Annotated in this window: 121 protein-coding genes and 1 pseudogene (2 of these 122 running past the window's edge); 49 read left to right on the forward strand and 73 right to left on the reverse strand. The window is 62.7% G+C overall.

What is annotated here, in order from left to right:
• From AT302_RS05395 to AT302_RS05430, 8 genes are all read right to left on the reverse strand, one after another.
• A protein-coding gene (locus AT302_RS05395) for an ABC transporter ATP-binding protein (protein ID WP_058380112.1) crosses the window boundary here: on the reverse strand, positions 1–903 show its 5' portion. The gene continues 96 nt to the left of window position 1, outside the view; the window shows 903 of its 999 coding nt (coding positions 1–903); it begins with the start codon at positions 901–903; the stop codon falls past the left edge of the window.
• A 77-nt stretch (positions 904–980) separates the two neighbouring features.
• Positions 981–2,003 (reverse strand): ABC transporter ATP-binding protein, encoded by a 1,023-nt coding sequence (locus tag AT302_RS05400; protein ID WP_058377553.1) that lies wholly within the window; start codon positions 2,001–2,003, stop codon positions 981–983.
• Positions 2,000–2,944, reverse strand: a complete 945-nt coding sequence (locus tag AT302_RS05405) for an ABC transporter permease (protein ID WP_084656033.1) — start codon at positions 2,942–2,944, stop codon at positions 2,000–2,002. Before AT302_RS05405 ends, AT302_RS05400 begins: the two co-directional genes overlap by 4 nt.
• Positions 2,944–3,918 (reverse strand): ABC transporter permease, encoded by a 975-nt coding sequence (locus tag AT302_RS05410; RefSeq protein WP_058377554.1) that lies wholly within the window; start codon positions 3,916–3,918, stop codon positions 2,944–2,946. The genes AT302_RS05405 and AT302_RS05410 overlap by 1 nt, the downstream gene beginning before the upstream one ends.
• On the reverse strand, positions 3,915–5,423 hold the full coding sequence (locus AT302_RS05415; protein WP_058377555.1) for a flavin-containing monooxygenase: 1,509 nt from the start codon (positions 5,421–5,423) through the stop codon (positions 3,915–3,917). The genes AT302_RS05410 and AT302_RS05415 overlap by 4 nt, the downstream gene beginning before the upstream one ends.
• Positions 5,420–6,400, reverse strand: coding sequence for a LysR family transcriptional regulator (locus AT302_RS05420; RefSeq protein ID WP_058377556.1), 981 nt, complete (start codon positions 6,398–6,400; stop codon positions 5,420–5,422). The genes AT302_RS05415 and AT302_RS05420 overlap by 4 nt, the downstream gene beginning before the upstream one ends.
• 342 nt (positions 6,401–6,742) lie before the next feature.
• Entirely contained in the window at positions 6,743–8,557 is a 1,815-nt protein-coding gene (locus AT302_RS05425; RefSeq protein WP_237172069.1) for an exonuclease domain-containing protein, read from the reverse strand.
• Positions 8,545–9,078, reverse strand: a complete 534-nt coding sequence (locus AT302_RS05430) for a DUF2471 family protein (RefSeq protein WP_058377557.1) — start codon at positions 9,076–9,078, stop codon at positions 8,545–8,547. Before AT302_RS05430 ends, AT302_RS05425 begins: the two co-directional genes overlap by 13 nt.
• A 149-nt stretch (positions 9,079–9,227) precedes the next feature.
• On the opposite strand from AT302_RS05430, the gene AT302_RS05435 reads away from it, so the two are divergent.
• Positions 9,228–9,935, forward strand: a complete 708-nt coding sequence (locus AT302_RS05435) for a glutathione S-transferase C-terminal domain-containing protein (protein WP_058377558.1) — start codon at positions 9,228–9,230, stop codon at positions 9,933–9,935.
• Positions 9,936–10,009: 74 nt separating this feature from the next.
• Here the strand turns inward: AT302_RS05435 and AT302_RS05440 are convergent, their stop codons facing one another.
• Positions 10,010–11,188 (reverse strand): GGDEF domain-containing protein, encoded by a 1,179-nt coding sequence (locus AT302_RS05440; protein WP_058377559.1) that lies wholly within the window; start codon positions 11,186–11,188, stop codon positions 10,010–10,012.
• A gap of 122 nt (positions 11,189–11,310) precedes the next feature.
• Between AT302_RS05440 and AT302_RS05445 the strand changes: the two genes are divergently transcribed.
• The gene (locus tag AT302_RS05445) at positions 11,311–11,826 is read left to right on the forward strand and encodes a DUF4019 domain-containing protein (RefSeq protein WP_084656034.1); all 516 of its coding nucleotides are present in this window, start codon (positions 11,311–11,313) and stop codon (positions 11,824–11,826) included.
• Positions 11,827–11,953: 127 nt separating this feature from the next.
• Here the strand turns inward: AT302_RS05445 and AT302_RS05450 are convergent, their stop codons facing one another.
• Positions 11,954–12,538, reverse strand: coding sequence for a GntR family transcriptional regulator (locus AT302_RS05450; protein ID WP_167365783.1), 585 nt, complete (start codon positions 12,536–12,538; stop codon positions 11,954–11,956).
• 659 nt (positions 12,539–13,197) lie between these two features.
• Between AT302_RS05450 and AT302_RS05455 the strand changes: the two genes are divergently transcribed.
• Positions 13,198–13,506 carry a DUF4148 domain-containing protein gene (locus tag AT302_RS05455; protein WP_058377561.1) on the forward strand — a complete coding sequence of 103 codons (309 nt, stop codon included), beginning with the start codon at positions 13,198–13,200 and terminating at the stop codon, positions 13,504–13,506.
• 199 nt (positions 13,507–13,705) lie between these two features.
• On the forward strand, positions 13,706–14,818 hold the full coding sequence (locus tag AT302_RS05460) for an alpha/beta fold hydrolase (RefSeq protein ID WP_058377562.1): 1,113 nt from the start codon (positions 13,706–13,708) through the stop codon (positions 14,816–14,818).
• A gap of 15 nt (positions 14,819–14,833) precedes the next feature.
• On the opposite strand, the gene AT302_RS05465 is transcribed toward AT302_RS05460, so the two are convergent.
• Both AT302_RS05465 and AT302_RS05470 read right to left on the reverse strand, forming a co-directional pair.
• Complete coding sequence (locus AT302_RS05465; RefSeq protein WP_058377563.1) at positions 14,834–15,379, reverse strand: GNAT family N-acetyltransferase; 546 nt, start codon at positions 15,377–15,379, stop codon at positions 14,834–14,836.
• The gene (locus AT302_RS05470) at positions 15,376–15,966 is read right to left on the reverse strand and encodes a helix-turn-helix domain-containing protein (RefSeq protein WP_058377564.1); all 591 of its coding nucleotides are present in this window, start codon (positions 15,964–15,966) and stop codon (positions 15,376–15,378) included. Before AT302_RS05470 ends, AT302_RS05465 begins: the two co-directional genes overlap by 4 nt.
• Positions 15,967–16,058: 92 nt before the next feature.
• On the opposite strand from AT302_RS05470, the gene AT302_RS05475 reads away from it, so the two are divergent.
• The 6 genes from AT302_RS05475 (at position 16,059) to AT302_RS05500 (ending at position 23,637) form a co-directional block, all read left to right on the forward strand.
• The gene (locus tag AT302_RS05475; RefSeq protein WP_058377565.1) at positions 16,059–16,562 is read left to right on the forward strand and encodes a GNAT family N-acetyltransferase; all 504 of its coding nucleotides are present in this window, start codon (positions 16,059–16,061) and stop codon (positions 16,560–16,562) included.
• Positions 16,563–17,105: 543 nt separating this feature from the next.
• Positions 17,106–20,129, forward strand: coding sequence for a xanthine dehydrogenase family protein molybdopterin-binding subunit (locus AT302_RS05480; protein ID WP_237172070.1), 3,024 nt, complete (start codon positions 17,106–17,108; stop codon positions 20,127–20,129).
• Complete coding sequence (locus AT302_RS05485) at positions 20,126–20,845, forward strand: (2Fe-2S)-binding protein (RefSeq protein ID WP_084656035.1); 720 nt, start codon at positions 20,126–20,128, stop codon at positions 20,843–20,845. The genes AT302_RS05480 and AT302_RS05485 overlap by 4 nt, the downstream gene beginning before the upstream one ends.
• Positions 20,846–21,027: 182 nt before the next feature.
• The gene (locus tag AT302_RS05490) at positions 21,028–22,284 is read left to right on the forward strand and encodes a cytochrome c (RefSeq protein WP_058380118.1); all 1,257 of its coding nucleotides are present in this window, start codon (positions 21,028–21,030) and stop codon (positions 22,282–22,284) included.
• 122 nt (positions 22,285–22,406) lie between these two features.
• Positions 22,407–23,096, forward strand: coding sequence for a helix-turn-helix transcriptional regulator (locus AT302_RS05495; protein WP_058380119.1), 690 nt, complete (start codon positions 22,407–22,409; stop codon positions 23,094–23,096).
• A gap of 163 nt (positions 23,097–23,259) precedes the next feature.
• A complete protein-coding gene (locus AT302_RS05500; RefSeq protein ID WP_058377566.1) occupies positions 23,260–23,637 on the forward strand; it encodes a VOC family protein in 378 nt (125 codons plus the stop codon).
• 6 nt (positions 23,638–23,643) lie between these two features.
• On the opposite strand, the gene msrA is transcribed toward AT302_RS05500, so the two are convergent.
• The 3 genes from msrA to msrB all read right to left on the reverse strand — a co-directional run bounded on the left by msrA (position 23,644) and on the right by msrB (position 27,110).
• Entirely contained in the window at positions 23,644–24,480 is an 837-nt protein-coding gene (gene msrA / locus AT302_RS05505; protein ID WP_084656036.1) for a peptide-methionine (S)-S-oxide reductase MsrA, read from the reverse strand.
• A 19-nt stretch (positions 24,481–24,499) separates the two neighbouring features.
• Positions 24,500–26,368 carry a cytochrome c biogenesis protein DipZ gene (locus AT302_RS05510; protein ID WP_058377567.1) on the reverse strand — a complete coding sequence of 623 codons (1,869 nt, stop codon included), beginning with the start codon at positions 26,366–26,368 and terminating at the stop codon, positions 24,500–24,502.
• A 127-nt stretch (positions 26,369–26,495) separates the two neighbouring features.
• Positions 26,496–27,110 (reverse strand): peptide-methionine (R)-S-oxide reductase MsrB, encoded by a 615-nt coding sequence (gene msrB, locus AT302_RS05515; RefSeq protein WP_174554602.1) that lies wholly within the window; start codon positions 27,108–27,110, stop codon positions 26,496–26,498.
• Positions 27,111–27,389: 279 nt separating this feature from the next.
• On the opposite strand from msrB, the gene AT302_RS05520 reads away from it, so the two are divergent.
• Both AT302_RS05520 and AT302_RS05525 read left to right on the forward strand, forming a co-directional pair.
• Complete coding sequence (locus tag AT302_RS05520; protein ID WP_058377568.1) at positions 27,390–28,133, forward strand: response regulator transcription factor; 744 nt, start codon at positions 27,390–27,392, stop codon at positions 28,131–28,133.
• The gene (locus tag AT302_RS05525) at positions 28,133–29,632 is read left to right on the forward strand and encodes a sensor histidine kinase (RefSeq protein WP_058380122.1); all 1,500 of its coding nucleotides are present in this window, start codon (positions 28,133–28,135) and stop codon (positions 29,630–29,632) included. The genes AT302_RS05520 and AT302_RS05525 overlap by 1 nt, the downstream gene beginning before the upstream one ends.
• Here the strand turns inward: AT302_RS05525 and AT302_RS05530 are convergent.
• The 13 genes from AT302_RS05530 to AT302_RS05590 all read right to left on the reverse strand — a co-directional run bounded on the left by AT302_RS05530 (position 29,616) and on the right by AT302_RS05590 (position 42,320).
• The gene (locus AT302_RS05530) at positions 29,616–30,791 is read right to left on the reverse strand and encodes a hypothetical protein (protein WP_157125692.1); all 1,176 of its coding nucleotides are present in this window, start codon (positions 30,789–30,791) and stop codon (positions 29,616–29,618) included. The genes AT302_RS05525 and AT302_RS05530 overlap by 17 nt on opposite strands.
• Positions 30,792–31,073: 282 nt before the next feature.
• Complete coding sequence (locus AT302_RS05535) at positions 31,074–31,865, reverse strand: DNA adenine methylase (protein ID WP_058380123.1); 792 nt, start codon at positions 31,863–31,865, stop codon at positions 31,074–31,076.
• A 149-nt stretch (positions 31,866–32,014) separates the two neighbouring features.
• Positions 32,015–32,692, reverse strand: coding sequence for a DUF7338 family protein (locus AT302_RS05540; protein WP_058377570.1), 678 nt, complete (start codon positions 32,690–32,692; stop codon positions 32,015–32,017).
• Positions 32,689–33,057, reverse strand: coding sequence for a hypothetical protein (locus tag AT302_RS05545; RefSeq protein WP_058377571.1), 369 nt, complete (start codon positions 33,055–33,057; stop codon positions 32,689–32,691). The genes AT302_RS05540 and AT302_RS05545 overlap by 4 nt, the downstream gene beginning before the upstream one ends.
• A 245-nt stretch (positions 33,058–33,302) precedes the next feature.
• A complete protein-coding gene (locus AT302_RS05550; RefSeq protein ID WP_058377572.1) occupies positions 33,303–34,778 on the reverse strand; it encodes a phage tail protein in 1,476 nt (491 codons plus the stop codon).
• A 1-nt stretch (position 34,779) separates the two neighbouring features.
• A complete protein-coding gene (locus tag AT302_RS05555; protein ID WP_058377573.1) occupies positions 34,780–35,415 on the reverse strand; it encodes a phage tail protein I in 636 nt (211 codons plus the stop codon).
• Positions 35,408–36,514: a baseplate assembly protein gene (locus AT302_RS05560; RefSeq protein WP_058377574.1), complete on the reverse strand. Its 1,107-nt coding sequence runs from the start codon at positions 36,512–36,514 to the stop codon at positions 35,408–35,410. Before AT302_RS05560 ends, AT302_RS05555 begins: the two co-directional genes overlap by 8 nt.
• Entirely contained in the window at positions 36,511–36,864 is a 354-nt protein-coding gene (locus AT302_RS05565; protein ID WP_058377575.1) for a GPW/gp25 family protein, read from the reverse strand. Before AT302_RS05565 ends, AT302_RS05560 begins: the two co-directional genes overlap by 4 nt.
• A 63-nt stretch (positions 36,865–36,927) precedes the next feature.
• Entirely contained in the window at positions 36,928–37,530 is a 603-nt protein-coding gene (locus tag AT302_RS05570; RefSeq protein ID WP_058377576.1) for a phage baseplate assembly protein V, read from the reverse strand.
• Entirely contained in the window at positions 37,527–38,711 is a 1,185-nt protein-coding gene (locus AT302_RS05575) for a phage late control D family protein (protein WP_237172158.1), read from the reverse strand. The genes AT302_RS05570 and AT302_RS05575 overlap by 4 nt, the downstream gene beginning before the upstream one ends.
• Positions 38,708–38,914 carry a tail protein X gene (locus tag AT302_RS05580; RefSeq protein ID WP_058377578.1) on the reverse strand — a complete coding sequence of 69 codons (207 nt, stop codon included), beginning with the start codon at positions 38,912–38,914 and terminating at the stop codon, positions 38,708–38,710. The genes AT302_RS05575 and AT302_RS05580 overlap by 4 nt, the downstream gene beginning before the upstream one ends.
• The gene (locus AT302_RS05585) at positions 38,914–39,825 is read right to left on the reverse strand and encodes a phage tail protein (protein ID WP_058377579.1); all 912 of its coding nucleotides are present in this window, start codon (positions 39,823–39,825) and stop codon (positions 38,914–38,916) included. Before AT302_RS05585 ends, AT302_RS05580 begins: the two co-directional genes overlap by 1 nt.
• On the reverse strand, positions 39,825–42,320 hold the full coding sequence (locus AT302_RS05590) for a phage tail tape measure protein (RefSeq protein ID WP_058377580.1): 2,496 nt from the start codon (positions 42,318–42,320) through the stop codon (positions 39,825–39,827). The genes AT302_RS05585 and AT302_RS05590 overlap by 1 nt, the downstream gene beginning before the upstream one ends.
• 28 nt (positions 42,321–42,348) lie before the next feature.
• Between AT302_RS05590 and AT302_RS05595 the strand changes: the two genes are divergently transcribed.
• Positions 42,349–42,588, forward strand: a complete 240-nt coding sequence (locus AT302_RS05595) for a hypothetical protein (RefSeq protein WP_058377581.1) — start codon at positions 42,349–42,351, stop codon at positions 42,586–42,588.
• A 59-nt stretch (positions 42,589–42,647) separates the two neighbouring features.
• Here AT302_RS05595 and AT302_RS05600 read toward each other — a convergent pair whose 3' ends face one another.
• The 30 genes and pseudogenes from AT302_RS05600 to AT302_RS05710 all read right to left on the reverse strand — a co-directional run bounded on the left by AT302_RS05600 (position 42,648) and on the right by AT302_RS05710 (position 59,295).
• Positions 42,648–42,953 carry a phage tail assembly protein gene (locus AT302_RS05600; RefSeq protein WP_058377582.1) on the reverse strand — a complete coding sequence of 102 codons (306 nt, stop codon included), beginning with the start codon at positions 42,951–42,953 and terminating at the stop codon, positions 42,648–42,650.
• 172 nt (positions 42,954–43,125) lie between these two features.
• Complete coding sequence (locus AT302_RS05605; RefSeq protein ID WP_058377583.1) at positions 43,126–43,650, reverse strand: phage major tail tube protein; 525 nt, start codon at positions 43,648–43,650, stop codon at positions 43,126–43,128.
• Positions 43,651–43,652: 2 nt separating this feature from the next.
• On the reverse strand, positions 43,653–45,083 hold the full coding sequence (locus AT302_RS05610) for a phage tail sheath subtilisin-like domain-containing protein (RefSeq protein ID WP_058377584.1): 1,431 nt from the start codon (positions 45,081–45,083) through the stop codon (positions 43,653–43,655).
• 3 nt (positions 45,084–45,086) lie between these two features.
• Entirely contained in the window at positions 45,087–45,311 is a 225-nt protein-coding gene (locus AT302_RS05615; protein ID WP_058377585.1) for a hypothetical protein, read from the reverse strand.
• Positions 45,308–45,772, reverse strand: a complete 465-nt coding sequence (locus AT302_RS05620; RefSeq protein ID WP_058377586.1) for a Gp37 family protein — start codon at positions 45,770–45,772, stop codon at positions 45,308–45,310. The genes AT302_RS05615 and AT302_RS05620 overlap by 4 nt, the downstream gene beginning before the upstream one ends.
• A complete protein-coding gene (locus tag AT302_RS05625) occupies positions 45,772–46,218 on the reverse strand; it encodes a gp436 family protein (RefSeq protein WP_058377587.1) in 447 nt (148 codons plus the stop codon). Before AT302_RS05625 ends, AT302_RS05620 begins: the two co-directional genes overlap by 1 nt.
• A 7-nt stretch (positions 46,219–46,225) precedes the next feature.
• Positions 46,226–46,522, reverse strand: coding sequence for an Acb2/Tad1 domain-containing protein (locus tag AT302_RS05630; protein WP_058377588.1), 297 nt, complete (start codon positions 46,520–46,522; stop codon positions 46,226–46,228).
• 2 nt (positions 46,523–46,524) lie between these two features.
• Positions 46,525–46,857, reverse strand: a complete 333-nt coding sequence (locus AT302_RS05635; protein WP_058377589.1) for a DUF2190 family protein — start codon at positions 46,855–46,857, stop codon at positions 46,525–46,527.
• Positions 46,854–47,054: a hypothetical protein gene (locus AT302_RS05640; protein ID WP_058377590.1), complete on the reverse strand. Its 201-nt coding sequence runs from the start codon at positions 47,052–47,054 to the stop codon at positions 46,854–46,856. Before AT302_RS05640 ends, AT302_RS05635 begins: the two co-directional genes overlap by 4 nt.
• Positions 47,055–47,190: 136 nt before the next feature.
• The gene (locus tag AT302_RS05645) at positions 47,191–48,114 is read right to left on the reverse strand and encodes a major capsid protein (protein ID WP_058377591.1); all 924 of its coding nucleotides are present in this window, start codon (positions 48,112–48,114) and stop codon (positions 47,191–47,193) included.
• A gap of 9 nt (positions 48,115–48,123) precedes the next feature.
• Positions 48,124–49,113 carry a peptidase gene (locus AT302_RS05650; RefSeq protein ID WP_218918985.1) on the reverse strand — a complete coding sequence of 330 codons (990 nt, stop codon included), beginning with the start codon at positions 49,111–49,113 and terminating at the stop codon, positions 48,124–48,126.
• Positions 49,071–49,304 carry a hypothetical protein gene (locus AT302_RS27950; RefSeq protein WP_218918986.1) on the reverse strand — a complete coding sequence of 78 codons (234 nt, stop codon included), beginning with the start codon at positions 49,302–49,304 and terminating at the stop codon, positions 49,071–49,073. The genes AT302_RS05650 and AT302_RS27950 overlap by 43 nt, the downstream gene beginning before the upstream one ends.
• Positions 49,305–49,494: 190 nt before the next feature.
• The gene (locus AT302_RS05655; RefSeq protein WP_237172072.1) at positions 49,495–50,223 is read right to left on the reverse strand and encodes a phage virion morphogenesis protein; all 729 of its coding nucleotides are present in this window, start codon (positions 50,221–50,223) and stop codon (positions 49,495–49,497) included.
• Positions 50,156–50,551 (reverse strand): phage head morphogenesis protein, encoded by a 396-nt coding sequence (locus AT302_RS28035; protein WP_237172073.1) that lies wholly within the window; start codon positions 50,549–50,551, stop codon positions 50,156–50,158. The genes AT302_RS05655 and AT302_RS28035 overlap by 68 nt, the downstream gene beginning before the upstream one ends.
• Entirely contained in the window at positions 50,548–50,670 is a 123-nt protein-coding gene (locus AT302_RS28250) for a hypothetical protein (protein ID WP_257786051.1), read from the reverse strand. The genes AT302_RS28035 and AT302_RS28250 overlap by 4 nt, the downstream gene beginning before the upstream one ends.
• Before the next feature lie 693 nt (positions 50,671–51,363).
• Positions 51,364–51,585, reverse strand: coding sequence for a phage portal protein family protein (locus AT302_RS28465; RefSeq protein WP_237172074.1), 222 nt, complete (start codon positions 51,583–51,585; stop codon positions 51,364–51,366).
• An 86-nt stretch (positions 51,586–51,671) separates the two neighbouring features.
• Positions 51,672–51,875 (reverse strand): annotated as a pseudogene (locus AT302_RS28470) (hypothetical protein); the annotation flags it as partial.
• Between the two features lie 1,235 nt (positions 51,876–53,110).
• Positions 53,111–53,419, reverse strand: a complete 309-nt coding sequence (locus AT302_RS28050) for a hypothetical protein (protein WP_237172075.1) — start codon at positions 53,417–53,419, stop codon at positions 53,111–53,113.
• Positions 53,410–53,598, reverse strand: coding sequence for a hypothetical protein (locus tag AT302_RS28055; RefSeq protein ID WP_237172076.1), 189 nt, complete (start codon positions 53,596–53,598; stop codon positions 53,410–53,412). The genes AT302_RS28050 and AT302_RS28055 overlap by 10 nt, the downstream gene beginning before the upstream one ends.
• Before the next feature lie 35 nt (positions 53,599–53,633).
• On the reverse strand, positions 53,634–53,798 hold the full coding sequence (locus tag AT302_RS28060; RefSeq protein ID WP_237172077.1) for a hypothetical protein: 165 nt from the start codon (positions 53,796–53,798) through the stop codon (positions 53,634–53,636).
• On the reverse strand, positions 53,795–54,040 hold the full coding sequence (locus AT302_RS28230) for a phage protein Gp27 family protein (protein ID WP_250637621.1): 246 nt from the start codon (positions 54,038–54,040) through the stop codon (positions 53,795–53,797). Before AT302_RS28230 ends, AT302_RS28060 begins: the two co-directional genes overlap by 4 nt.
• Positions 53,997–54,338, reverse strand: coding sequence for a phage protein Gp27 family protein (locus tag AT302_RS28235; RefSeq protein ID WP_250637622.1), 342 nt, complete (start codon positions 54,336–54,338; stop codon positions 53,997–53,999). The genes AT302_RS28230 and AT302_RS28235 overlap by 44 nt, the downstream gene beginning before the upstream one ends.
• 301 nt (positions 54,339–54,639) lie before the next feature.
• Complete coding sequence (locus AT302_RS05675) at positions 54,640–54,984, reverse strand: hypothetical protein (RefSeq protein ID WP_058377595.1); 345 nt, start codon at positions 54,982–54,984, stop codon at positions 54,640–54,642.
• A gap of 133 nt (positions 54,985–55,117) precedes the next feature.
• Positions 55,118–55,525: a hypothetical protein gene (locus AT302_RS27955; RefSeq protein ID WP_218918960.1), complete on the reverse strand. Its 408-nt coding sequence runs from the start codon at positions 55,523–55,525 to the stop codon at positions 55,118–55,120.
• Positions 55,522–56,247, reverse strand: coding sequence for a transglycosylase SLT domain-containing protein (locus AT302_RS05685; protein ID WP_058377596.1), 726 nt, complete (start codon positions 56,245–56,247; stop codon positions 55,522–55,524). The genes AT302_RS27955 and AT302_RS05685 overlap by 4 nt, the downstream gene beginning before the upstream one ends.
• Before the next feature lies 1 nt (position 56,248).
• Entirely contained in the window at positions 56,249–56,596 is a 348-nt protein-coding gene (locus AT302_RS05690; protein ID WP_058377597.1) for a putative holin, read from the reverse strand.
• A 157-nt stretch (positions 56,597–56,753) separates the two neighbouring features.
• Positions 56,754–57,497 (reverse strand): hypothetical protein, encoded by a 744-nt coding sequence (locus AT302_RS05695; RefSeq protein ID WP_058377598.1) that lies wholly within the window; start codon positions 57,495–57,497, stop codon positions 56,754–56,756.
• A gap of 121 nt (positions 57,498–57,618) precedes the next feature.
• Positions 57,619–57,951, reverse strand: coding sequence for a hypothetical protein (locus tag AT302_RS05700; protein WP_157125693.1), 333 nt, complete (start codon positions 57,949–57,951; stop codon positions 57,619–57,621).
• Between the two features lie 73 nt (positions 57,952–58,024).
• Positions 58,025–58,846 carry a hypothetical protein gene (locus AT302_RS05705; RefSeq protein WP_058377600.1) on the reverse strand — a complete coding sequence of 274 codons (822 nt, stop codon included), beginning with the start codon at positions 58,844–58,846 and terminating at the stop codon, positions 58,025–58,027.
• Positions 58,846–59,295, reverse strand: coding sequence for a helix-turn-helix transcriptional regulator (locus AT302_RS05710; protein ID WP_058377601.1), 450 nt, complete (start codon positions 59,293–59,295; stop codon positions 58,846–58,848). The genes AT302_RS05705 and AT302_RS05710 overlap by 1 nt, the downstream gene beginning before the upstream one ends.
• A 133-nt stretch (positions 59,296–59,428) precedes the next feature.
• Here AT302_RS05710 and AT302_RS05715 point away from each other — a divergent pair, with 133 nt between their 5' ends.
• The gene (locus tag AT302_RS05715) at positions 59,429–59,668 is read left to right on the forward strand and encodes a DNA-binding protein (RefSeq protein ID WP_058377602.1); all 240 of its coding nucleotides are present in this window, start codon (positions 59,429–59,431) and stop codon (positions 59,666–59,668) included.
• A 32-nt stretch (positions 59,669–59,700) separates the two neighbouring features.
• Here AT302_RS05715 and AT302_RS05720 read toward each other — a convergent pair whose 3' ends face one another.
• The gene (locus tag AT302_RS05720) at positions 59,701–60,057 is read right to left on the reverse strand and encodes a hypothetical protein (protein ID WP_157125694.1); all 357 of its coding nucleotides are present in this window, start codon (positions 60,055–60,057) and stop codon (positions 59,701–59,703) included.
• On the opposite strand from AT302_RS05720, the gene AT302_RS05725 reads away from it, so the two are divergent.
• The 16 genes from AT302_RS05725 to AT302_RS05800 all read left to right on the forward strand — a co-directional run bounded on the left by AT302_RS05725 (position 60,057) and on the right by AT302_RS05800 (position 70,018).
• Complete coding sequence (locus AT302_RS05725) at positions 60,057–60,539, forward strand: hypothetical protein (protein ID WP_058377604.1); 483 nt, start codon at positions 60,057–60,059, stop codon at positions 60,537–60,539. The genes AT302_RS05720 and AT302_RS05725 overlap by 1 nt on opposite strands.
• Positions 60,536–60,844 (forward strand): helix-turn-helix domain-containing protein, encoded by a 309-nt coding sequence (locus AT302_RS05730; RefSeq protein ID WP_058377605.1) that lies wholly within the window; start codon positions 60,536–60,538, stop codon positions 60,842–60,844. The genes AT302_RS05725 and AT302_RS05730 overlap by 4 nt, the downstream gene beginning before the upstream one ends.
• A gap of 10 nt (positions 60,845–60,854) precedes the next feature.
• A complete protein-coding gene (locus AT302_RS05735) occupies positions 60,855–61,787 on the forward strand; it encodes a hypothetical protein (protein WP_058377606.1) in 933 nt (310 codons plus the stop codon).
• Between the two features lie 3 nt (positions 61,788–61,790).
• Complete coding sequence (locus tag AT302_RS05740) at positions 61,791–63,590, forward strand: DDE-type integrase/transposase/recombinase (protein WP_058377607.1); 1,800 nt, start codon at positions 61,791–61,793, stop codon at positions 63,588–63,590.
• Positions 63,587–64,876: an ExeA family protein gene (locus tag AT302_RS05745; RefSeq protein ID WP_084656037.1), complete on the forward strand. Its 1,290-nt coding sequence runs from the start codon at positions 63,587–63,589 to the stop codon at positions 64,874–64,876. Before AT302_RS05740 ends, AT302_RS05745 begins: the two co-directional genes overlap by 4 nt.
• A 1-nt stretch (position 64,877) precedes the next feature.
• Entirely contained in the window at positions 64,878–65,204 is a 327-nt protein-coding gene (locus tag AT302_RS27495) for a hypothetical protein (RefSeq protein WP_157125695.1), read from the forward strand.
• Positions 65,201–65,485: a hypothetical protein gene (locus tag AT302_RS05755; protein ID WP_058377610.1), complete on the forward strand. Its 285-nt coding sequence runs from the start codon at positions 65,201–65,203 to the stop codon at positions 65,483–65,485. Before AT302_RS27495 ends, AT302_RS05755 begins: the two co-directional genes overlap by 4 nt.
• On the forward strand, positions 65,485–65,967 hold the full coding sequence (locus AT302_RS05760) for a hypothetical protein (RefSeq protein ID WP_058377611.1): 483 nt from the start codon (positions 65,485–65,487) through the stop codon (positions 65,965–65,967). Before AT302_RS05755 ends, AT302_RS05760 begins: the two co-directional genes overlap by 1 nt.
• Positions 65,960–66,427, forward strand: coding sequence for a hypothetical protein (locus tag AT302_RS05765; RefSeq protein WP_058377612.1), 468 nt, complete (start codon positions 65,960–65,962; stop codon positions 66,425–66,427). The genes AT302_RS05760 and AT302_RS05765 overlap by 8 nt, the downstream gene beginning before the upstream one ends.
• The gene (locus tag AT302_RS05770; protein WP_058377613.1) at positions 66,428–67,042 is read left to right on the forward strand and encodes a DUF3164 family protein; all 615 of its coding nucleotides are present in this window, start codon (positions 66,428–66,430) and stop codon (positions 67,040–67,042) included.
• Position 67,043: 1 nt separating this feature from the next.
• Positions 67,044–67,253 (forward strand): hypothetical protein, encoded by a 210-nt coding sequence (locus AT302_RS05775; protein WP_058377614.1) that lies wholly within the window; start codon positions 67,044–67,046, stop codon positions 67,251–67,253.
• Entirely contained in the window at positions 67,250–67,525 is a 276-nt protein-coding gene (locus AT302_RS05780) for an HU family DNA-binding protein (protein WP_058377615.1), read from the forward strand. Before AT302_RS05775 ends, AT302_RS05780 begins: the two co-directional genes overlap by 4 nt.
• A 62-nt stretch (positions 67,526–67,587) precedes the next feature.
• Entirely contained in the window at positions 67,588–68,295 is a 708-nt protein-coding gene (locus tag AT302_RS05785) for a DUF2786 domain-containing protein (RefSeq protein WP_058377616.1), read from the forward strand.
• Complete coding sequence (locus AT302_RS05790) at positions 68,292–68,870, forward strand: gp16 family protein (RefSeq protein ID WP_064675042.1); 579 nt, start codon at positions 68,292–68,294, stop codon at positions 68,868–68,870. Before AT302_RS05785 ends, AT302_RS05790 begins: the two co-directional genes overlap by 4 nt.
• Positions 68,871–68,872: 2 nt before the next feature.
• Entirely contained in the window at positions 68,873–69,256 is a 384-nt protein-coding gene (locus tag AT302_RS05795; RefSeq protein ID WP_058377617.1) for a Mor transcription activator family protein, read from the forward strand.
• 246 nt (positions 69,257–69,502) lie between these two features.
• Positions 69,503–70,018, forward strand: coding sequence for an eCIS core domain-containing protein (locus AT302_RS05800; protein ID WP_218918987.1), 516 nt, complete (start codon positions 69,503–69,505; stop codon positions 70,016–70,018).
• On the opposite strand, the gene AT302_RS05805 is transcribed toward AT302_RS05800, so the two are convergent.
• Positions 70,019–72,046 (reverse strand): sensor histidine kinase, encoded by a 2,028-nt coding sequence (locus AT302_RS05805; RefSeq protein WP_064675043.1) that lies wholly within the window; start codon positions 72,044–72,046, stop codon positions 70,019–70,021.
• Complete coding sequence (locus AT302_RS05810; RefSeq protein ID WP_058377619.1) at positions 71,956–72,723, reverse strand: response regulator transcription factor; 768 nt, start codon at positions 72,721–72,723, stop codon at positions 71,956–71,958. The genes AT302_RS05805 and AT302_RS05810 overlap by 91 nt, the downstream gene beginning before the upstream one ends.
• Before the next feature lie 308 nt (positions 72,724–73,031).
• On the opposite strand from AT302_RS05810, the gene AT302_RS05815 reads away from it, so the two are divergent.
• On the forward strand, positions 73,032–79,223 hold the full coding sequence (locus AT302_RS05815; protein ID WP_157125696.1) for an autotransporter outer membrane beta-barrel domain-containing protein: 6,192 nt from the start codon (positions 73,032–73,034) through the stop codon (positions 79,221–79,223).
• 75 nt (positions 79,224–79,298) lie between these two features.
• Here the strand turns inward: AT302_RS05815 and AT302_RS05820 are convergent, their stop codons facing one another.
• Positions 79,299–80,309: a serine hydrolase gene (locus AT302_RS05820; RefSeq protein ID WP_058377621.1), complete on the reverse strand. Its 1,011-nt coding sequence runs from the start codon at positions 80,307–80,309 to the stop codon at positions 79,299–79,301.
• Between the two features lie 297 nt (positions 80,310–80,606).
• Here AT302_RS05820 and AT302_RS05825 point away from each other — a divergent pair, with 297 nt between their 5' ends.
• The 3 genes from AT302_RS05825 (at position 80,607) to groL (ending at position 84,277) form a co-directional block, all read left to right on the forward strand.
• The gene (locus AT302_RS05825) at positions 80,607–82,034 is read left to right on the forward strand and encodes an isoprenylcysteine carboxylmethyltransferase family protein (RefSeq protein ID WP_058377622.1); all 1,428 of its coding nucleotides are present in this window, start codon (positions 80,607–80,609) and stop codon (positions 82,032–82,034) included.
• Positions 82,035–82,292: 258 nt separating this feature from the next.
• A complete protein-coding gene (locus AT302_RS05830; protein WP_058377623.1) occupies positions 82,293–82,583 on the forward strand; it encodes a co-chaperone GroES in 291 nt (96 codons plus the stop codon).
• Between the two features lie 47 nt (positions 82,584–82,630).
• Positions 82,631–84,277, forward strand: a complete 1,647-nt coding sequence (gene groL, locus AT302_RS05835; RefSeq protein WP_058377624.1) for a chaperonin GroEL — start codon at positions 82,631–82,633, stop codon at positions 84,275–84,277.
• 153 nt (positions 84,278–84,430) lie between these two features.
• Here the strand turns inward: groL and AT302_RS05840 are convergent, their stop codons facing one another.
• Positions 84,431–85,378 (reverse strand): LysR substrate-binding domain-containing protein, encoded by a 948-nt coding sequence (locus AT302_RS05840; protein WP_058377625.1) that lies wholly within the window; start codon positions 85,376–85,378, stop codon positions 84,431–84,433.
• A gap of 103 nt (positions 85,379–85,481) precedes the next feature.
• Here AT302_RS05840 and AT302_RS05845 point away from each other — a divergent pair, with 103 nt between their 5' ends.
• A complete protein-coding gene (locus AT302_RS05845) occupies positions 85,482–86,693 on the forward strand; it encodes an MFS transporter (protein WP_058377626.1) in 1,212 nt (403 codons plus the stop codon).
• A gap of 8 nt (positions 86,694–86,701) precedes the next feature.
• Here AT302_RS05845 and AT302_RS05850 read toward each other — a convergent pair whose 3' ends face one another.
• Positions 86,702–87,232, reverse strand: a complete 531-nt coding sequence (locus AT302_RS05850; RefSeq protein ID WP_058377627.1) for a MarR family winged helix-turn-helix transcriptional regulator — start codon at positions 87,230–87,232, stop codon at positions 86,702–86,704.
• A 77-nt stretch (positions 87,233–87,309) separates the two neighbouring features.
• Between AT302_RS05850 and AT302_RS05855 the strand changes: the two genes are divergently transcribed.
• Entirely contained in the window at positions 87,310–88,194 is an 885-nt protein-coding gene (locus AT302_RS05855) for an EamA family transporter (protein WP_174554603.1), read from the forward strand.
• Positions 88,195–88,237: 43 nt separating this feature from the next.
• On the opposite strand, the gene moaC is transcribed toward AT302_RS05855, so the two are convergent.
• Complete coding sequence (gene moaC, locus AT302_RS05860; protein WP_058377629.1) at positions 88,238–88,714, reverse strand: cyclic pyranopterin monophosphate synthase MoaC; 477 nt, start codon at positions 88,712–88,714, stop codon at positions 88,238–88,240.
• Positions 88,715–88,861: 147 nt separating this feature from the next.
• Between moaC and AT302_RS05865 the strand changes: the two genes are divergently transcribed.
• Both AT302_RS05865 and AT302_RS05870 read left to right on the forward strand, forming a co-directional pair.
• Entirely contained in the window at positions 88,862–90,400 is a 1,539-nt protein-coding gene (locus tag AT302_RS05865; protein ID WP_237172078.1) for a M48 family metalloprotease, read from the forward strand.
• Positions 90,401–90,545: 145 nt separating this feature from the next.
• Positions 90,546–91,847, forward strand: coding sequence for an MFS transporter (locus AT302_RS05870; protein ID WP_157125697.1), 1,302 nt, complete (start codon positions 90,546–90,548; stop codon positions 91,845–91,847).
• 3 nt (positions 91,848–91,850) lie between these two features.
• Here AT302_RS05870 and AT302_RS05875 read toward each other — a convergent pair whose 3' ends face one another.
• The 5 genes from AT302_RS05875 to AT302_RS05895 all read right to left on the reverse strand — a co-directional run bounded on the left by AT302_RS05875 (position 91,851) and on the right by AT302_RS05895 (position 95,416).
• A complete protein-coding gene (locus AT302_RS05875; protein ID WP_058377632.1) occupies positions 91,851–92,543 on the reverse strand; it encodes a DUF2946 family protein in 693 nt (230 codons plus the stop codon).
• Positions 92,536–93,573: a YheT family hydrolase gene (locus AT302_RS05880; RefSeq protein WP_058377633.1), complete on the reverse strand. Its 1,038-nt coding sequence runs from the start codon at positions 93,571–93,573 to the stop codon at positions 92,536–92,538. The genes AT302_RS05875 and AT302_RS05880 overlap by 8 nt, the downstream gene beginning before the upstream one ends.
• Before the next feature lie 24 nt (positions 93,574–93,597).
• The gene (locus tag AT302_RS05885) at positions 93,598–94,053 is read right to left on the reverse strand and encodes a nuclear transport factor 2 family protein (protein WP_058377634.1); all 456 of its coding nucleotides are present in this window, start codon (positions 94,051–94,053) and stop codon (positions 93,598–93,600) included.
• Positions 94,054–94,089: 36 nt separating this feature from the next.
• Positions 94,090–95,115, reverse strand: a complete 1,026-nt coding sequence (waaF, locus tag AT302_RS05890) for a lipopolysaccharide heptosyltransferase II (RefSeq protein WP_058377635.1) — start codon at positions 95,113–95,115, stop codon at positions 94,090–94,092.
• Between the two features lie 103 nt (positions 95,116–95,218).
• The gene (locus tag AT302_RS05895; RefSeq protein ID WP_058377636.1) at positions 95,219–95,416 is read right to left on the reverse strand and encodes a zinc-finger domain-containing protein; all 198 of its coding nucleotides are present in this window, start codon (positions 95,414–95,416) and stop codon (positions 95,219–95,221) included.
• Between the two features lie 369 nt (positions 95,417–95,785).
• On the opposite strand from AT302_RS05895, the gene AT302_RS05900 reads away from it, so the two are divergent.
• From AT302_RS05900 to fba, 5 genes are all read left to right on the forward strand, one after another.
• A complete protein-coding gene (locus tag AT302_RS05900) occupies positions 95,786–96,568 on the forward strand; it encodes an AzlC family ABC transporter permease (protein ID WP_237172079.1) in 783 nt (260 codons plus the stop codon).
• Positions 96,568–96,891, forward strand: a complete 324-nt coding sequence (locus AT302_RS05905) for an AzlD domain-containing protein (RefSeq protein WP_058377637.1) — start codon at positions 96,568–96,570, stop codon at positions 96,889–96,891. The genes AT302_RS05900 and AT302_RS05905 overlap by 1 nt, the downstream gene beginning before the upstream one ends.
• An 87-nt stretch (positions 96,892–96,978) precedes the next feature.
• Positions 96,979–98,184: a phosphoglycerate kinase gene (locus AT302_RS05910; RefSeq protein ID WP_058377638.1), complete on the forward strand. Its 1,206-nt coding sequence runs from the start codon at positions 96,979–96,981 to the stop codon at positions 98,182–98,184.
• A gap of 239 nt (positions 98,185–98,423) precedes the next feature.
• A complete protein-coding gene (gene pyk / locus AT302_RS05915) occupies positions 98,424–99,857 on the forward strand; it encodes a pyruvate kinase (RefSeq protein ID WP_058377639.1) in 1,434 nt (477 codons plus the stop codon).
• A gap of 123 nt (positions 99,858–99,980) precedes the next feature.
• A complete protein-coding gene (gene fba, locus AT302_RS05920) occupies positions 99,981–101,045 on the forward strand; it encodes a class II fructose-bisphosphate aldolase (protein WP_058377640.1) in 1,065 nt (354 codons plus the stop codon).
• Between the two features lie 37 nt (positions 101,046–101,082).
• On the opposite strand, the gene AT302_RS05925 is transcribed toward fba, so the two are convergent.
• The gene (locus tag AT302_RS05925) at positions 101,083–101,682 is read right to left on the reverse strand and encodes a hypothetical protein (RefSeq protein ID WP_058377641.1); all 600 of its coding nucleotides are present in this window, start codon (positions 101,680–101,682) and stop codon (positions 101,083–101,085) included.
• Between AT302_RS05925 and AT302_RS05930 the strand changes: the two genes are divergently transcribed.
• The 5 genes from AT302_RS05930 (at position 101,639) to AT302_RS05950 (ending at position 107,532) form a co-directional block, all read left to right on the forward strand.
• Complete coding sequence (locus AT302_RS05930; RefSeq protein ID WP_157125698.1) at positions 101,639–103,684, forward strand: hypothetical protein; 2,046 nt, start codon at positions 101,639–101,641, stop codon at positions 103,682–103,684. The genes AT302_RS05925 and AT302_RS05930 overlap by 44 nt on opposite strands.
• 88 nt (positions 103,685–103,772) lie before the next feature.
• Entirely contained in the window at positions 103,773–104,663 is an 891-nt protein-coding gene (locus tag AT302_RS05935) for a phosphoribosylaminoimidazolesuccinocarboxamide synthase (RefSeq protein ID WP_058377643.1), read from the forward strand.
• A 17-nt stretch (positions 104,664–104,680) separates the two neighbouring features.
• Positions 104,681–105,196, forward strand: a complete 516-nt coding sequence (gene purE / locus AT302_RS05940) for a 5-(carboxyamino)imidazole ribonucleotide mutase (protein ID WP_058377644.1) — start codon at positions 104,681–104,683, stop codon at positions 105,194–105,196.
• 41 nt (positions 105,197–105,237) lie between these two features.
• A complete protein-coding gene (locus tag AT302_RS05945) occupies positions 105,238–106,431 on the forward strand; it encodes a 5-(carboxyamino)imidazole ribonucleotide synthase (RefSeq protein WP_058377645.1) in 1,194 nt (397 codons plus the stop codon).
• 3 nt (positions 106,432–106,434) lie between these two features.
• On the forward strand, positions 106,435–107,532 hold the full coding sequence (locus AT302_RS05950; RefSeq protein ID WP_058377646.1) for an L-threonylcarbamoyladenylate synthase: 1,098 nt from the start codon (positions 106,435–106,437) through the stop codon (positions 107,530–107,532).
• Here the strand turns inward: AT302_RS05950 and AT302_RS05955 are convergent.
• Positions 107,458–108,354 (reverse strand): sterol desaturase family protein, encoded by an 897-nt coding sequence (locus AT302_RS05955; RefSeq protein WP_058377647.1) that lies wholly within the window; start codon positions 108,352–108,354, stop codon positions 107,458–107,460. The two genes, AT302_RS05950 and AT302_RS05955, sit on opposite strands and share 75 nt — an antisense overlap.
• A gap of 166 nt (positions 108,355–108,520) precedes the next feature.
• On the reverse strand, positions 108,521–110,152 hold the full coding sequence (dacB, locus tag AT302_RS05960) for a D-alanyl-D-alanine carboxypeptidase/D-alanyl-D-alanine endopeptidase (RefSeq protein WP_084656039.1): 1,632 nt from the start codon (positions 110,150–110,152) through the stop codon (positions 108,521–108,523).
• A 305-nt stretch (positions 110,153–110,457) separates the two neighbouring features.
• Between dacB and AT302_RS05965 the strand changes: the two genes are divergently transcribed.
• A protein-coding gene (locus AT302_RS05965) for a response regulator (RefSeq protein ID WP_237172080.1) crosses the window boundary here: on the forward strand, positions 110,458–111,196 show its 5' portion. It continues 2 nt past the right edge of the window; only the first 739 of its 741 coding nucleotides appear in the window; it begins with the start codon at positions 110,458–110,460; only part of the stop codon is in view: it crosses the right edge, with 1 base visible at position 111,196.

A 111,196-nucleotide genomic window follows, 5' to 3' on the forward strand; every position in this document is an offset into this window, starting at 1 on the left:
ACGCGGGTGGAAGTGACAACCGCCCGGCGGCGCAATCGGGCTCGGAATTTCGCCGCGAATCGCCGAGAACGTCTTGTGACGTACGTCGATACGCGGAATCTCGGCCAGCAGCGCCTGCGTGTACGGATGATTCGGGCGGCGGAAGACTTCTTCGACCGGTGCGCTCTCGACCACCCGGCCGAGATACATGATCACCACGCGATCGGACAAATGCTCGACCACACCGAGGTCATGGCTGATGAACACGTACGTGAGCTTGAGTTGCTCGCGCAAATCCATGAACAGGTTGAGAATCTGCGCCTGAATCGACACGTCGAGGGCCGCCACGGCTTCGTCGCATACGAGCAGGTCGGGCTGCACCGCCAGCGCGCGTGCAATACCGATGCGCTGACGCTGACCGCCGCTGAACTGGTGCGGATAGCGATGACGCAACGCCGGATCGAGCCCGGCGCGCTGCAACTGCGCGCTCACGTAATCGTCGAAGCCGGCGCGATCGGTCAGGCCATGGACCAGCGCACCTTCACCGACAATGCGGTCGACGCGCAGGCGCGGATTCAGACTCGAATACGGGTCCTGAAAGATCATCTGGATCTTCAGGCGGGCGTCGCGCTTTTCGTCGTCGCTCAGCGAGTCGGCAGGGCGGCCATGAATCTGCACTTCACCCGACGACGGCTTGAGCAGCCCCGCGAGCATGCGCCCGAGGGTGGACTTGCCACACCCCGACTCACCCACAAGACCGACGACTTCGCCCGGCTTGACGACCAGATCGACGTTATCGACCGCGCGCACGACGGCCGGCGGATGCGACAGGCCGACGCGTTCGAGCAGACGCCCGGCCGGGCCGACGTGACGCTCGCCAAAGCGCTTGCTGACGCCGCGCAGCGCCACGATAGGCGCGGGCAACGTAGCACTCGGGGCCGCTGCCGCACGGGGGCCGCCAGCGCCGTGATGACCCTGCGGGCTGTTGGGTTGTGCGGTGCTCATACCATCTCCTTTTGCAGCGCGGCGCCCGGGTGGAAGCAACGCACCAGACGGCCCGGCGCGGTCTGCGTCATCTCGGGGCGTACTGCGCAGGCCGCCGTGGCGTAGGCGCAGCGCGAGGCGAATGCGCAACCGGCCGGCATCGTGAGCAGATTCGGCGCCATGCCGGGAATCTGGCGCAGACGCTGACCGCGTTTGTTCAGACTGGGCAGGCTGCCGATCAGCCCGGCCGTGTAAGGGTGTTGCGGCGCGTCGAGCACGGCGTCAACCGCCCCTTGTTCGACGATGCGGCCCGCGTACATCACGGCCACCGTATCGGCCAGACCCGCGACGACCGACAGATCGTGCGTGATCCAGATCAGCGCGGTGCCGTGCTGGCGCGCGAGCTTCTGCACTTCCGAAAGAATCTGGGCCTGAATGGTGACATCGAGCGCCGTGGTCGGCTCATCGGCAATGATCAGATCGGGCCGGTGCAGCATGGCGATGGCGATGGCCACGCGCTGGCGCATGCCGCCCGAGAGCTGATGCGGATACGCGCGCAGGCGCTCGTCCGGGCTGGGAATGCCCATCATGCCGAGCGTGTCGCGCGCCAGTTCGCGCGCTTGCGACTTCGACACGCGTTGATGCGCACGCACGGCCTCGATCATCTGCACGTCGATGCGCAGCACGGGGTTGAGCGTCATCATCGGGTCCTGAAAGATCATCGCGATGCGATTGCCTTGCAGGTGACGCAACTCGGCCGGCTTCAGACGCGTGAGATCGCGCCCCTGAAACAGCACTTCGCCACCGACGATACGGCCCGGCGCATCGACGAGGCCCATGATCGAAAAGCCGGTGACCGACTTGCCCGATCCCGACTCGCCCACGAGGCCCATGATGTGCCCGGGCGGCAGCGAAAACGAGACGTCGTCGACGGCCGGCAACGTGCCCGCACGCGTAAAGAATTGCGTACGCAGGTTGCGAACTTCCAGTGTGAGTGGCGTCGCGGCACTAGGAGGAGTAGAAGGCGTCGCACCGCTCATTTCTGCAACCTCGGATTGAACACATCGCGCAGGCGATCGCCTACGAGATTGATGGCGACGACCGCGATGAGCAAGGCGAGGCCGGGATAAACGCTGATCCAGTATTCGCCGGAGAGCATGGTCTGATAGCCGTTGGCGATGAGCAGGCCGAGCGACGGCTCGGTGATCGGCACGCCAAGACCGAGAAACGACAACGTGGCTTCGAGCGTGATGGCGCGCGCCACTTGCAGCGAGCCCACGACGATGAGCGGCGGGAGGCAGTTCGGCAGAATGTGACCGAGCACGATGCGCCAGTTCGGAATCGCCTGGCAGCGAGCGGCTTCGACATACTCACGACGCGATTCGACGAGCGCCTGACCGCGTGCCGTGCGCGCGAAATACGCCCACTCCAGCACCACGAGTGTGAGCACCACGTTGCCGATGCCCTTGCCGACGTACGCAAGGATCATCAGTGCCACGAGAATCGACGGGAACGACAGCAGCAGATCGACGAGCCGCATGATGAGCGCGTCGACACGACCACCCGAGTAGGCCGCCACCAGACCGAGAATGGTGCCGAGAATTCCGGCGATGAGCGCCGAGCCGACACCGACCCCCAAGCTGATGCGCAGGCCGTAAATGATGCCCGACAGCAGATCGCGCCCCTGACCATCCGTGCCCAGCCAGTAAGTGAACGTCGCGGCACCGTTGGCGGTACCCGGCGGCAGACGCGAGTCCAGGATGTTGAGCTGCATCAGGTCATACGGATTCTGCGGCGTGATCCACGGTGCGGCGAGCGCGGCGACGGCCAGCACGACAAAGATGACCAGACCGAACACGGCGCTCTTGGAGCGCAGGAATTCGTGCAGGCCCTGCTGCCAAGGCGACTCGCGACGCACCGGTACGGGCTCGGCGGCGGGTGAAACAGGCGGTGCGCCATTCGGAGAAAGATTGAGCGACATCAGGCAGCGGCCTCCACGCGCACACGCGGATCGAGCCACTTATAGAGCACGTCCACGATCAGATTGAGCGACACGAACAGGCACACCACAACGATGAGATACGCCACGATCACCGGGCGATCCAGTGAGTTGATGCTGTCGAGAATGAGCTTGCCGGCGCCCGGCCACGAGAACACGGTCTCGGTCACCACGGCGAAGGCAATCGTCGAACCGAATTCGATGCCGAGCACCGTCACGAGCGGAATCAACGTGTTGCGCAACACGTGCACGACCACGATGCGCAGCGGCGAGAGGCCCTTGGCGCGTGCGAACTTCACGTAGTCTTGCGGCAGCACTTCTGCCACACCCGCACGGGTGAGGCGCAGGACGAGCGAGATCTTGAACAGTGCCAGATTGAGGGCGGGCAAGATCAGGTGACGCAAACCGTCGATCGTCAGGAACGACCACTCGACGCCGAACACGCTGACCGTGGCGCCGCGTCCGCTGGCGGGCAGCACGCCCAGATGCACGGAGAAGAACATGATCAGCATCAGGCCGACCCAGAACGTGGGCAGCGAGAAGCCGACGATGCTGCCCGTCATGAGCAGCTTCGAGATCGGGTTGCGCGGGTAGAGCCCGGCGAACAGACCCAGCGGAATACCGATGAATACCGCGAGAATCAGCGCGGAGACAGCGAGCTCGAGCGTGGCCGGCAGGCGTTGCAGGATCAACTGAATCGCGGGCACGTTATAGACGAAGCTGTTGCCCAGCTCGCCATGCAACGCACCGCCGAGAAACGACAGGTACTGACGCCACAACGGCTGGTCGAGTCCGAGCTGCGCGATGATGCGTGCACGGTCGACCTGATCGACGTCCTGACCGATCAGGATATCGACAGGGTTGCCGATGGCATGCAGGCCGACGAACACGATGAGCGTCATCAGCCAGACGACGAACACCGCTTGCAGCACGCGGCGAAAAATCCATGCACTCATGCGATGCGCTCCTCGCGAGCGGCGCCGTCGTCACCATCGTCGCCGTTCAGTGCGGGCGGCGGCGGGGCGGGCGTCCATTCGTCGCCGTAGACTTCAGGCTCGGCGTACGTTTCCATATTGGCGTAGTGGTGCTCGACGTCTTCGCGATAGAACGATCCTGCCAGCCCTTGTGCGAGACGCTTGGCGCCCTCGCTCACGGCAGGGATATCGCCGGAGACGGCACCATGCGTGAGCGTGGCGGGTGCGCAGAAGCAGTGGATGCGATCGAGGCCCGGGCAAGCGCCGGGTGTCGTCTCGAGGAATTCGAACGCCGGTCCGAGATCGGGCGAATCGGAGAGTTCGACATCTTCATCACCGGCCGCAGGCGCGTAGCGGTCGCTCCACTTGCGCACGTATTGGGCAAACGGGGCAAACTCCGGACGGCTCGTGATATCGATGCGGAAACCTGTCGCAAAGACAAGGAAGTCGAGCACGAAGGTGCCCTTGGCCGTGCGCACATGCAGTTCGTCGCCGACCGGGGTGACGTCGAGAATCGGTGCACCCAGATTGAAGCGGGCATTCGGATGACGCGACACGCGCAGCGTGCTGCCACGCGGGGGCGGCACTTGTTGCACGTTGACGTAGTGGCGAATGCGCCATTTCCATTCGTCGGGCAGGTTCAGATGGCCGTGGGTCAACCCCGGGTTGCCTGCCCCTTTGCCCTTGTTGATGCGCGGAATATCGTCGCGGCGAATGAGCATATCAACGCTCGCGGCACCCGCTTCGAGCGCTGTGGCGGCGCTGTCCATGGCCGACGCACCGGCGCCGATCACGCCCACGCGTTTGCCGCGCAGCGTGGCGTAGTCCATCTCGTCGGACGAGTGCGCCCAGAAGCGGCGCGGAACGTCACGCGCAAACGCGGGTACGGTCGCACCGCCCAGACCGTCGCGGCCGGTGGCGAGTACCACGTGGCGCGCATAGACAGTGCTTTCGCCTTCGGGCGATGTCACGGACAGGGCAACCAGACCCTCTTGTCCGCCACTCAGCGGCGTAATGGCGGTGATGCGGTGCTCGTTGCGCACGTCGATCGCGAGCACGTCGCGATACCAGCGCAGGTAGTCCATCCATTGCAGACGCGGAATCTTGTCGAGCGCATCCCATGCGTCGAGACCGAACTGCGCTTCGAACCATGCGCGGAAGGTCAGCGCGGGCAGGCCGAGCGCCGGGCCGGTCAGTTGCTTGGGCGAGCGCAGCGTTTCCATGCGTGCGGTCGTGGCCCACGGGCCTTCGAAGCCACGCGGCGATTGATCGAAGATCACCGCGCCCACACCGAGATGCGTGAGCGAGGTGGCGGCCGCGAGCCCGGCCATGCCGCCGCCGATGATGGCGACGTCGAGCACGGGTTGTCCGTTGTGCGTGCGCGCGGGCACCCAGCGCTTGGCGGGCAGTTCGAGCCAGGCGAGGTCCTGACGCAGGCGCGTTTCGAGCGCGGTCAAGCCGATGGCGGATGTCGGGGACTGGGTCATGACGACAGGGCTTCCTTGGGGGCGGGCAGATCGCCGTAGAGCGACTGCAAGACTTGGGCGTGTTCGGTGGCGGCGCGCTGCACGAAGTCGGGCAGCAACGTGCGGGCGGCGTCGGCCAGCGCATCGACGAAGGCGAGCGCAGCCGGTGACGGCGCGCGGGCGTCGCGTGTGATGACGCCGAAGAAGAACGGGATGTCGGCGTCGATGGGACGCACGGCCACGTCGGCCAACGGCAGGCCGTAAGCGGTGACGGGTTCGAGCACGGCAATGCCGAGGCCGGCCCGCACGGCGGTCATTGCGTTGATCGACGCGTTGGTTTCAATCAATCCGACCGGGGCGACGCCCGCTTGGCTGAACGCCTGATCGAGACGGCGGCGCAGCCGGTAGGGGTTTTGCATCGTGATGATGCGCCGGCCTACGCACTCGGCCAGCGGCAGGCGGTCGTAAGCGGCAAGCGGGTCGTCGCGGCGCACGGCGGCGACGCAAGCCGACTCGCCGATCCAGTGCACGACGATGCCGCGATGTTCGAGCGGCAGGCTGGTCACGCCGATGTCGGCGGCACCCGTCAGTACGGCGTGCACGACTTGCTCGGGCGAGGTGCTGCGCATCTGGATCTGGACGCTGTCGCGCGCGAATCCGGGCAACGCGAGGGCGGCGGGTACGAGGCCGGCGGCAAGCGCCGAGGTCGCCGCAATATGCAGCGGCCGGGTCTGGCCCCGGGCGATCTCGTCGGCGCGGGCGCGAATTTGTTGCAACCCGGCGAGCACGTGCTCGACGTCTTCGAAGAGCAAAAAGCCTTGTTCGGTCGGCGTGACGCGCGGGCCGCTGCGGGTGAACAGGGCGTAGCCGATTTCGGCTTCCAGTTCCTGAATCATCCGGGTGATGGCGGGCTGCGAGCGTCCGAGCAGGCGTCCGGCAGCAGTGATGCTACCGGTCGACATGACCGCCGCGAAGGCTTCGAGTTGGCGTAATTCCATCGTGCTCGGTGGGGTGGGACGGCGTTGGGCGGGGCGCTACGGCACAAGGTGCGGTGCGCGCTGTCCGGTCATCGACGTCGCCGAGGCCGCAAAAACGGCAATTCTTGTTGTATTCGAATTGCGTATTCTTCGGCCATCAGCATGCGTCTTGCAAATACTTAATATTTATATGCTCATGCCGTACGGTGCAAAGGAGGGTTTTGCCTAGGTGACGGCTATGCGGAAATAAATGGGAGGGGCGGTGCGAGGGCTTGGGAGGCGGCGCTGTCAGTGCGCACGCAGGCGGTGACGCCCGGCCAGCGGGTGGCCGGTGCGTTCCGTATCGATACGGCGAGAGGGGATTTATTCCGCGTCGAAGGGGAGGCGGCGCTGCGCCGGATCTTCCGGACGCGGCAACCGGCGACGCAACAACGCCACACCCTTTCGCTTGGTGGCAACGTCTTGCGGTGGTTCGACAGGACTCAGGCGAAATGCCGGCCGCGTGAGGTGAATGATCACTAACGGGGCCGACGGGCGTCGCGACGGTGCGGGTACGTTGCCGCCGGCGGGGGGCGAAGCGGTATCGGAGGGTTCTAATGCCGGTTCAGTGGCTTGTGCCGACGCTGCCAAACGTCGCCCGAGCAGGCGGTAGATATCCGGATCGAAACCGGTCACCGGTGGCATGCCATCGATCAGATCATTCAGCGCGTCTTGCGAGCGCACGCTCCCGAGGTACTGCCAGCGATCGATCACGTGATACTCGACGTCGGGGCCGTCGGCATCATCCACGGCGCCATCGGTAGTCGCACGGCGCTCTTCAATGGCAATCGGGCCATCGTAGGGCCACGTCTGCAATTGCAGGGTGGCGAGCGCTTCGCGCAAGCGCGCCGTGTGCGGGGCCAGTGGCGCGGCACCGGTACACACGCCGTCGCAGCGTTTGACCTGATAGCCGAAGCAGGGACGGCCCGCTTCGCTTTTCTCCAGCCCGAGCTGGGCACAGCAAAGCCGATGTTCGTCGGCGAGCGAACGCAATGCCATTTCTGCCCGGTTGCGTGATGAGAACGTGCCGTAGAGCGTGCCTGCACTGGCAAAGTCCACGGTGCGGGCGTTCACCAGTTGTGGCGTGTCGCTCTGCGCATCCATCTGCCAGCTATAGAGACTGGCCGAGCGGCGCAGCATCCGGTTATGAATCGGCTGCAATTGTTTGACGAGTTGCGACTCGAGCAGCAATGCGCCGAGTTCGCCCGCCGTGCGCCGCGCTTCCACGCGGCGAATTTCCTGCGAGATCCGTAAGTCTTTGGCGACCTGATGGTCGCTCGAGAAGTGCGAACGCACGCGCGCGCGAATGTCCACGCTCTTGCCGACATAGAGCAACGTATCGCCTTCGCCATAGAACAGATAGACACCGGGCGCGTCCGGCAGGGCGTCGATGGCTTCGTCAGGCAACTGTGGCGGCTGGCTGGCGCGTTTGGTCACACGCTGTACCGCTTGGTCGATTAACGCCGGTTGATAAAGCGTGTGCAGCTTTTGCCAGAACTGCCAAAGCAGATCGGCATCGGCGAGCGCGCGGTGGCGGCCCAACGGTTCGAGGCCGAAGCGTGCAATCAGCGCGTCGAGTCCGTGACGCGCGGCGGCCGGGAACAACAGACGCGACAGTCGCACGGTACACAGCACGTCGGCCTGAAACGGGATGCCGGCGCGACGGAATTCATTCTTGAGAAAGCCGTAATCGAAGCGGGCGTTGTGGGCGACGAACAACTTGCCATGCAGCCGCTCGGCCAGCCCTTGCGCCAGCGTGTCGAACGAAGGCTGACCCCGCACCATCTCGTTGGTGATGCCGGTCAGTTGCTGGATGAAGGGAGGAATCGATTCGGCGGGGTCGAGCAACGTACTCCATTGCTCGATGCCATTTGGCCCGACCTCGACCACGCCGATCTCGGTGATGCGGTCGGACAACGCATTGCCGCCGGTGGTTTCAAGATCGACGAACACCATCGGTGCGGACAGCGACCGGGCGAGCTCGTCCGGATCGACCGGCGCGAAACCGCCATCGCTGGATGCACTGCCGGCATCCGTCGGGTCAGATATGTCCAAAGTGTTGAACGTGTCCATTGTGTCGGACGTATCCAACGTGCGCGCTGCGTCCATGCTGCCTTCGCCGTGATTCAGGCCGAGCATGCCGGGCCACCGGCGTGGGGCGATGACGAACGCTGGGCGGACTTGATGCCTTTAGCCGCAGCAAAATTCGCGGTGTCTTCATGGCTATCGTCGCCGGCGAATGCGGCCACGATGGCACGGAACACGGCCGGTGTCGGCGCGTCGGGCCAATGCAGGTCGACGTTGGCGTCGAGCGCAGGCAACTCGCCCGCGCGACGCAGGGCTTCGTCGCCCGGCAAGCGCAACACGTGCGCGAGTACCCACGCCTCGTGGCGCGCATGCAGTCCGATATCCGCCTCGGCTTCATCGGCGATGGCCACGAGCGTGCGCCAGTCGAGCGCCATGACGGTATTGGCGGTATTGGCGGCATCGGCGGCCGTTGTGGCAGCACCAGCGGCTTCATTCGCCTCGGCAAGCGCGGACAACTCGCCCGTGAGCGTGCGGTGATGCTGCGCATAACGCGCGGCAATCTCGCGAACGATGCCCGCAAGATCCCGCTCGGCGGCGCTCAGCGCCAGTTGATCCCAGTCGATTGTTTCCATGAGAAGGTTCCTCGATTGGGGTACATGATACTGTATAAAACCACAGTGCGCGAGTGACGTGGACGCGACATTGTTCGCCGGGGCGTGCACTCATGTAATACTCTGCGCCAACCTTCTTCATCCCCTTTTTGCGCAGGAGTTTGGCCACGATGTTGACCCTGTACACCTTTGGTCCGGCATTCGGACTGCCCGATGCCAGCCCGTTCGTCATCAAAGCGCAGATGCTGCTCAAGCTGGCCGGGCTGCCTTATCAGACGGACCGTGGCGGCTTCCGGCGCGCCCCCAAAGGCAAGCTGCCGTTCATCGACGACGACGGACAGATCGTGCCGGACTCGACATTGATTCGCCTGCACATCGAACGAAAGTACGGGTTCGACTTCGACGCCAGCCTCACGCCCGAGCAGCGCGGCGCGGCCTGGATGTTCGAGAAGGCGCTGGAGGATCACTTCTATTGGTATGTAGTGCAGGCGCGCTGGTGTGACGACGAGAATTTTGCCAAGGGCCCGGCGTCGTACTTCAAGTCGATCCCATGGCCGGTGCGCCCGGTGGCCGAGGCGTTCATCCGCCGCAAAATCCGCACGACGTTGCAAGGTCAGGGCACGCAGCGCTATTCGCCCGAGGAGCAGCAGCAGTTGCTCGCCCGTGGCGCTCAGGCCGCGGCCCAACTGCTCGGCGACAAACCGTATTTCTTCGGAAATTCGCCTTGCGGCGCGGATGCCACGGCATTTGCGTTCATCGCGAGCGCGATGGCGCCGCAGTTCAAGCATCTGCTGCGTGACGAGATCGACAATCACCCGAACCTCACGGAATACGTCGCGCGCATGCGTCGTGAGTTCTTCCCGGATATCGTCAACTGACGCCGGTTGCGGCCAACCCGCATCAAGTCACGTCGGCACGTCGACATTCGATCCGGTCTTAACCGCTTAACGCCTCAACCCGCTTCCGACGCCGTCTCGTCGCTCGACAGTACATCGGAGAGCACGAGATTGCGCCCGGAGATCTTCGCGGCATACAGCGCCCGGTCGGCCCGCATGCACAGCGCTTCCAGAGTTTCGTGCTCGTGCCAGGTCGCGACACCGCCACTCAGCGTGTAGTGACAGACGCCGAACGGCCCCGCCACGAGATGACGGCTCACCTGCGCGCGCAGGCGCTCGGCAATGCGAATGGCGCCGGCCGTATCGGTGCCGGGTAACAGCACGGCAAACTCCTCGCCGCCGAGCCGCCCGAAGATATCGCCCTCACGCAAACCGTCTCGTACCAGTTTGACGAACTCGCGCAGCACGGTGTCGCCGCCCGCGTGGCCGTAGGTGTCGTTGATCTGCTTGAAGTGGTCGAGGTCGATGACCACGATCGACAACGGCCAGCCGTGCGATAGCGCCCGGGCCATCTCCTGCCGGGCAAGCAGATCGAAATGCTTGCGCGAGAGCGCCCCGGTCAGATAGTCGCGATTGGCGGCTTCTTCCGCTGTGGCCAGCATGGCGTCGTGAATCATCATGACGGAACCCATGGTCATCGCTGGCATGACCACGGCACCGATGGTGAGCATGACGGCGTTGAACGTCGACGCGCCCATCAGCTCGGGGCCGGGCGCGGGGGCCCAGCCGAACACGGCACCCCGCACGATGTGCCCGATGGCAAATGCCGTGGCGAGTCCCGCCGTGAGCCAATAGTTATAGGGATGCCGCCGTGGCGGGATGTGCCGCATGATGAGCACAGCCGTGGCGAGCAGGACCACCGCGTGATATGCCGAGACAATGACCACCCGCAACTGTGTGTTCTCGCTGCCGTAGAACCAGAACAACATGGACCCGGCCAACACGCCGAGCGACGCGCCGAGCACCGGCCAGTGCGGTGACTGGCCGAGGTAGCGGGCACAACCGGCGTAATAGAGCAGCAGGCCACCGCCAAGCATGACGTTGGCAACGGGAATCGAGAGGAAGTCGGGGACGTGGCCACGCAAGGCGAACAGTGGCAACGAGATGAGCACGGCGACATTGGCCCAGCACCACTCGCGCACTCCCGCGACGCGCGAGCGTACCAGCGAGCCGATGATCAGCAACATCATGAAGCTGAGCAGGGCAGTGATCGCGAGCAGAGACGTCGTCAACATGGGGAAGGCCGGCGGGGGGAGGCGGGCATGTGTAGTGCATTGTAATGTACGACGCTGTGCGCGTTACACACCAGTAGAATGGCCGGGTTAAGGTTTACCGTCTATCTTCTGGAGCTTTTGTCATGTCGATGTCCCGCCTTCACCGTTTCCTGACATTCACGCTTGCCGTGGCCGCCGGTCTTAGCGCAGCCGCGGTGCAGGCGCAGGAGCCGATGACACGGCGATCGGCCCAGCCGCCGCTGTTTGCGACGCCGGCCAGCGGCGTGAGTGCCCCGGCAAGCGACATCAACCGCGATGTGAAACCGGCACTCGAAGCCGCGAATCTCTGGCTCGGACTAGTGGATATCAATCGCGCAGAACAAAGCTGGGAACAGGCGGCAGCCGTGTTTCAACGCTCGTTGCCGGCCGACGCCTGGGCGCAGAGTCTGAGTGCCGCGCGCGCACCGCTGGGCAAAGTGAAGTCACGCAAGGTGGCGGACGCGGTGTTCACGCGCGCTATTCCGGGGCAGCCCGACGGTGAGTACGTGGTGATTCAGTACGACACGGCGTTCGAGAACAAGGCCGACGCGCATGAAATGGTCACGATGTTTTACGGCGTCGACAGCCGCTGGCGCGTGGCGGGTTATCTGGTGCGCTGACCGGCCGGACGATTTGAGGTAGCCCATGCCCTTGACGCGACCCGGCGACAGCCTTCTGGGCGTGTCTAAGCGTCTTGTATGGGGAATGTAGGTAGATGGTGCGCCTGAGACCTGCTGCTCGTGCCGTTCAGCGCGGCAGGGCGGGCTCGACGATGCCCATCGTGGTCTCGACGTGATGGCGCGCAATCTGTGCGGCACGGACTTCATCGTGAGCACGCAGCGCGTCGACCAATTCGCGATGCTGGGCGTTGGTCGCACTCAGTTGCTCGTCGGAGAACATGACGGGAATGCGCAGCGCCCAGTAATAGAACTGAATGCGTTCGTGAAACTGCGTCAGCACGACGTTATCGGCGGCCTTGACGATCAACTCGTGGAATTCGCTGTTCAGGCGGTTCAGTGCCAGACGCGGCAGATGGGTGCTCGGCTCCATTTGCTCGATGAGCGTGGCGAGCGCATCGCAGGCTTCGGGCGTGATCTTGCGGGCGGCCAAGCGCGCCGTTTCCGCTTCGATCGCGGCGCGGCTTTCGAAGATCGCATTCACCTGAAGGTGATCGACCCCCTGAACTTCCCAACCGCGATTGCGGGCGATAAAGCCTTCGCCTTGCAGGATCAGCAGCGCTTCGCGCACCGGCGTGCGGCCAACGCCGAGCAACTGGATCAGATCGTCTTCGATAAGGCGCTGCCCCGGCTTGAGCTCCGAGGCGAGAATCATGCCGCGGATTTTCGTCCGCACTTCACCAGTAATCAGGTTGCTGGGCGCTTTCATCTGATGCTTATCTTCCCTTGAGCGGCGAGGTATCCAGTGAGGCGCTAGGCCCCCATTGCCGCTGCGGATTTTACAGAGTTTCTTTCTGACCCTTCAAAACCGTTCCCAAGGCGTCAAAGTTGTGGCAGCCATGCGCACCGCGTATGAATGCAGTCCGGTTTTGCACAATTCTTTCGGTTTCCGAAGCGAGGGCTCGCTTATACGCGCGTTTGAAGCGAGTGAAAAATACCATAAGCCCCGGCGTAGCGGGGTTCGCGCTCACTAACTTGTTGCGTGAGTGCCCACATCGCCGGCGTTGCGGGTGCCGAAACATGCGTCGCCCAATGCGGCTGCGGCGTTGATGAATATGTGAAACATCGGGCGGGTAGCACCTGCCGGTATAACCCTTCAAGTTTGAGGGTTATGCCGAATGGCGCGCTTGCCTTCTGACTTGTTGGGCGTGTAGGCGCGACACGCATCAATACGACCCCGTTTAATCCAATTATTTCTAAATATGAAATAAATGATTGTGATTGATGGTATTTATCATCAATTCGCACACGAATAGACTGTCATTGTCGACGATGAATCAAGCATCGCCCCTTTCAATAGACAGGAGAAACACCATGAAGCGCACTCTTATTACCTCTGCCCTGATTTCCACCATGCTGGCTGTGTCGGCCGGTTCGGCTTTCGCCAGCGATGCTTTTGACGGCCCGTCGGAATTCTCGTGGGTTCCGCAAACCAGCGTACTCACGCGTGCCCAAGTTCGCGAAGAACTGATCCAGGCACAGAAGGACGGTCTGGTCGTGCAACACGACACCGTCTACCCGAAGGCTGTGCCCAGCGCACAACCGGCCGCCGCTGCGGCACCGGTCACGCCGGGTTCGGTTGGTGGCCTGCAACGCGCCGGTACGACCTACTTCGGTAACTAAGTAACCCGTCACTCAGCCCCCCGGTTGCCCTGTCATTGAGTGATGGGGGCTGATGCCTCAAAGGCACGTCCGTAAGTCTCTGTTAGTGAAAGGAGGCGGCGGCGTGCCTTTTTGCGTGGTGCTCGCCACGCGCGAGCCCGTGGCACAATCGCCGGCATCCGCTTTGTGCCACTTCGCGTGCCATCGCACGCTTGCTCCCATGACCCCAATGCCCCCAGTGCCCCCAACGCGCCTGCACCGTGTCTCCCGATACTGTGCGGCGGCATTGCGCGCGTGCGCTGTCGCCAGCGTGACGTCTCTCGTTCCTTTGATCGCCCTTTCGGGCGTCGCGCCGTCGGTGGCCCACGCCGCCGATAGCGCCGACAGCAACGCGGGGCCGGCGTATGGCCCCGAGCTTCAGGGCTTCGACTATCCGTATCCGGTGAACCGCTTCGACTTCACCTCGCAACGCACGCCGTTGCACATGGTGTATCTCGACGTAAAACCGGCGCAGCCCAACGGTCGTACCGTCGTGCTGCTGCATGGCAAGAATTTCTGCGCGGCGACCTGGCGCGAGACCATCGACGTGTTGAGCGGTGCGGGCTATCGCGTGATTGCACCTGATCAGATCGGCTTCTGCAAATCGAGCAAGCCCGCGCAATATCAGTACAGCTTCCAGCAACTGGCGAACAACACGCATGCCTTGCTCGCGTCGCTGGGCATCACCCGCGCGACCATCGTCGGCCACTCGACGGGCGGCATGCTCGCCGCGCGCTTTGCGCTGATGTATCCCGACGAGACGCAGCAACTGGTGCTCGTCAATCCGATCGGTCTGGAAGACTGGAAGGCACTCGGTGTGCCGTCGAAAACGGTGGACGAGTGGTATGAGCGCGATCTGCGCACGAGCGCTCCCAGTATTCGCCGCTACGAACAGGCGACGTACTACGCCGGGCAGTGGAACGAACGCTATGAGCCGTGGGTGCAGATGCTTGCCGGGATGTATCGCGGACCGGGCAAGCGTATCGTCGCGTGGAACTCAGCGCTGCTCTACGACATGATTTACACGCAGCCGGTGGTGTACGAATTCGGCCAGATTCGCGTGCCGACATGGCTGCTCATCGGCGACAAAGACACGACCGCGATCGGTAAAGATTTTTCGCCACCGGAAGTGCAGGCGCGCATCGGACATTACCCGGCGCTCGCGAAGGCGGCGCACGCGGCGATTCCCGGCTCGACGCTGGTGGAGTTTCCCGAACTGGGCCATGCCCCGCAGATGCAAGATCCCGTCGCGTTCCACAAAGCGTTACTGGAGGGACTGGCCGCCGTGCGCTGAGCGGTGCTTCAGAGATCAGAGGTGCTTGTAGTAGAAGGTCGTGGCGCAGAATTCGCCGTCGGGCATGAGCGCGAACTTCGGCACGTCGCCTGCGCGTTGCCAGCCGCTGCGTTGGTACAGCCGCTCGGCGTCGCCACCGGTGACGGTGTCCAGCACGAGGACATGGCGGCGCTCGGCGCGTGCAACGTCGTCGATGGCCGACATCAGGGCCTGCGCCACGCCTTGCCGACGCGCGTCGCGATGCACCAGCATCTTCGCGACGTCGGCACGGTGCGGCTGGTTTTCGGGAAGGTCGAGAATCAGTTGCACGGTGCCGACGATCTTGCCTTGATTCCCTTGTTCGCCAACACGGGTGCGCGCAACCAGCAGCACACGCTCGTCACGGGCCACACCCTCGGCGACCTTGCGCCAGAACGCTGTCGCACGTTCGCGCGTGAGCGGCAGCATGAAGCTGACCGATGCGCCGCCTTCCACGCAGTCGATCAGGACATCGGCGAGCGCGTCGACTTCGGCCAGCGCTTGCGCGCCGTCGAGCCGTTGCAAGGTAATGGATGACGTCATGTTGCCCTCCGGGCAGCGACGAACGGTAGCGTAACGAGCCCGACGAGGTAGTGCGCCGTCGCCGAGGTCGGGTTGTGATAGCCGATCGGCCGATCGAGCCGCATCGCGAGACAATCGCCGGCATCGAGCCGCCACGTGGTGCTGCCCAGCGTGATCTCGATCGTGCCGCCGATGACCCAGACCTGTTGCCAGACTTCGTTGTCGCGCGCGCCCGTGTCGTAGGCCACGCGCTCGCCGGCCGGGAAGTGCACTTCCACGAATTGCAGGGGCGAGGCTTCGGCGGGCGAGAGGTTGCGGCGCACGTAGCCGGAGTCGGGGTCGGTCCACACGGGCTGATCGGCGCGTCGCGCGACGGGCGAGGGCAGGGCATCGTCGCCAGTGCTTTCGTCGAACAGCGAGGCAAGCGTCACGTCGAGGGCCGTCGCCAGCTTGTCGAGCACATTGGCAGTTGGGCTCGTCTGCGCGCGCTCGATGAGCGAAATGCTCGAACGGCTCACGCCGCTGCGCTCGGCCAGCGTGTCGAGGGAGTAGCCGCGCTCACTTCGCAAATCGCGAACCCGGCGGGCGATGCGTTCGTTGATATCCATGCTGTCCAGTTTACTGGAAATTAATTTCTAGTAAACTAGACGTCGAAATTCGACACAATTGTCATCGCTACACCTTGCGTGGAAACCTCATCATGAAGCCAGCCGTCACTGTTCGCGACGCCACCGACGCGGACCTCGCCGTCATTCGCGATATCTACAACGATGCCGTGGAACACACCACGGCCATCTGGAACGAGATCGTCGTCGATCTCGACAATCGTCGCGAGTGGCTGGCGGCACGCTTGGCGAAGGGTTTCCCGGTGATCGTTGCGCAACGTGGCGACGACGTGCTGGGCTATGCCTCGTATGGCGACTGGCGCGCGTTCGACGGCTATCGTCACACCGTCGAACACTCGATCTACATCGATCAGAACGCACGCGGCGGCGGCGTTGGCGAGGCGCTCATGCGTGCGCTGATCGAGCGCGCGCGTGCCGCCAACATTCACGTGATGATCGCGAGTATCGAAGCGCAAAACGCGCCGTCGATTCGCTTGCACGAGAAGCTCGGTTTTCGCACCGTCGGCGTTTTCAGCGAGGTGGGCACGAAGTTCGGCCGCTGGCTCGATCTCACGTGCATGGAATTGCGCATCGTCTGAGCGCCGCGTGCGCAGTTGTCGGCAAGCGTTGGAAGCCGCGTGAGAAAAACGATAAAAATCAGCGCACTGCACAAAATAAATTGCAGCACCCGCCGATCTCGGGCTGGCGCCGTATTCCATTGGATATAGCGCCATTTCCGATCAAGCATAAGCAACATCATCCGCGCCGAATATCGCCCGCTCTTGCCCGCCGCACGGTGCGCAATGCGCGCAAGGCCGCGCCAGTTCTCACGCAGCGCGTCATCCGTCACCTTGTCATTCACATAGGCGGCGTGTAGCCTTCAGGTGTCCGGTGTCACTCATGAAGCGTGGTCCTATAAGACTTCACGACGACATCACGGCAGATGAATGTCGCGCACTGCGCACAAGCATCGTGGGTCATGACTTTGCCCCAGGCGTCGTGATCGTAATCGTGCTGTTTTGCGTGCCGTTTTCCGTTTCGTGTTGGTGATACGTCCCCCCAAACAAGAAGGCCGTACCCCCCGGCCGACGGACGGAACGCTTATGCCGCGCCTGCCAAGAAAACACTGTCCGCCAGCGGCAATGTCGAGCGATGATGCTCGCTCATCTGCTGCTTCCGATACGCCCCAGACCCCCGATACCTCAAGTCCTTCAGGCTTTGCCCTGTCGCGACGCGGCTTTCTCAAAGCCTCGGTGATCGCGGGTATTTCGGTCTACATCGCCCCGCTCGGCAGTCGCGCATTTGCCGCGCTGTTCGAAGATAAGAACCTCACGCCGGTCGCGTGGGATGCTGCCACGGGCCAAGCCAAATTCCGTATTGACGGCACGGCCAAAGTCACCGGCGCGAAGATCTTCGCGCGTGACGTGCGTGCCGCCGATATGCCCGGCTGGCCGAAGCAGCAGGCGCATGCGTTCGTGCTGCGCGCGACGCAAGCCGACCGGCCCTATCTCGGCTTCGACCTCTCGCGCCTCGACGACGGGTTGAAGCCTGATCGCGTGGTGACGGCCGATGACCTCGCGCGCGACGGCGTCGCATTCCCCGAGTTTTACGGCGACGACATGCTGTTGCCTGCGGGCAAGACGCCGGCGTATCTCGGCCATGCCGTGGCGATTCTGATTTATCACGACTTCGCGCGTTTTCGCTTCGCCAAGGACAAGCTCAAGTTCCATGACGAAATCATTCGTTATGGCGAAGTGAGCGGCCCGCTGGAACGTGACCCGTGGGGCACCTTCCGCTTTGTGCGCGTGGGCGGAAAGACGGCCTACGACGACGATATCTATTCGAGCCTGAAAGATGCGCCGATCTTCCCGAGCATGATGCGCAAGCACCTGCCGGTGTGGCCCGACGGCAACGATCACGGCAAGCTCGACGAACAGGGCATGGCCTACGCGGGCAAGATCGGCGAGTCGCTGACGCACCCGCCGGGCGACTGGCTCGTGATGTCGCGCGAGTACCGCACGCAGTCCGTCGACACGGCGGCGCTCGAACCCGATAACGCCAATTGCTGGTACGACGCCAGCACGCAGACGCTGCACATGGTCGTGCCGACACAGTCGCCGTCCGAAGTGGCCGAGAATGCGGCCGCGATGGTGGCCAAGGGGCACTTTCCGGTCAAGCGTCTGATCGTCTACCCGTGCTACACGGTCGGCTACGGTTCGAAAGATCACTACAACATGCCGTTCTACGGGTTGGCCGCTGCGATGTACGGCGACGGACTGCCCGTGCGGCTGGCCAACGACCGTTACGAACAGTTTCAGACCTCGCTCAAGCGCCACGCCTTCACGATGCGTTATCGCATCGGCGTCGACAAGGCGAGCGGTCTGTTGCAGGCGTTCGCGGCCGACATGGAGTGCAACGGCGGCGGGCGCATGAACTTCTCGCCGTCGGTGGCGATGGTGGGCGCCACGGCGGCGCAGTCGATCTACTACTTCCCGCAGAGTGATCTGGCGAGCGTGGCGATTGCATCGCGCGCTATCGACGCGGGTTCGGCGCGCGGCTACGGCACGTTGCAGTCGATGGCGGCCACTGAAATGATGATCGACGAGATGGCCGCGCAACTGGGGCTGGACGCGATCGATTTCCGCATGAAGAACGCGCTTCGCTCGGGCATGAAGAACACGCAGGGCGCGATTCCTGCCGGTGCCGTGCGCGTCGATGAAGTGCTCGCGAAAGCCAAGGCGCACCCGCTCTGGACGCAGCGCGACAAGAAAAAGGCCGAGTACGAAGCGTCGCATCCGGGCCGTCGCTACGGCGTGGGTTTCGCGTGCGTGCAGAAGGACTTCGGCACCGGCGCGGAGACCTCGTTCGCGCGGGTGGAGATCGACGATCAGGGCAAAATCAGTCTGCATCACACAGCGGCCGAAATCGGCACGGGCACATCGACGTCTCAGGCCGTGGCTGTGGCGAAGTGGCTCGGCATGCCGGCCACCGACGTGCACATCGCCATCACCGACTGGCCGGAGTTGCCGGTGCTCACGAGCGGTGACCCGTATCTGATGTCGCAGGCCGATCAGGACAAACTGGCGGCGAACCCGCGCTGGTCGCCGGGTTACGCCTCGCCGTCAAGCGCGACGAATTCGGCGTTCTATTTCACGCACAGCACGCGTGAAGCGGCGCGACTGCTGTTTATGCAAGGCCTGTGGCCGGCGGCGCTGTCGATCTGGCGCCGGGGGCTGGGTGGCGGTCAGGCGGCGCCGCTCGTGGTGCGCGTGGAAGACGCGCGCTGGGTCGAGGGCAAGCTCTCGGCCGCCGGCATGGAAGCGTTGCCGCTGGGCATGCTCGCGAAGACCGCTCATGAAATGGGGCTGGTGACGGGCGCGACCGTTCACGTATTCAACCGCTGGCAATGGGCGGAAGCCGACTGGGATCTGGGCGACGGCACGACGCAACGCCTGCCGGTCGATGGCATTGCGTTGCGCTTCGGCAAGGGCGGTGCCAATGCACCGGCCGCTGCCTCCGCGCCCGCCGCCGCGCCGGTGCAAGCGCCGGCCAGCAAGGGCAGCCATCGCAACACCAATGCGTCGGCGAAATCGGCTGCCGCAGCGCGTGCGCCGAACGCTTCCGCCATGCAGGTCGCAGCACCGGCGCCGGCCACCGGCTATCGCGTGATCGACCGCAAGCGAGTGTTCTACCCGCCGGTGCAGCGAAACAACGCGGCGGTGACGTATTACAGCGCCGTCGGGACGCTGGTCGAACTCTCGGTGCATGAGGCGACGGGCAAGGTTGAGTTGCTCACGCACCACTCCATCATGGAATGCGGCAATCAGATTTCGCCGCAGTTGGTGTCCGGCCAGTTGCAGGGCGGTCTCGCCATGGGCATCGGCCACGCGTTGCACGAGTACCTGCCGCTCTATGAAGACGGCCCGGGCAACGGCACGTGGAACTTCAACCGCTATCACTTGCCGCGCGCAACCGATGTTGCCGTGTGGACGCAGACCGGTGAAGTGCTGCCGCCGATTTCCGAATCCGATGTGCCCAAGGGCATCGCCGAAGTGGTGATGATTCCCGTGGTGGGCGCGATTGTGAACGGCCTCGCGCATGCGATCGGCCATCGTTTTACTGACTTGCCGGTGACACCGGAGAAGATCCAGGAGGTACTGGCATGACGGACACGACAAACGCCCCTCAAGCGGCGTCAGACGCCGCGAGCAGCGCGGCAGCAGGTGCAGCACAGCAGATCAATGGCGCCTCGGCACCGGCCGCGGCAAGCGGTGCACCAGCGCAGGCAGCGCAGGCAGCGCCCGCTGCCGCTGCCACCACCAGTCGTGGCAAAGCGCCTTGGGATGTCTTGCCGGTCACGGTGAAAGTGAACGGCGTCTCGCATGGGCCGACCGATGTGCCGGCGGGTCTGATGATGATCGACTACCTGCACGAGACGCTCGGGCTGACCGGCTCGCGTCTGGGCTGCGGACAAGGCATTTGCCACGCGTGCGTGGTGATCGTCGATCATGCCGACGGCAGCAGCGAAACGGTACGCACCTGCATCACCGGCGCGAATTACTTCGACGGCAAGACGGTCCGAACGGTCGAAGGCCATGCGGCCCATGATGCCGACGGCAAAGTGACGCTGGCACCGATTCAGCAAGCGTTTCTCGACCACTTCAGTTTCCAGTGCGGCTACTGCACGCCCGGTTTCGTGAACGCGGCGACGGTGCTCATCGAAAAGCTGAAACGCAAACCGGTGGCACGTGCCGATCTCGAAGCCGCCATTACCGAAGGGCTCAACGACCATATTTGCCGTTGCACCGGGTATGTGCGCTATTACGAGGCCGTGCGCGACGTCATTCTGAAGACGCCCGGCTGTCTGACCGACGCAAAGTGAGAGGACACGCCATGAACCTGAATCGTGTCACCTCTTCGTCCTTGCCGACCTCACTACGCCGACTAAGCCGCGTGGGGGCCAGTGCGGTTTGCGTCGCGGCGGCGCTGCTGCTCGCGGCGTGCAACGACTCGACGTCGCCCAAGGCACCCGACCCCTCGCAGCCGCCGCAACCAAAAACGTCGATGATGCCGTCGATCGTCACGAGTGCGATGGCGGCCGATGCGCCGGCGTCCGGTGCTTCGGCACCTGCCAGTGCTGCGGGAACTGGCAACGCAACGGCAGTCGTCATGACGCCGGGTAACCCGGCACCGCCGGAACTGGTTGCACGCGGCAAATACCTTGCACGCGCGGCCGATTGCGCGGCGTGCCACACGAGCGCCGACGGTGCGCCGTTTGCCGGAGGCGTGCCGCTCAAGTCGCCGTTCGGCACCTTCTACGGCACCAACATCACGCCGGACAAGAGCAACGGTATCGGCAACTGGACGGCCGACGATTTCTATCGTGCTCTGCACGATGGCAAAGCGCCGGACAAGGTGCTGTATCCGGCCATGCCGTATACGTCGTACCGGCAGATGACGCGTGCCGACAGCGATGCGATCTACGCCTATCTGATGTCGGTGAAGCCGGTGGCCGTGGCCAATCGGAAGCACGATCTCTCGTTCCCGTACAACATGCGTTTCGGCATGCGCTTCTGGGACTGGATCTTCCTCAAGGACACGTTGCCCGACGCATCGAAGGGCCAGTCTGCCGATTGGTTGCGCGGCCGCTATCTTGCCAATGCGCTCGGTCACTGTGCGGAGTGCCATACGCCGCGCGGCACCTTCGGGCAACTCGATAGTGCGAAGCCGCTCGGCGGTGCCGCACTCGCCCGTATCGCTGCGCCGGACCTGACGCCCGAAGCGCTCGCGGCACGTGGCTGGACGTTGAAGGACTTGCAGACGTTCTTCGGCACGGGTGTCGCGCCGCAAGGCTCGGCGTTCGGCGAGATGTATCCGGTCGTGCACTTGAGCTCGCAGTATCTGACGCCGGACGACCTGCGCTCGTTGAGCACTTACCTGCTGGGCGATGCACCGCCTGCACCGAAGCCGTTGCCGGCGAGTCCGGATACGGCCAAGCTCGTCGCGGGCCGCAACATGTACCTCGCGGTATGTGCCGGTTGTCACGCGGCGGACGGTACAGGCAAGCCGCATGTCGCCGTGCCGATGTTGGGCAATTCGACCGTGCGTCAGAAGGACCCGCGCAATCTGATCGTGGCGATTCTCGACGGTATCGAGCCGCAGAAATTCCCGGGGCTCGAAGCCATGCAGGACATGCCCGGTTTCGACAAGCGGCTGACGGACGCGCAGATTTCCGAACTGACCAACTACCTGCGTGTGGCCTATGGCGCTCAGGCAGGCGATGTGAACTCGGAGATCGTCAAGCAATTGCGGCAGAAGTAATCCGCGACAAGTGCAACGAGGGTCAGGGCTAAGGCCGTGACCTTTGATGGGGAAAGCGCACGTATCGACCGAACGGTTGAACGTGCGCTTTTTTCGTTGCGATCGGGCGCATAATGCGCGCCATGTCCCGTACACAACGTCTTTTCTCTCTGATGCAACTGCTGCGCCGTCACCGATATCCGGTGGCGGGCGCGTCGCTCGCCGAATCGCTGGGCGTGAGCCTGCGCACCCTGTATCGCGACATTGCGACCTTGCAGGCGCAGGGCGCACACATCGAGGGTGCGCCGGGGCTGGGCTACGTGCTCAAGCCCGGGTTCATGCTGCCACCGCTGATGTTTTCCGAAGAGGAGATCGAAGCCATTGTGCTGGGTTCGCGCTGGGTGGCCAATCGTACGGATGGCGCGTTGGCGGATGCGGCGGGCAACGCGCTCGCGAAGATCGCCGCCGTGCTGCCGGCCGATCTGCGCGCGTCACTCGAAGCCTCGACGCTGCTCATCGGGCCGGGCGATCCGTTGCCGCCGATGACCGTCGATCTGACCGTCATTCGTGAGGCGATTCGCACCGAGCGAAAGCTGCATCTGGCGTATCGCGACGAAGCCGGCAAAACGTCGGAGCGCGTGATCTGGCCGTTTGCGCTGGGCTTCTTCGAGCGCGTGCGCATGGTCGTTGCGTGGTGTGAGTTGCGCGACGGGTTCCGGCACTTTCGCGCCGACCGCATCGAGGCGATGACCGTGTCGGCAGCGCGTTATCCACGCGGCCGCCGCTCACTGCTCAAGGCGTGGCGGGAGACGACGGGGCGACGTGAAGAGTGACAGGGAATGACGGTAAGTTGTCTGTCGACTACTGACAAAAACTGACAGCATTTCCTTCTACGATACGTGCAATGACGACGCACACCGAGGCGCCCGGTGCGTGAGAAACGTCAGTTGACACGTTAGTTAGTCCGTCAGTCATCCAAATCGACAGGAGCTTGTCATGCTGCATCCGAATATGGTCATTCTGTATGTTGCCAATACCGCTGTGAGCGCTGCGTTTTACGCCGATCTGCTCGACCGTCAACCGGTCGATACGTCGCCGGGTTTCGCGCTGTTCGTGTTTCCGTCGGGATTGAAGTTGGGTTTGTGGGCGAAGCACACGGTGGTGCCGACCGTGATTGCGCCGCCGGGCGGCAGCGAAGTGGTGCTGCCGGTGGCGTCCAACGAGCAGGTGGACGCCACTCACGTGGACTGGAGCGCTCGCGGCATCACGATTTTGCAAGCGCCCACCACGATGGATTTCGGCCGCACGTTCGTGGCGTCCGATCCCGACGGTCACCGTCTGCGCGTGTACAAGCTGGCGGACGAGCCGAAGTAAGCGGGCTTAGGACGCCGACGCCGTCTTCACCAGCACCGGCGTATCGCGATACTGCGTGGGGAACATCCGCTTGAGGTCTTTCACCTTGGGCAGGTCGTTGATCACGATGTACGGATACGTCGGGTGCTCGGTCAGAAAGTCCTGATGGTAGCCCTCGGCGGCATAGAAACCCGTGTACTTCTCGACCTTCGTCGCAATTGGCTTTGAGAACGCATGCGAGGCGTCGAGTTGCACGATATAGGCTTCGGCGACTCGGCGCTGCGCGTCATTCATCGGGAACACGGCCGAGCGGTATTGCGTGCCGCTGTCCGGGCCCTGACGATTGAGTTCTGTCGGGTTGTGGGCGACTGAGAAGTAGATTTGCAGCAGCTTGCCGTACGACACCTTCTGCGGATCGAACGTGACTTCGACCGACTCGGCGTGGCCGGTGCTGCCGCCGCTCACGGTTTCGTAGTCGGCTGTTTTTGCCGTGCCGCCCGCGTAACCGGAGACGGCTTTGGTTACGCCCTGCACGTGTTGGAATACGCCTTGTACGCCCCAGAAGCAGCCGCCCGCGAAGACGGCGGTTTCGGTGTGTGCGCCGGTGGCGGGTTCATCCAGTTTCGGTGCCGCGATCGATACGGCCGGCTCGGCACCGCCGAACGCGTAAGCGCCAACTTGCCATGTGAGGACACCGGCGGCGACGGCCGCTGCCGCCAGCAGCGAACGACGCAGGCCCGAAGCCAGTGCCGTAGCGCGCTTGCTAGCAGGTGTAGCAGGTGTAGCAGGTGTAGCAGGTGTAGCAGGTGTAGCAGGCGTAGCGCAGGTGGCCGGGGCAGTGTGTTGCGGATGATGCTTGTTCATCTGAAGACTCCCGATTCGATTAACCGAACGTGAAGGCATAAGCCGACACACCCGGGTCAAGAAACTCGATGCTGAAGGTGCGGTCGCTCACGTCGCCGGACTGGCGCACGAGCTGATACAACCGCTGCGAGGTCACGGTGCCGGTGCCGTCAGCCGCTACGTCGGTTCCGTGCGCATCGCCCGGTGCCTGACCATCGACCGTCACGCGAAAACGCACCGGTTTGCCGTTGGTGTCCGGGCCCAGTACCAGATGCAGGTCACGGGCATGGAAGCGGTAGACGATGCGGGCACCGGCCTGCGTCGCCGTTGCCTGTTCGGCGCCAACTTTCCACGAGCCGCCAAGGCCCCACGCGTTGAGCGCCGGCGTCGACGGTGCGCGGTAGTCGTTCGCCTGATTGCGCACGGCACCACCCGGCGACGCGAAGTTTTCCGCGCGCTCGTAGCCGACATAAGTTTCGGGCGAGCGGACATCGCGCATGTCGGCGGCCTGTTGAATGCCGCTGGCCTGCACGTCCGAAATGCTGCTGGCCACCTGTGTTGCACCCGCTTCACGCAGCAGTTGCTGGATCACGCGCTCCGATTCGGCATAGTTGCCTTCGCCGAAGTGGTGATAGCGCACGCGTCCCTGCGCGTCGATGAAGTAGTGGGCGGGCCAGTACTGGTTGTTGAAGCCGCGCCAGATCGCATAGTTGTTGTCGATGGCGACCGGATAGTCGACGCCGAGGTCATGCACGGCTTTCTTGACGTTGCCGATATCGCGCTCGAAGGCGAATTCCGGGGCATGCACGCCGATGACGACGAGGCCTTGATCGCGATACTTCTGCGCCCATGCCTTCACGTACGGCAGCGTGCGCAGGCAGTTGATGCAGGAGTACGTCCAGAAGTCGACGAGCACGACCTTGCCACGCAGCGCCTGTGCAGTCAGCGGCGGCGAGTTGAGCCACTGCACGGCACCGTCGAGCGACGGCAACTGACCTTCGACCGGCAACGGGGCGGGTTCGGTCGCGGCGGTGCGGGTCATGGCGCTCTGGCTGCCAGCGCCCGTTTCAGCGGCGGCGGCATCGCCTGCACCGGCGCCATTGCCTGCACCATTCCCAGCACCGTTCCCAGCACCATTCCCAGCACCATTCCCAGCACCACGGCGGGCACCCAACTGGTCGACCAGCTTCTGTTCGATGCCACCCGTCGAGGCGGTCGAGAGTTGGGCCAGCACACCGGTGTCGAGGCCGAGGGCAATCGCGGCGACGCCAGCGAGCATGAGGCCGCCGAGCACGCGGCGAATCCATTCACCGGCACCGAGCGAGCGCTTCATGGCGGCGAACACACGGCCGCCCACGAGCAATGCCAACGCGAGCGACGTGGCGGCACCGGCAGCGTAAGCGATCAGCAGCAGCGTCGTGCCGACACTTGCGCCTTGCAGTGCCGCGCCGGTGAGCAGCAGCCCGAGAATCGGGCCGGCGCACGGGGCCCACAGCAGGCCGGTGGCAATGCCGAGCAGGAACGATGCCCCCGGACGAGTCCCCGCCGTTGCGGCGTCGCTGGCTTGCCCGTCACCTTGCGCCGACTGCGACAGCCGGTCGCCCAGCGAGACGAGCGGATGCGTCAGGCGTTCGGACAACTTCGGGAACAGCAATGTGGCGCCGAACAACGCGACCAGCGCGAGGGCGAGCCAGCGGCCGTACTGGTTGGCCTGCACCACCCAACTGCCACCCACGGCGGCCAGCGTGGCCACGAGCGCAAACATCAGCACCATACCGGCGAGCATCGGCAGCACGCTGCGCGAGAACGACTGGCCGGCGCGCGAAAAGACGAACGGCAGCACCGGCAAAATGCATGGACTGACGATGGTCAGGATCCCGCCGAGATAGGCGAGGATGAGCAAGGTCATGAAAGCGCTCCTTTAGCGTGGTCCGGCGAGGCCGGAGGATTAGCGTGTTGTTAGTTTGTTGCCCGCTTGCTGACCGCTTGCTGACCGCTTGTTGTCAGCGTGTTGCCAGCTCGTCGCCCGTTGGCTATCAAGCGGGTTGCGGGCGGAATGTCATGGCCAGACCGTTCATGCAGTAGCGCAGGCCGGTCGGCTTCGGGCCGTCGTCGAAGACGTGCCCCAGATGGCCGCCGCAGCGCCGGCAGTGCACTTCCGTGCGGGTCATGCCGAAGCTCGTGTCGGTATGTGTGGCCACGGCGTTATCGAGCGGCGTCCAGAAGCTCGGCCAGCCGGTATGGCTGTCGAACTTGGTGCGCGATGAGAACACCGGCAGGGCACAGCCGGCGCAGAAAAACGTGCCGGTACGGTGTTCGTCGTTGAGCGGGCTCGAATACGGGCGCTCGGTGCCTTCCTGACGCAGAATCTCGTACTGGCCGGGCGTCAGGCGTTTGCGCCATTCGGCGTCGCTAAAGGCCACTTCGAAATGCTCGGGCGCGCTGGCGCGCCGGGCATCGTCGGCACGGGCCGGGCGCACGAGGCGCGGCACGAGTCCGACGGCCACGGCGGCGGCCGCTGCCGTGGTGCTGAGCAGAAACAGGCGGCGCGACGTCGTTTGGCGAGTCGCAGCCGCAGTGCTGGCAGCGCTGCCAGTGGTAGCGACGGGCTGGGCGGCTTTCTGGGACGGCGTCTGGTCGGACAACTTCATGGCATCCTCCGGTGAGTGGGGCCGATCCGGCGCCTGGGCTGACCTGCCCGGGCCTCGCAATACCTGGGGGGGCGCGGGGGCCGGGCGCATCAGCGGTACGACGTTGCAGCGTATTACCTAGGTAGAGCGGGTGCTGGCGCCGGATCGATGACTGAAGGGTAGTGCGTCCGTGATGGCAAAGTCCTCACGTAAGATTAAACAATTCGTGATACCTCAAAGGGCCTGAACTGCGCACAATGAGGTCACCCAGACCCACTTTTCCCGGGAGTTCCCCCTACGATGGATTCGCCGCGCCGTGTCCTGCTCGTCGAAGACGACGTGCATATCGCCGATCTGCTCACGCTGCACCTGCGCGACGAACGCTTTGACGTCGTGCATTGCGCCGATGGCGACGAGGGCTTGCGACGCCTGTCCGAGGGCGGCTGGGACGCCCTGATTCTCGACCTGATGCTGCCCGGTGTCGATGGTCTCGAAATCTGCCGCCGTGCGCGGGAGATGACCCGCTACACGCCGATCATCATCACCAGTGCCCGGGCGAGTGAAGTGCACCGCATTCTCGGGTTGGAACTGGGCGCGGACGACTATCTGGCCAAGCCATTTTCGGTGCTGGAACTAGTCGCACGGGTCAAGGCGCTGATGCGGCGGGTCGATGCGCTCGCCCGCAACGCCCGCATGGAAGCGGGCAGTCTGGCGGTGGCGGGCCTGTTCATCGACCCGATCGCCCGCGAGGCGACGCTGGGCGGCAAGCTGCTCGACCTGACGCCGCGCGAATTCGACCTGTTGTACTTTTTCGCTCGCCAGCCCGGCAAAGTGTTCTCGCGCATGGACCTGCTCAATGCCGTCTGGGGCTACCAGCACGAAGGCTACGAGCACACCGTCAATACCCACATCAACCGCCTGCGCGCGAAGATCGAAGCCGATCCCGCGCAGCCGGCCCGCATTCTCACGGTCTGGGGGCGTGGCTATAAATTCGCCAGCGATGCGACGCCCGAAGGCAATTCGACCGACGCAGGGGCCGCATGATGACGCGCAAATGGAATCTCACGCTCACGCAGCGGCTGTCGCTGGTTTTCGCGGCGCTGCTGCTGGTGTGCTGCGGCACGTCGGCCTGGTTGCAGGTACGGGCAAACCGCATGCACGAGGCCGAAGTGATTCAGGGGCTCTCGCGCGGGCTGGCCGAGCACATCGCCGCTAACGCGCAGTTGATGGACGCGAACGGCATGAAGCCGGACGCCGTGCGAAACCTGTTCGGGCAACTGATGGTGGTCAACCCGAGCGTCGAGGTGTATCTGCTCGACGAACAGGGGCGTATTACCGGGCACGCGGCCCCGGAAGGACATCTGCGGCGCACCCAGATCGATCTTGCGCCGGTCCATCGGCTGATCGACGGCGAAGCGCTGCCGATTTATGGCGACGACCCGCGCAACACCGACGTGCGCAAGGTCTTCAGTGCGGCGCCGCTGCGGGTGAACGGGCAGGAAGTGGGCTACATCTATGTGGTGCTGTTGGGTGAAGCGCATGACCGCTTTGCGGCGCGCGGCGCGACGAGTGCCGCGCTCAGTACTGCGTTGTGGTCGATCGGACTGGTCGCGGCGTTGTGCCTGATTGCCGGTCTGGCGGCGTTTGCGTGGATTACGCGTCCGCTGCGCCGCCTGACCGATACGGTGCGCGAGTTCGATATCGACGCAGCACCGGCAGCGCTGCCCGCCGTGTCAGCGGATGAACTGGCGTCGCAACAGGCGCGGCCGAACGACGAAATCGTGGTGCTGGAGCGCGCGTTCCGGCAGATGGTGGACCGTCTGGGCGAGCAATGGCGCACGCTTACGCGCCAGGATCAGGAGCGTCGCGAACTGATCGCCAATATCTCGCACGATCTGCGCACGCCGCTCTCGTCGCTGCATGGTTATCTCGAAACGTTGTCGCTCAAAGACGCCACGCTGGCACCGGCCGACCGGCGGCGCTATCTGGGCATCGCACTGGACCAGAGCCGCAAGGTCGGGGCGCTGGCGCAGTCGCTGTTCGAGCTGGCGCGTCTTGAGCACGGCTTCGTGCAGCCGGAAGCCGAGCCGTTCTCGGTGACCGACCTGATTCAGGACGTGTTCCAGAAATTCGAATTGAGCGCCGAGTCGCGCGGCGTTGCATTACGCGCGCAACTCGCGCCGCAGGTGCCGGCCGCGCGTGCCGATCTCGGGTTGATCGAACGCGTGTTCACCAATCTGCTGGAGAACGCGTTGCGTTACACGCCGTCAGGCGGAGAGATCGTGGTGGCCGTGGCCCCGGCCGGGGCGGATATCGAAGTGCGGGTTAGCGACACGGGACCGGGCATTCCGGAGAGTGCGCGCGAAGGCCTCTTCGAGCGGCCCTTTACGGTGGGCGGCGCGCGCCGCGAGGGCGGACTGGGCCTGCGCATCGTGCATCGCATCCTGCAACTGCATGGCCGCCGCATCACGCTGGTAGAAACCAGTGCTCAGTCCGGTCATGCAGGGCAGGGCGCGACGTTCCGCTTTACTCTGCCGACGTAAGCTTGCCGTCGACCGGCGCCGATGCTTCCGGCGGCGCGGGTTCTGCGGTGGCCGCAGGTACCGTCGCGCTTTCTTTGGCGGCACCCGGTGCCGAAGGCTTGTCGGTGGCGACCGGCGTGGCCGGTTCGAAATAGGTCAGTTTGCGCACGAAGACGTTCGCAAACGGGTCGACCTTCTCGCCCGCGCCGGACGGCGAGGTAATCACCACGCGCACGACATTGCCGCGTTTGTCGTGGCGATAGTGATATTCCGAGACGTGACGCTCACCGGTCGCGGCGTCGGTGCGTGTGACGCGCACGAGTTCGTGACGCGGCGAGTATTCCGAGACTTCGTTATCCCACGCGAGCGGTAGCCACTGACCGTCGATGAAGGCGGCAGCGCCCGTGTCGCGCACGATCCGGCTGCCGTCGGGCTTGCGTTCCACGTCGGCAAACGTGCGATACGAGACGACTTTGGGCGCCGGGCGGACCTTGCCGTCGGCGGTGACGATCTGGCGGGCTTCGTTGGGCGCTTCCCATTGCCGTGACAGCACGAAGCACTCGTCGTCGAACAGGCGGGCTTGCAAGCTGCCCTGACGGCGATGATGGGTGCCGTTGGCACCGACGATGATGCGGCGGGTCCACTCGACGCGCTCACCTTCCTGACGGACTTGCTCTCTCCATGTGCCGCGCCGCGCGGCGCCGTTCACGATCCACTCGTCGGCGCCTTGCCACGCCACCGATGCGCCATCGACGCTCAGCAGCCGGCCATCGGCGGCATACGTGTAGCGCCCGCGATCGGTGCTGGCGAGCAGATGCCCCTGCGGATCGAATTCCATTACGAAGCGATTGCCGTTATCGAGCGGGCCGACCTTGCCGGTCGTGCGGTCGTAGCTGGCAATGAAGCGGGTTTCTTCAATACGGCGCACACCGGCGGGAATGCCGCCGAAGTTGCGCATCAGGTCGTCTTCTTCGCGCAACGACGTCTGAACGCACCACGGCAGTGCGGCGGGCGCTGTGCTGGCAGCGTCGGTCGCGGCAGGTGAAGGCGTTGCAGGAGAGGTGCTGGCAGCGTTTGCTGGCGGGGCGGCGGGTGCCGTGAGGCGCGGCGGGCTGGCGGCGCAACCGGCCAGCAGAAGGACCAGAGCGAGAGAACCCAGAACAGGACGCGCGGAGAACACGGATCGGACAGGTCGGACAGATAAAGCGGACGTCATCACGAAAGGTTGCCGGAGAAATTTTTCCCCGATTGTACCGGCTCCGCGTGACACGTTCCCGGCTTCCCCGGGGCAGGGGGGGTAAATGAGGAGAAAGCGGGGGGAGGAAGTGGAGGGGAAAGCGCGCCCGGCTGAAGCGCGGCGCGACAAATCAAGCGCGTTTCGCGCGATAAACAGGACGTGATGTATTTTCCAGCATCTGCAAGAGAATTTCACGCCCTGCGCGTTCATTTTCGCCTGTTCGAATCAGAATAGGCCGCCAAACACCTCGGCCTCCCAATTCATGATGACCAGCTCTTTACTGGTCTGAGGCGTACCGCGTGCGTTGGCAACCGAGTACCGGATGTCCAGTTCCGCGATCTGGAGTCCCGCGAAGGCTTCCCGGATGTCGGGATGATCGTTGATGGATAACATCACCTTGCCTCTACACTCCCGCATGATCGTAGCCATGCGCTCATACTCACCAAACTCAAACGGCACGCCGTACCCCTCCGTCTGCCAATAGGGAGGGTCAAGATAGAAGAACGTATGCGCGCGGTCATAACGGCGCATGCAGTCGTGCCACGACAGGTTTTCTACGGTGGTGCCAGCAAGGCGCAGGTGGGCCGCCGAAAGCTGTTCTTCAATGCGCAGAAGATTGACCGTCGGAGCAGTCGTCGCGGTGCCAAATGTCTGCCCGTCGATCTTTCCACCGAACGCGTGGTGTTGCAGGTAGTAGAAGCGCGCCGCGCGCTGTATGTCTGTCAGCGTCGCCGGCGACGTCATCTTTTGCCATTCAAATACCTGTCGACTGGAAATCGCCCATTTGAACTGGCGGACAAACTCTTCGAGGTGGTGTTGCACAACCCGGTATAGGTTCACCAGCTCACCGTTGATATCGTTGATTACCTCGACGTGAGCGGGAATCGGGCGTAAAAAATAGAGAGCTGCCCCGCCACAAAACACTTCCACGTAGCACTCATGCGGCGGAAAGAGCGGTAGCAGCTTGTCCGCGAGACGGCGTTTGCCGCCGAGCCACGGGATGATGGGTGTTGCGATGTGCATTTATCGTGCGTCATATGTGATAGGCTTACGCCGCCTCTGCAGGGGTACGCGGCCTTGCCTAACTTGCAGGACTCATCTGCGAGGGCGGGACGCGGCCGGTGTTAGCGCACCGACCGCGTCGCCGCGTCTTTTCTTCTAAATTACTATGCGGCCGAAACCCGTCGCTTGAACGGGTTGTATGTGGCGCATACAGGAATCTGCCAAGCCGGGCCCCACGGCGTTTCGCGCCAGGCGTTCCCCAACCAGTAGTTCCAGGCCTTCCAGCCAATCTTCGCTTCGCCGAGGGGCCCGTGATAGTACAAATTCATGCCGTTGCCCACTGCAAAGAACAGCACCAGGTCATCCCGCTCGATGTTGGCCAGGATGCGCCAACCTCGCGCGTCAAAGGTCAGACCGAAGAGCCAGTAGTCCAGTCCATATGCCGGGTTGCGTAGCAGCCAGAGCACGTGAGCCAAATAGCGCATTCGCGGCGTCTCTCCCCACTCGGCCGGAAAATAGCCGTCCTTCCACCCCGCATCGATCGATGCGTCAAACGTCTGGAACCAGCGCAGCCAACTCGGCAGGTTGCCGTCGTCATCGGCGAGCAGCACTGCCCACCAGTTCACGCACAGCACGGCAAAGACGACGACAGCCCAGGTCGCAACGACATAGGCGGGATACCCGATGACCGCGATGATCACGAACAGGCGGCGAGGAACGGAGTCGGGCGGCGAGCTGGCCGTAAGGCAGCGATCGAGCAAGGAGATCGCAACGGCAATGATCGTGCATTTCGCAGCAAGCACAATGGCTGCACATAGAACGGAAAGGACGAAGGCGATCATTGCCCTTCCTCAAGCGTTCCGGCAACGTCAATGTGCACCTCAGGAGCCGTTTCTGTCAGCCACGAAGGAATGGGGCCACCGCCATAATAGGTGACGCTGTCACCGTCAATTTCCACTGTGGCGCCAAGCTGGTATTCACGACCGCTCTCCGCGACATAAAGCCTCGTGGTGCGATGGTCTTCCACGACCGACCACGCCGCTCCATCCCACATCTGCACCTTGCCACCTTCGACGGCTGGCGGTTGCACTTCGACCGCGCCGTAGGGCACGTTGAATTCGCCTGGCGACAGGTACAACTCGTGCGCGATGGCCGGATACAGAAAGAACCCGTGCTCGTCGGTCTGATAAACGGTCTTTTTTTCCATTATTTCTCTCCTAAAGGTACTTTCACTGCAAATGCAAGAACGCTTGGTACGAAGCAGGCTAGTGCGATTCAACGGCACTCCCACGCGCTGACCATGTTTCCGTCGAGCACGGTATTCCTGGCCGGGAGCTACTCGGCCGTCATGCAAACCCCCGGCGACTCTCCAAGCAGTGCCACGAACGACACGGGAGGCGCAGAGACCCGTCCGACCAATACAGCCTACGCACCCCGCATCCATGTCTAGTTTCAGGCATGGATGCGCGGGGCATACGCCGTGTTCACTGGGCGAGTTTCGCTCCCCCCGGCATCGGTCGTTTTCCAAGGGATGTTTCCCGATTCGATAGGAGCGCCTTGGTTTCCGCCCGCGACGCTCGATGTGATGCCGTTGACGTAGTGGCTGTGGGCTTTGAATGCATCAAGCTGACGCGTCCCAAGCGTCCGTGCATTTGCAGTGTCAGCGTCGGTCCCAGTAAATCGACGGAATTGGTTGCGCAGGTCAGGACACCGGAAGTTGTCACCGCCGAGGTCGACAAACTTGTGCATGCCGGCAGACCAGGCGCCGGACGCGACAACTAGGCTGTTTTCTTGTGCGTAGCCCCACAGCCCGGCGTATGCCGTCTTACTTAACGTGCCGCCCACGGCATCGATCTCACTGGCCAGCGGCGTGACCGTGTGACCGTCCAACGGACGGCCGCAAAGCGGAGAGCGATAGCCGGTGAAATACTGGCTGGCCGACCAAACCCAAACCTCTGCAACTTCAGCGACGATAATCGGGCCGACATTACTGGTCGGTAAGGACAGAATCGAGTAGACCTTCGGGTAACCGCTGAGCACGGCGAGCGCCGAAGCAACAAACGCCGTATTGGCGATCTTGCGGCTGCTATCGCCGGGGGGCTGATCCGGCGCATTCAGACCACCCACCCATTGAAAGGAGAGTGCTGTCGTGCCCGGCGTGACGGCACCGTCCGTCTTGAGCATCCAGAGGGTGTCGGCATTCAGCGAGCCGGACTCCACGGGAACTACTGCGCCAGATGTGAGCTTCGCCGCGCTGTTGGCGTCCGCTGCGCGCGCCCACGCGCCAGCTCCTGCCACGTAGATACCGTTCTCGGCGCCCGCCGCCTGGTCCTTCACTAGCACACGGTCGCCTGCTGTGAGCGCGACGTCATCCACCGGTCCCAGCCCCGTAAGCACGATCGGCCCCGTCGTGGCCACCCGAACCGATTGCTTGCTGTCCAGCTTGGCCAGTTCATCTCGGACGTAATCAATGACGTACGCGCGCGGCGCCATCACCACGGAGTTGTCGACGAGCAATGTGACGTTGGCGGCGTTGCTGGTCTGAAAGATTGACCGGACGTAGAACTGCTTGCCGCTGCCGCTGGCCAGGAGCGGCTTGATAGACTCGGGATACTTGCAGATCGCGTAGAGGACTCCGGTGTCGGTGATAATGCCGACTTCTCGAATCGTCCAGCCGCCTACGTCATCGGCCAGCCATCCTTCACAGACAAGCCAGTTGGGGTTGTTGGGGTCTTGCAAAAGCGCGTTAATCGGCTGGCGATGGACCTCGCGCCGCAGCGTCGTCGCAGTCGGATCCGGGTTGTAGACGGCTCCATTGCCGTCGCCGATGGCCATCGTTGTCAATGTGATGGGCTTGTTCTGAGCCTTTTGCTGAGCCTCATATGCGAGCCCGGCGTTGGTCAGAATGGTGTAGTAGTCCTGAGCCACGTCAGTTCTCCAAGGGGTAAATCGTGGTGATCTCGATGGTTTGCTGGCCGTAGCCAATGAATACGGCCCCGCGTTGCTCGACGCCGTCCAACTGCAACGGATATATGGTCGTCAGCTCGCCGCCGAGCGTCGCGGCCGCGATCACGGGCACGGGACTTCGTACGGTGAGGTACAACGTGAGCGCCTCGAGGTGGCTGCGCACGTTTTTGTACTCGTTGACCAAGGCGACGAGCGCGTCGTAGGTTGTCTCGTCAATTCCGCGGTCGGACAGATCCACGTCGATACGGAAGTGATACGACTGGCCACCGTACTCAAACCACTCGGCGATCTGACCTTTGAGGGCCAGCGTTTCTAAAACTTGTTGAATGGCCCACTTCGTGCCTTTGAACCGGTGCAGTTCGATCGCCCGCTTGAGCAACAGGCGACGCTCGTCGTCGTTGCGGGCAAACTGCCAACCTTCGCCAAGGATGTGAAACTGATCCGCGAGCACCGGCAACGCCGACGCGTTGACGGTGTCCACGAGATAGACCAGGAGCGGCGACAGGTCGATGTCGCTGATTCGAGCCGCCAGCTGTCCGAGCACTCGGAAGCGCTCGTCGCTGGCCAGCGGCGGCGGGAGCAACAGCGAATCAGCCATCGACCGTCCCCGAAACGGTGATATTGATTCCAGTGCACCGCGCCCACTCGTTCTCCGCGAGCACGAGCTTGGCCGGAGAGGTGCGCACGATGTCATACACACCGGTGACCTTCAGGGCGACATCCACCTGCACTGGCACGATGTCACGGCCGAGCCCCGCCGCGCGATCTGCCATATAGGCTTGGGCTGCAGCATTCGCCTGCGCGAGCACGCTGGCCACATCGGTGTCCTTATACAGCACCAGTTGTGCCTCGATCGCGTAGTCGACGGGCGTTGGGGCGAGCGCCTGCACCTGGTCGGTCAACGGGCGCACGCGGTCGGCCGAACACTTCGCTTCGACCAACGCCAGCATGTTGATGTCTGGCAATCCAGTGGTAAGCAGCGGGTAAAGCTTGACCACGCCAGGCGTGGGGGACAACACGGCCACGTCGACGATGCTCTGATGCGCACTCTTCGCGTGGAATACATAGGCCAACCGGCTGCCGGCAGTGCTGAAGGCTTCCGGAGCAAGCTTGATACGTTCCCGCAGGTGGTCGTTTTCTTCTTCCTCGACGCCGCCAGCGGTGACTGCGGTATTGGCGACCGTGATTTCGACGTCGCCCAACTCGTCGATCAGGCTGTTAATCTGCCCCGGTTGCCAGCCATTGCCGGCAGCGCCTGGGTCTTCACACGTTGCCGCCGTGTCTACCGACAATTGCCCAGCCACAAGCGTCACGTCGCCGTCGGTCGCGAATGTCACCGCACCGTCGCCCCCTTCGACGCGGGTGCCTGCAGGGATCAGTAGGTCGTTGGCCAGCACCGTCTTCAGAGCAAAGCGCAACGGCGTCATCGCCGATTGCGCCGGCAGGCGAGTGACGCCAACGAGTTCGCCCAGATAGTCCAGCATCGGCGCTCGAGCGTAATGCACCAGGCTTTGTTTTGCCGCTTCCTGAATGCCGACGCGCACCAGCGTTTCCCGATAGGCGATAACGTCGATCAGCAGTCGCTCCACCTGTGCGGGATAGAGTGTCTTGCCGGAGAGCGACTCGTATTGCGCGACGATTTCGGCGGTAATCGTTTTCGGATCTCGTTCGATGAAGCTCGGCTCGGGGAGGCTCACAGGCGCACCTCCGTATCACGCTTCACGCCGTCAGCCAGCTTCCAGCTCACTTTCAGGGCCATCTGCGCCTGATCGATCACCGGCGAGACCTTGAGCAATTCGCAACGCGGCTCCCATTGTCGGATCGCATCGACGGCTTCTCGTACCAGGTGCGGCACGGCCTGATCGATGGGGTAATCGATATAGAGATGTACGTTCGAGCCGAAGTCAGGCCGATGCGGGTCGCTACCCTTCGGCGTGCGGAGGATCACGCGGATGGCCTGGTCGATGTCTGCTTCAGCCTCAACAACGTCGAAGCTATTGAGAGCAGGCTGCCAGTGAACGGAGGAAATTTCGGATAGCCGGGTCATGCGGCTATCATGCCGACATGCCCGGCTGACGGATATTAAAGGCCTTTAAGGCTTGGACTATCGCTAGTGGGTATGGTGGTTCGAGTTTCCGCCAGCATCCATGATGGTGCCCGTGGCAGAGACATTGCCGTCGATCTGCATGTTGCCCTGGATCTGGGCACCAGCCCCACCGGACACTGCCAGGCCACCTTGCCCCGTCAGCTTACCCTTCACCAGCAAGTTGCCTGTCAACTCCGCGTCTGGCGCATCGAGCAGGACTTTGGTTCCAGATTTGAGAACAATTTCCGCGCTCGCTTCCACTTCGACGCGTCGAACGCCCGTGACCGTCAAAATGCCGGTGGCTCGGTCGTACTCGAGCAGAGCGCCGTCCTTGAACCGGATGGCAAACTTGTTCGGGTCCGTAACCGGGGGCGTGTCGGCTGAAGAATAGATCGCGCCGAGAATGACGCCATCCTCGCCACGTGCGTCCAGCAACACGGCCACCTGTTCGCCGATATCGTAGGTCCAGCAGGCTTGATCATCCTGCGTTTTCGGATAGGCGATCGGCAACCACATGGTGCGCATGTTATCGAGATCGGGCAGGCGCACCCGCGCGAAGCCCGGACGGGACGCGCTCACTGTGCCGAACTTCAGCGTGGCGCCGAATTCTTCCGTGGTTTCTGTCATTTCTTCTTGGTCACGGTACTCGTACCCACCACGCCCACCTGACCGTCTGTCGTGGTCCCGTACACCTTGAGGGCCTTGCCGGAAGTCGTCTTACCTGTACTGCTTCCCGTACCAACCTTGATTGGCAGCGCCACGCGCTTGATCTCCAACTCGGTGGTATAGCCGGCCCCTCGTTCAAGCCGGTGATGAGCCGACTCGACAAGGTATTTCCCTGAGAGCTTGCCGCAGTTCGCAAGCTCGACTGTCGTGCCGGCGACAAGTTTTGGATTGCCATGCAGCGTGATGTTGCCTGCGGTTTGCTGGAGGTTTGCCGCGTCAAGAGCAGCTTGCGTCTTCGTCTGGAGGGCAGCCTTGGACCCTCGCGCGCTGAATTTCAGCGTATCGCCACTCGCAGATTGGCCGGAACGCTTTTTCGTGCTCACCGTAGTCTGGCCAACCTCCGCGACGTTATCTCCCTTCACACCGTAGACCACCAGCCTCTTCGTCTTCGGATCGTGATACTTGCCCTTAGCGGCCTGGTAGACCTCCTTGATCTTGTCGCGCAGCCGAATGGACTGTAGGTCGCCCTTGGTGATGGTCAGGACAGCGTTCGTCTCACGCAGGTCCGCCAATTCGGTGAAAACCAGCTTGGTGCTGACGATCTTGAAGGCATACCCGAACTCGCGTGCCAGGCGCGTGAGGAATTCCACGTCCCGTTCCTGATACTGCGTGACCCGATCAATTCGGATGTCCCGGATCTTCCCTACGAGGGTGAGCTTGTTGCGCTTGGCGATGCGTTGCGCGATCGCAGCCAGCGTAGTGCCTTCATATGCTCGCCCGGCACGAGTGCGGACAGACTTCTTTACCCCGGTGGCCAACGCCCGAATTGTTACTGTCGCCGGCGGATGACCAAACTCGATTTCATCGATCTCAAACGTCCCACAGGGCAGCAGCGGCTCGTCGCTGTACCCAATTTTGAGCGATAGCGCGTCGCCTTTCCCTGGGTACCACTGCTCGATCCATCGGCCGTCAGCATCCTCCAGTTCGACCGACAACTCGTCGGACTGACCGTCCAGGTAATCCGTGCACGTGACAGAACGGACATACGGCGTGATGTCGTTGGTGATGTTCTTCTGTTCGTAGGTGAGCACAAAGACCGGGTGTGGCACCTTGGCCGTGGTCGTGGCCGACTGATCGTTCATCGCATCCACGGCGGGAGATCCTCTGACAAATCTGTTTGTTCAATCACAGGGATGGAGAGCCGCAGACCACTCGACAGCGTCGGTGTCAGCGGAACGTGCGGGTTGGCCGCCACGATCGCTTCATAGGCAAGTGGATCGCCGTAGTAGCGGTAGGCAAGTTGGTCCCAGCGCTCGCCTTCGGTGGTGATGTGGGTCAGGTACATCAGATGACCCTCGCGATGACCTTGGCTGCCAGCTGACTCATGCTCGGTGCCGCAGACTGGAGGGCGCTCGTCGCTGTCGACAGTTGCCCGCTCAGATAGTCAATTCGACCGCCAATAGTTGTGGCGCTGACCGAACTCAGAGCCCCCTGTGCGCTGCGGACTGCACTCAGCGCGTTATCGCTGGCGCGCAGCATGTTGGAGACGTCGGGAAGCTGGCCGGACAATCCACTTAACGTGGGAGAGAGCTTCTCCAATGGACCGGCAACCTGCTTAACGCTTGTCAAAAGGCCGGGCACGCGCCCCAACGCGGCAAGCGGGTTATCCGCCAACTTCTGTGCAAGTCGAGCGCCATCGACTGCAACGCGCAGCGCGGATTGCGCCTGGTTGGCGTAGGTTACGGCCTGACGCACGCCTTCGCGTACCGTGGCCGCAACGCTTTTCAGTTCGTTGGCTGCCGCATCGTCAACTGGCAGCGCCTTGGCGTTGGCCGGCGCAGGATTCGGCTGGACTGCGGGGGGCTTAAGTGGGTTTTTTTTGTCACCGACAAACTCGCGCAGGGTAATACCGGCCTCGAGCGCGACCAGCGTGCCCGATTTGTCCGTGTGCTTGCTGGTCGCCTGCACGCTGGTCAGTACGAACCATCCTTTGTAATCTCCGTTGCCCAGCACCAGAGCCATGGCTTGATGTGCACCGAGTGCCTTTGTGAGCTTCACGAGCTCGGCTTCCGGATCACAGTAATACTGATGAAAGGCGAGTTGGATCCGGACCTCGTCGAGCTTGTCGCCAATGAACTGCAGGCGCGGCTTGCCTTCAATCAGCGGGTGTTCGGCGAAATCGGCGCCGAACTCCGATTCGAATCCGTCAAAATATGTGATCAGGTCGAACTGGACATCCCCCAGGAGTGCGAACATCAGTAGGCCCTCCGCGCCTGTTGGGCGGTCACGCGTTTGATCATCTGTTCCAGCTCGCGCAGCGAAAGGTTGAGCGCGTCTGTGACCTGGCCCTTAACCGCTTCCGGCGAGCCACCCTGGACATGGATCGTTGGACTGAATTGAACTGTCATCCCCGAAGTACCGGCGCTGGCGCTCGATGAACCGAGGCGACCGGCGGCGATGTGTTGGGTCGCGGCGGCCGCCGCCGTATCCGACGCCATGCCGGCAGCCGCCCTTGAGGCGAGCCCCGCCGATCGGCCGATGCCCAGAGCAGCGCCTTGTGCAATGTTGTCGCCGAAGCCCATGAACACGCGGGACGGTGATCTGATGCCCAGCGTATTGGCAAACCAGCCTTTGATGTCCGAGCCGAACGAGACGATGCTGTCGCGCGCGGCCGAAATCTTGGACGTCACGCCGCTGACAAGCCCGTTGATCAGATCCGCTCCCGCAGAGAAGAACCGATCTTTCAGGCCCTTGAGCCAGTTCCAGCCGACCAGAATCGCTGATTTGACCTTGTCCCAGTTTTTCCACACCAGATAGGCGGCAACGCCGATGGCAGTAACTGCCAAGCCCAGCGGATTCATCAGCATGGCGCGGCCCAGCCAGAGCACCGCCTGACCAGCCAAACGTAAGCCGGGCAGCAGATTCCCCACCAGCAGCCGCCCTAGAAACAGGCTGCCGCGAGCGGCAAGCATCAACGGTCCACCGAAGGTCATCAGCAGGCCTTGACCGAAGGGTAACAAAAAGCGCCCAAGGAGCAACGTCGCTCGACCGAGCGATAGCATCCAGCCGCCGAGGCGGCCGAAAACGCTCGCCAGCTTGGTCGCCGTCTGCGTGCTCGCGCCAAACAATTGGAATACCGTGGCGAGACGCGAAGATCCTCCGAGCAGCAACGCACGCATCAATGTCCATTTTGAGGACACCGTCGTGAATGCCGTGCCGAGAAGGTTCAGAGGCGATTTAACAAAGAAATTCAATCCCCAACCCAAGGCTAGGGTGGCGACCTTCAGGCCAACGATGCTGACGGCGAAGCCAGCGACCGCGCGGATGACACCAGGGTGTGCAGCAGCGAACTGGCCAATCTTGTCGATCATTGGCGTGAGCGTGCCGAGCAGCTTGGTCAGGGAGGGCATCAGCGTACTGCCCACAGTAATGCCGACGTCGGCCACTCGCGTCTTGAAACGCTCCCACGCCTTGGTGGCGAGCTCGGCGCGCTTGCGATAGTCCTCATCGATGGTGCCCATTGCTTCTTGGCTACCCATCTTCTTTTTGTTGTCCTGGTACTTGTCCCACCCCTGGCGCATGGCCAGCAAATGGTTGATGGTCTGGATGTCCTGGAACACCTCGTTCAGGCCAAAGCTTTCCATCAAACGACGTTGAGCCTCTTCGTCTCCCTTGGCGCCCGCGTCCTTCCATTGCTTCATGAACCCGTCACCTCGTGACGAGATGAACTTCTGGGCGATTTGCAGAGACGCTTCGTAGCTGGAGTAGCCATCGGAGACGAGGTTTTGCATCGACTTCTGATAGTCCACGCCGGCTTTTGAATAGGCGTCTATGGTGTGCTTGGCGTTCATGTGCGAGAGCCAGTTGCGCAGGTTGGTCACGGCTTCGTCACCGGAACCTGCGCCTTCACGACCGACCTCGAGACTGGCGATAATCTGGGTGAGTGCGTCCTGCCCCTTGATGCCCTTTGATGCGAAGGCCGCTGTCATCTCCGGCAGCGCCTTGGCCATATCCTTGAGCTCGAATCGACCGAGCTTGCCGCCGAAGGCAGCGCGGTTGAATGCTTCCTTGAGGGCGGTGTCGCCCTTGATACCGAGCGTCTCCGACAGCGAATACACCATGCCGGCAAGGTCTTTCATGTCCGCGTTGGTGGCGGTGGCCACCTTGCCCAGAAGGCCCGAATACTCTCCTGCCTTATTGGCATCCATGCCCGCCGCAACGAGGGTGCCAACGCCCTCAAGAATCGCAGCATGTCCCTGACTGGTTGACAGCGCAGCCTGGCGGACGGCTTCGCCCACCTTGAATTCCTCCTGTTTGGTCAGGTTCCCGGTGATGGCGATGTCACGCAGCCCAGCCTCGAAGGTCGCGGCTTGCTTGACCGCTCCGATGAGAGGTGCGGCCGTCGCTTTGGCAGTAAGGTAAGTTCCAACCATCTCGCCACCGAGACCCATACGCTGCTTGTGAAGCGCTTCGCCGCGTGCCAGTTGCCCTGCCAGAGCGGCCTGCTTGGTCGTCAACGCGTCCATCGTCGTGCCGAGCCGCTCATATTGGTGGCGCAACTCGCCGACATTGCGCATCGGGTGCGCCATCGCGCGCGACATCACCTCGCCAAGCCGGGCATGCTTGACCTGCAGGTCATCGGCCACTCTGCCAAGGTTCGACATGGTCGTCTTGGCGCCGGCGAGCGCGGTGCCGAAGCTGGCCAGCATCGTCGCGCCGATCTTGACACCAACGTAAAACTCACTTGCCATGTGGATACCTCGGAATTAGGATGCGGCTATGGACATCGAAACCCTCGCCAAAACCATCGCCTACGTTGTGATTGCCACGCTTTCAGTGGCGCTTGGCGTGTGGCTGCTCATCGAGCTGCCCCTGTGGGCCGCGCCGTTGATGTTCGGCGTCGCCGTGTTTTTTGGGTTGGTTTTCCTGGGGCCGGTTATCGCCGTTGCGGCATTCTGTGTCGCGGCCCTCATCAAAGCAGCCGCGTGGCTGGTTAGCCATCGCCGTGCTCGCGCTTGATTTGCTGGCTGGCGTCGGTAATCCAGTCACAGAATTCATCGACGCTCAGCTGGTCAATCTCACTCGGCTGCATCCGGAACCACCTCGCTAGCAGGCTTTGCCCCGACCGCAGGTTTTCCGGTGATACCCACAAACTCCAGAAATCGGGCCTTCACCGCTTGGTAGTCGGCGGCGTCCATCTCGTCCAGATCCTCCGGCACGAGATTGCACATACGTGCGACGCCGTTCAGTTCGAGCGACACCTCGCTCCCGCCGCTTTGCTCGCCGATGGCCTTCAGATCCTTGACTTTGAGTCGGCGGACGGTGACGGCGCTCAATTTCTGACCGGCTGCCGTCGTGAACGGGTACTGAAGTTGGATCTCCATGAGATTTCCTTTGCGTGTGGTGAATGAACGAACTACACGAAGGATTCTCAGTCGGCCCAAGATTCCAGTCAGTTAATCTGCTTTACCAAATGAAAAGGCCCACCGAAGTGGGCCGTGAGGAAAAGCGCCAGATTGCGCAATTTCGCAAACTGCTCAGTCCGAATGGCGCGGGTCAGGTGCCGGTATTGCTACGGTAGTCGGCCAGCATGTCTTCCCCGTTGACGCGGAAGATGTTGGCCATGTAGTCCAGCTCGAGCACCTCCTCGCCGTCGATGACCTGCTTGATGTAGGTCGCACCGAACGCCGAACTGAATTCCGCGTTCTCGTGCTGCTTGAAGGTGCCCAGCGGATTCTTCTTGAACATGACCGTCAGGAACGTCACCAGGCTGACCTCCTGGATGCGCCCTTGCGCGCCGTAAGTCTCGATGCTGGAGCGGCACTGAAGGGACACAGCCTTGAAGGGGTTGGCCACCGTCTTGGCCACGTCCTTGTACAGCGAGTTCCACTTCACTTCACCCTCGAGCTTGTCGAAGCCGGCCGGCAACTCGATCTTGCCCACCATGCCAAGCGCCTTGTGTTCCTGCATGATGGCCGAAATGTCGGGCAGCTTGATCTCTTCTGCGCGGCCGAGCAGCGAGTTCCCGTCAACGTAGATGTTGGCGTTCGTGATGCGGTTGATTTCGATCTTGCCGGCCATGATCAGTTACCTCCCTTCAGGGTCAGCAGGTATTCCGAGGTGATCTCGGTCTCAAACGTGAGGCGCTCGAGCGGCGGCGGCACCGTGTATTTGTAGTTGATGAGCAGGTGCCCGTTGGCCAGCTCGGTTTCTTCGTTGCGGGCCGGGTCGAACCAGGCTTTGAAGCCGAGCAACGCACCGTCGCCGATGAGCTTGCGGCCGTACCCGTTCACCGACTCGACCAGGGCATCAATCAGGGCCTGATTGATCGGCATATCGATGTACTGCTGGCTGAAGTACCGCAGCGATTCGTTGATCACATCACCCGTGCGCCGGACGTTCTCGAAGTTGCGCATGTGTGTGACGGTCGGCCAGGCGGCGGTACGGTTCCCCCAGAGGCGGAAGCCCGAACCATAGCTCGAGAAGATGGTGGTGATCCCTTGCTCGTTGAGCAGATTCACCTCGGACTGCGGGTCGTCGATCATTGCCGAAAGCTGACGCTCCACGCCCGTCACGCCTGCAATTTCTTGGTTGGAGCTCGACCACCAGAAGCCCTTTTCCAGGTCGATCTTTGCACGCAGCCCTGCCGCTCGGGCGGACAGCGGCTCGAGGCGTTCCGCGTTCGTCGCGGCGTCGTACACCTTGACGTGCGGGTAGCAAATGCGCACCCGGTCGCTCGAGGTGTTGAAGTTGATGGCACCCATCGGGCCGCGACCAGCGATCGCTTGCGCATAGGTGGTACCGATCGGCGCATCGATATAGGCCACTGCGTCCAACTGGTCGGCCATCGCGATCAGTTCAGTGGCAACCGAATTCTGCGTGCAGAACGCCGGCGAGATCAGGATCTTGGCGAAGAAGCCGAACAGGTTATACGTGTCCTTAAGCGCCTTGATACCCGTGCGCACGCCAGCGGCATTGACAGCGCCGATGATATCGGCAGCCGTGACCTTGGTTGGGTCGGCGTAATCGTAGCTGGCCTTCAGGCTGGCGCCTGCAGCAATGCCGCCTCCCTTGATGCGGGTCAGCATCCCCGTCAGCGTGTCGACCGAATAGTCGGTGTCCAGAACGTGGGTTGTGTTTCCGTCGTTGCTTTTGATGACGAGCGCTGCGACGGCACCGTGAGCCAGGCTCACCCGATCCGTGGACAGGTCGAAAGCGATCGCTTCGGCGGCTACAGCCGTTTTATGAATCGACGGATCCAGCACGTTGATGACGATGACGGTGCCCGCGCCATGATCGTAGATCGCATCGAGCGCCTGCGGAATGGTGAAGCCAGCAAGCTGCGAACCAAACGCGGCCGCGTCCTTTTCCGACAGCGACAGCGTGACCACGTTGACCGGGCCGACCGGCGCGGTACCGATTAGGCCGATCACCGCAGATTTGACGGTACGGACCGGACGCGGCCCTTTCTCGATCTCGATGGTTTCCACACCATGCAAGTAGTTTGCTGCCATCGCTTACTCTCCTTTCGCGGCGGATTCATCCGCGCTGACATTCGCACGCGTTGCGGCCTTACTGCCCTGTTTGACGGGGGTCAAGTGCCCCAAGGCCAACAGAGTCCGCGTGTACTCGTGGGTTTCGGGCAAGTCGACTTCCTCGCCGGCGTGAAGCATCACCTCTTGGTGTTCTGCGCCATTTTGCAGCGTCACACCGCTCGTCGGCCCGCTGTAGCGGTATTTCATGAGTCCTCCTCATAGGTCACCTCAGTCAGAGGTGTCTCAGTGTTGATATCAGCGTCCTCGACCAGCATGGCTTCGGAGGCTACGTCCACGGCGTACTGCCACAAGCCTGCCGTCTCTCCCAGGAACTTCTCCGACACCGCCCAGACTTTGCGGCAATCAGGCGGACGGAACCCCACCAACGCTGCGCGCACGAGATCCACCACGTCAACGGCGCCGCCCTTGCCGTTGAGCTGACGCAAGATCACCGTGACCGACAGCTTCACGGTGCGCGGCTGTGCGATGTAGCTAACGTCGACCGTCTTGTCGAACTGACTGCCGAGGTAACTCACCAGCAGCGCGCCTTTGGGATGGTTCAGTCGATAGTCCTGCGGTCGATCCGGGAAGTACTCGGCCGTTAAATGGGGGAGCTTCACCGCCAGGCGCTGCACGACCGCGTCGATGATCTGCAGGGTTGTGGCCATCAGTAGCGATCCAAAATGTCGGAGCTGAAGCGGCGAGGTTTTGCCCGCGTTTTCATCTCGCCAGGTTCCGCCGCCGCTTCGCCGGTGGGAAGACCTATGGTGAGTTTGGCGTCGCGGATGGCCTCAAGCATCTGCAGGACTGATTTGTAAGTGCGCGTGACCGCATCGGGCAGGTCAGCGCCTTCGGGGCGCCGCGCGTACAACCAGTGACGGGCCAAATTGACGGTCATATCCTTCACAACAGACGGAACCGGTGCATCTGGCCCACCGAGCGGCAGGTTGTAGCGCCCGCGCAAATGGGCATCGACCAGCTCCTCGGCCTGCCGTACCGCTTCCTCGACCACCACCGAATTCAGGGTGGTGGCCGATTCATCGTCGTTCGAAAGCCAGATCAGCGTCTGCAGCGGAACCGCCAACTGGAGATCGGCAAGCGAGCAATAGCGCATGGACGCCTCAGAACGTTGCCGGACGGGCCACCGCACGTGCCAAGGCCATGAAGCCCTGTTGCAGGTGGTCCTGTCCGATCGTGAGCCAGCGGTCGGTCTCGTAAGCTTCGTCGCTGACCGCCACCAACGTCTGATCGCCCACCTGCACCGGCTCGCCGTCGATCTTGAAGGCCGGCAGTCGACCACGTAGCGTTTCGACGAGCGCGCCCACCTCGATCGCCTTGGTCTTCACCTCGTTCATCAGGGCAATTTCGTCTTCCGTCAGATCCCGATAGCCGGTAATTCGCTTGTGCTGGTTCTCCATGCTCAGATGCTCCGCACGATGCGAATGAGGTCGCCAGCGGCGGCCGCACTGTCCCAGGCATAGCCGTTGGCAGTGCCGGCGGCTTTCGTGATTGCTCGGCCGCTTGCGTCGGACTCGACCTCCGCGCCTACGGCGATCGCGCCGCCCGCCTCAACGAGGATTGCGCCGAGGATGTTGGCCGGCGCCACGCCACCTGCCTCGGTGTCAGCCTCGACGACACCCAGCGCCTTGGCCCCGGCCGTGCACACATTGCCATCGAAGGCAACAAAACGGCGACGAGTCAGATCCGTCGCGGCGATGACCGAAGTGGTCAGTACAACTTGCTGCGTTTTCATTGCTTACCTCCGGTCGACGAACTGTCCTTCTTGGCCGCCTCGGTCGAGGCCTTGTCGGCAGCGGCTTTTTCATCTGCAACAATCTTTGCTGCCGCTTTCTCCGCCTCGGTTTTCTCGGCTGCCGCTTTTTCCGCGTTAGCCTTTTCAGCGGCAGCCTTTTCGGTCGCAGATTTCTTTGCTGCATCGCCCTGGCTCACAACCGGCTCAAGAAAGCGGCGCAGCTTGGTAGCCTGCGCGGCGGTGAGCTCAATCGTGCTGCCCTCGGGAAGCGTTCGCCGTCGTGCTCCAGATCGATACCACGCACGCGATAGGTTTGGATGTTCATCGTTGGCCTCACGCGTTGGTGTCTGCGATCAGATAGCCGGCGTCGGCGCCGACCACCACGGGTTTGTAGACGTCGGTGTGGCGCACGAAGCGCACCTTGCCGCCCTCGGCGTCGTACTTGTCCGTCTCCGGCATCCCTTTCTTGCGCAGCGTGTAGCCGAAGGACGGCTCTTCATAGTCGGCGACACGGTCGGCGCTCGGCTTGGCGACGTAGGCGAGGATCATGTTGTCGCGCCACACATCACCCGCTGCAACGTCGCCGGCGAGCGCTTCACCGATGAAGATGTCGTTAATGCCGAAGAGCATTCGCAGATGCTCCAGCGCGACGAGCTTGCGTTCATTGCTGCCCAGCGCGGCCTGCAGCTTCGTGTGGAACTTCAGCGATTGATAGACCGAGGCCCCCATCACGATCGTGTTGGGACGAATGCCGATACGGCTGCGCACAACTTCCTTGCCGGTTTCAACGGCGGCCACAGGATCCCCGCCGTTGTTGCTCCACTGGCTTGCACCAGACAGTGCCACCTTGCCGCCGGCCAGATACGTGCTGGCGTTCTGTGCCAGCGCAGCGCAGGCCCACTCGCAACGAAGATCAATCGCATCTTTGACGCGCTTGGCAGCACGCGCTTCGGCATCGAACATCGATTCCTGCTGCTCGCGGTAATCGACCGGATAGGCCAGATCGTGTTCGCGTAGCACGACATCGAGCGAATCGATATCGTCGGGCGTCATCACGTTGGACTTGGCGCGGATTGCGCGCTCGGTGTCCCACAGACGGAAAGCCTCTTTACCGAACAGCGGCACAATCGCCCCTTCTTTGTTCGACGGTGCGATCGGGAACAGTGCTTCACCGATGTACTGCGCGTTGCGATAGCCGCGCGCGATGTTGGTCAAAACCGGGTCGACTACCCGGAGCTGACGGAGACGGTCAACCATGTTGGCTCCTTAGTTTGTGATGAGCTGGCGCGCGGCCTGCTCGTAGGGGATTCCCTTCTCAGCCGCCAGCTGTGTGGCGCGCACATGCAGGGTGAGGCGCTCGGGGTCGGTAGACTTCTCGGCGAATTCGGCCACGTTGACGTTGCCGCCGGAACCCGACTTGTCTTTGGTGGCAGATTCAGCGAACTCGACGACTTTGGGCAGTTCACTCAGGAAGCCCTTGAGCGCGCTCACCAGAGGCTGTTTGTCGTCGCCGTCACCGAACTCGACCGACTTACCATCGGCGCCCGGCGTTGCAACTACGTCCAGCGCTGACACAACAGCATCCTTGTGCTTGGGGGCCAGCAGGCCTTTCGCTACAAGGCCCTCCGCAAACTCTGCGTTCTCACGGTGGCGCTTATCAGCCAGCGCCAGCTTGTCCTTTGCGTCACGCTCGGCAAGCTGCCGCTTGAGCGTCGCGTTCTCGGCCTCGAGCCGGGCTTGATCTTCAGGTGTCACGGATTCATTCTCCTTTTCGGAAACGGCGGTAGACGCGACCGCAGGCGCATTGGGAACGGGATCTGCAAACGCAGGGGTGGACGTGCTTTGGCTCAACGCAGGCAGAGCAGCGGATTCTTGAAGCGAGTCCACGTTCCAGCCCGGCAACGCCCGATCGGCATCTTCCTGGCCGAACTTACCGATGAACCAGTCGCGCAAGCTGCGCCAGAGACCCGCGTTCGTGCGGTCATCCCAGTCACCGAACTCGACGGTCTCCTGGAAAGCGACACAGCCGTCTTCCGTATCAGCGAAAGACGGGTTGTCCAGCCCCTTCACGCCGGGTGGCTGCGCGCCGAGGAAACCGACGTGGCGGAGATACCAAACGCCGGGCACGGGATTACTCGGTGAGTCGGGGGAATAGAATTTGGACGAAACCTTGCCGTAACGGCGCTGCCCGACCTGCTCAGCGAACGTCGCCTCTACATCGCGTGGCGCGGCGAACAGGCCGCGATCAGTAGCCACGATCGACTGCACCCAGCCATGGGCTGGATCGTCAGTAGTCGGATGCCCGATACCAGCGGGGCTTCGTGCAGGTCGGGGTTGTAGGCGCGGGCCGTCGCGGCGACGTCGGCCTCAGAAAACTCGATGACATCGCCCGCCATGGTCACGTGGCGGCCGGGCCGGAAGATATGGATGAGTTTGGGCGTGTTCATACCGCCATATTCGGCGGCGTCACGGTGACGGTCTTTTAATCGTCTTTACAATTCTGCGACACGAGACGAATTGGGCGGAGAAGATGGGGATGAGTTGTGCGCAGCAAGCCTTTATAAAAGCTTCGGGCGCGGCGCGTGCGTAACCGGGCTATCGTTGCGTGCCCTGTGACACACAAACCCGTCAGCGGGGCTAAACGCCCGCAGCCGTTTTCAGGTGCCGCAGGATTGTTCCGAGAACCGCGTCCGTTGCTTCAGGTTGCAACGTGCCGTCGCTCGTCACCGGCAGGAAAGGTCTGGCCGGGATATCGGATCCGGGATGATTGACGGATGCCACGACGCGACCACCGAAGGCCAGTGCTTTCTTTGCACGCGGACGGATCACATGCGGCGCGGTCTTACCGCCGAGCTGATGGATTCTCGCGTACACCACATTGCTGCCAATCACCGCCGTGTGCGCATTGTGATCGGTGGTGACAGATGCCGCGAGTCGGCCGCTCTTCTGCAGCGTCACGCCGCCCTCCGACTTGGCCCGTTCGCTCGGCGTCCAACGCGGGCGCCCCTCGGACTCGAAATTCTCTTCCACGACGCTCTCAAGCGTCGCGGCGATCTTCCGCATGGCAGGCGTCATGTCCGACGCCGCCGATGCCAGGCGTTTGAGCCCGACCTGAAGCCGGGTGTCATCGACATCGATTCGGACAAATTCACTCATACGGCACCGCCAGTTCCTTTTCGGCCAAGGTGGCCAGATCGCCAACATAGCGTTTGATGTCGGGCACCACGCAGCCGCGCCAGGGTTGTAGCTCCAGCCGACGTCCGGCGAAATGACAATTTTGCGCTTACCGAACGGATCGTCAGGATGCGCAGTGGTGTAGGTCGTGACCTCGCGCATTTCGCCGGTCTTTTCTGAGAGCAGGCGCATTGCGGTTCCCAACCTGCCTTCGACGAATCGACAGTGATTCCGCGCACTTCGATATCGTCGGCCGACAGGGCAACGACACGGCATCGGCATCCCATCCGTTGGGCGGATAGAACGACGACCAAAACGAATCGTCATACCGAAATACCTTGCCATTCAATGCCCGGTGACTGGGACGCGTGCGGCTGTCGAGGATGGCGACGTACTTCCAGTAGGGCCGGTCGTCGACATTCTCAGCTGGCGCTGGAATCGCCCGGCATGTACGCCGTTTGCACGTTTGCACGAAAATCGTTTGCAGCCGCCATGGGCTGCCGAGTTGAACCTGACTCATCTCGCCAGTGTGCTCGTCGACGTGCTCTTTGCGTCCCACCAGCCCTTGGCCTGAAGCACTGGCGTGAGCTGCTGCCCGAACCATGCTGCCGTCTTACCTTCGGCCAGGACTTTCTCCAAGGCGTCGCGGATGTCCTGCAGGATGTCCAGGCGCGTGACTTTGGCAACGGTAAATGCCTGCGCCTGGGCCTCTTGCCATAGCTCTTGCCAGTCCCAATGATTGCAAAGCCTTTGCGCTGAAAGTAGGCAATTGCATCCTGCGGCGGCAGACTCATTGCGTGGGCGAGATTGACATCAGACATGCAGCATCCCCAAACCTTTGCCGTGAAGATGACTCGCGCGAGGCGTTGCTGCAGACCGGCCGCATCCATTGTCGGGTACAGCTCAGCGAGCATACCCAGCAACTCATCCGGTTGCGCGCCTTTCGCAACCGCTTTAAGAGCGGCGCGAGCATCGCCTGGGCATCTGCGCTCATTGCATCAGCGGAGAGCGAATCCAGTGCCAGATCGATGGCATCCTGATCGGGCGCGTCATCGGATTCCGCAAACGCTACCGATTGCGTCGTGGGCGAAGACGTTCTACCAGATCTGCGTCCTGGAGGTCGTAGGCGCGCTTGAAGTAAGCCGGGGTGAGCTTTGCGCCGGCCCGAACCAGCTTCTCGTCGCGCTCTGCCAGCATTTGGTCGACTCTTCTTGCTCCCACAAGGAAAACGCAGGCCGCGCACCATCGTTGAATTCAACTCACACACCCAACGGATCAGGGTGTTCATGGCTTCTTCGACAATGGCTTTGTCACCGTCGCGAATGTCGCGCGTCACCTCAAGACCTGCCTGGGCCGAGGCCGGTTCGCGCTTGCCTCGGTGGTTTGATTCTGGCCCAGCAACGCGATCGACACTTCGGAGCGGCAAAAGTGCAGCAGGCGTTCGTAGACGTCGGCGTTGTTCGCGCCATTGGCCGCTTCCTTGATCTCCACGCTGGAATCATCAGGAATGACAGCGACAGCGTCCTGCACCATGTCCTCGAGGCGATCGAGCAACTGGTTAGTCTCATTATCGGACGCGCTGCGTGGATGTTGCCGATCACCCAGGGAGCGCCGTACTTCTCGGTGAATTGCACCCAGAATTTCAGTCCACCCTTCTTGAACGTGGTCGCCAGAAGCACATGGACAAATCCGCGAAGCCGTAGGGATTGTCGTAGCTCGGATCCTGACGGGCACAAGAACTTGCGCTGCGGCAATTCCTCGCCCTTGATCGGCTTTGCTTGGTGCGCAAGCACAGTTGGTTCCCCTCGTCGTACACAACCAGTCTGCAGGTTTGCCAACAACATCAACGGGCACTAGGTAGCTGCGACCTTGCCCCACATCACTCCATCGGCTGATACCCGTAGAGGACAGCATCCAGCATCTCGGTGATGATGCGAGACAGATCGAATCGGCGAAGATGGACTCGATCGATCTGGCCACGCGACTCTTGGCCTTTGCTCGGTCAAGCCCCACTCAAGTGCTTTCACGGCGGCTTTACGACGGCGAATGCTGCCACCAACGTGTGGATCGGCACGTAGTTCCCGATAGACTTTCAAGTCCTTGCCGAGGGCTTTGAGCACGGGATCCGGGTTCGGCAGGTACATGCCGAGCGCGTAGAAATCGATGCTACTCCACGCGTTGCGATCTGATCGGACATGAGTGCTCGGCTCGGCGAACTGGACAAACTCGGTGGGGCTGACCACATGCCTTGGCTTTCATCAATACCCCTGTGTGATTCTGGCGCCGGTGCGGCGTCGCCGCGATTTCACTGCTACCGGCCCGTGGTTGATCTCGCGACTGGCGAAGTAGGCGAGCGCGACTGCCACGGCTGCGTCGCCGTGACGCTTCCCCTTATCCTCACCGGTCGTGCGAGTCTCTGGAATGCGCGGCACCCCTTGATGACCTGCACGGCTCGCAGATCCGCCAGGATGTCGGCGTCGCGCGGCAGACCATCGAGCGTGCATCTTCCAGCGCCGCTTTAACCGGTGGCATATGCTCGCGATACCACCTTCTGAGAGCATCACCTGCTGGATCCGGCTCGCGCCGTAGCGTTGCATGGCAACCTCGGCCAGGTACTGGCCATTGCCGCGCGCATCGAACGCGCCGCCCGTGAAGCGAGGCAGGCGGTCGAGTAAGTAAAGGCGATCTGCTCTTGCTGGCGAAACGGCACGTTGCGCAGCTCCACTATGAAGGGCACACGTCGTACAGGTTCTGCGCCTGAATGAGCGGAACGTGCACGGTCAGGTCGCCCGTGCGCCCGAAGTCCTCGCCGTTGAATGAGATGGCATCGGGCGCAGTGCTGCCAGTAGTGGGGCCATGTGCGCCTCTTGCCAGTCGCGGCATTCTGCGGCGCGGATGTGGTCCGGCAGCACTTCGAAGCCGATCGGCACTTCCAGCGCAGCACGGGCGTATCCGCAGACATGCGCGATTCGATCAACGCCCGAGACAACCAGGCGCCGCCTGAGTTGGCGGGCACGCAGTCCAGTTCCTCCTGTGCGCCGTCGCCATAGAACGCGTAGACGTCAGCATCCATGCCGCCTCATCCGACGCGGACCACTCTTTGCCCAGGCGCAGGCAGACGCGCCGGTACAGGCATCGGCCACGGCATCCTGGAACGTGATGCGATGTACCGTGCCTTTACGCTTCTTCGCCCGAATATCTTCACGAGCTCATTGAAGGCGTTATCAGTGCCGTTGTGCGTCGAGATAACGCGGACCCGACCGCCCCAGATCAACATGGCCAGCGCCGCTTTAAGCAACTCGCTCAGCTGGTCGTGGAAGGCAGCCTCGTCGATCACGATCGTGCCTTGGCGACCGCGCAGGTTGGACGGCCGGCTGGTCAGCGCCACAATCCGGAACCTGACGCAGGAAAGCGGATCGTGAACGTCTTGATGTTCTTGTCCGCGTCGTCGTCTTCCCAGAAACCCTCTTCAATTTCGGACGCCGCGTGGTGAAACGCTCGAGCCCACATCGCACAGGCCTGGATGTACTCGATGGTCATGTCCTGGTTGTACGCGATGTAATACACGTTCTGACCACCGGCCGAGCGATTGGCCGCCGCCGTCAGAACGTTGTCGCAGCTTCGCCCCAGGTGAGGCCCGTGCGGCGGCTCTTCTCGATCACCTTCAGCGGGGATTTGTCCGCGACCCAGCTTTGCTGATAGGCCATCAGCACCGGTGGCGCGTCGACGGTCGCCGTGTTGGGAAGGCGGGCGGGAATGGGGCTCATCCGGCGATCCCCAGAATCTCGCGGCGCAATGCATCAACGGACTCCGCCGACAGGCCGCCTTTCTTAGCAATCTTCTCAACGTTCGCGGCGGCGGCCTCGGCACGCGCCTGGATCTCAAGCCGGAATTTCTTCTGGTTCACGGACGCCCGCGCAAGCGTCGCAATGTTCTTCGCTGCACTGGACAACAGGCCGATCCGCTCAGCCGGATCTATATCGTCTTCTCCGGCCTCCTGCAGATTCACGATGCTCTCGAACAACTCCGTTTGCACCAGCCGATGACGGCCTCGGAACGGCGTCCTGATCGTCGGCCGCGCCCTCTGTGAGAAACCGCGCCGCTTCCGTACTGGCCTTGATGGCCGCAAAGCGCCGTTCGATCTTCTGGCCATGGCGATGAATCGCCGACTTGCTGATCTGGTAACCCTTCGTGCGCAGGATCTCTTCCAGCGCCTGATAGCCGCTGAAGTTGCTTTCTGCGAGGGCGCGCTCCAGCCAACGCCGCACGTCGTCCGGCAGGCCGTCGATGCTCGAGCGGCGCACCATTATTCGCTCCATACTTTTCCGGCCGTGCGATACCCGGCGCACAGTCGATCGTGTACTCAGCGATGTCTACGCCGTAACGCGTCAGGTCGGCGAACCACGCACCCGACGGCGACTTGTTCAAATCGACGAGGCGACGATCAGCGAGGTAGTCGAGCTCACGCCGGACTTCGAGCGCCGTCGTATCGGGGTAGATAGCGCGCATGACCTCCAGCAGAACTGCTCGTTGCTGGTGTGCGGACGGGCCTTGTCTAGCGTACTGATGAGATTCCAGCGCATCGACTCACGCCGGATTTTGATGTGGTCAACCATGGTTTGCTCCCTTCATTTGAACGACCTCAAGCTTGTTATAGAGCGCGTCCAGCTTGGCCTCGATCACCGTTTGCCCACGGACGTAATCCTCACGCCGAACGTACTGCAGCGGCAGATCTGCCTGGAAGCGCAGAAAGTCACGCTCCAGGCGCGAAACGGTCTCGGCTTCCTTGCTGATCTGAGAGAGCAGCGTTCTGATCTGCTCCTCCTGTTTCAGGTCACGCTCGGCCTGCCGGCGTTCAATCTGCGAGAGCAGCATCTTGCCCGCCCCGAACATGAAGCCCAGGAACGCCCCGAGCAGCGAAAGCATCTGCCAAAACTCCACCTGTACGGTCATTCGCAGGTTCCCCCGTATTGTTGAAAAATCATCGACGCGTTGTGACCCAGTCGATCAGGTCAATGAACCGCCCGCGCACACGCCATATAGGTCGTACATCGCCTTCAGCGCGAGGGCCACGTCATCGGCAGCATCACTTGCCGGAGCTGGTGGCAGCGGGCAGGCCGTCGAGTACTCCGCCGGAAGCGGCGGCTGCGGCGCGATCACGGGCGGCGTGGATGAGGTACATGCTGTCAGCATCAAAACGGCAACCAGAACGGCTACCGGCAGTCTTGGCGAGCACATCGCGTAGTTCCTTCGTGGATTTCTGGTCCTGGGCGTTACGCAACGCGAGTGCATTGCGCATGTCACGGCTGGCCGCCTGGCTGTCCTGGATCAGGTGCTGGCTTGCGTCTATCAGGCCCGACAGGTTCTGGATGGTTTTTTCGGCGGTCTGGGCTTGCTGTGCATTCGCTTCGAAGTGGCGTCCGAAGAAGAAGCCACCCACGGCCGCGCACAACATCACACACAGGGCGATCAACGCCACTCGCTCGCGCGTCATGTGCAACTCCCATGGCCCCAGCCAGCCCGGATATAAACCGGCTCAAGCAGTCGCAGAATCCGACGCGGGTACGCACGGTTCTCACGCCAATTGGCTTCGGACCGTCCGGCGTTGACGGTCTCGACGCTGCCAAACCATTGACCCGCGTCCTTGCCAGCCCGTTCGGTGGCAGTTTCATCGCGGATGACCCATCCCAGGCCGCCGTTATAGGCAGACAGCGTTTTGGCCATGCGCTCGCATGGCGTGCCGGCACTTACGCGCTGCCACAGATGATGGTCGTAGGTAACAAGCGCGCGCAGGCTCCAGCCCGGATTGAACGGTTGCCGATCGGCAAGAGCGGGATAAACCTGAGCGATCCACGTCGCAGTCGCCGGCATGAACTGCGCCATGCCCTGCGCGCCGACGTGCGACACGGCGTCGGGACGCCATCCACTTTCCTGATGCAACTGACCGGCGAACGTTGCAACGGGAGCGTCGATGCCCCAGATGGCGCGCGCCGCGCGCGTCAGGTCGGCGCGATACTGCCTTGCCGCGGCAGGAACCTGAGCGGTGGCCGGATGACTGAAAAACCCGCCCCAGTACAGCAGGCCAGCGAAGGCTGCCCACCGAAGGAGTGCGATCCAGAAATTGACGCTTCCTTGCAAGGACTCGCGGTGCTTGGCGGCGCATACGCCGAGCGAGAACAGCGCCACGGCAATCCAGACGATCTGCAGCGTGCTCATATCAGAGCCCCAGAGCGACGCCGATCACCACACCAGCGACGATGGCTGCACGACGCAGCATGGCGGCCGCGAATACGAGCTGATAACCATCGACAACCGGATAGTCAGCCTCGTTCGACGGTTCGTCGGTACCGTGGCGCCAGTCACGCCGCAAGTAGGCGTCCGGTCGCGCATAGGGAAAGAGACCGCGATCCAGCCAGTACGCGACGACTGCGGCCAAACTGATAAGGCTCAGCTTGTACAGCGCGACGGGCAGTTGCTGTGGAGAGACGAGCGCGATCGCGACAACGAGTAGCACGGCAGCGGCGAACCAGCCGAGCATACGGGGAAATCGTTTGGTGAAAGGCATTTGCCCCTCCTGAAATGAATATGCCGCCATGATCGGCGGCATTCCATGAGGGGTCTTTTAATCAGGTTTAGAGAGAGTCGCTAGCGGTGCTACGCCGGAGCATCCGTTCACGAGATAGTCAATGTTTGGAAAACATACATTGAACAGCGCCTAGTGATCAAAGCGCGCCAATAGCGAACATCAGACCTGTCGCCTCACTGGCACTGGCGGTATATGCCAGCCGCCCCACTTGCCGCTCAACTGGTTTGCCTGTCTTTATATTGTCCACCGCGACCTTCGTCATCTCGACAACCTCGGAGCTATTCTCCTTTGCCGAAATAGTGGGGTTGGCTGCTTGTGTCGCAGCCATGAGGACAGCAATGGTCTTCGCCGGATCGGTATTCGCGCCGCCACCTATCAACACCATCAGCTCTCTAAGCGACCCATCAGCTTTGTTGACTGTACCAATGAGGGCAACGCCAGGCCCCAAAGAACGCTTGAACACGTCATTTACATTTCCTGACTCTATGTCGAGCTCCGCCATCTTGTAATCGCTGCTCACCTTGCTCACGATGCGGTTAAATCCCTGCCTGAACTCTTCAGGCGACATTCCTAACGATTTGTCGGGTGTTTGAGGCACATCCTTCGAGGTGGTCACAGCAGAGGGAATTGCCTTGGCATCGGCCACCACATGCTCGGCACTGGCAATCGAGGTCGAATCGGGCGATTTTTCTGGCGCCAGTGCGCCAGCAATCACAAACGCAATGACAGATCCTGCCACGCCACCGACGAGAAAGTGAAGGCGCTTGGGTACTTCACCAGACTTCTTGTCTTTGAATAGAGAAGGTGCAATAACGCCGACGAGGGTTACCACAAGAAACAAGAAACTCAAGACCCCGAACAACCCTGCGAGAAATGACATGAGACGCCCCTTTTTTGTGATCTGGGTTGGAAATTTTTCGTGCTACTTCGCTGTCAAAAATTGAATTGAAGTGAATCAACTCGCGGTCGGTGGATTTGCCCGATTTTACCGACCGGATATCTTAGCTTCGATCTTGAAGAATGGAATCAATGATCTCAATTCGGGTGCGGTAGTACACAACCATCTTGCCTTTGCGTTGCCTTATCGCCGTCAACCACAACATCGGCGCCAACATGGCACCTACCATCCACGCAACTAACCAAACCAGTCCGACCATCTGAAATAAGGTGCCGGTCAGCAGCATCCACACAGACCCCGCCATCCCTGCAAGTAGCCAAAGACTCGGGATATTCAAAACGATGTCCTTGCGCATCTGCCAAAGCTTTTTCTTACATCGTTTGAACTCTTGGTGAAGAGCGGGCGTCTCGCAATCCCATAACTTTTGAGATGCCATGTTAACTATGTCCCGGCCCGCAACCTGACCTACTTGGTTATGGAAATCTTGCCTGCCCATTGCTCCGTGTCCCCTAATGTTTGCTACGAGCTTTCGGATTATTTGAGGTTTGCTGCCACTCCGGGCGACGCCCGCTCCCCATTGCGACACACTGAATGTCAGGTGCCTGTGGATTATCGATAATGCTCCCGACGGAGTAGGGTTTGCCATCGAATGCGCAGCCGTTCAATGCCGATTGGGCCGTAAGTGCCTTTTCACGAAACGCGTATGTTCCGTATCCACCAGTTGCCGCAGCAGCAAAAGCGAGTAACGCCAAAATCCTGAGGCGACGCACACTGTGTCTCACATTAGCCAAGGCGCTAACAGCCGCCTTGTTCCGCTCGTTTATCTGTGAGACCTCGTCTGCGGCATCCATTAAACGCGAATACTTGTTCTCAGACGCCTCCAGGTCGCGAGTCTGGCTCTTGAAGCGCTTTTCCAGGCTGGTGTATGCCTGATGATATTGGACGAGCTGAGTTTTTATCTTGTCCCTCTCAGCGATGACAGAAGACAGTTGGTCTGCCAAAAGTCTAAGTTTGACTGTCAGGTCCGGATCGTTTCCGGCGGAGGCGGCCTGACGTTTGAGCTGAGCGTTTGATAGCAGCAGTTGGAGGATGGCCTCGGTCGGCTTGATCTGCTCAATGCTCATCTCCTCAATATTGTCGTTTCCTAGAATCCGGTGAATGGACGTCCAAGTTTGCTTCCCCGACTCCCCGTACTCGTCTTCGAGCTGTTTGACGTAGTTGTTTAAGGAACGACGCTCATCCTTTGTTAGCGGTCGCCCCTTCGAGTGGTGGTGATTAACGATGTCACGCCCCGCGACTTCCCCGACCTGGCCATGAAATTCTTGTGTCATTACTTACCTTTACGCACCTTGCCGTTATTCACGATGTCTCGACCAGCGATGTCCCCCGTCGGCGCTTGGTGAAACACCTGCATTGAACCTTCATACCTGGTCCCTTGCTGTGATTCGGATATCGGCGCTGGCTTTCTGCACAGTTGCACCACGGCCTTAGCGAGCTGCTGCGCGTCCAATTTTTTGTCCAGAGACAGCAGCGCGACCGCATCAAGTACAGCCTGATGGACTGCCGCCTCTCCAATCCCACCGCCGCGACGCTCCGCAGTCACGATGTATTGGATGTCTGCGCCTACCGACGCAAACGCACTAAGTTGCTGCGCCGTGGGAAACGTGTTGCCGGCCTCCCATTCTGCATAGGCACGCCTTGAAACGCTTGCCAAGCCCGCGAACCCCTCTTGGTTAAACCCCAAGCGCTTCCGCTCCTCCTTTAGTCGATTGCCAATCATGAAGAAAACACCCCAAAAAATTACTTGACTTGTGAAGCTAACTTCACAATAATTGATTCACACCGTCCAACAACGAACGGCAACTTAATCGGCACTCTGCAAAGTGCCGGCCGCCTCTCGCTAGGAGCCAGCCATGAAACTACGTACTGCTGATGAAGCCCGCGCCGAGCTTCAGTCCAAAGGCATCTCGATCACCCAATGGGCCATCGCCAACCGCTTTTCCCCGAATCTGGTGTTCGAGGTCTTGGGCGGCCGCAAAAAATGCGTCCGGGGTCAAGCCCACGAGATCGCTATCAAACTTGGGCTCAAGGCCGGTGAAATCTGCGCAGACCCCGCGAAGGCCCTCGCATCTGTCCATCGTCGCGCTGCGTGAGGCCGCTATGCACGATTGCCTCGGCTTTCCCATTAGTGCTCGTCTGATAGGCGAGAAGCACGTGCCTCGTCCAGTTGCTCGCACAGCCATGCCAACGTCGGCCGTGCTTCAGAGTTCACCGTGTGATTCTGTGGCCAGCGCCGCGTGCGCAAAAACGCCTGAAGACGCGACGTATCAAAGCCCTCCTGTGTTTCCAGGGCCGCAACAAGAGTGAGCCAGGCGGAGGCGAGTGCGTTGACTTGACCTTCGAGTTGTTCAATGCGTCGACTTTCGCCCATGAGCCTTTTCCTCTTCGGATTATCTGCTGTCAATCCTACATCCTGCAAATGGCTTTCGACAGTTGCAAAAGCCGCCATTGTTTGGAAGTGGTGTTTTTGAAGGGACTCCAATGAGCCGCCGCAATTGGAAACACATCCAGCCGACCTCGCTACGCCAGGCGCTGGAACTGTGCAAAGACCACGCAAAGGAGCGTCGCAACCTTTCGGTGGAGCGCATCGCTGAGCGCATGGGGCTTGCTGATCACTGGGCACTCTACAAGTGGTTTCAGAACGGGCGTATGCCGCTGAACCTTGTCCGGCCGTTCGAGAATGCTTGCGGCATCGACTTCGTGACTCGCTGGCAGACCGCCAGCGCTGGAAAGTTGCTCATCGACATTCCCGTCGGCCGCACCGCTGACGCGGCGGACATCCAAGCGCTCCAAGAGACGCTCAACACGGCGGTTGGCCACCTCCTGCAGTTTTACAACGGAAAGTCAGACGCCAACGACACGCTTGCCGTCATTCAGAAGGCTATGGAGGGTCTTGCCTGGCACCGGGGGAATGTCGAGAAGCACGCGCAGCCTGAATTGGACCTTTGCAGAGACTTACGATGAAAGAGACTCCGAAAACAGCACAGTCCGCCGGCAAGGTGCTCGAGGTTCTGAATGTGCTCCTGGGGCACTTTTCTCACGGGTTGACGCCCACGGAACTGTCGAAGGCAACCGGTCTGGAGCCTAGCGCAATCACGCGCTACGTGGCGACGCTCGAGGAGAAAGGCTTTGCCGAACGCATCCCAGAGACCGGCCGCATTCGCCCCTCATCGCGCCTCGCCCAGCACGCAGTAAGCATTCTGCGCTCGCTCGATTCTGCCCGACAGCGAATCGATGAAATGACCAACCGTCTGACCACTCAAATCTAAGGAGAGCTCGATGGCTCGAAAGCCGCTACAGACTGAAAACACCGCCGTGGTGGTAACCGACGCCGATACCCCGGCGCTGCCTGCGATGCGTGAGGCTGCCAACCAACTCGCCGTCATGCACGAAGAGCGTCAGGCCACTGTGCGCGCCGTCGCAACTCAACTCGGCTACCAGTTGCCCGCGGACTGCACCGATCCCGACCTTATCCAGCGTGACATCGCGGCCAACATGCGCCGCAGTGTGGAAGCCTGCTTGGAAGTCGGGCGTGGTCTGCGGGTGCTCAAGGAGGCGTGCGAACACGGTCAATTTACCGCTCGCCTAGACGCTCTCGGCATAGAAGATCGCGTCGCACGCCGGTTCATCCAGTCGGCGGTCAAGTTTACGAACCGGGCGACGTCGCCCGTTTTGAAGGCGGTCGGGGGGCAGTCCAAGTTGTTTGAGATGCTTGTATTGGACGACGAGCAAATCGAGGAGCTGGAACTGACCGGCCAGACCGGCGAGCTAAAGCTCGACGACATCGCCACCATGAGCGTCAAGGAGCTACGTGCCACCCTGCGCGAAACACGCGAGAACGCTGAGGCACAGTCCCGCCTGCTTGCCGACAAGAACGCCAAGATCGACGAGTTGGCCGCCAAGATCACGACAAAGAGGCCTCGCGTGCAGACGCCGCCGCCTGATGTCGAGGGCCAGGAAATTCGCAAGGAGGCGAGCCAGTTCGCCTTTGAAGCTGAATCGGTAGTTCGCGGCAAGCTGCGCGCGGCCTTTCAGTCACTCGCCGAACACGCCGAGAAGCACGACATGGTCCACGACGATTTCATGGCGGGCCTGTTGTGCCAGGTCGAGGTGTCGGTCAAACAATTGCGCGGCGAATTCGGTGTCAAGGACACCCCGGACGGAGAAGAAATCCCGGCCTGGCTGCGCAGCGACGAAACCACCGAGGCATAACACATGAACGCCGTCCTGACCGAACGATTGGTGGCCGTAGCTCACGCTGCTCGAAAGGCCGGGCATGGCGCCAAAGGGGCGATTTACGATGCAGCGTGCCGCGAACTGCGGATGTCACGCGCCACGCTGCTCAAGAAGCTCAAGGAGGTATCGGTCGTGTCGCAACGCAAGCGCCGCTCCGACGCTGGGCAAAGTGCGTTGGCGAGAGATGAGGCGATGATGATCTCTGCCGTTCTGATGGAATCGACGCGAAAGAATGGCAAGCGGCTCTACTCGGTCGCCGATGCTGTCGAAACGCTGCGCGCCAATCAGATGATTCGAGCCGAGTATCTCGACGATGCGACCGGCGAGTTGCGCCCCCTGTCGGAGAGCACAATCCACCGCACACTGCGTATGTACGGAGTGCATCCGGACCAGTTGCTCGCGCCGGCCCCCGTCACCGAGTTGGCCAGCCTGCATCCGAATCACGTCTGGCAGATCGACGCGAGCCTGTGCGTGCTGTATTACCTGAAGCCCTCCGCTGATGCTCGGGCGAATGGTCTGCGCGTCATGGACCACGCCGAGTTCTATAAGAACAAGCCGAAGAACATCGCTCGCATTGCTGCCGACCGGGTGTGGAGCTACGAGATCACGGATCACACCAGCGACTGGCTCTACACGGAGTATGTGATGGGCGCTGAATCGGGGGAAAACCTTTGTTCGGTGCTGATCAACGCCATGCAAGAGCGTGATGGGGCTGACTTGCTCCACGGCGTGCCGCGCATTTTGATGCTGGACGCCGGCTCAGCCAACACGGCATCCATGACCCGAAACCTGTGTCGATCGCTGGGCATCGAGATGATCGTCCACAAAGTCGGCAACGCACGCGCCACCGGTCAGGTGGAGAACGCACGCAACATCATCGAGCGCAAGTTCGAGCCGGGCCTCAAGTTCCAGCCAGTCAACAGTCTGGACGAACTGAACACCTTGGCAAGGAAGTGGCGGATGCACTTCAATGCGACGGCTGTCCATCGGCGCCACAAACAGACACGCAGCCAGGCGTGGATGGCGATACGTGCCGACCAGCTGATTAAGGCTCCTATCGTTGACGTATGCCGCGAATTGGCCGTGGCGACACCTGAGAGCCGGAAGGTTACGCCGAAGTTGCGAGTGCCGTTCCAGGGCCGCGAATATGACGTCTCGACGGTGCCCGGCGTGATGGTCGGCGAGAAGGTGATGGTCACCCGTAACCCCTGGCGCGATGACGCTGCGCAAGTGGTGCTTATCGGCGAGGACGGTCACGAGGTGTTCCACGTCATCAACGAGGTGAAGAAGACGGAATTCGGCTTCAGCGACGATTCCGCCGTCATTGGCGTGAGCTATCGGCGTCACGCTGAGACACCGGCCCAGAGTGCCCTCAAAGACATTGAACAACTGGTCACCGGCACAGAAAGTCCAGCTGCAGCAGAGGCTGCACGCAAGGCGAAGTCCCTGCCGTTCGGCGGACAACTCGATCCGTACAAGCACATTGACAACACCACGCTGCCGACGTACCTGCCGCGTCGTGGTACCGCTCACGACCTTGTTGCGCCGACGATTGAGTTGCCACCGCTTTCTCACGTGGACGCTGCCAAGCAGATCAAGCCGAGAGTCGAATTCGCAGGTGGGAAGTGGACTGCCGAACGCTTCCAGTGGTTGCAGCAACGCTATCCGGCAGGTGTTCCGCAAGAGCAGCTCGACGCTATCGTCGCCGAGCTTTCCGGCCCCAGAGCGGGCCATCAGAAACCGCTGCAGCTGCTGCGTGCAGCGGCTGGAGGTGAATGATGCTGAAGCTGAAGAACTTGCTGGCCCAAGCCAGCTGCAAACAGGCCGACTTGGCGAAATCTCTGAATGTCTCGCAAGCCACGGTTGCGCAAATCGTCAATCACGGCGAATGGCCCAAGAGCCTCGACGAGCTTGATCTCAAGGAGCGCATTCTGGATTTTCTCGAAGGGAAAGGCGTTGCGCCGAACTTACTCGAGAGTGCCTTTGAAGAGGTTGATCAGACCGACGTGCGCGAACGTGTCCACGCGTTCCTCGCCGATATCGGGGTCGATCCATCCGAGCTGCCCAAGGTTCTTGAAGCACAGGTGAGCGAGCCGCGCGCCAACGCGGCCCGCTCGGTCACCAAGTCGAAATCCGCTATCGAGTCCAACCCGGAGGAATCTATGTTACTGCGCAAGCAAACTCTTTATCCAGCGGCACGTAAGCATTTCAGCCTGTTCCGCGACCCGTTCCAGGACGATATCCAGGCCGCAGACGACATGTACGTCAGCCCCGACATCCGCTATGTGCGCGAGGCAATGTTCCAGACGGCTAAACACGGAGGCTTGCTCGCCGTCGTGGCGGAAAGCGGTGCTGGCAAGACCACGCTGATGCGCGACCTTGAGGATCGCATCGTCCGTGAGAATCAGCCCATCTTGCTGATCAAACCATATGTGCTTGCGATGGAAGACAACGATCAAAAGGGGAAAACCCTCAAGTCGACGCACATCGCGGAAGCATTGATGGCGGCTGTCGCTCCGCTTGAGAAGCCGAAATCCAGCCCTGAGGCGCGCTTTGCGCAGTTGCATAAGGCGCTGCGCGAAAGCCATACCGCCGGTTACCGGCACTGCTTGGTGATCGACGAAGCTCACGCGCTACCTGTCCCAACGATCAAGCACCTGAAGCGCTTCTTCGAGTTGGAGATGGGCTTTAAGAAGTTGCTCTCGATCATCCTGATTGGCCAGCCGGAACTGAAGGCCAAGCTTTCCGAGCGTAATCAGGATGTGCGTGAAGTAGTCCAGCGTTGCGAAATGATCGAGCTGGCTCCGCTCGACGGCACCCGCCTGGAGGAGTACCTCAAGTTCAAATTCGATCGCCTGGGCAAGCAGATCGGTGAGGTTATCGACCCGAGCGGAGTCGACGCGCTGCGAGCCAAGCTGACGATGACGAGCACCCGGCGCGATCGTCCTGAGACGGTGTCTCTGTTGTACCCGCTTGCCATCGGCAATCTGCTGACGGCCTGCATGAACTTCGCTGCCGAAATCGGCTCGCCGACCGTGACTGCAGACGTCGTGAAGGGGGTGTGAGATGGGAGCCTCGCTGACTGTCGTTCCGACGACGTTACCGCAAGTCAAAGAGAGCGTCTGCCGGGTGTTCAACCCCGGCTTGACCGATCGATTGGGAGTCGCCAACTGTGCAGCACGTGCCCTGCGTGACATGGGTTATCGGGTCATCGATCAGGTGCTCTATCCGGAGCGTGGCGATAAACCGGAGCTTCGCATTGTCCGTGATCGACAAACGTCGATTAGCCCTCTGCTGGACGCTGCCGGCGAGCGTCGGTGGCGTAACGAAGGCGGTGTGAGACGTGGCTATGCCGTGTTCCATGGCGTGACCGTCAGTTGGGAGGACGCATGAGCAAACCAACCGTCACCATGTGCCCGACGCTGGCAAATCCCGACGTCATTGACAGCGTGCCCGAGCTTCGCGCAGAGCTGCATCGAGCCAACGGCAATCTCTTGCAACTGGCGGATGAAACGCATGAGTTGCGGCACGTCCTGCAGGGCGTATCCCAAAGCCTTGCGCGTGTCGTTTTCCTTCACATGCGTGGGCACCACGACGCCGTGGCGAAGGAGCTTGACGTGATTGTCACCAATCACGTCAAGGTGACGCCTAAGCAGCAGGGAGGGATCCACTGATGCGCACCCGCTGCCCGAGCTGCGGCACGACGCTTTCGCTCGATGCCCTGGTAGCACACGAAGCCGCGCGTGAAGCGCTTGCGGCCGCGTTCAGGCTGTCCGGCCAAATTGGTTCAGCGTTGGTGCGGTATGTCGCATTGTTCCGTCCGGAATCGCGCGAGCTGACGATGGATCGCGTTGCTCGCCTCATCGGTGATCTTCTTCCGGACGTGCAAGCGCAGCGCATCACCCGTAACGGCCAGTTATATGACGCGCCACTGGAAGCGTGGGTGTGGGCGGTAGAACAGGCGCTCGCCGCTCGTGATGCCGGCCGACTGACGCTGCCGCTGAAGAGCCATGGTTGGCTCTATGAAGTCATCAGCAACTGGCGTCCCCAAGCCGGTGCGGTGGTCGTAGCCGGTGAACCGCGTGTCACGCCGTCGAAGGGCCAATCCAAAACACTGTCGGCAATCGCCGCCTTGGAGGAGCGCGCCCGTGGTTGAGAAGTGGCTCGAGCGGGAAGTCTCACGCGGCCTGCAGGGGTTAGTTGCCCTTCGACTGCCTGGTGCTCCCGCCGAGGACAGCGTGACTCTCACGCTGGATATCTGGCTCGCCGCGATCGAGGATCTGGCGTCCTCCTGGAGTGAACAAGCTGACGAGCACCGGGTACGACGGGCGTTTCGCACGCTGTACCGCATCTGTGATCGCTGGCCGGCGCCAAAGTTGTTTCTTGACAACCTCGGCAATCGGGATCCGCCGCGCGCGCTTCCAGCGCCGGACCTGACCAAAGAGGAGCGGCAACGCAACAGCGCAAGGATCCGAGAGGCCGTGGCTCTGTTGGCACGAAGTAAGTCAGCCGAGCAAACCGAGCTGCAGAGGCAACAAAACATCGCCAAGGTTCGCGTGTTTCACGAACGCCTGGCCAGCAGTAACTCAACGCAATCAGAAAGCAAGGAGCAATAGATGAGCGACACGATTCCGGCCGGGTACTGGCGCGACGGGGAAGGACGGCTGATTCCCGAAAACATGGTCAAGCCGATCGACAAAGCACGCGACGCATTGGTCCGCGAACTGGTCGGGCACGCTAAGTCCGCATCGACGGTCCTGGCGGACTTCAAAGCGAAAGCATTCGGTGACATTGGCGCGTTCGTAGAGATGTCGGGCGAACAGTATGGCGTGAAGCTCGGCGGGGTGAAAGGGAACGTCACGCTGCTGTCGTTCGACGGCCATTTCAAGATCGTTCGCCAGATCCAGGAGCACCTCGTATTCGACGAACGCCTGCAGGCCGCAAAGCAGTTGATCGATGAGTGCATTCGGACCTGGACGCAAGGCAGCCGCGACGAAATCAAGGCACTCATCAATGACGCGTTCCAGGTCAACAAGGAAGGAAAGATCAATACGGGCCGCGTTCTCGGACTGAAGCGCCTGAATATCAGCGACGAGAAGTGGCAGCGCGCTATGCAGGCGATTGCAGACAGCGTGCAGGTGGCCGGGAGCAAGCCCTATGTCCGTATTTACGAGCGGATCGGTGACACCGATCAGTATCAGCCGATCAGTCTTGACGTCGCGGCGGTGTGACATGAGCAAGACCACAGGAACCGTGATCGTAAAGCGTAGTCGCAACGGCACCACGATTCGAGCGACGGGCAGTGCAGCGAATGTGCTCTTTGAAGCGATGGTTCAACAAGTCGCCGGTGCAACGACGTCGCTCGGGGGCGCAGAGCGAAAGCCGTCGCAATCGAAAGGATTTACCACCAACCAGCAGTCCAGACGAAAGGAAAAGCAATGAACAAGCAAGAACTCATCAAGCAGTTGGCGAACAACGCAGATGTGACCAACAAGCAAGCGGAAGCGGTACTCAACGCGCTCAGCGCCACGGTGCTGAACCACATTGGCGTCGGAAAGCAGTTGATGATCCCCGACTTGGGCAAGTTCACCTTGGCGGAACGAGCAGCGAAGATCGGCCGTAACCCGAAGACCGGCGAAGCGATTCAGATCGCCGCAAAGCGGGTGCCGAAATTCACGCCGGCCAAGGCGCTCAAGGATGCTGCGGCAGGTTAAACCGTTGCCTCAAGCTGCTCACCCTCGCGGGCAGCTTCGGGAAACGATTGACGGAGACCACAATGACGAGCGATCACAGCAAAATTCTGGACAAGATCAAGAAGTGCCTTGCTCTCTCGGCCAGCTGTAATGAGCACGAGGCCGAAGCGGCACTACGCCAGGCACGCAAGCTGATGGAGGCGCATGGCCTGACCGAAACACACCTCCAGGCGACCGGTGCCGACGAGCGGCGCGCCAAAGCCGGGGTAAGGAGCCGCCCCTCGCGGTGGGAGACCATGCTGGCGCAGAACATCGGCGACGCTTTCAATTGTGTGGTCATCTTCTCCGGAAGTGGTTGGGCCGTGTCCGGAGAATGGTGTTTCATCGGGTGTCAAGCCGCGCCCGAAGTCGCCGGGTATGCGTTCGCGGTGCTGAGCAGCCAGGCAAAGCGGGCGCGTGCAAACCATATTCGCGAACGTCTTGGTCGCTGCAAGGGGGCCACCAAAACTCGACGTGCAGATCTGTTCAGTGAGGGATGGGTACGTGTGGTCGCCGGCGCCATCGCTGCATTTTCATGCACAGCCGAACAGAGCGCCGCTATCGGTGCCTATTTGGAAGTCCATTATCCGACGCTCAAGAATCTGCAACCACGCGATCGCAACGGTGGCCGACGCCTTCGGGATCATGAGTATGGCGATTATGTTGCCGGCCGCTTGTCGGGCCAGGACGCCAAACTCCACCGAGGCATCAGCGCGGGCGCTCAACCTCTGGCACTGGAGTCCGCGCAATGAGTCGGCCAGGCGAACGCCAGCGCCTGATCCGGCTGATTCACGTCGCCAAGCATGATTTGTCGATGGATGACGACACCTATCGTGACATCCTGCTGCGCGTTGGAAAGCGGTCCTCCAGCGCCGAACTTGCCATTCCAGAACTGGAGCGCGTGTTGGAGCACCTGAAACGTTGCGGGTTTAAGGTGCGTTCCAAAGCGAAGCCGTCCCGAGCGATGGCTCAGGATCGGCAGAGCAAAAAGATCCGCGCGCTGTGGTTGTTCCTGCACAAACTGCAGGCAGTCCGAAATCCGACCGAGGAAGCGCTGGCCGCCTACGTCAAGCGCATCACCGGTGTGGACGCCTTGCAGTGGATTGACGGAGAACAGGCCGAGCGTCTGATCGAGTCCATGAAGCGTTGGGCAATGCGGTTTCTGCCGCAAGCCGTCAAAGACATGGTTCCGCAGGTTGGCGAAATCACTGACGTGGAGCGGGCGCAGTTGAATACCGCGCTCAGCCATGCATTCGCATCGGGAACGTTCGACCCGATGCAGGCTGCCTGGGAGCGGCTGAACGACATTTTGACGCAAGGGAGATAGACATGGCTGATGGTGCATTCCACGATAGCCGTCTTAAAGGCGATTTCAAAAGCAAGGGGCCGGAGCTGCTGATTGACCTCGCAGATCAGTGCACACAAGCGCTGAAGGAGTGTGGTGGCCTGACCGATGAGTTGGCGGTTCAGGTCGCGCGTGAAATTGCCGACCGCATGGCGGCTCATTGGGGTGGTCAGAACATCTATTTCCCGATGGGCCTGTCCTACAAGCTTTCGCAGCGAGATCGCCAGATCTATGACGATTTCAATGGCGCAAACCACAGCGAGCTTGCTCGCAAGTATGGTGTCTCCCTGCAGTGGATCTACAAGATCGTGAAAACGGTCCGCCAGGAGGAGATGGCCCGGCGTCAGGGGGATATGTTCGCTGAGTAAAAAACGGGCCAATCGTGGCCCGTTTGTATTTTCGCCCGTTGCAAGTCATTTTCTGTGGGGCCGTCCGGGTTCTTCCCATATCATCCCGGTTAGTCCCATTTATCTTTCGTCCCCTGGTCAAATATCTCAACGTCTCTCACCCGGCAGAAATTTGTTTTTGCCACCGTTGGGCCGTATGATTGCCCGGACGTTTCGACCTCATAGCGAAGTTTTTCGGACGTAAGGGGAGTGGGCATGGGCGACCGGATGAGAAAGCCAGCGCAGTCTCAGGACGCGACACACGTCGTGCAGGCCAGATCGACTGTGGCGGGTGGTGGCCAGTCCGACTTCGCTGACAACCGGCCCGAGGCCGAGGGGCTGCGCCAGTTGCAGGCCATGGCCGATAACAGCCCGCGCATGGTCGCGCAGCGTCAGGCGCAGGCGCCGATCAACCGCACGGGGCTCCCCGATTCACTAAAATCCGGCGTCGAGTCGCTGTCCGGCATGAGCATGGATCATGTGCGGGTGCACTACAACTCGTCGGCCCCGGCGCAACTCAATGCCCACGCTTACGCGCAGGGCAGCGACATCCACCTTGGACCCGGGCAGGAGCAGCACCTGCCGCATGAGGCCTGGCACGTGGTGCAGCAGGCACAGGACCGGGTGCGGCCAACAATGCAACTGAAGGCCGGCGTGCCCGTCAATGACGATGAAGGGCTGGAGCGCGAAGCCGATGAAATGGGCACGAAAGCGCTTGCGGCCGCCAACCCGGCGGCAGCCTAGCTACGCCCCCATCGCCACGCGAACCAGCACCACCGTCGCTCCGTTCTCCCGCAGCAACGCCATCGTGCCGCCCAGACGCTGCGCACGCCTGCGCATACTGTGCAGGCCGGCACCCGCGTGAGGGGTATCAACGCCACCGGCAGCACTGCCAACGCGCCCAACGTCAAAACCCACGCCGTTATCTTCCACCCGCAAGGTGATCGCTTCGCCCTCGTCTCGCAAGTCGATGCGAACCCGGCTCGCGCGGCTGTGCTTGAGCACGTTCGTGAGCGCTTCCTGAAGAATGCGCAACAACTCCAGTGACTGCGCGGCGCTCAGCTCGCACTGCCCGATGCCGTCCAGCTGCCAGTCGCATTCGATCTTTTGACTCTCGAACAGCACGGTGATCCGGTGCCGCAACGGCGCAATCTGTTCGGCCAGCGTCAGCCCGCCGTTCTGATGCGTGGCGGCCGTATCGATGACCATGCGCAACTCGTCGCGCAGCTCTTTCAGCAAGCCGAGAAATCGTTCCGGCGGCAGCGTATGCGGTGCGTGCTCGATGGCGGCGATGCTCGACACCAGCGCACCGCCCAGACCGTCATGCAGGTCATGCGCGAGGTTCAATCGTTCCGCCAGACGGGCGTTCGTGACTTCGAGTTCGTGCTGACGATTGAGCGTCAGCGCCAGTTCGTCGCGGGCATTGTCCACTCGTACGCGCAACTCGTCGTTGAACTGCGCGATGCGACGTGCGTTCTCTGCAAAGCGTCGCGCCAATACCACCGCCATGCCGATCATCAACACCTGCGATGTCTGCGCGGTGTAGTAGACATTGGACGCAAGCACCCCAAAGAACACCAGAAAGTCGTGCGTACCGGCGATGACGAACGTCAGCGCACAAAGCGATACCACGCGCTGTTCTAGCTGCCGCTCTCGCCATGTGAGGGCGAAGAGCAAGAGACAACTGGCCAGATATGTCACCCCGGGGATGACCGCCCAAATGGCGCGCGTGCTCGCGATACTCGGGTGCGGCATCAGTACCAGCCACACGGCACCGATGCCGAATATCGACCACATGGCCGTTTCGATTCGCGGCATTCTGCGCCCGCAGAAGCGCAGCACGAACATCGTAAAACAGCCGCAATACGCCAGAAACGCAATCGAGACGAACACTTCCCACGCGTTGTTCGTCACCCACGGCCAAGGGCGTGTGGCGACCTGATTGACGGCGTAAAGCCACCACGTGAACGACATCGCACTGAACCAGCCGTAGGCGGTTTCTTCGCGCCGGTACAGCCACAGCGTGAGCACGAAGATGCCGAGCGTGATGGTGATGGCCAGACTGAAGAGTTGCAGGTCGCGCCGCACCCATCGCTCTTTCTCGTAGCGCGCGTGAATCTCTGCCGGCGCACCACGTACGACAGGGCCGAGCCCCGGGCTGTAGGCGGAAAGCCCGGACACGCGCACGAGCAACGTGTTGACGCCCGGTCGCAGTGCCGGCGCTTCCACCACCCAATAGCGCGGGGTATTCCAGGCACGGGTGAGAGGTTCGACCAGCGAGTCGTCGCGAGAGAGCAGGCTGCCGTTCAAATAGACGGCGCCTGCCATGTTCAGATATTCCAACAGCAAGCCGCGCGCCTGTGCGGGTGACGCCTCCTGCCACGTGAGCCGGTACCAGACCACGCCGTCGTAGTGGGGCCAGCGGGTGCTCCAGACATCGGGCAGCGTGACGTTCTCCCAGCCGGTCTCGGGCGGTTGCGCGGCATGCCAGTCGGCGCCGGCACGCACGGCTTCGATGCGCTCGAACGTCAGGGGACGAAGATCGGTGCCCGCGCCCGGCAACTGAGCATGAGCGGCACCCGCCAGCAGGCCGAAGACCGCGAGGAGATGACGTAGCCGAAATCGATGGAAGTGCAGGAAGTACAGGAAGTGCAGGGCGGGCCGGAGCGCAGCAATCAGCGTCAGGGCAGCAAGCCAAACGTGCGGGCTTCGAACACGGCTTGCGTGCGCGAGTTGACGGCCAGCTTCTTGTAGATGTTCTTGATATGGCATGCGACCGTGAGACTTGAGATGGAGAGCAAGGCTGCAATCTCGCGGTTCGTCATGCCTTTGGCGACGAGCCCGAGAATCTCGATTTCTCGCGGGCTCAATGCCGGTGCCGCGTCGGCCGTTTGCGTCTGGCTTTGACCTTGACCTAGACCTAGACCTCGACCGGTCCCACTGCCCCCACTGGCCGCCGGCGGCGATACGGCGGCCTGCGATGGCCGGGTAACGCCGACGAGGCTGAGGATGTGTCTGGCCACAAACGGATCGATCGGCGCGCCCCCGCGTAACGCGCTGCGAATCGACAGCGCGATCTCCGTATCGTCGCGCTCCTTGAGCAGATAGCCGGTGGCGCCTGTGCGCAACGCGCCCACGATGATCTGCTCGGTACTCCACGCGGAGATTACCAGAATAGGTAGCGCCGGATCACGGGCGTGAAGCTCGCCAATCAGGTCGATGCCGCTGCCGTCGGGCAGGCCCACGTCGATGAGCGTGAGCGCGAACGGTTGATCGGCCAGAATCGCGCGCGCCTGCGCCAGACTGCCGGCCACGTGCACGGCGTCGTCGGTATAGCCAAGGGACGTGAGGATGCTGCGCATCCGCGTCTGGGTGGCGGGGTCGTCTTCCACGAGCAACAGCGGGCCGGGCAGAACCGGCTCGGCGACGGCGGGCGTGCTGGCAGACATGGCGGTGTGGGGTAGCGGAGAAGGGACCAAAAAGCGACTAAAAGGGACTGACGGATGACGCAAGTTAGCACGCCGGCATAACGGGCGCCCATCCCCGAAACAGGGGAGGCGGCGCGCCCCTCGGCTTCCCTTACTCAATTCGGGGGATAGTGCACAAGGGCTGCGCAGTGCTAAGTTTCTCCGGAAATTACCGCGCCTTTCCAAACGCACCAAAAACGATCAAAAGCGATCAACAGAGCGGCGCGCATCCTGTCAGTCGGCACACGATTCGGAGTACGGGGGCAAGCGTGCGAGGCAAATCATCTCAGGTGGCGGTACCGCTTCGCTTGAAGGCGCTTTGCAGCGTTGCAGGCGTCATGCTCGCCGGTCCGGCGTTCTCTCAAACCTCCGGGCCGCTGTTTCTCGACTATCGCGGTGCCGCAGGCGGGTGCTGTCACAGCGACAACGGCTACGACGGCGCGCCCGGACAAATCGACGTCGAACGCACGATCACCGGCCTGAACATTCGCTCGGCCAATGGCGCCACCGGGGTGGCCGTCGACGTGAGCGGCGGCAACGGCGGCAATGGCAACACCAACGACGACGACAGCGGTCGCGATCACTGGGGCGGCAACGGCGGCTTCGGCCGCATCGTCGACTTCGGGCTGGTCAACAGCACGGTCGTCAGCAACGGCGCAGGCGTGTCGGTGCTCTCGAAGGGCGGCGATGGAGGTCTTTGGGGCAACCGCGCGAACGGCAATGGTAACGGCAACAACGGCAATTTCGCGCGGCTGACGATCGATGGCGGCACGGTGACGGCCGTGGGATACGGCCTGTCGGCGCAGGCGATTGGCGGCAATGGTCAGGCGAGTGCAATTCCGTCGTACGCGGGCATCCAGCCCGGTCTGAACGCCGGGATCGGCGGCAACGCCGGAGACGCCAGCGTGGTGGTGCGCGGCGGGGCCAGCATCACAGCGACGGCTGCCGGTAGCAACGGCGGCGCGGCGATTCGTGCTGAGTCGCTGGGCGGACAAGGCGGTCTGGGCGTTGACGATTCGGAGAGCGGTTACGTGCTCTCCGGATGGGGCGGCAACTCGGGCAACGTCACGGTTTCGATCGCGGACGGCACGGTGGCCGCCCACGGCGATGGCGAGGTGGGCGTGCTGGCGCGCTCAATCGGCGGCAGTGGCCCGGCGGGCGTGAGCACGGACGTGAAGGGCTCGAATGGCGGCAACTCGGGGCAGGTGACGGTGACCAATGGCGCCGCCATCACGACCGACGGTGCCAACGCGCCGGGCATTGCCGTGTACAGCCTTGGGGGGCGCGGCGGCGATGGCGGGGGCGGTGTGACGGGCAGCGGCTTCACCGGTGGCGACGGCGGTACACCGGGCGGGGCGTCCGTGACCAACACCGGTAGCATCACCACGCAAGGCCTCGGCTCGATGGGCATTCGCGTATCCGTGGTTGGTGGCGCGGGCGGCAACGGTGGGGCAGCGGGCCCGTGGTCGGGCCACGGCGGCAACGGCGGTGGGGGCGGCAACACCGGACAATTGGCCGTCACGATCCAGAACGACGGCAACATTTCGACCGCAGGCAAAGACGCCCTCGGCATTCTCGCGCACGCCGTGGGCGGCGGTGCAGGCTCGGCCGACGTGAGTCAGGGCCTGATGAACATCGGCGGTGGCGCGGGCGGCAACGGCGGGCTGGGCGGCAATATTCAGGCCGACAGCAACGGTTCGATCTTCACCACCGGCGATCAGAGCGCCGGGGCCTTGATTCAGAGTATTGGCGGTGGGGGCGGACACGGTGGCGACGCCGATACGACCGGCATCATCGTGGGCGTCGCGACTGGCGGACACGGTGGCGCCGGCGGCGCGGGGGGCACGGCCACGATGGATCTGGGCGGCGCGATCTCGACAGCGGGCGCAGGTTCTGCGGGCCTCATTCTGCAAAGCATCGGCGGCGGCGGCGGCGCGGGTGGCTCTGCCAGCGCGATCACCGTGGGTATCGGGCTCGGCGTGGCGGTCAGCCACGGCGGCAGTGCAGGGGGGGGTGGTGCGGGGGGCACGTCCCGCCTGACGCTGGAAAACGGCAGCAGCATTACCACGCAAGGCGCGGCCAGCGACGGTGCGGTGGTGCAGAGCATTGGCGGTGGCGGCGGCTACGGTGGTCTGGCCAGCTCGGCGGCCATTACCATCGCACCCGATCTCGGGCCTGAAATACCGACAGCCACGTTAAGCCCGCACTACACCGCAGGAGGCAGTGGCGGCGACGGCGGCAACGGCGGTTTCGCGCAAGTCGACAACGCCGGGGGCATCTGGACGCAAGGCGACAAGAGCATCGGCATTCTGGCGCAGAGCATCGGCGGTGGCGGCGGGGGCGGCGGCAGTGCGGCGGCGGCGTTGCGCACGTCGACGATTGCGGCGGCGGGTAGCCGGTTCAACATCAGCGTGGGCGCATCCATTGGTGGTTCGGGTGGCCAAGGCGGCTTCGGTGGTGTGGCGACGGTGACCAACGAGGTTTCCGGCAGCGTTGCCACCGCGGGCGATCACGCGCCGGGCATCGTTGCGCAGAGTGTCGGTGGTGGTGGCGGCAGCGGCGGTATCGTCCAGCAGGAGACTGCGCAATCGTTCTCGGCAACGCTTGGCGGACCCAGCGCGGCGCTCGGGAGTCTGAAGTCGCTGGTCAACTGGCTGGCGAGCGGAAGCCAGCCGCCTTCGGTCTCGTTCGGATCGCTGACGGTGGGCGTGGATGTTCGCGTGGGCGGCAGCGGGGGAAGCGGCGGCGACGGCGTGGGTGCCAGCGTCTTCAACAAGGGACGGGTGACAACGGCCGGCGACGGCGCTGCGGCCATCGTCGCGCAGAGCATCGGCGGCGGGGGCGGTCAGGGCGGGACGGCGGCGTCGACAAGTGTGTCGAGCCTGATGTCCAGCATCGACAATCTGCTTGGCGTGGTCGCAGGTAAGGTCGGCTCGTACTTCGACCTCTCGCCCAACGTCGGCACGAATGTCGCGGTTGGCGGTTCGGGCGGCAGTGGCGGCAATGGCGGTCCCGTGAGCATCGCCAACAGTGGCCTTCTCGCGACGAAAGGTTTTTCGTCGCCGGGGATCGTGGCGCAAAGCGTCGGCGGCGGGGGCGGTGCTGGCGTTGCCACTGCGCAGAATCTCGAAGCGTTCGTCGCGAACTGGGCACCCAATAGCGCACCGGAAATCATCGGTGAGGTGACGCGCATCATCGATCTGCTCGGCGCCAATCTCGCAAGCGCACAGCACAACGTCAACGTCAGTGTCGGGTCACAAGGCGGCAGCGCGGGCGTGGCCGGACAAGTGAATGTGGACGCGAGCGACCCGGCCAGCAATATTCAGACAAGCGGCGACAGCTCACCGGGCATTCTCGCGCAAGGCATTTCGGGCGGCGGCGGGATGGCGGGGGCCACCAGCTATACGTTCGGGTCGAGCAGTTTCGGCACCGCCGCCGGCGCATCGACACCGGCGTTGTCGCTGTCGCTCGGCGGAACTTACGCGGGCAATCTGGGCAGCGTCAATACCGCCCCATATCCGGTGGTGGTCAAGAGTGGTGGCGTGATTGCCACGCAGGGGGCCGATGCAAGCGGCATCGTTGCGCAGAGCATCATGGGCGGTGGCGGAGCGGCTTCGGTTGGCCTTGCCGGTAACGCGAGTACGCATCTGGCAGATGGCCAGCAAGCCACTGCGCCGACGATCACGCTGGGCAGCACGTTGAGCGGCTCGATGTCGCCTGCATTGATGACCGGCAGCAGCGTCAACGTTCTCAGCGGCGGCAGCATCTACACCAGCGGCGCGCTATCGCACGGCATTCTGGCGCAGTCGGTGTCGGGCGGCGGCGGGGTCGCCGGGCTGACGGCGAGCGCGTCAATGACGGCGTTGCTCGCGGGGTCTGTCGTCACGCTGGGCGCATCGCAGTCGGGGAACAATAGCCTGATTGCCAATGCCGGGAGCGTCCTTGTCGATCTGTCGAGCGCCACCGGGAGTGCGAACTCGCCCTCGGTGATTGCAACGCAGGGAACGCTCTCGTTCGGCGTGCTCGCACAAAGCATTGGCGGTGGCGGTGGCTATGCTGCACTGGCGAGCGGTGGCGCACCGTCGACGCTGCCCGTCACGAGTCTGACGCTCGGCGCGAAGGACCACACCGGGGGCGCCGGATCGGACGTTGCCGTGACCGTGGGCAATAACGTCGTGGTGCAGACGCAGGGACAGAATGCGCATGGTGTCGTCGCACAGAGCGTGGGCGGGGGCGGCGGTATCGCCGGTCTGACGACGGCCCCGGGGCTTGTCACGCTGGCGTCGGTGAACAACACGTTCAGCAATGCGGGGATTAATGACGGCGGCACGGTCGAAGTGACGGTCGCCGGTGGCATCCGCACGCAAGGCGATGGCGCGGCGGGCGTGCTCGCACAAAGCGTGGGCGGCGGGGGGGGTATTGCGGGCGATGCGGCAGCCGTGACGTATGGCCTCGACATGGTTCGCTTGGCCAACGTGTCCGGTGCGGTGGGGGCGGGCAACACGGTGCGGGTGAGCGCGTCGGGCAGCATCGTGACGTACGGCGTGAATGCACCGGCCATTCTCGCGATGAGCTTGGGCGGCGGCGCGGTGTTCACCGACGGTGGTGTGCTGCTGAAGAATCCGCCGAACTGGAGCGGCAATGCCGGTGGCGAGATCGATGTGAGCGTGCAACCCGGCGCGACAGTGGCGGCCATGGGCGCAGGCTCCCCCGCCATTGCTGCGATCAGCATGGGCAACGCGGGCACGACCGGCAACAACGTCATCGAGGGCAAGCCGATCAGCGTGACCGTGGGCAAGGGCGCGACGGTCTTGGCGAATGCGACCTCGGGCATCGGCATTCTGGCGATCAACACCGATGGCGTGACCATCGACAATGCGGGCACCGTCTCGGCGGCCACGGCCATCGAGTCGTTGGGCAAGGCGAGCGTCAACAACAGCGGCATCATGCAGGGCAATGTGCAACTCACGACCGACAGTACGTTCGTGAATCAGGCCGGTGGCGAGTTGCGTGCGGGCCAAAGCGTGACCGTGGGACAACTCCAGAATTTCGGCACGTTCAGCCCCGGCGGTCCGGGTGTCTTTCAGGTGTCGCACGTGTACGGTGCGTTTTCGCAGACGGGCACCGGCGTGTATGCGCCCGATCTCGATTTCACGCGTCACAACAGCGACTTTCTGGTGGTGTCCGGTGCGCTGACGTTCGGCGGCAGCGTGGTGCCGGTGCTTCACAACCCGGTCAAGAACATCTGGCTCGGGATCGGTCACTTCGACCAAGCGCCGACGGGCGAGACGGCTGTCGCGAAGAGCACGGCCATCGTGTTCAGCTACCAGATGAAAAACAACGGCGGCGGCTCGCAAGACCCGCTGATCTCCGTCGACGCCAATTTCCGGCCGCCGGGCGTCGCCCTGAACGCCAACCAGACGTCGTTCGCCAACTTTCTGCAAACGCATTGGGACATGGGTGTCGTGGATACCGGGCCGCTGTTCCAGCCGTTCGCGAATGTGGGCGACGCCGCGTCGTACCGCAAGGCACTGGATGTGCTCTCGGGCGCGGCAACGCTCATGCGCGCCGGTTCGCGCGGACACGAAAATTACGACTTCCTGAATCGGCTGATGAGTTGTCCGCAGTTCGACGGCGTGGGCACACGTCTGGCCGAGGGCAGTTGTGTGTGGGGGCGTGTGATCGGCACGCGTGCCGATCGTTTCGATACGGCAGATGACGTCGGTTTCCGCAGCCAGCAGGTGACATATCAGTTCGGCGCGCAAAAGGAGATTGCGCCGGACTGGTTCTTCGGTGGCTCGGCGAGTTATGTGGTGACGCATGCGCGCTCGTCGGATCGCTCGCTCGATGTGTCGAGTGACGGCTTCCGTGGCGGCGTGACGTTGAAGCGGCAGATGGGGCCGTGGCAGATCGCACTGGCGCTGTTGGGCGGTTACGAGAGCGGTACGCAGAACCGGACGATCGACTATCCGGAGGCTGTCGCGCGGGCGACGAGCAAGCCCGATGCGTTCTTTGTCGGGGCGCGGTCGCGACTGTCGTATCAGGTGAATTTCGCCGACTGGTATGTGAAGCCATATGCGGATCTCGATGTCGTGTACGACCGCAGCGGGGCGTACAGCGAAAGCGGGGCGGGGGTGCTCGATCTCGCGGTGCAAAGTCAGGGGCGCACGACGGCGGTACTGAGTCCCACTGTCGAGGTGGGAGGGCGCTTCGACTATCGCGGCGTGACGCTGCGTCCTTATCTGTCGCTCGGTATGAGCTTTGCGTCGAAAGGCGATGTGAGTACCGAAGTGTCGCTGGTGCAGTTTCCGAGTGCACCCTTCGTGATTTCGTCGTCGCAACCCCGCGTCTACGGCAACTTCGCCGTGGGGGTGGAGCTGCTCTCGGGCAAGGGGCTGGAAATGCGTGCCGAATACAGCTTGCGCACCGCACCTTCGCAGACGGTACAGAGTGCGGCGTTACGACTGGCGAAACACTTCTGACGTGACGTCATGACAAAGGCCTGACCCGCTTCGATCGCGGGACAGGCCTTTGTTGTTGTGCGTTTTTTGCGCGGATCAGGCGGCGGCTTTGGCGGCCGCCTTGAGCACGTCGCTGGCGGCGGCGATGAACTCGCCTGTGCGCTCGACGCTCGTCTTGCCGTCGAGCCAGTTGGACGTGAAGCAGAACGTCACCGGGGTCTTACCCACGAGCATTTCGCCCGCGAAGCACAGCGCGTGGAAGTTCTCCCAATCGAGACTGCCGCCCTTGCCATACGCGAGCAGCCCGTCGGGCACGGCCATCCACACGGCGTCGGCCATGGCGGAAATGCGCTTGAATTCGGTGAGCGACGACGGCTTCGCGAACAGCTTCCCGCGCAGCACTTGCCGATACCACTTGACGAGATCGGCGGCGGAACTCGTCATCGTTTCGTGATCGTTGATGACGTCGGTGCGCGGCTTCAGTCCGAGGTCTTCATTGCGTTCCATCTTCTGCATGCCGGCCCAGCCGAGATCGACGCCCGGCGCAGCGCCCGCGAGATAGGAGAAGAGCTTGCGGGTTGAGTCCGGGATGCGCGCCGTGGTCAGTCCCACACGCTTGAGCAGTTCGCGCACACGATCGGGGCCGACGGCAGCGAGTGAAATGTCGGTGCCCAAGTTGTCGCTGTGCGAGATCATCGCTTCGAGTGCGGTGCGGTACTGGGTTTGTCCGGTGAGCCCGATCAGCACCGGGCTGCCCGGCGTGCGCACGGCGTCGTTGACGTCGCAGAGTTGGGTCTCCGAGCGTTGGTTGTAGCCGGATTCCACATCGAGCAGAAACTGCCCGAGGATGTAAGTCTTGACCGCGCTGCCGACGAACAGCATCCGGTCCGGCGCATAGGCTGACTGCCAGCCACCCGACGGGATGTCGGCAAGGACGAGGCAACTCGTCGTTTGCGGCGCGAGGGCGCCGAAGCGGCGCACGGCGGCGTCGAGGTCTGCACGGCCCGCTGCGATGGCGTTGGCGGCGGGCGTGAGCAACGCCGGTGTGGCGAGTGAGGCGGCGGCAAGTTGCAGGGCTTGCCGGCGGGTGGGGCGAAAGGCGGTCATCGCGAGAGGTCTCCGAAGCAAAGGCAGGGGCAGGGTGCGAAACGTGAGGCTTGGATGCCGCAGGTTCTTGCCTGTGTTGCTTTGCGGCGAGGCCGGGGCTGACGTTAGCACGCAGTGTTGACGGTGGCGATCCCCTCTTTTGAGTAGTCGCCTATGCGTGGCTGCGCCACGCTATGATGGCGACGTGCGCGGGCTGCCCGCGTAGGTCAGGAAGGTTGGAATCGTGGGGCGGCAACTGTCGTGAGCGCGGACGTGACGAGCGACACCGTATCCTCGTAGTGCCACCGATTGGACGACATGACGGAAGACATGACGAACGACATGACTGGTACCGTGACCGACACCGCACGCCATAACCCCGGCAACCGCGATACCCCCGGCAACCCCGGCAACCCCGGCAACCCCGGCAACCCCGGCGGCCCCGGCGGCCCCGGCGGCCCCGGCAATCCTGATGGAGCCGTGCCCGCGCGGCCACGCTCGGCGACACACGGCGCGGTCGGGGCCGCCGGTTTCGCGGCCTTTCTCCTGTCACTGGTCCTGCTACGCGCCTACCGTCCTTTCGGGGGCGACATCGTCGCGAGTGCACTGTTCATGGTTGGCATGACTTCGGCGACGGTGCTGCTGGTGGACCTGCTGTGGCAGAAGACTTATCGGCGCGCGTCGACGGGGTTGAGTTTCGAGCGCGACGATCCGTCGTGGTCTCGCACGATGGTCAAGTTCACCGGCCTGTTGGGCAGTCTGGGGTTCGTCGCGCTGCTGTACTGGCTGTTCCCGGAATATCACGGCGACTTTTACGATCGCTACTACCGGATGCTGTCGCTGATAGTGCCGCCATTGCTGGTGTTGGCGCTGCCGTATCTCTACTTTGTCGATCGCAGGATGCCGCAGCCGTTGGACGGCTATTGGCACGTGGGCCAGCTCGTGACGTTGCAGTGGGCCAACGTAGACCGCCGAATCGTCGGGCAGCATCTGCTCGGCTGGCTGGTGAAGGGGTTCTTTCTGCCGTTGATGTTCGGCTACCTGTGCAACGACCTCGCCCGATTCCTGAACGCCGATGTCAGTCAGCTCACCGGCTTCAAGCCGTGGTTCGATCTGTTGTACGGCCTGTGCTATTTCGTCGATGTGGGCCTGACGGTGATGGGCTACCTGCTGACGTTGCGCCTTGCCGATACGCATCTGCGCTCGGCCGAGCCGACCATGCTGGGGTGGGCGGTGGCGCTGGCGTGTTACGAGCCGTTCTGGTCGTTGATCGGCCGCCAGTATCTGCATTACGACACCGGTTTCGCATGGGGCGAGTGGCTGTGGGGGTCACCGCTGCTTTATGGCATCTGGGGCAGTGCGATCCTGCTGCTGACCATGATTTACGTCTGGGCCACCGTGAGTTTCGGCGGCCGCTTCTCCAACCTCACCCATCGCGGCATCATTACCAACGGCCCTTATCGCTGGACCAAGCATCCGGCGTATGTGGCGAAGAACCTGTCGTGGTGGCTGATCTTCATCCCCTTCGTGGCGCGCGGGCCGGTGGATGAGGCGCTGCGCCACTGCCTGCTGCTGTTGGGCGTCAACGGCCTCTATGCGATGCGGGCGTGGACCGAAGAGCGCCATCTGTCTCGCGATCCGGTCTATGTGGCGTACGCCCGATGGATCGATGCGCATGGGCTGTTTCGGTTTCTGCCGAACTTGTCATGGTTCGGCAGGCGCTGGCGGACACCGAGCGCCAGCTAGGCGAGGGAACTCTCAGCGGCCAGGCATCGTCAAAAACGGGACAACCGCCCGCCAAAGTGGCGTCGATCCCGTCGACGCCGAGCCGCCGCCGACAAGAATATTCACCTCCGGGAAAACCCCGCGTCTTGAAATCGTAAAACCCCGTCCCTATAATTAGCACTCGTTGGTGTAGAGTGCTAACGTCATGAATTCATCTTATATGCAACATCTTGCATATATCGTTTTGACAATCTCACTGAGAGAAAAGAGGAGCTTGTAATGAACCTTCGTCCCTTGCATGACCGCGTTATTGTCAAGCGCCTGGACAACGAAACGAAGACCGCATCGGGCATCGTGATCCCTGAAGCCGCCGCTGAAAAGCCGGATCAGGGCGAGATCCTGGCGGTTGGCCCGGGCAAGAAAGACGATCAAGGCAAGTCGATCGTGCTCGACGTGAAGGTGGGCGACCGTGTCCTGTTCGGCAAGTACGCCGGCCAGACCGTGAAGGTCGATGGCCAGGAACTGCTGGTCATGCGTGAAGAAGACATCATGGCCGTTCTGGTCAAGTAAGACTGTCCCCCCAGACATCTACGTAAAGAATTCAAGGAGTTATTGCAATGGCAGCTAAAGAAGTCGTTTTCGGCGATTCCGCTCGTGCAAAGATGGTCGAGGGTGTCAACATCCTGGCCAATGCCGTCAAGGTGACCCTGGGCCCGAAGGGCCGTAACGTGGTGCTCGAGCGCAGCTTCGGCGGCCCGACCGTGACCAAGGACGGTGTCTCGGTCGCCAAGGAAATCGAACTCAAGGACAAGCTCCAGAACATGGGCGCGCAAATGGTCAAGGAAGTGGCTTCCAAGACCAGCGACAACGCCGGCGACGGTACCACCACCGCTACGGTGCTGGCTCAGTCGATCGTTCGCGAAGGCATGAAGTACGTTGCCTCGGGCATGAACCCGATGGATCTGAAGCGCGGTATCGACAAGGCTGTCGCCGCTGCGATCGAAGAACTGCGCAAGATCAGCAAGCCCTGCACGACCAACAAGGAAATCGCTCAAGTCGGCTCGATCTCGGCTAACAGCGATTCGTCGATCGGTGACCGTATCGCCGAAGCGATGGACAAGGTTGGCAAGGAAGGCGTGATCACCGTCGAAGACGGCAAGTCGCTGCAAGACGAGCTGGACGTTGTCGAAGGTATGCAATTCGACCGCGGCTACCTCTCGCCGTACTTCATCAACACCCCGGAAAAGCAAGTCGCCATCCTGGACAACCCGTTTGTCCTGCTGTTCGACAAGAAGGTCTCGAACATTCGTGACCTGCTGCCGGTGCTCGAGCAAGTCGCCAAGGCTGGCCGTCCGCTGCTGATCATCGCTGAAGACGTCGAAGGCGAAGCCCTCGCAACGCTGGTGGTCAACAACATCCGTGGCATCCTGAAGACCTGCGCCGTCAAGGCTCCGGGCTTCGGCGACCGCCGCAAGGCCATGCTCGAAGACATCGCCATCCTGACGGGCGGCCAAGTCATCGCTGAAGAAATCGGCCTGACGCTGGAAAAGGCAACGCTCAACGAACTGGGCCAAGCCAAGCGCATCGAAATCGGCAAGGAAAACACCATCATCATCGATGGTGCTGGCGAAGCCGTGAACATCGAAGCACGCGTCAAGCAAATCCGTGCCCAGATCGAAGAAGCTACCAGCGACTACGATCGTGAAAAGCTGCAAGAGCGCGTGGCCAAGCTGGCCGGCGGTGTTGCCGTGATCAAGGTCGGTGCTGCGACCGAAGTCGAAATGAAGGAAAAGAAGGCACGCGTCGAAGATGCGCTGCACGCTACCCGCGCTGCCGTGGAAGAAGGCATCGTCCCGGGCGGCGGTGTTGCACTGCTGCGTGCTCGCGTGGCCGTTGCCGACATCAAGGGCGCCAACGCTGACCAAGACGCCGGTATCAAGATCGTGCTGCGCGCGATGGAAGAGCCGCTGCGTCAGATCGTCGCGAACGGTGGCGAAGAAGCCAGCGTCGTCGTGGCCAACGTGATTGCTGGCAAGGGCAACTACGGCTACAACGCCTCGACGGGCGAGTACGGCGACCTGGTGGAAATGGGCGTTGTCGATCCGACCAAGGTCACGCGCACCGCGCTGCAAAACGCCGCTTCGGTGTCGGGCCTGCTGCTGACGACCGACTGCGCTGTTGCCGAACTGCCGAAGGAAGATGCCCCGATGGGCGGCGGTATGGGCGACATGGGCGGTATGGGCGGCATGGGCATGGGCATGTAAGTCTCGCAAGAGACGGCATGTCCGGGGTGCCTCCATCGTTTGAGGTGCCCCGATTGCCCGGTCGTCGGACTTCAACGGTTAGTTGTTCTTTGCCGTCGAAGTCCGCGCCAAGGAAAAGCGGCAACGAGTTCTTACGAATTCGTTGCCGTTTTTTTATGGGCGCGCGGTTTTGCCCCCGCGTGCGATGCCCTTGCCGAGTGGCACCGTCGCGGCAATCTCATCCTGCATCCACTGCCAGAACGCGTGGATAGCGCGCTCGCGCGGATGATGCTCGCGCCAGCTCACGTAGTACTCAAGACTCGGTGGGATGCAGACGTCGCCTACCTGCACGAGTTCGCCCGCCGCAATGGCGTCGCGCACGAGCAGGCTGCGCGTGGTCGCGAGCCCTTGTCCGGCGACGGCGGCGCGTAGCAGCAACCCCGCATCGTCGAAAATTGGCCCGCGCGTGGGCTCGTGCGGCGGGAGCCCCGCAGCGACCAGCCAGTCGCGCCATGACCGGTGCGCGAAACGCAGCATCGGCAGCTTCGGCGTGTCGTCGATCGTGAAGTTCGGAAGGCGGTCGATCAACTCGGGGCGGCAAACGGCGATCACGTAGTCGGTCAGTAGTTTGCGGCTCACAAAGCCGGTCGCCTCCACGCGCTGATGCCAGATGCCGACGTCGACCGAATACGGGTCCGGCGCGGCCACATCCGTATGGAGCCGGATCATCAAATCGATGCCGGGATGCTGCGCGCTGAAGCGATCAAGACGTGGGATCAGCCATTGCGCCGCCAGATCGGTCATCACGCTGACTTCCAGCCGTACCGTGGCGGGCGATGCCCCCGCCGCCGTGCCCGCCCGGGCCTCGGTGAAGGCTTCGTCCAGTTCGGACATGCCGATGCGGATGCGCTCGGCCAGACGCGCCCCGACACTGGTCGGAATCATGCGGGCGCCGACCCGCCGGAAGAGGGGCGTGCCGAGTTGCTGCTCAAGCGAGCGCATGTGGTGGCTGACAGCACTGTGCGTCAAATTCAATTCGTCGGCCGCCCGCGTAAAACTCCGGTGACGGGCAGCCGCTTCTAGTGCACGCAGCGATTGGAGGGGAGGAAGGTGTCGAAACATGATGTCAAATTCTACTCACAATGCGCGCTCAAAGGTTTCGTTGGCTTGGGGCCGACGTTCCCCGGACAATGGATACCCAAGTAAATTACTAAGGTATGGCTTCATGTCGAAAGCACTACGCATCTTTGTGCTGTTCGCCTGCGGGTACTTCGTCTCCTACGTGTACCGCGGTGTGAATATTGGGTTTGCGCCGTTTATGACGCGCGAACTCGGACTCTCGTCGGCCGATCTCGGCTTGCTCACGAGCCTCTATTTCCTGGGCTTCGCCGGTGCGCAGTTGCCGGCGGGTGTGCTGCTAGACAAGTTCGGTCCGCGCCGCGTGGCGTCGATCGTGTTGTTGCTGGCGGCGGCGGGTGCCGCGCTGTTCGGTCTCGCACAGGGACTGGGTGCGCTGATGGTGGGGCGTCTGCTCATCGGCGTGGGCGTGTCGGTGTGTCTGGGCAGTGCGTTCAAGGCGTTGGCGCAATGGTTTCCAGTGGCGCGTCTGCCATTGCTCAACGGGCTCGTGATGGCCGTTGGCGGCTTGGGCGGCGTGGTGGTCGGGACTCCCCTCAACTGGCTGCTTGGGATGACCGACTGGCGTGTGGTGTCGTTCGGCCTGGCCGGACTGACCGTCTTCATGTCGGTGGCGTTGTGGTTTGGCGCACCGGAGAAGCAGGGGGCGCATGCGCCGGGTGGTTTGTCGGAGGCGCTGCAAGGCGTGCGCCAAGTGCTCGGCAGCGCCATGTTCTGGAAGGTGACGTCGCTCTCCGGGATCACGCAGGGCGTGTTCTATGCGATGCAGTCGCTGTGGATGGCGCCCTTCATGCGCGACTTCGAAGGCCTGTCGGCCGCGCAAGCGGCGTCGCTCGTGTCGGTGGTCGGTCTGGCGATGATGGCCGGCAGTGTGGTGTTCGGCGCAGCGGCACGCTCGCTGGAACGCCGTGGGGTCAGCGTCTTTGCGTTCTCCGGCGTCGGCATGGTGATCTTCGTCGCGGTGCAGTTGCTGTTGATGCTGGGCGCGCCGATTCCGCCGGTCTGGCTGTGGACCGCTTACGGCATTTTTGGTGGCACGGGCATTCTGTCATACGCCGTGCTGGCCGAGTATTTCCACGGCACGCTGATCGGACGCGTGAACACGTCGCTCACGCTCGTCATCTTCGTGCTGATCTTCCTGTGTCAGGTGGGCATCGGGGCGGTGCTCGGCGCTTATCCGGCGCACAGCGCGGATGCGCACTTCACCGCGTGGGCGGCGCTGATCGTGCTTCAGGTGCTGGGTGCCGTGTGGTACTTCTGGCCGCAGCGCCAGCGTGTGGGGAATGCCGCGGCCGCTTGATGCTCAGGCTAGCGCTCGCTTTCCAGCAGCTTGAGCCAGGCGATCAGCCCGGCGTCGATCTGGGCGAGCGCTGCCGCCGGTAGGGGGGCAAGCATGCGGTGCTCGTTCGCCACGTGCGCGTCGACGGCGCGCTCGATCTGTGCGAACCCGGTGCCGGTCAACTGGACGAGCGTGCTGCGCGCGTCCTCCGGGTTCGGCACTCGCGTGATCCAGCCACGCGTTTCCAGACGTTGCAGGCGATGCGTCATCGTGCCGGACGTCACCATCAGTGTGGAAAACAACGCCGTCGGCGCCAGTCGATACGGCGCACCTGCGCGACGCAACGTCGCGAGCATGTCGAATTCCCAACCACTCATGTCGAACTCGGCGAACGTCGCGTCGAGTTGCTGCTGAACCAGCGCTGCACAGCGCTTCAGCCGGCCGATGATCGCCATCGGCGCGACGTCGAGATCGGGGCGCTCACGATTCCACTGCGCGAGGATCGCGTCGACCGCGTCGCCCGTACTACCCTCGCCCTTGCGCGTTTGTCGGCTCACCATGCGTAACCTCACTTATCTTGACATCAAGACAAAATGATACCAAACTGCAATTTATCTTGAATTGAAGATAAATAATCATGACGACTTCTACGTTGGTTTCGCCCGCGCGATTGAACTGGATCGACGTGTTGCTGACGGCGTTGGCCCCGATGATCTGGGGTTCGACCTACATCGTGACGACGCAGCTTTTGCCACCGGACCGGCCTTTCACAGCGGCCCTGATCCGGGTATTGCCCTCAGGGCTGTTGTTGCTCATCTACGCACGCCGCTGGCCGGTAACGCGCGATTGGGGGCGGTTGCTGGTGCTCTCTGCGTTGAACATCGGCGCGTTTCAGGCGTTGTTGTTCGTGGCAGCGTATCGGTTGCCGGGCGGTTTGGCTGCGGTGGTCGGTGCGATTCAGCCGTTACTCGTGATGGGGCTGGCGTGGGGCGTGGAGCACAATCGGCCGTTGGCACCGACTGTGTGGGCGGCCGTGGCGGGCGTGGTCGGCATGGCGATCCTGCTGCTTTCGCCGACGACGGTATTCGAGCCGGTGGGGATTCTGGCGGCGCTTGCCGGGGCGGCGAGTATGGCGACGGGGACTTATCTCACGCGTCGGTGGCGCGTTGAGATGCCGGTACTCGCGTTGACGGGTTGGCAGTTGGTGCTGGGTGGATTGATGCTGGCGCCGTTGGCGTTGTTCATCGACGCGCCGCTGCCGTCGCTCACGACGTTGCAGACGCTGGGATATTTGTATTTGTCGGTGGCGGGGGCGTTGCTGGCTTACGCGTTGTGGTTTCGCGGGATTGCGCGTCTTGCGCCGGTCGCGGTGTCGTCGCTCGGGTTGTTGAGTCCGTTGACGGCGGTGGTGTTGGGATGGGTGTTGCTGGGGCAGGCGATGACGGGGTTGGCGTTCGTCGGGCTCGCGATGGTGTTCGTCAGCATCCTCGCTGTGCAGTGGACGGCGTCGCGGGGGAAGTGATTCCCCCGGATGCCTTTGCTCGTCGCGAGTCGCGAATCCGCCGTTACGCTGCCACCCAGTCGCCCGACTTGCCGCCGTGCTTCTCCAGCACGCGCACGTCGGTGATGGTCATGCCGCGATCGACGGCTTTGCACATGTCGTAGATCGTCAGCAGGCCGACTTGCACGGCGGTGAGGGCTTCCATTTCAACGCCGGTGCGGCCGATGGTTTCCACTTGCGTGCGGCAATGGACCGCATTTGCGCCGTCGTCGACGAGAAACTCGACCGTCACGCGCGTGAGCGCCAGCGGATGACACAGCGGAATCAGATCTGCCGTGCGCTTGGCGCCTTGAATGGCGGCAATGCGCGCAATACCGAGCACGTCACCTTTCTTCGCGGTGCCGGTGCGAATCAGCGCCAGCGTCTCGGGCTTCATGAGGATGGTGCCGCGTGCGACGGCGATGCGGTGCGTGCTGTCCTTGCCGCCGACGTCGACCATATGGGCCTGACCAGCGGTGTCGAAATGGGTAAGTTCTGCCATGGATAGGTGCCAAATGTGATGTGCGGCGCCTGTCGGGAAACGCGCAGGGAACGTCCACACTTGGCTGCTATCATAGCAGCAGCCTCGAATGACCTGCGCCATGCCGCGCCCATTTCCATGACGCGTTCATCACATTCGTTCCGCGCTTTGTCACGCACTTCCCGCTGGCGGCGGACCGTCGCCTGGGCGTTGCTGCCGGTGATGAGCGCGATGACGTTCGCGGCGGCCGTGGTGCCCACACAAGCAGCGGCGCAGTCGCTGCCGACACTCGGACAAAGTTCGGCTTCCGATTTATCTCCCGCGATGGAACGCAAGCTCGGCGAGCGGGTGATGCGCGAGATTCGCGCCGACCCCGACTATCTCTCCGATCTGCTGCTCTCCGATTACATCAATACGCTTGGCGGCAAGCTGGTCGCGGCCACGCGCAAGGTGGGACTCGATGCTAGCCAGAGTTTCGAGTTCTTCGTGGTGCGCGACGCCGCCATCAATGCGTTTTCGCTGCCCGGCGGATTCATCGGCATCAATACGGGGTTGATCGTCACGACACGTACCGAATCGGAACTCGCGTCGGTGGTGGGGCACGAGACGGGACACGTCTTGCAGCACCACATCGCACGAATGCTCGGACAGCAGTCGCAGAACTCGTGGATTGCGCTCGGCGGCATGCTGCTCGGCTTGCTCGCCGGGATTGGCGCGCGCAGCTCCGATCTGGGGTTGGGTATTGCCATGGGCGGGCAGGGGTTGGCCGCAGACCGGCAATTGCGCTTCTCACGTGACGCCGAACGCGAAGCCGATCGTGTCGGCTTTCAGTTGCTGCAAGCAGCGGGCTTCGATACGTACGCGATGCCGACATTCTTCGAGCGCTTACAACGTGCGGATGCGATCAACGAAGCGGGGGTGCCCGAGTACGTGCGCACGCACCCGCTGACGACAGAGCGCATTGCCGACATGCTCAACCGTTCGCGTAACGTGGGCTACCGTCAGCCGGAGCAATCGCCGGAATATGCGTTTGTGCGGGCGCGCTCGCTGGTGTTGCAGCAGAAGTCGGCGAGCGACTTCGCGACGATTGCCGATGCGCAGCGCACGGCCATTCGCTCCCAGACGGCACCCAGTGTCGCGGGGGCATGGTATGCGGTGGCGTTGGCGGAGTACAAACAGCATCGCTGGGAGCCGGCACGCGAGGCGCTCGAGAAGTCGCGTGCGGCGTTTGGCGGTACGGGCGCGGGCACGCCGAGTCTGGCGGTGCTGGCGTCTGACATCGCGCGCATGCAGGGCAAACCAGCCGAAGCGCTGCGCATTGCCACGGACGCGCGTGCGGCATTCCCGCTCTCACAGGCGTCCGACATGGCGTATGCGGATGCGCTGGTGGCCAGTCAACGGATTCCCGAAGCGACTAAATTTCTGAAAGAGCAGGTCGAGCGCTATCGCAGTGAGCCGATCTGGTGGCGTGCGTTGGCGGGGGCATGGGCGGCAGGCGGCAAGCGCGCCAAGCAGCACGAAGCGCTGGCTGAGCAGTACGCACTACAAGGCCAATGGATGGCCGCCGTCAGCCAGTTGAAACTCGCCCGCGATGCCGGCGACGCCGACTTCTACGAAATGTCGACCATCGACGCACGACTGCACGAATTCCAACGTCGCTATAAAGAAGACAAGGAAGACGAGAAGGACTTCAAGCAGTTCGGGTGACGGGCGTGCATGGATTGGTGGATGCGGTTGCCGACAGTGGCTCGCATCTTCGGATATTCCCCAGCGAGTAATCGGACAATCGCCATTGCGCGTCGCCCGCCATGGGGCCAGCATGCATTGACCCTGTTTGCTGTGATCCTCGTACGTGACTCCCTTCGTTGCTTACCTCACCCTCGACCTGCTGCTCGCGTGCTACCTCGGTATGTGGAATGCGACGGTACCCGTGTTGTTGCTCACACGCTTTGGTACGGCGAGCGTCGTCGCGTACGAGATCGCGCTGGCCGTGTGTGCGGTAGTTGCGCTTCCGTTGGCCGCCGCGTGGGCTGAGCGTCTGCCGCGTGGCCACGTGATACGTCTGGCTTGTGTGATGATCGCGGTGTCGGGCGTTTCACGGCTCGCCATCATGAGCGCGGCGAGTGGCGTCGTCTTCTGGGCCGTCAACGATGCCATCGCGGTGATTGCTTTTGCGCTCGCACAACCGCTGCTGAGCGTCTATCCCGCCGAAACCGTTTCGCAAGCTCGCGTGATGGCCGCTTTTCGGCAGCGCCGTGTCGTGGTCAGTCTCGGGCGCATCAGCGGCCCGATACTCGTGGCCGCTGTATTGACGTTCTGGTCTCCGGCACATGCCCTTTTGGGGATCGCGATTCTCGGTTGTGCGACACCGCTCCTTGTCGCTCGGTTGCCGTCGTTGTCCACGCAAGATGACGTTGCACGGGGAACCGTCTCAGCGCGCGCCCGATTGCGCAACGTCTTCTCGGGTTTTGTTCTGAAAGTCCAACTACCCGCGGAGCGATTCTTCACGCTATGCGATACGTTGCTCGGTGTCGCAACCGCCAGCATCGTTCCGATGCTTATCCCTCAATTGACGCGATGGGCATCGCTTCCGGAATCACAAGTTGGCTGGTTGATTGCCGCCTTCGTCATCGGATCCATTGCGGGTGTGGCGATCCTTCACCCGCGCATATCGCGCCTGTTGAACCATCGGTTCGGTTATGTCTCGACGTGGTTAGGGCTAGGGGTCTGCCTTGCGGTGACGTGCGCCGCGCGGAGTGCCATTGGACTTGCCGCCGGGTTGGCGCTTGCAGGGGCCGTGGGGGCGTGCCTTGCAATGACGGGGGTCGATCGACGCATGATTGCCATGCCACCGTCAGTGCGCATTCGCGTTGCCGGTGCAACGCTGCTCACCGGACAATTGGCGAGCATGTTGTCGTTCGCGCTCTATGGCGCGGCGTTCTCCGGCGCTCAGGTGAGCGAGTCGCTCTCGTGGCTGTGGTGTTTGTATGCAAGTGTTGTCGCCGTTGCCGCCATGGTGGCTTTCGTTATGCGCGAGCCGTGGGCGTTGCTCAAAGAGGGGACGGCGGAAGGCAGTGCAGCACGGTTCTACTCGGACAAATATCCCGAGGTGTTCGCCGAGGGGGTGTCGGTATCGCGCGACGCTACCGGGTAACGTTCAGTTGCCTGCGCCTTCGGCCTGCGGATCCCGCTCGAACCCATACGCCTGCGGCAACGTGCCCGCATGCACGGTGGTGAACGGTAACGATTCGCCGTTCTGCCAATGCAGGCGAACCGCCGCTTCGGCGTCCGCCGTGTCGTCAGCGGTTTGCGCGATTTCGGCCGCCTGCGCTAAATCGGAGACGCGTGTCAGCAGATCGATGTCGTGATCGTGCAGCAAGGCCAGTGGCGCAACGGGACGAATGCGATCATCCGCATTGTCATCGCCATTCCCACCATTCCCACGCACCGCAGGCGTTTCTCCAACAAACGCCACGTTGCCATCCTCATCCAGCAGACAAGCCTGCGGCACGAACGCATGTCCCAACTGATCCGTCAGCACCGGTGCACCGTTGCCCTCGTTCGCTGCCGCATCCCACGACAGGCGCACGACGAACGGCGCATACGCCAGCCCGACATACACGCGCTGCGGGCCGTTCTGGAAATACCACCGTCCGGCCTCGTCGCTGTCGTAATTACGCGCAATAAACGCCAGCAATGCCGTGTGACGAATCGGATCGCCCGCAGTGCCCGCCGCCTGCGCAGCCTCGTCGCGCATGCGCCACTGCCCGCGACGGTCGAGCGAGAGCCAGCCGTAGCAGTGCGGCACGTTGGGCCACTTGGCCATGGCCTGTCGAACAATCTCATCCATGGGGCGCTCGGGGAAGGAACTGGCGGAAATAATCGACGACGGTACGCGGCATCCACGTCATGCCGCCGGGAAACGGCCCGCTCATGAAGCCGACATGCCCGCCATTGGCCGGTTGCAGCAAATGCACGAAGCGCCCGACATCGGCCTCGCCGGGTAACGCGCTGGCAGGCTGGAACGGATCGTTGCGCGCGTTGAGCACCAGCGTCGGCACTTCAATGGCCGGCAAGATCGGTTTGCTCGACGCCCGCGTGTAGTAATCGAACGCGCTGTGATAGCCATGCAACGGCGCTGTCACCACATGATCGAACTCGCCGAGATCGCGCGCCGACATCATCAGGTCGCGGTCGTACAGTCCCGGGTACTGTTCGAGCTTGGCCAGCGCCTTCTTCTTGAGCGTGCCCAGAAAGTTGCGCGTGTACACCATGTTGAAGCCGTGCGAGAGCGCCAGCCCACCCGCACGAAGATCGAGCGGTGCCGACACGGCACTCGCGGCAGTCACGATTTGCGCGGCATCGCTTTCGCGCTCACCGAGCCAGCGCAGCAATACATTGCCGCCCAGCGACACGCCTGCCGCAAACATCGGCCCCGACACATGCGAGCGCAAGCGCCGCAGTATCCAGTCGATCTCGGTGCTGTCGCCCGAATGGTAAAAGCGCGGCGCACGGTTCATGCGGCCGCTGCAACTGCGAAAGTGGGGAATGACACCGCGCCAGCCAAGCGCTTCGACTTCGCGCATCAACGTGCGCGCGTAATGACTGTCGGAGCTGCCTTCCAACCCGTGAAACAACACGACGAGCGGTGTTTCGACAAGATCGGCCGGCGCGGGCGGCGCCTTGTCCGACGCCGGTGGGGCGACCAGCCAGTCGACGTCGACGAAATCGCCGTCGGGGGTATCCCACGTCTCACGCCGGAATTCGACCGGCGGGCGTCTGCCCAGCAGCGCCGGGTAAATCGTCTGGCTGTGCCCGTCGGGCAACCACCGGGGCGACCGGTAATCGGCGGGGAAGAATGTCGCTGGCCGGGCCGTCATGTTGACCTCATGACCTTGTGACGATCAGTGCAGCCCGTCCGGACGGGCGTGCATCATCAAACTGAATTGCTCGACGGCGTGCTGCGGCAGCGGGCTCGAATGGATGTGCGCGAAACGCCAGTCCCCTTGCTCGTGCACCAGCACATACGTCGTGTGAATGAGCTGGGCGGTCGTCTGCCCGGCGTCTTCCTTGCCCACGCGCATCGCTTCGGTGGCGGTGTGCACGACCGTGCCGACGGTGTCGTACTCGGTCGTATCGAGCGAATCGATCAGCACCACGCTCTGCGAGAACTGCGCGACCAGCCCGCTGCGAATCTGCTCCAGACCGTCCCAGCGCGTACCGTCGGGGCGAATGTAGCTCACGAAATCTTCGTTCGCCCACAGCGACATCGCACGATCCGTCTGGCCTCTGCGCAGCGCGTCATAAAAGGCCGTGATGGTTTCACTGGCGGCATCGAACAGGCGGACAAAACGTGGCATGAGGATTTACCGTTGGGTTTAACCGAGGGGCGAAACTTACCGCTGCGTGAGCAGAATGTTGCGCAGATTCGCGAACACGTGCTCCGGCATCAGCTCGTTCAGGCAGCGCGTATGGCCCAACGGACACTCGCGCGCGAAACACGGGCTGCATTCCAATTGTAGCCACAGGATGTGGGCTTGATCGGACAGCGGCGGGGTGTGGCGCGGATCGGACGATCCGAACAGTGCGATCTGCGGGCGGCGCAGGGCAGCCGTCACGTGCATGAGCCCCGAATCGTTGCTCACCACCGCGTTGGCACGCGCCAGCAACGCACAGGCTTCCGCCAGCGATGTCTGACCGCACAGATTGCGCACGAACGGCGCGTCGGCGGCGATCTGCTGGGCCAGCGCACCATCCTTGCCCGAGCCGAGCGCGATGATCTGCGCATACGGGAACGAGCGGCGCACCAGTTGCGCCAACTGCGCAAAGTGGCCCGGCGGCCAGCGCTTGGCCGGTCCGAACTCGGCGCCCGGGCAGAACACCACGAGCGGCACACGCAGATCGAGACCGAAGCGCGCGAACACGCGCGCCGACTCGTTCAAGTCGGCTTCGATACGCGGCGTCGGCAGCGTTTCGGGCAGCTTGGCACCGGGCGCGAACGCCAGCGCAGCGTAATGCCGCACCATCGGCGGGCGCTCGTCTTTGCGCGGGTTGGCGTGGCGCACGTTGAGCAGGCCGTAGCGCTGCTCGCCCTTGTAGCCGATGCGCAACGGAATGCGCGCCAGCCACGGAATCAGCGCCGATTTGAAGGAATTCGGCAGCACATAGGCGGCGTCGTAACCCTCGTCGGCGAGCACGCTCGCGAGCTGATAACGCGCGAGCGGCTGCAACTTGCCGTGCGCGAGGTCGGTCGAGACCACGCGCGAAATCTCCGGCATGCGCTCCAGAACCGGGGCGACCCAGCTCGGTGCGATCGCGTCGATGGTCAGACGCGGATGCAGACGCTTGAGCAGGGTAAACAACGGCTGCGCCATCAGCGCGTCCCCAATCCAGTTGGGGGCGATCACCAAGGCTTTATGCATCGTGGCGGAGACTCTAAACGTTAAGCGTAGCGATGAAACTCACAGGTGACCGGCGCGGCAATTGCGTCCGCACGGTCAGGGCTTGCATGACCTGTCAGGCGGCTTAGTGGTGACCCTTGAGTACCACGCCGGCCTTCAGGCGATAGCGCGTGCCGCAATACGGGCAGGCGGCTTCGCCATGGGTCACATCGATGAACACGCGGGGATGGGCACTCCAGGCTTCCATCTTCGGGTTCGGGCAATGCACCGGCAGATCTTCAGCGCCGACTTCGACGATCGGCATTTGTTTGACTTCGCTCATGGGGTTCAGACCGTGATGGGTGTTCGGGTATTCGGAATTTCGGGGCCGGCACGGCTCACCTTACAGGCCAGCGTGCTCACCAAAAGTCGCTATTGTAAAGCAGCCGCCCCCTTTGCGGACGGCTCGCGGCGCGCACCGGCGCGCGTCGCACGGGCGAATGCTGCGGCAACGTGGCGCATATGCGACACCTCAAGCGTTGTACCTGCAAAAACCGGCAGTAACTGCCTCACAGCGTACTAAGCAACTATTTACCGTGACTATAATGGCCTGTCGTCCGCCATAGATGATGAATATATTCAGGAGACAATCCGGCAACGCCAGGCGGGCGAACGGGCGTGCCGGGCGCCGTCGGGACCGCTTTGCCCCGCAATGCCATCCAGTGCGCCGCTTGCCACGGCGCTCGCCCCCAAGACCATGCCAACGCTTCGTTTGCCTGCCGCTGAACGTGAAGGGTTCGCGGCCGGTTTTCGCATTATTTCGCCGCTGTTGCCTGCCATCTTCTCGTGGGGCCTCGTGACCGGGGTGGCCATGAGCAAATCGGTGCTCACCGTGCCACAAGCCATCGGCATGAGCCTGATGCTCTACGCCGGTTCGGCGCAGCTAGCCACGCTGCCCCTGTTCGCCGCCGGTATGCCGCTCTGGACGATTTTGCTCACGGTCGCCATCGTCAACCTGCGTTTTGTGATCTTCAGCGCGGCGCTGCAACCCCATTTTTCCTACCTGTCGCTGCCCCGGCGCATTGTGCTGGGCTACGTGAACGGCGATCTGGGCTTCGTGATGTTCATGAACCAGAATTTCGCCAACGGTTACGTGCCGGGCAAGGAGGGCACGTACTTCGGCATCACGATCAGCAACTGGGCGGTGTGGCACGTGTCGTCCATCCTCGGCATCATGCTCGGCGCCCTCGTGCCCGACAGTTGGGGGCTGGGTTTCGCGGGTACGCTGGCGCTCATCCCGATGATGGTGCACACGATCACCACCCGCTCGATGCTGCTCGCCGTGACGCTGGCCTCGGTCATCGGGTTGCTCGCGTTCGATCTGCCGTACCGGCTCAACCTCGTGCTGGGCGTTGTCGGCGCCCTCGCGGCAGGCATGGTGTGCGACGAACTGAGCGCGCGCCACGCGCGCAAGCTGAGCGGGGGGCAGCGCTGATGAGCACGCTCGAAATCTGGTTTGCCTTCGTGGCCATGACCGCCGTGACCGTGCTCACGCGCACCTTCTTCCTGCTTGCCGGTGAGCGGGTCGCGCTGCCGCAGCGCTTGCAACGCGCGCTGCGCTATGCCCCGGCGGCGGCGCTGGCGGTCATCGTGGTGCCCGAGGTGCTGCTGCTCGACCATCAGTTCGCGCTGCACATCGGCAATCACAAGCTGGCCGCCGCGGTGGCGGCCACCGGCTGGTTCGTCTGGCGGCGGAACATGATCGAGATGATCGTCATCGGCATGGCGGTCTATACCCTCGGGCGGTTGTTCCTCTAAGCAAAACCCCGGGGTGCCCAAAATGGTCAATCGGAGGGTGGGATCAGTTAAAATGCATGTTTTTCCCACTATTTATTCCGGATTCTCATGGCTTCCGTCGTACGTCTTTCCGATTTGATCGCTCAGGGCCGCCTCGCCGGCAAACGTGTCTTCATCCGCGCCGATTTGAACGTGCCGCAGGACGATGAGGGCCGTATCACGGAAGACACGCGTATCCGCGCTTCGGTGCCGGCGATCCAGATGGCGCTCGACGCCGGTGCTGCCGTGATGGTCACGTCGCATCTGGGCCGTCCCACGGAAGGCGAATTCAAGCCGGCCGACTCGCTCGCCCCCGTGGCACAGCGCCTGTCGGAACTGCTCGGCCGTGACGTGAAGCTCATTGCCAATTGGGTCGACGGCGGTTTTGAAGTCGCGCCGGGCGCGGTCGTGCTGCTGGAGAACTGCCGCGTCAACAAGGGCGAGAAGAAGGACAACGACGAACTGGCCCAGAAGATGGCCAAGCTGTGCGATGTCTACGTGAACGACGCTTTCGGCACGGCGCACCGCGCCGAAGCCACGACGCACGGTATCGCCAAGTACGCCCCGGCCGCCTGCGCCGGCCCGCTGCTGGCCGCCGAACTCGAAGCGCTGGGCAAGGCGCTGAACGCGCCGGCCCGCCCGCTGGTGGCCATCGTCGCCGGCTCGAAGGTCTCGACCAAACTCACCATTCTCAAGACGCTGGCCGACAAGGTCGACCAACTGATCGTGGGCGGCGGCATCGCCAACACGTTCATGCTGGCCGCCGGCCTGCCGATCGGCAAGTCGCTCGCCGAAGCCGATCTGATCGAAGAAGCGAAGGCGATCATCGACGCCATGGCCGCGCGCGGCGCGTCGGTGCCGATCCCGACCGACGTGGTCTGCGCCAAGGAATTCAGCCCGACGGCTGAGGCAACCGTGAAGGCCGCCGCCGACGTGGCTGCCGACGACATGATTCTCGACATCGGCCCGCAAACGGCCGCCAAGCTGGCCGAACAACTGGGCAGCGCGGGCACCATCGTCTGGAACGGCCCAGTCGGCGTGTTCGAATTCGACCAGTTCGGTCATGGCACCGAGACGCTCGCGCGTGCGATTGCCGCCGCCAAGGGCTTCTCGATTGCCGGTGGCGGCGACACGTTGGCCGCCATCGCCAAGTACGGCATCGCCGATCAGGTGAGCTATATCTCGACGGGCGGCGGCGCTTTCCTCGAATTCTTGGAAGGCAAGACCCTGCCGGCCGTGGACGTGCTGCAACAACGCGCAGCCCAAGCCAACTAATTGGACTGAAGGAGATCTAAGTGGGGCGGGGCTGGAGGACCAGTTCGTCGGTCCGGAAATGGAGCGTGCGCGGCCGTTTTGCACGCTTTATTGCGAACGTTTGAGTTCGAATCGAACGATTTCGTACGGACAATACGAACTTTTTGGTTAACCTCTGGCCGCGTAAATAAAGTACAACCATCGAAGCGCCAGCATTGTCGAACGCGCTGCTACCAAAAGAGGATGAAGAGATGGATGTAATGAACCGCTCCACCAAGATCGTCGCCACCATCGGCCCGGCATCGAGCACGCCGGAAGTGCTCTCGCGCATGATCGCTGCCGGCGTGGACGTCGTGCGGCTGAACTTCTCGCATGGCAAGGCGCAAGACCACATCGAGCGCGCGCAGATGGTGCGCGACGCCGCCAAGGCCGCTGGCCGCGAAGTGGCCATCATGGCCGACCTGCAAGGCCCGAAGATTCGCGTCGGTAAGTTCGAGAACGGCAAGACGACGCTCGAAACCGGCGCCCCGTTCATTCTGGACGCCGATTGCGAAGTCGGTAACGACGAGCGCGTGGGTCTGGACTACAAGGAACTGCCCCGCGACGTGCGTCCTGGCGACGTGCTGCTCCTGAACGACGGCCTGATCGTGTTGACCGTCGACCGGGTGTTCGGTAACGAGATCCATACGACCGTGAAGGTCGGCGGCGATCTCTCGAACAACAAGGGGATCAACCGCCAGGGCGGCGGGCTGACGGCGCCGGCGCTGACCGCGAAGGATATGGAAGACATCAAGACCGCGATGGCGCTGGGCGCCGATTACGTCGCGGTCTCGTTCCCGAAGAACGCCACCGACATGGAAATGGCGCGCCGTCTGGCCAATGTGGCCGGCGAGCCGTACGGCATCAAGCCGCGCATGATCGCCAAGATCGAGCGCGCGGAAGCCATCCCGGCGCTGGAAGAAATTCTGGCGGCCTCCGACGCCATCATGGTCGCCCGTGGCGATCTGGCCATCGAAGTGGGTAACGCTGCCGTCCCGGCGCTGCAAAAGCGGATGATCCGCCTGGCGCGCGAGATGAACAAAGTGACCATCACGGCCACGCAGATGATGGAATCGATGATCCACAACCCGGTGCCGACGCGCGCCGAGGTCTCGGACGTCGCCAACGCCGTGCTCGACGGCACCGACGCCGTGATGCTGTCGGCCGAGAGCGCTGCGGGTAAGTACCCGGTGGAAACCATCGCGACGATGGCGACCATCTGTGTCGAGGCCGAGCGCTTCGAGACGGTGGAACTCGACCGCGATTGGCTGGACCAAACTTTTACGCGCATCGACCAAACGATTGCCGCCGGCGCCCTGTTTACCGCGTATCATCTTGGCGCGAAAGCTATCGTGGCGCTGACCGAATCGGGCGCGACCGCGCTCTGGCTGTCCCGGCACAAGATCCACGTCCCGATTTTTGCGCTGACGTCGCAGCTCTCGAGCCTGCGCAAAATGTCGCTTTATCGCAACGTTTTCGCCATGGGTGTCGAGTCCACGCATGACCGCGATCAGGCGTTGAAGCAGGCCGAGCAATTGCTGCTTGCGCGCGGTGTGGTCAAGCGCGGCGACACGATCGTGTTGACGGTCGGTGAGCCGATGGGGCAACCCGGTGGTACCAATACGTTGAAAATCGTCCAGGTGGGGCACGCGTGATTGAACGGGCCGCGCGCGTGAGGCGAGGCGCAAAAGCGCATCGCCCCGTGCGAGCCGTCGTCATGAAGGGCACCCCTGGGTCGACGAAAGATTTGCTTAATTTGTGATTCCAAGGAGAACATCATGCCCCTAGTCTCTATGCGACAGCTGCTCGATCATGCCGCCGAAAACGGCTATGGTCTGCCGGCCTTCAACGTCAACAATCTGGAACAGGTGTCCGCAATCATGGCCGCTGCCGACGAAGTCGGCGCGCCCGTGATCATGCAGGCTTCGGCAGGTGCACGTAAGTACGCCGGTGAGGCGTTCCTGCGTCACCTGATTTCCGCCGCTGTGGAAGCCTATCCGCACATTCCGGTGGTGATGCACCAGGATCACGGCCAGTCGCCGGCGGTGTGTATGGCCGCCATCAAGAGCGGCTTCTCGAGCGTGATGATGGACGGTTCGCTCGAAGCCGACGGCAAGTCGGTGGCCAGCTACGAATACAACGTCGAAGTGTCGAAGAAGGTCGTCGAGTTCTCGCACTACATCGGCGTGACGGTGGAAGCCGAGCTGGGCGTGCTGGGTTCGCTCGAAACGATGAAGGGCGACAAGGAAGACGGTCACGGTGCCGACGGCACGATGACGCGCGAGCAACTGCTGACCGATCCGGATCAGGCCGCCGACTTCGTGAACCAGACGCAGTGCGACGCGCTCGCGATCGCCATCGGTACCTCGCACGGTGCCTACAAGTTCAGCCGCAAGCCGACGGGCGACATTCTCGCCATCGACCGCATCAAGGAAATTCACCGCCGCATTCCGAACACCCACCTGGTGATGCACGGTTCGTCGTCGGTGCCGCAAGAGCTGCTCGCCGAGATCCGTGAATTCGGCGGCGACATGAAGGAAACCTACGGCGTGCCGGTCGAAGAAATCGTCGAAGGCATCAAGCACGGCGTGCGCAAGATCAACATCGATACCGACATCCGTCTGGCCATGACCGGCGCGATCCGTCGCTATCTGTTCGAAAACCCGAGCAAGTTCGACCCGCGCGACTACCTGAAGCCGGCGCGCGAAGCCGCCATGCAGGTTTGCAAGGCACGCTATCTGTCGTTCGGTTGCGAAGGTCAGGCTGCCAAGATCAAGACGGTGTCGCTCGACAAGATGGCCGAGAAGTACAAGAGCGGCGCGCTGTCGCAGATCGTGAAGTAAGTCGAAAAGTCAGTATCAGTCTTGGGGTCTTCGGACCTCAGGTTGCAGGCCCGGCCTTCGCCAGCACACGCTGGAACAGAAGCCGGGCTTTTTCTTTGGGCATCTGCAACTGGAATTTGCCGCCCAGCTCGGAGCGGATGGTGGCCGTGAGCATCTCCACGCCATCGACGATCAGTGTCATCGGCTCGTTCATGTGCTGGCGCGAGAAGTCGCGCATGCGCGTGGTCGCCCCTTCGCGCAGGCTCAGCGTGATCACCACGTCGCCATCGGGTGCGATGCCCTCGACCTGCATCGGGAACTGCAATCCCATCGTTTCGATATCTCGCGCCGCATAAAGCGCAAAGCGCGGAATCGCGTCGTCGGGCTCCGGCGTGGCGATGGCGATCAGGCGCGGCAGTACGGGGCGGTCTTCGGCGGTCGCTGCCGTTGCCGCTGTTGCCGCTGTTGCTCCTGATGCGGCATGCGCTGGGGCAGGGCGGTGTACCGGGGCGTGGATATGAGGTGACGCCGACGATGAGGCTGCGGGGGCGGAAGCCGAGGCCGGCGGCGCGGCGGACGACGTCTGCGCCCCGGCGATTGGGCTGGCGAGTGCCATGACGGCCGCGATCACAACGGTGACGTTCGACGTGGTTGACATGGCAGCCCCTCTCCCGGGTGGACGTTTCCATTGTAGGCGGCACAATCGCCGCGCCAAGCAACGCAAACCCGACCCGTGGCTGGCGATCCGGGCGGGCGATTCCGATGCCGGTTCTGCGACTCCTTCCGGGTTCCCGTTTCTATTTCCCTTTCAGGCCCCAACTCCGCAGCCGACTCCCGAATGCCAAAGCCCGGCCCCAGCGGACGTGAAAGTCTCTCGGGCCTTGATCACGTGGCCCGATCCCGATCCCGATCCCGACAGGCCCGCTTTGGAGTTTTTGATGCCCCGCATTTTCTCGTCCTTTTTTCGCTCCCGCGCCACCGCAGTCCCGGTCGAACCTCCCCAGCGACAAGCGACGACGGCACCAGACGTCCTGTCCGGCGCGCTCCCCAACGCGCTGTGCGGCGTCGCGAACCGCACCCCGGATCGTCGCTGCGACGGGGCAAAGCGGCCGCTCCCGAACTCGCCGATTCTCACACTCGGTCAACTGGACCGGTTCCAGCAAGACGCGTTGCTTTCCAATTCGGAAAAAGCCGCGTGGATCGAGGCTTACGGCGTGAATCCGAAAACGCTGATTTGCGTAGACGGGGAATGCACACGCTACGGCTTGCTCGAATTTGGCGGGCACCGGTTCATCGTGGGGCCGACGGCCACGCCCGCAGAAGGTGTGGCGCTGACCCGCATGCTCAAGGCGCATCCGGAGATTGGCGCGATCTTCTGTGTCGAGCCGGGCGCGATCCAGCAGGCAGGCGAGACGAAGCGCTATTTGCCGCGATCGGCCTCGCAGTATCTCCTGAGGGTATCCGCACGGGACGAGCGCACCCCGCAGTCACGCCTATCCGTACGCTCGCCCGCCGATACTTCGACATTCGAGGGAAGTCTCGCGCATGTGAAGTTCATGGAATTCACCGGGATGGAGCACGGCGGCGCGGCCATTTCCGGTACGACGCTCTGGCAGGCTGGCAAGGGCGTGGCCGACTACCTTCGCGAACATCCCGGCAAGATCGCACTCGTGTGTTCCGAGCAGGGTGTCTCGCGCCCGTGCGCCGTCATCGCCAGCGCGCTGCTGCAACTGCCTTCGCCCGACGGCAGGCCACTGAGCGTGGATACGATCGTCGATCAGGTCGAGGCGCAGCGTGCGCGGCAAAGCGCACACCATATCGGCCGGGCGCGTGTCGGTTTTGGGCAAATTGCGGAATGCGCCGAACTGATCAACACGCTGAGAGCCCCTGAAGGCTGGTGCGTTGCTGCGAACCGCATCTTGCCCAAGGCGATCGACCGCCTGAGAGATTTCGATGGGTTTCACGTCTCGGTTGTCGCCCGGTGCGATCCGCCGCAGGGGTACCACGGTCCCGTCACGCCGCCCGCGACGAATCGATCCAATGAACTCGAAGTGTTTGTGGCTAACGGTCTGTATTTCCCGACCCACGATCAGCACATGCCACCGGCCATGCGTCCGTCCGATCCCGCCGGGTTCCTGTCTGCCCTGTATCGACGCATGCATCAGGTCGGCGAGCGCGACGCGAGCAGGCGGACGCCGCCGGTCGATTTGACCGCGGAGACGCAATGCATTGCGCGATGGCGAGACCAGATCGCCGATTATCTCGAAGCGGATTTTGATCGGGCTGTCTCTTTGCTCGCGTCGACCACGTTGCCGCCGAAGACCGAACTGGTCTGGCTGGCGGGGCAAACCGATTTCTTCACCGGCTTCCAGCGCGCCAGCAAGCATTACGTCGGCACGCACACCGACCGGATCTCGCTGGAGGATATCGACCCTGCCAGCCCTGACGCCGTGCGCCTGATCACCCGCACTGACGATGCCACGCTCATATGCGACAACAAGTATTACGCGGCGGCTTCGGTCGAACAGTGGCATCAACAATGCCAGCGGTCCCGCAAGCCCATGTCGCATCCCACCTCGCGCGCGCCGGTCGTGGCGCTATTGGTGGGCGAGGGCCATGCGGCGCGAATTGGCGCCCTGTTGCACGAGTTGGCGGTGTAAGTCCCGAAGGCCGCCGAGGGGCGCGCAAGGCGCGTATAATTACGCCTTTGCCCTTCTGACATCGGGTCCCGCCGTGACTACCCCCGCCTTGAACGCCCTGTACGAATCCTCCCTCAAGAGCCTGCCGCTGCTCTCCCGCGGCAAAGTGCGCGATAACTATGCCGTCGGCGACGACAAGCTGCTGATTGTGACGACGGACCGCCTCTCGGCGTTCGACGTCATCATGGGCGAGCCGATTCCGGGCAAGGGCCGTGTGCTCAACCAGATGGCTAATTTCTGGTTCGACAAGCTCGCGCACGTCGTGCCGAATCACCTGACCGGCGTCACGCCGGAGTCGGTGGTGTCGGCTGACGAAGCCGCCCAAGTGGCCGGCCGCGCCGTCGTGGTCAAGCGCCTGAAGCCGATTCTGGTGGAAGCCGTGGTGCGGGGTTATCTGGCCGGCAGTGGCTGGAAAGACTATCAGGCCACCGGCGCCGTGTGTGGCGTGAAGCTGCCCGCAGGCTTGCAAAACGCACAGCAACTGCCGGAGCCGATCTTCACGCCGGCCGCCAAGGCCGAGTTGGGCGAGCACGACGAGAACATCAGCTTCGACGACATGGTGAGCCGCATCGGCCGCGAGTTGGCCGAGCAGATCCGCGAGATCTCGATCCGTCTGTACAAGGAAGCGGCCGCCTACGCCGCCACGCGCGGCATCATCATCGCCGACACGAAGTTCGAATTCGGTCTCGATGACGACGGCAAGCTGCATCTGATGGACGAAGCCCTCACGGCCGATTCGTCGCGCTTCTGGCCGGCCGATTCGTACGCCGTGGGCAGCAACCCGCCGTCGTTCGACAAGCAGTTCGTGCGCGACTGGCTTGAGACGCAAGTGTGGGGCAAGACCCCGCCCGCGCCGAAGCTGCCGGATGAAGTCGTCGAGAAGACCGCTGCGAAGTACCGCGAGGCGCTTGAGCGCCTGACCGGCCAGCAACTGGCCTGAGCGGGACGGAAACGACAATGACTGCAACGAGCGATAAGCAAGCCGCCGCGCCCCGCGTGGGCGTGGTGATGGGGTCCAACTCGGACTGGGAAGTGATGAAGAACGCGGCCGCCATTCTGGCCGAGTTCGGCGTGCCGTACGAAGCGCAGGTGGTCTCGGCGCACCGCATGCCGGACGACATGTTCCGCTACGCCGAAGCCGCTCGCGAGCGCGGGCTGGTGGCGATCATCGCCGGTGCCGGCGGTGCCGCGCACCTGCCCGGCATGATTGCCGCGAAGACGACCGTGCCGGTGCTGGGTGTACCGGTGCCGAGCAAGTATCTGCGTGGCGAAGACTCGCTGCTCTCGATCGTGCAGATGCCCAAGGGCGTGCCGGTCGCAACCTTCGCGATTGGCGAAGCCGGTGCGGCCAACGCGGCGTTGTTTGCCGTGGCCATGCTCGCTGCCGACGACAAGACGCTGGCCGGCAAGCTCGACGCCTTCCGCGCCAAGCAAACCGAAGCGGCGCGCGGCATGACGCTGCCGGCACTGTAAAAAACAAGCCCGTCCCCGCACGCTTTCTCGCCTCAACGAAGATGAATCCTGCCTCCGCTGCGCCCATCCTTCCCGGTCAATGGCTGGGTATGCTGGGCGGCGGCCAACTCGGCCGCATGTTCTGTTTCGCCGCCCAATCGATGGGTTACAAGGTCTGCGTTCTCGACCCGGACCCGCGCTGCCCGGCGGGTGCCGTGGCCGACCGTCTGATCGTGGCCGATTATCGCGACGAAACCGCACTCGCCGAACTGGCAGCGTTGTGTCCGGCCGTGTCGACCGAGTTCGAGAACGTGCCGGCGCAGTCGCTCGACTTCCTCGCGCAAAGCACCACGGTGAGCCCGGCGGGCCGCTGCGTTGCGATTGCGCAGGATCGCGTGGCGGAGAAGCGATTCATTGAAAGCTGCGGCGTGCCGGTGGCACCCCATCTGGTGATCGAGTCGACCGACGCGCTGCACGCCATTGGTGATGCAGCGATCGAGACCGTGCTGCCGGGCATTCTGAAAACCGCCCGCATGGGCTACGACGGCAAGGGGCAGGTGCGCGTCAATACGCCCGCTGAAGCGCGTGCTGCGTATGCCGAAATGGGCGGCGTGGCGTGCGTGCTGGAAAAGCGTCTTGCGCTGGCCTATGAAGTGTCGGTGCTGAGCGCGCGTGGCGCCGACGGCACCGTCGCGACGTACCCGCTTGCGCAGAACGTCCATATCGACGGCATTCTGGCCACCACCACCGTCCCGGCCCCCGATGCGGCCCCGGCGCTCGCCGATGCTGCGCGGGCGGCAGCGGCTGCCATTGCGTCGCAAATGGACTACGTGGGCGTGCTGTGCGTCGAGTTCTTCATCCTCAAGGATGGCTCGCTGATCGCCAACGAAATGGCACCGCGTCCGCACAACAGCGGTCACTACACGATCGACGCATGCGCCGCGAGTCAGTTCGAGCAGCAGGTGCGCGCCATGGCCGGCCTGCCGCTGGGTGAGACGCGTCAGCATTCGCCCGCCGTGATGCTCAACCTGCTGGGCGACGTGTGGTTCGAGGGCGATGCTAAGGACCAACCCCGCGCACCGGCGTGGGACGACGTCGTGGCACTGCCGTCGGCGCGTCTGCATCTGTATGGCAAGGAAGAAGCGCGCGTGGGCCGCAAGATGGGCCACATCACGTTTGCTGGCGCCACGCTCGACGAGGCACGTGATGCGTGCGTCGCCGCAGCGACCAGCCTCAATATCGCGCTGGAAGACTGAGCGATGACGTCGTCGCAGGCCCCTCGCATCGTCATGCCGTCTGCTGAAGCGATCACGCAAGCCGCCGGGCAACTGGCCGCGGGCGAACTGGTCGCGTTCCCGACCGAGACCGTCTACGGCCTCGGGGGTGACGCCGAGAACCCGCAGGCCGTCGCGGCCATCTATGCGGCCAAGGGCCGGCCGGCGAATCATCCGGTCATCGTGCATTTCTCGCCCGAGGGCGACCCCGGTTACTGGAGCGACGACGTGACGCCTGCCGCGCGCAAGCTCATGGACGCCTTCTGGCCGGGCCCTCTCACGCTGATCGTCAAACGTGCGCCGCATATTCCGGCGGCCGTGTCGGGCGGTCAGGATTCCGTCGGACTGCGTGTGCCGTCGCATCCCGTTGCGCAGGCGCTGTTGCGCGAGTTCGCTCGCGTGAAAGGCGGCGCCAGCGGGCAGGGCGGTGTGGCCGGGCCGTCGGCCAATCGATTCGGTCAGGTGAGCCCGACCGCCGCACAACACGTGCGCGACGAGTTCGCCGGTCTGCCGGGCGTGACGGTGCATGTGCTCGACGGCGGCGAAGCGGCCGTGGGCATCGAATCGACCATCGTGGATTTGTCGCGGGGTTTTCCGGCGCTGCTGCGCCCGGGGCACATCACGCCGGAACAGATCGCCGAAGTGCTGGGCGAGATGCCGCGTTTGCCGGGGCAGGATGCCAACGCGCCGCGTGCTTCCGGCACGCTCAAGGCGCATTACGCACCGCGCACGCCGCTTTATCTCTGTGACACGGCACAGTTCGCACCTGCGCTGGCCGTGCATCCGAAAGGCGAGCGCGTGGCCGTGGTGGCCTTCGCTGGCACGCTGGCGGCGCTGCCGTCATTGTCGGACGTGTCGGATGTGTCGGGTGCCGACGCATTGGTGGCATTAGGCGACGACGTAGTGAAGTTCACGTTGCCGCCCACCCCTGACGCGCTGGCGACCGATCTCTACGCGCTGCTGCGCCGTCTGGATCGTGCGAATGTCACGCGTATCCTCTTCGAGCGCTTACCGGACACGCCCGCCTGGGCTGCCGTCAACGACCGCCTCGGCCGCGCTGCGGCGGCTTTCGAGCAAGCCTGACGACCACTCCGGTGGCCCGAACAGGGCCATCCACTTGTTGCGCCAGCCGGGCAGCGTGATCGCATCGCGCGCCATCGACCCCCACTCGTGAAACGTCAGCGTGATCGGGTTGTGCGTGTGAATCTGATTCACGATGCCGTACTCGCACGGCTCCGCGTCGCTTTCTTCCACATACGAGCCGAACAGGCGATCCCAAATCACCAGCACGCCCGCGTAATTGCGGTCGATGTAACGCGGGTTGCGTGCATGGTGCGCGCGGTGAATCGATGGGGTATTCAGCACGTACTCCAGCCAGCCGAGTTTCGGAATGGCTTGTGTGTGTACGAAGAACTGAAACGCGAGATTGAGCAGCACCACGCCGACGATCTGAATCGGGGTGAAGCCGATCAGCGCCATCGGCGTCCAGAACAGCCACATGCCTGCGACGGGATACATCAGGCTCTGGCGGAACGCTGTCGACAGATTGAGCCGCTCCGACGAGTGATGCACGACGTGCGCGGCCCATAGCCAGCGAATGCGATGGCTGGCGCGATGGAATACGTAGTAGAGAAAATCCTGCACGACGAACAGCAGCAGGAAACCGACCCAGCCCGCCGGCATCGTGTAGATGCGGTGGTGGTCGTAGAGCCACGCGTAGAACGGCACGATGAGCAGCCAGGCGAGCTTGTCGGCGCCCTGATGCATGAGCGCGAGCGTGGCGTTGCTCACGGTGTCCTTCAGGCTGTACATGCCGGGGCGGCGTCGTCGCCAGTACCACGCTTCGATACCGATACACAGCACGAACACGGGCGCCAGCGCCAGCAGAATCAACTCGACGTTCATGACCTCGCGTCTCCTCACGATTGGGTCATCTGACCGGCGTCTTTCCGTCTGAGCGGAAATGACGCCGATGAAGCGTCTATTCTGAGGCCAATGTCACGCCTTGGCGCAGCGGCTAGAGTGAATCCTCGAAAGCCGCTTTTGCGCTCGATGAGTGTTTAGGGCGCGCTCAGGGCGCATTCTCGTACACCCACGAAATCAGCGCATCGTTGAAGGCGCGCGTGTTGTTGGCCTTGGCGTCGTTCACGAGGGACACCACCACGTAGATATCGCCGTTGCGCGTGCCGACGTAACCCGCCACAGCGCGCACGTCGTCGAGCGTACCGGTCTTGATGTGCGCGTTACCCGCCACCGGGCTGCCGGTCAGGCGGTTACGCATGGTGCCGTCCACGCCGACCGTCGGCATCGACTCGACCAGCACCTGCGCCGTCGGGCTGTTGATCGCGTGCTGCAAGAGCCCGGTCAACTCGGCGGCGCTGATGCGCTCACGTCGCGACAGGCCCGAGCCGTTCTCCACCACCAGACCCGGCATCGACAGATCGTGCTTGTCGAGCCAGCGATCAAGGGCTTCGCGCGAGCGCGTGACGCTGGCCGGTGTCTTGCCATCGGGCGGCAGGCCCAGCGTCAGGAACAACTGACGCGCCATCACGTTGTTGCTGAACTTGTTCATGTCGTGCACGACTTCGGCGAGCGTCTGGCCACGATGCGTGACGAGCAGTTTCGCCCCCGGGGGAACCACACCCGTGCGTACGTTGCCGTTGAACTGCCCGCCAGACGCTTGCCACAGTGCCCGGAAACCGCCGAGGAAGAAGCGGTCGCGATCGGGGGCGGCAACATTCCAGTCCTTGTCTTCGCAGGCAGTCGGGTACGTGCCCGAGAAGCGTGCGACGTACGTGCCGTCGGCGCCTTGATTGAGCGTCGGATGAATGCGGGTGAGCCAATCGCCGCAGTTGCCGGCATCTGTCGACGACAACTCGTTGGACACTTGCAGATTCGCCAGCGGCGGCAACACGTTCACATTGACGGTGCCGTTCGGGTTGCCCGAGAAGCTGAACGAGACAGCCTTGAACGAATACAGCAGTGCGTCGGGCGCGACGTTGTACGGACGATCGCCCCCGCCGTCGATCGCTTCGATCGCGCCGATGTCCGAGCTATAAGCGGAACGGTCGAGCACGATGTCGCCGTTAATGTTGGTGACACCAGCGTTGTGCAACTCGGCGACGAACTTCTCCATTTCCTCGGGCACGAGTTTCGGATCGCCGGTGCCCTTGAAATACAGATTGCCGTTGAGTGTGCGGCCATCGAACTGACCGTCGGTGAATGCCTGCGTGCGCCAGCGATAGTCGGGCCCGAGCGTGTCGAGTGCGGCAATCGTCGTCACGAGCTTCATCGTCGACGCGGGATTGCGCGGCACCTTCGCGTTCATCGAGATGAGCGGTGCGGCGAGACGGCCCCGCGTTTGCAGCGGATTGTCGACTTTCGACACGATCACGCTCACGTGGCCCGCAGGCACCTTGCTGGCAGCGAGCAAACGAGCCAGCGGCGCGGGCAGCGGCGTGGCGCTCGGGGCGGCCGCCGGCACCTTCGGCATCTTGTGCTTGGCAGGTTTGGCTTGCGCGGGCGCGCTCATCGCGACGGCGACGGCAAACGCGGCACAACCTGCGGCACGCGCGAACGTGAGCGACGACGCGCGTGTGATCGTGTGCGAGGACGTGCCGCACGGTGCATGCGCAGACAATGACGGGATGGAAAGGGAGCGAGCGGACAAGATCGTGTGGCGGGAGCGGCGGAAGACGCGCATGGCGGGCGGTGTTCTCCAGTGTTACGCGCAGCGAAACCGGACGGGCACCTTGGCAGGTGCGGGGGCGTGCGGTTGGCGGCGGGCGAAGCGGTCGTGTGTTCGGCGTGCGGTGGCGAGCGTCTGACGCGCACCGCACAATGTCCGCCATTGTAAGTCGGGCATGCAACGAACTGTCGCTACAATGGGTCGAAAATCGACGGAATGTCACTCAGAGGCAACATCGCCGATGGCGCGGGTGACGTCGCAATTGCGCAGCACAACGCGGACCACCGCGTGACAATGTCGCGCCGTTGGGGGCCAAATACATGCGAATTTTATTGGTAGAAGACGACGCGATGATCGCTGCGGCAGTGACGAAAGGCCTGCGGCAGGACGGCTGGACGGTCGATCACGTGGACGACGGCCAGCGCGCGCTCGATGCCTTGTCGCTCGAGACGTACGATGCGTTGCTGCTCGACCTCGGGCTGCCGCGTCGCGACGGTATCGACGTGTTACGTACGTTACGAGCACGGGGTCAAACGCTGCCGGTCATCATCGCGACTGCACGCGATGCGGTGGCCGATCGCGTCAAGGGGCTCGACGCCGGTGCCGACGACTACCTCGTCAAACCTTTCGATCTGGATGAACTGGCGGCGCGTTTGCGGGCGCTGGTACGGCGACAAGCCGGGCGCAGCGAACCGTTGCTGCGGCACGGCGGCATCGTGCTCGATCCTGCTACGCGGCAAGTGAGTTGCGATGGCGCACCGGTGACGTTGTCCGCGCGCGAATATGCGGTGCTCGAAGCGTTGCTCAACCGGCCCGGCGCGGTGCTGTCCAAATCGCAACTCGAAGAGCGCATTTACGGCTGGGGCGAGGAAATTGCGAGCAACACCGTCGAGGTGCATATCCACGGGCTGCGCAAGAAGCTCGGTGCCGATGCTATCCTTACCGTGCGGGGTGTCGGATACATGATGCCGTCGCCGGGGGCACAGGGCACGCAGGCCGCGTCTGGCGCATCGAGTGCATCGGGCTCTTCAGGTGGCGCAGTCGCGCCGGAGGTCGAGT

Origin of the sequence: Pandoraea norimbergensis, assembly GCF_001465545.3 — a bacterium.
GTDB lineage: Bacteria > Pseudomonadota > Gammaproteobacteria > Burkholderiales > Burkholderiaceae > Pandoraea > Pandoraea norimbergensis.

Excerpts from the sequence above, each read along its gene's own strand:
- AT302_RS05400 (WP_058377553.1), bottom strand. The coding sequence starts at position 2,003 with ATGAGCGGTGCGACGCCTTCTACTCCTCCTAGTGCCGCGACGCCACTC.
- AT302_RS05405 (WP_084656033.1), bottom strand. The coding sequence starts at position 2,944 with ATGTCGCTCAATCTTTCTCCGAATGGCGCACCGCCTGTTTCACCCGCC.
- AT302_RS05410 (WP_058377554.1), bottom strand. The coding sequence starts at position 3,918 with ATGAGTGCATGGATTTTTCGCCGCGTGCTGCAAGCGGTGTTCGTCGTC.
- AT302_RS05415 (WP_058377555.1), bottom strand. The coding sequence starts at position 5,423 with ATGACCCAGTCCCCGACATCCGCCATCGGCTTGACCGCGCTCGAAACG.
- AT302_RS05420 (WP_058377556.1), bottom strand. The coding sequence starts at position 6,400 with ATGGAATTACGCCAACTCGAAGCCTTCGCGGCGGTCATGTCGACCGGT.
- AT302_RS05425 (WP_237172069.1), bottom strand. The coding sequence starts at position 8,557 with ATGCTCGGCCTGAATCACGGCGAAGGCAGCATGGACGCAGCGCGCACG.
- AT302_RS05430 (WP_058377557.1), bottom strand. The coding sequence starts at position 9,078 with ATGGAAACAATCGACTGGGATCAACTGGCGCTGAGCGCCGCCGAGCGG.
- AT302_RS05435 (WP_058377558.1), top strand. The coding sequence starts at position 9,228 with ATGTTGACCCTGTACACCTTTGGTCCGGCATTCGGACTGCCCGATGCC.
- AT302_RS05440 (WP_058377559.1), bottom strand. The coding sequence starts at position 11,188 with ATGTTGACGACGTCTCTGCTCGCGATCACTGCCCTGCTCAGCTTCATG.
- AT302_RS05445 (WP_084656034.1), top strand. The coding sequence starts at position 11,311 with ATGTCGATGTCCCGCCTTCACCGTTTCCTGACATTCACGCTTGCCGTG.
- AT302_RS05450 (WP_167365783.1), bottom strand. The coding sequence starts at position 12,538 with ATGATTCTCGCCTCGGAGCTCAAGCCGGGGCAGCGCCTTATCGAAGAC.
- AT302_RS05455 (WP_058377561.1), top strand. The coding sequence starts at position 13,198 with ATGAAGCGCACTCTTATTACCTCTGCCCTGATTTCCACCATGCTGGCT.
- AT302_RS05460 (WP_058377562.1), top strand. The coding sequence starts at position 13,706 with ATGACCCCAATGCCCCCAGTGCCCCCAACGCGCCTGCACCGTGTCTCC.
- AT302_RS05465 (WP_058377563.1), bottom strand. The coding sequence starts at position 15,379 with ATGACGTCATCCATTACCTTGCAACGGCTCGACGGCGCGCAAGCGCTG.
- AT302_RS05470 (WP_058377564.1), bottom strand. The coding sequence starts at position 15,966 with ATGGATATCAACGAACGCATCGCCCGCCGGGTTCGCGATTTGCGAAGT.
- AT302_RS05475 (WP_058377565.1), top strand. The coding sequence starts at position 16,059 with ATGAAGCCAGCCGTCACTGTTCGCGACGCCACCGACGCGGACCTCGCC.
- AT302_RS05480 (WP_237172070.1), top strand. The coding sequence starts at position 17,106 with ATGTCGAGCGATGATGCTCGCTCATCTGCTGCTTCCGATACGCCCCAG.
- AT302_RS05485 (WP_084656035.1), top strand. The coding sequence starts at position 20,126 with ATGACGGACACGACAAACGCCCCTCAAGCGGCGTCAGACGCCGCGAGC.
- AT302_RS05490 (WP_058380118.1), top strand. The coding sequence starts at position 21,028 with ATGATGCCGTCGATCGTCACGAGTGCGATGGCGGCCGATGCGCCGGCG.
- AT302_RS05495 (WP_058380119.1), top strand. The coding sequence starts at position 22,407 with ATGTCCCGTACACAACGTCTTTTCTCTCTGATGCAACTGCTGCGCCGT.
- AT302_RS05500 (WP_058377566.1), top strand. The coding sequence starts at position 23,260 with ATGCTGCATCCGAATATGGTCATTCTGTATGTTGCCAATACCGCTGTG.
- msrA (WP_084656036.1), bottom strand. The coding sequence starts at position 24,480 with ATGAACAAGCATCATCCGCAACACACTGCCCCGGCCACCTGCGCTACG.
- AT302_RS05510 (WP_058377567.1), bottom strand. The coding sequence starts at position 26,368 with ATGACCTTGCTCATCCTCGCCTATCTCGGCGGGATCCTGACCATCGTC.
- msrB (WP_174554602.1), bottom strand. The coding sequence starts at position 27,110 with ATGAAGTTGTCCGACCAGACGCCGTCCCAGAAAGCCGCCCAGCCCGTC.
- AT302_RS05520 (WP_058377568.1), top strand. The coding sequence starts at position 27,390 with ATGGATTCGCCGCGCCGTGTCCTGCTCGTCGAAGACGACGTGCATATC.
- AT302_RS05525 (WP_058380122.1), top strand. The coding sequence starts at position 28,133 with ATGACGCGCAAATGGAATCTCACGCTCACGCAGCGGCTGTCGCTGGTT.
- AT302_RS05540 (WP_058377570.1), bottom strand. The coding sequence starts at position 32,692 with ATGATCGCCTTCGTCCTTTCCGTTCTATGTGCAGCCATTGTGCTTGCT.
- AT302_RS05545 (WP_058377571.1), bottom strand. The coding sequence starts at position 33,057 with ATGGAAAAAAAGACCGTTTATCAGACCGACGAGCACGGGTTCTTTCTG.
- AT302_RS05555 (WP_058377573.1), bottom strand. The coding sequence starts at position 35,415 with ATGGCTGATTCGCTGTTGCTCCCGCCGCCGCTGGCCAGCGACGAGCGC.
- AT302_RS05565 (WP_058377575.1), bottom strand. The coding sequence starts at position 36,864 with ATGACCCGGCTATCCGAAATTTCCTCCGTTCACTGGCAGCCTGCTCTC.
- AT302_RS05570 (WP_058377576.1), bottom strand. The coding sequence starts at position 37,530 with ATGACAGAAACCACGGAAGAATTCGGCGCCACGCTGAAGTTCGGCACA.
- AT302_RS05575 (WP_237172158.1), bottom strand. The coding sequence starts at position 38,711 with ATGAACGATCAGTCGGCCACGACCACGGCCAAGGTGCCACACCCGGTC.
- AT302_RS05580 (WP_058377578.1), bottom strand. The coding sequence starts at position 38,914 with ATGTACCTGACCCACATCACCACCGAAGGCGAGCGCTGGGACCAACTT.
- AT302_RS05585 (WP_058377579.1), bottom strand. The coding sequence starts at position 39,825 with ATGTTCGCACTCCTGGGGGATGTCCAGTTCGACCTGATCACATATTTT.
- AT302_RS05590 (WP_058377580.1), bottom strand. The coding sequence starts at position 42,320 with ATGGCAAGTGAGTTTTACGTTGGTGTCAAGATCGGCGCGACGATGCTG.
- AT302_RS05595 (WP_058377581.1), top strand. The coding sequence starts at position 42,349 with ATGGACATCGAAACCCTCGCCAAAACCATCGCCTACGTTGTGATTGCC.
- AT302_RS05600 (WP_058377582.1), bottom strand. The coding sequence starts at position 42,953 with ATGGAGATCCAACTTCAGTACCCGTTCACGACGGCAGCCGGTCAGAAA.
- AT302_RS05605 (WP_058377583.1), bottom strand. The coding sequence starts at position 43,650 with ATGGCCGGCAAGATCGAAATCAACCGCATCACGAACGCCAACATCTAC.
- AT302_RS05610 (WP_058377584.1), bottom strand. The coding sequence starts at position 45,083 with ATGGCAGCAAACTACTTGCATGGTGTGGAAACCATCGAGATCGAGAAA.
- AT302_RS05615 (WP_058377585.1), bottom strand. The coding sequence starts at position 45,311 with ATGAAATACCGCTACAGCGGGCCGACGAGCGGTGTGACGCTGCAAAAT.
- AT302_RS05620 (WP_058377586.1), bottom strand. The coding sequence starts at position 45,772 with ATGGCCACAACCCTGCAGATCATCGACGCGGTCGTGCAGCGCCTGGCG.
- AT302_RS05625 (WP_058377587.1), bottom strand. The coding sequence starts at position 46,218 with ATGCGCTATTGCTCGCTTGCCGATCTCCAGTTGGCGGTTCCGCTGCAG.
- AT302_RS05630 (WP_058377588.1), bottom strand. The coding sequence starts at position 46,522 with ATGGAGAACCAGCACAAGCGAATTACCGGCTATCGGGATCTGACGGAA.
- AT302_RS05635 (WP_058377589.1), bottom strand. The coding sequence starts at position 46,857 with ATGAAAACGCAGCAAGTTGTACTGACCACTTCGGTCATCGCCGCGACG.
- AT302_RS05645 (WP_058377591.1), bottom strand. The coding sequence starts at position 48,114 with ATGGTTGACCGTCTCCGTCAGCTCCGGGTAGTCGACCCGGTTTTGACC.
- AT302_RS27950 (WP_218918986.1), bottom strand. The coding sequence starts at position 49,304 with ATGAACACGCCCAAACTCATCCATATCTTCCGGCCCGGCCGCCACGTG.
- AT302_RS05655 (WP_237172072.1), bottom strand. The coding sequence starts at position 50,223 with ATGCGCCTGCTCTCAGAAAAGACCGGCGAAATGCGCGAGGTCACGACC.
- AT302_RS28035 (WP_237172073.1), bottom strand. The coding sequence starts at position 50,551 with ATGAGTCAGGTTCAACTCGGCAGCCCATGGCGGCTGCAAACGATTTTC.
- AT302_RS28060 (WP_237172077.1), bottom strand. The coding sequence starts at position 53,798 with ATGAGCCCCATTCCCGCCCGCCTTCCCAACACGGCGACCGTCGACGCG.
- AT302_RS28235 (WP_250637622.1), bottom strand. The coding sequence starts at position 54,338 with ATGGTGCGCCGCTCGAGCATCGACGGCCTGCCGGACGACGTGCGGCGT.
- AT302_RS05675 (WP_058377595.1), bottom strand. The coding sequence starts at position 54,984 with ATGACCGTACAGGTGGAGTTTTGGCAGATGCTTTCGCTGCTCGGGGCG.
- AT302_RS27955 (WP_218918960.1), bottom strand. The coding sequence starts at position 55,525 with ATGACGCGCGAGCGAGTGGCGTTGATCGCCCTGTGTGTGATGTTGTGC.
- AT302_RS05685 (WP_058377596.1), bottom strand. The coding sequence starts at position 56,247 with ATGAGCACGCTGCAGATCGTCTGGATTGCCGTGGCGCTGTTCTCGCTC.
- AT302_RS05690 (WP_058377597.1), bottom strand. The coding sequence starts at position 56,596 with ATGCCTTTCACCAAACGATTTCCCCGTATGCTCGGCTGGTTCGCCGCT.
- AT302_RS05695 (WP_058377598.1), bottom strand. The coding sequence starts at position 57,497 with ATGTCATTTCTCGCAGGGTTGTTCGGGGTCTTGAGTTTCTTGTTTCTT.
- AT302_RS05700 (WP_157125693.1), bottom strand. The coding sequence starts at position 57,951 with ATGGCATCTCAAAAGTTATGGGATTGCGAGACGCCCGCTCTTCACCAA.
- AT302_RS05705 (WP_058377600.1), bottom strand. The coding sequence starts at position 58,846 with ATGACACAAGAATTTCATGGCCAGGTCGGGGAAGTCGCGGGGCGTGAC.
- AT302_RS05710 (WP_058377601.1), bottom strand. The coding sequence starts at position 59,295 with ATGATTGGCAATCGACTAAAGGAGGAGCGGAAGCGCTTGGGGTTTAAC.
- AT302_RS05715 (WP_058377602.1), top strand. The coding sequence starts at position 59,429 with ATGAAACTACGTACTGCTGATGAAGCCCGCGCCGAGCTTCAGTCCAAA.
- AT302_RS05725 (WP_058377604.1), top strand. The coding sequence starts at position 60,057 with ATGAGCCGCCGCAATTGGAAACACATCCAGCCGACCTCGCTACGCCAG.
- AT302_RS05730 (WP_058377605.1), top strand. The coding sequence starts at position 60,536 with ATGAAAGAGACTCCGAAAACAGCACAGTCCGCCGGCAAGGTGCTCGAG.
- AT302_RS05735 (WP_058377606.1), top strand. The coding sequence starts at position 60,855 with ATGGCTCGAAAGCCGCTACAGACTGAAAACACCGCCGTGGTGGTAACC.
- AT302_RS05740 (WP_058377607.1), top strand. The coding sequence starts at position 61,791 with ATGAACGCCGTCCTGACCGAACGATTGGTGGCCGTAGCTCACGCTGCT.
- AT302_RS05745 (WP_084656037.1), top strand. The coding sequence starts at position 63,587 with ATGATGCTGAAGCTGAAGAACTTGCTGGCCCAAGCCAGCTGCAAACAG.
- AT302_RS27495 (WP_157125695.1), top strand. The coding sequence starts at position 64,878 with ATGGGAGCCTCGCTGACTGTCGTTCCGACGACGTTACCGCAAGTCAAA.
- AT302_RS05755 (WP_058377610.1), top strand. The coding sequence starts at position 65,201 with ATGAGCAAACCAACCGTCACCATGTGCCCGACGCTGGCAAATCCCGAC.
- AT302_RS05760 (WP_058377611.1), top strand. The coding sequence starts at position 65,485 with ATGCGCACCCGCTGCCCGAGCTGCGGCACGACGCTTTCGCTCGATGCC.
- AT302_RS05770 (WP_058377613.1), top strand. The coding sequence starts at position 66,428 with ATGAGCGACACGATTCCGGCCGGGTACTGGCGCGACGGGGAAGGACGG.
- AT302_RS05775 (WP_058377614.1), top strand. The coding sequence starts at position 67,044 with ATGAGCAAGACCACAGGAACCGTGATCGTAAAGCGTAGTCGCAACGGC.
- AT302_RS05780 (WP_058377615.1), top strand. The coding sequence starts at position 67,250 with ATGAACAAGCAAGAACTCATCAAGCAGTTGGCGAACAACGCAGATGTG.
- AT302_RS05785 (WP_058377616.1), top strand. The coding sequence starts at position 67,588 with ATGACGAGCGATCACAGCAAAATTCTGGACAAGATCAAGAAGTGCCTT.
- AT302_RS05790 (WP_064675042.1), top strand. The coding sequence starts at position 68,292 with ATGAGTCGGCCAGGCGAACGCCAGCGCCTGATCCGGCTGATTCACGTC.
- AT302_RS05795 (WP_058377617.1), top strand. The coding sequence starts at position 68,873 with ATGGCTGATGGTGCATTCCACGATAGCCGTCTTAAAGGCGATTTCAAA.
- AT302_RS05800 (WP_218918987.1), top strand. The coding sequence starts at position 69,503 with ATGAGAAAGCCAGCGCAGTCTCAGGACGCGACACACGTCGTGCAGGCC.
- AT302_RS05805 (WP_064675043.1), bottom strand. The coding sequence starts at position 72,046 with ATGCCATATCAAGAACATCTACAAGAAGCTGGCCGTCAACTCGCGCAC.
- AT302_RS05810 (WP_058377619.1), bottom strand. The coding sequence starts at position 72,723 with ATGTCTGCCAGCACGCCCGCCGTCGCCGAGCCGGTTCTGCCCGGCCCG.
- AT302_RS05820 (WP_058377621.1), bottom strand. The coding sequence starts at position 80,309 with ATGACCGCCTTTCGCCCCACCCGCCGGCAAGCCCTGCAACTTGCCGCC.
- AT302_RS05825 (WP_058377622.1), top strand. The coding sequence starts at position 80,607 with ATGACGGAAGACATGACGAACGACATGACTGGTACCGTGACCGACACC.
- AT302_RS05830 (WP_058377623.1), top strand. The coding sequence starts at position 82,293 with ATGAACCTTCGTCCCTTGCATGACCGCGTTATTGTCAAGCGCCTGGAC.
- groL (WP_058377624.1), top strand. The coding sequence starts at position 82,631 with ATGGCAGCTAAAGAAGTCGTTTTCGGCGATTCCGCTCGTGCAAAGATG.
- AT302_RS05840 (WP_058377625.1), bottom strand. The coding sequence starts at position 85,378 with ATGTTTCGACACCTTCCTCCCCTCCAATCGCTGCGTGCACTAGAAGCG.
- AT302_RS05845 (WP_058377626.1), top strand. The coding sequence starts at position 85,482 with ATGTCGAAAGCACTACGCATCTTTGTGCTGTTCGCCTGCGGGTACTTC.
- AT302_RS05850 (WP_058377627.1), bottom strand. The coding sequence starts at position 87,232 with ATGGTGAGCCGACAAACGCGCAAGGGCGAGGGTAGTACGGGCGACGCG.
- AT302_RS05855 (WP_174554603.1), top strand. The coding sequence starts at position 87,310 with ATGACGACTTCTACGTTGGTTTCGCCCGCGCGATTGAACTGGATCGAC.
- moaC (WP_058377629.1), bottom strand. The coding sequence starts at position 88,714 with ATGGCAGAACTTACCCATTTCGACACCGCTGGTCAGGCCCATATGGTC.
- AT302_RS05875 (WP_058377632.1), bottom strand. The coding sequence starts at position 92,543 with ATGGATGAGATTGTTCGACAGGCCATGGCCAAGTGGCCCAACGTGCCG.
- AT302_RS05880 (WP_058377633.1), bottom strand. The coding sequence starts at position 93,573 with ATGACGGCCCGGCCAGCGACATTCTTCCCCGCCGATTACCGGTCGCCC.
- AT302_RS05885 (WP_058377634.1), bottom strand. The coding sequence starts at position 94,053 with ATGCCACGTTTTGTCCGCCTGTTCGATGCCGCCAGTGAAACCATCACG.
- waaF (WP_058377635.1), bottom strand. The coding sequence starts at position 95,115 with ATGCATAAAGCCTTGGTGATCGCCCCCAACTGGATTGGGGACGCGCTG.
- AT302_RS05895 (WP_058377636.1), bottom strand. The coding sequence starts at position 95,416 with ATGAGCGAAGTCAAACAAATGCCGATCGTCGAAGTCGGCGCTGAAGAT.
- AT302_RS05900 (WP_237172079.1), top strand. The coding sequence starts at position 95,786 with ATGCCATCCAGTGCGCCGCTTGCCACGGCGCTCGCCCCCAAGACCATG.
- AT302_RS05905 (WP_058377637.1), top strand. The coding sequence starts at position 96,568 with ATGAGCACGCTCGAAATCTGGTTTGCCTTCGTGGCCATGACCGCCGTG.
- AT302_RS05910 (WP_058377638.1), top strand. The coding sequence starts at position 96,979 with ATGGCTTCCGTCGTACGTCTTTCCGATTTGATCGCTCAGGGCCGCCTC.
- pyk (WP_058377639.1), top strand. The coding sequence starts at position 98,424 with ATGAACCGCTCCACCAAGATCGTCGCCACCATCGGCCCGGCATCGAGC.
- fba (WP_058377640.1), top strand. The coding sequence starts at position 99,981 with ATGCCCCTAGTCTCTATGCGACAGCTGCTCGATCATGCCGCCGAAAAC.
- AT302_RS05930 (WP_157125698.1), top strand. The coding sequence starts at position 101,639 with ATGACGGCCGCGATCACAACGGTGACGTTCGACGTGGTTGACATGGCA.
- AT302_RS05925 (WP_058377641.1), bottom strand. The coding sequence starts at position 101,682 with ATGTCAACCACGTCGAACGTCACCGTTGTGATCGCGGCCGTCATGGCA.
- purE (WP_058377644.1), top strand. The coding sequence starts at position 104,681 with ATGACTGCAACGAGCGATAAGCAAGCCGCCGCGCCCCGCGTGGGCGTG.
- AT302_RS05945 (WP_058377645.1), top strand. The coding sequence starts at position 105,238 with ATGAATCCTGCCTCCGCTGCGCCCATCCTTCCCGGTCAATGGCTGGGT.
- AT302_RS05950 (WP_058377646.1), top strand. The coding sequence starts at position 106,435 with ATGACGTCGTCGCAGGCCCCTCGCATCGTCATGCCGTCTGCTGAAGCG.
- AT302_RS05955 (WP_058377647.1), bottom strand. The coding sequence starts at position 108,354 with ATGAACGTCGAGTTGATTCTGCTGGCGCTGGCGCCCGTGTTCGTGCTG.
- dacB (WP_084656039.1), bottom strand. The coding sequence starts at position 110,152 with ATGCGCGTCTTCCGCCGCTCCCGCCACACGATCTTGTCCGCTCGCTCC.